87 protein-coding genes, 1 tRNA gene and 2 pseudogenes are annotated in these 115,343 nt (G+C 47.5%); 59 read left to right on the forward strand and 31 right to left on the reverse strand.

Going from position 1 to position 115,343, the window contains the following annotated elements:
- Positions 1 to 441: 441 nt before the first annotated feature.
- From LL912_RS01135 to LL912_RS01145, 3 genes are all read left to right on the forward strand, one after another.
- Positions 442 to 801, forward strand: a complete 360-nt coding sequence (locus tag LL912_RS01135; protein ID WP_235551715.1) for a hypothetical protein — start codon at positions 442 to 444, stop codon at positions 799 to 801.
- Between the two features lie 407 nt (positions 802 to 1,208).
- Positions 1,209 to 2,276, forward strand: a complete 1,068-nt coding sequence (locus tag LL912_RS01140; protein ID WP_235551716.1) for a hypothetical protein — start codon at positions 1,209 to 1,211, stop codon at positions 2,274 to 2,276.
- Between the two features lie 202 nt (positions 2,277 to 2,478).
- Complete coding sequence (locus LL912_RS01145; protein WP_235551717.1) at positions 2,479 to 2,619, forward strand: hypothetical protein; 141 nt, start codon at positions 2,479 to 2,481, stop codon at positions 2,617 to 2,619.
- Positions 2,620 to 2,867: 248 nt separating this feature from the next.
- Here the strand turns inward: LL912_RS01145 and LL912_RS01150 are convergent, their stop codons facing one another.
- The 4 genes from LL912_RS01150 to LL912_RS01165 all read right to left on the reverse strand — a co-directional run bounded on the left by LL912_RS01150 (position 2,868) and on the right by LL912_RS01165 (position 6,302).
- On the reverse strand, positions 2,868 to 3,416 hold the full coding sequence (locus LL912_RS01150) for a hypothetical protein (protein ID WP_235551718.1): 549 nt from the start codon (positions 3,414 to 3,416) through the stop codon (positions 2,868 to 2,870).
- Positions 3,417 to 3,427: 11 nt separating this feature from the next.
- Positions 3,428 to 4,621 (reverse strand): ImmA/IrrE family metallo-endopeptidase, encoded by a 1,194-nt coding sequence (locus LL912_RS01155; RefSeq protein WP_235551719.1) that lies wholly within the window; start codon positions 4,619 to 4,621, stop codon positions 3,428 to 3,430.
- Positions 4,622 to 4,755: 134 nt separating this feature from the next.
- Positions 4,756 to 5,895: an HNH endonuclease signature motif containing protein gene (locus LL912_RS01160; RefSeq protein WP_235551720.1), complete on the reverse strand. Its 1,140-nt coding sequence runs from the start codon at positions 5,893 to 5,895 to the stop codon at positions 4,756 to 4,758.
- 11 nt (positions 5,896 to 5,906) lie between these two features.
- Complete coding sequence (locus LL912_RS01165; protein WP_235551721.1) at positions 5,907 to 6,302, reverse strand: helix-turn-helix domain-containing protein; 396 nt, start codon at positions 6,300 to 6,302, stop codon at positions 5,907 to 5,909.
- Between the two features lie 180 nt (positions 6,303 to 6,482).
- Here LL912_RS01165 and LL912_RS01170 point away from each other — a divergent pair, with 180 nt between their 5' ends.
- Together LL912_RS01170 and LL912_RS01175 are read left to right on the forward strand one after the other, a co-directional pair.
- Positions 6,483 to 7,100 carry a hypothetical protein gene (locus LL912_RS01170; protein WP_235551722.1) on the forward strand — a complete coding sequence of 206 codons (618 nt, stop codon included), beginning with the start codon at positions 6,483 to 6,485 and terminating at the stop codon, positions 7,098 to 7,100.
- Between the two features lie 19 nt (positions 7,101 to 7,119).
- Positions 7,120 to 7,386 (forward strand): SymE family type I addiction module toxin, encoded by a 267-nt coding sequence (locus LL912_RS01175; RefSeq protein WP_235551723.1) that lies wholly within the window; start codon positions 7,120 to 7,122, stop codon positions 7,384 to 7,386.
- A 103-nt stretch (positions 7,387 to 7,489) separates the two neighbouring features.
- Here LL912_RS01175 and LL912_RS01180 read toward each other — a convergent pair whose 3' ends face one another.
- Positions 7,490 to 7,723, reverse strand: coding sequence for a hypothetical protein (locus LL912_RS01180; RefSeq protein WP_235551724.1), 234 nt, complete (start codon positions 7,721 to 7,723; stop codon positions 7,490 to 7,492).
- A gap of 1,878 nt (positions 7,724 to 9,601) precedes the next feature.
- On the opposite strand from LL912_RS01180, the gene LL912_RS01185 reads away from it, so the two are divergent.
- From LL912_RS01185 to LL912_RS01220, 8 genes are all read left to right on the forward strand, one after another.
- On the forward strand, positions 9,602 to 12,745 hold the full coding sequence (locus tag LL912_RS01185; RefSeq protein ID WP_235551725.1) for a SusC/RagA family TonB-linked outer membrane protein: 3,144 nt from the start codon (positions 9,602 to 9,604) through the stop codon (positions 12,743 to 12,745).
- Between the two features lie 19 nt (positions 12,746 to 12,764).
- On the forward strand, positions 12,765 to 14,705 hold the full coding sequence (locus LL912_RS01190; RefSeq protein WP_235551726.1) for a RagB/SusD family nutrient uptake outer membrane protein: 1,941 nt from the start codon (positions 12,765 to 12,767) through the stop codon (positions 14,703 to 14,705).
- A 43-nt stretch (positions 14,706 to 14,748) separates the two neighbouring features.
- A complete protein-coding gene (locus tag LL912_RS01195) occupies positions 14,749 to 15,918 on the forward strand; it encodes a DUF5000 domain-containing lipoprotein (RefSeq protein WP_235551727.1) in 1,170 nt (389 codons plus the stop codon).
- Between the two features lie 28 nt (positions 15,919 to 15,946).
- The gene (locus LL912_RS01200; protein WP_235551728.1) at positions 15,947 to 17,152 is read left to right on the forward strand and encodes a DUF4998 domain-containing protein; all 1,206 of its coding nucleotides are present in this window, start codon (positions 15,947 to 15,949) and stop codon (positions 17,150 to 17,152) included.
- A gap of 490 nt (positions 17,153 to 17,642) precedes the next feature.
- Positions 17,643 to 18,353, forward strand: a complete 711-nt coding sequence (locus LL912_RS01205; protein ID WP_235551729.1) for a basic secretory family protein — start codon at positions 17,643 to 17,645, stop codon at positions 18,351 to 18,353.
- A 33-nt stretch (positions 18,354 to 18,386) separates the two neighbouring features.
- Positions 18,387 to 20,717 (forward strand): GH92 family glycosyl hydrolase, encoded by a 2,331-nt coding sequence (locus tag LL912_RS01210; RefSeq protein WP_235551730.1) that lies wholly within the window; start codon positions 18,387 to 18,389, stop codon positions 20,715 to 20,717.
- A gap of 46 nt (positions 20,718 to 20,763) precedes the next feature.
- The gene (locus LL912_RS01215) at positions 20,764 to 22,101 is read left to right on the forward strand and encodes a GH36-type glycosyl hydrolase domain-containing protein (protein WP_235551731.1); all 1,338 of its coding nucleotides are present in this window, start codon (positions 20,764 to 20,766) and stop codon (positions 22,099 to 22,101) included.
- 380 nt (positions 22,102 to 22,481) lie between these two features.
- On the forward strand, positions 22,482 to 25,613 hold the full coding sequence (locus LL912_RS01220; protein ID WP_235551732.1) for a GH92 family glycosyl hydrolase: 3,132 nt from the start codon (positions 22,482 to 22,484) through the stop codon (positions 25,611 to 25,613).
- 432 nt (positions 25,614 to 26,045) lie between these two features.
- Here the strand turns inward: LL912_RS01220 and LL912_RS01225 are convergent, their stop codons facing one another.
- Positions 26,046 to 28,613, reverse strand: coding sequence for a M1 family metallopeptidase (locus LL912_RS01225; protein WP_235551733.1), 2,568 nt, complete (start codon positions 28,611 to 28,613; stop codon positions 26,046 to 26,048).
- A gap of 259 nt (positions 28,614 to 28,872) precedes the next feature.
- On the opposite strand from LL912_RS01225, the gene LL912_RS01230 reads away from it, so the two are divergent.
- The 8 genes from LL912_RS01230 to LL912_RS01265 all read left to right on the forward strand — a co-directional run bounded on the left by LL912_RS01230 (position 28,873) and on the right by LL912_RS01265 (position 37,857).
- On the forward strand, positions 28,873 to 30,573 hold the full coding sequence (locus tag LL912_RS01230) for an FAD-dependent oxidoreductase (protein ID WP_235551734.1): 1,701 nt from the start codon (positions 28,873 to 28,875) through the stop codon (positions 30,571 to 30,573).
- A gap of 381 nt (positions 30,574 to 30,954) precedes the next feature.
- Entirely contained in the window at positions 30,955 to 32,265 is a 1,311-nt protein-coding gene (gene rimO / locus LL912_RS01235) for a 30S ribosomal protein S12 methylthiotransferase RimO (protein ID WP_235551735.1), read from the forward strand.
- Between the two features lie 852 nt (positions 32,266 to 33,117).
- On the forward strand, positions 33,118 to 34,470 hold the full coding sequence (locus LL912_RS01240; protein ID WP_235551736.1) for a PhoPQ-activated pathogenicity-related family protein: 1,353 nt from the start codon (positions 33,118 to 33,120) through the stop codon (positions 34,468 to 34,470).
- 138 nt (positions 34,471 to 34,608) lie between these two features.
- Entirely contained in the window at positions 34,609 to 35,154 is a 546-nt protein-coding gene (locus tag LL912_RS01245) for a dihydrofolate reductase family protein (RefSeq protein WP_235551737.1), read from the forward strand.
- A gap of 98 nt (positions 35,155 to 35,252) precedes the next feature.
- Positions 35,253 to 35,768, forward strand: coding sequence for a DnaJ-like cysteine-rich domain-containing protein (locus tag LL912_RS01250; RefSeq protein WP_235551738.1), 516 nt, complete (start codon positions 35,253 to 35,255; stop codon positions 35,766 to 35,768).
- A 36-nt stretch (positions 35,769 to 35,804) separates the two neighbouring features.
- Positions 35,805 to 36,008, forward strand: coding sequence for a hypothetical protein (locus tag LL912_RS01255; protein ID WP_235551739.1), 204 nt, complete (start codon positions 35,805 to 35,807; stop codon positions 36,006 to 36,008).
- A gap of 54 nt (positions 36,009 to 36,062) precedes the next feature.
- Positions 36,063 to 37,001, forward strand: a complete 939-nt coding sequence (locus tag LL912_RS01260) for a helix-turn-helix domain-containing protein (protein WP_235551740.1) — start codon at positions 36,063 to 36,065, stop codon at positions 36,999 to 37,001.
- 91 nt (positions 37,002 to 37,092) lie between these two features.
- Positions 37,093 to 37,857 (forward strand): SDR family NAD(P)-dependent oxidoreductase, encoded by a 765-nt coding sequence (locus LL912_RS01265; RefSeq protein ID WP_235551741.1) that lies wholly within the window; start codon positions 37,093 to 37,095, stop codon positions 37,855 to 37,857.
- A 114-nt stretch (positions 37,858 to 37,971) separates the two neighbouring features.
- Here LL912_RS01265 and LL912_RS01270 read toward each other — a convergent pair whose 3' ends face one another.
- Positions 37,972 to 38,868, reverse strand: coding sequence for a LysR family transcriptional regulator (locus LL912_RS01270; protein WP_235551742.1), 897 nt, complete (start codon positions 38,866 to 38,868; stop codon positions 37,972 to 37,974).
- A 98-nt stretch (positions 38,869 to 38,966) separates the two neighbouring features.
- On the opposite strand from LL912_RS01270, the gene LL912_RS01275 reads away from it, so the two are divergent.
- Positions 38,967 to 39,584: an NAD(P)H-dependent oxidoreductase gene (locus tag LL912_RS01275; protein WP_235551743.1), complete on the forward strand. Its 618-nt coding sequence runs from the start codon at positions 38,967 to 38,969 to the stop codon at positions 39,582 to 39,584.
- Between the two features lie 422 nt (positions 39,585 to 40,006).
- On the forward strand, positions 40,007 to 40,186 hold the full coding sequence (locus tag LL912_RS01280; RefSeq protein ID WP_235551744.1) for a hypothetical protein: 180 nt from the start codon (positions 40,007 to 40,009) through the stop codon (positions 40,184 to 40,186).
- Positions 40,187 to 40,360: 174 nt separating this feature from the next.
- Here LL912_RS01280 and LL912_RS01285 read toward each other — a convergent pair whose 3' ends face one another.
- Positions 40,361 to 40,738: a GxxExxY protein gene (locus LL912_RS01285; protein ID WP_235551745.1), complete on the reverse strand. Its 378-nt coding sequence runs from the start codon at positions 40,736 to 40,738 to the stop codon at positions 40,361 to 40,363.
- Positions 40,739 to 41,003: 265 nt separating this feature from the next.
- Here LL912_RS01285 and LL912_RS01290 point away from each other — a divergent pair, with 265 nt between their 5' ends.
- Entirely contained in the window at positions 41,004 to 42,011 is a 1,008-nt protein-coding gene (locus LL912_RS01290) for an aldo/keto reductase (RefSeq protein ID WP_235551746.1), read from the forward strand.
- A gap of 97 nt (positions 42,012 to 42,108) precedes the next feature.
- On the opposite strand, the gene LL912_RS01295 is transcribed toward LL912_RS01290, so the two are convergent.
- The 3 genes from LL912_RS01295 to dcd form a co-directional block, all read right to left on the reverse strand.
- Positions 42,109 to 42,948 carry a glycoside hydrolase family 16 protein gene (locus LL912_RS01295; protein WP_235551747.1) on the reverse strand — a complete coding sequence of 280 codons (840 nt, stop codon included), beginning with the start codon at positions 42,946 to 42,948 and terminating at the stop codon, positions 42,109 to 42,111.
- A gap of 366 nt (positions 42,949 to 43,314) precedes the next feature.
- The gene (locus LL912_RS01300) at positions 43,315 to 44,640 is read right to left on the reverse strand and encodes a dihydrolipoamide acetyltransferase family protein (protein ID WP_235551748.1); all 1,326 of its coding nucleotides are present in this window, start codon (positions 44,638 to 44,640) and stop codon (positions 43,315 to 43,317) included.
- A 116-nt stretch (positions 44,641 to 44,756) separates the two neighbouring features.
- Positions 44,757 to 45,293, reverse strand: coding sequence for a dCTP deaminase (dcd, locus tag LL912_RS01305; RefSeq protein ID WP_235551749.1), 537 nt, complete (start codon positions 45,291 to 45,293; stop codon positions 44,757 to 44,759).
- Positions 45,294 to 45,348: 55 nt separating this feature from the next.
- Here dcd and LL912_RS01310 point away from each other — a divergent pair, with 55 nt between their 5' ends.
- Positions 45,349 to 45,957 (forward strand): 4'-phosphopantetheinyl transferase family protein, encoded by a 609-nt coding sequence (locus tag LL912_RS01310; protein ID WP_235551750.1) that lies wholly within the window; start codon positions 45,349 to 45,351, stop codon positions 45,955 to 45,957.
- 277 nt (positions 45,958 to 46,234) lie between these two features.
- Here the strand turns inward: LL912_RS01310 and recN are convergent, their stop codons facing one another.
- The 5 genes from recN to LL912_RS01335 all read right to left on the reverse strand — a co-directional run bounded on the left by recN (position 46,235) and on the right by LL912_RS01335 (position 55,055).
- Positions 46,235 to 47,890 carry a DNA repair protein RecN gene (recN, locus tag LL912_RS01315; protein ID WP_235551751.1) on the reverse strand — a complete coding sequence of 552 codons (1,656 nt, stop codon included), beginning with the start codon at positions 47,888 to 47,890 and terminating at the stop codon, positions 46,235 to 46,237.
- 237 nt (positions 47,891 to 48,127) lie between these two features.
- Positions 48,128 to 48,883 carry a zinc ribbon domain-containing protein gene (locus LL912_RS01320; protein WP_235551752.1) on the reverse strand — a complete coding sequence of 252 codons (756 nt, stop codon included), beginning with the start codon at positions 48,881 to 48,883 and terminating at the stop codon, positions 48,128 to 48,130.
- A 54-nt stretch (positions 48,884 to 48,937) separates the two neighbouring features.
- Positions 48,938 to 50,032: a Nif3-like dinuclear metal center hexameric protein gene (locus LL912_RS01325; RefSeq protein ID WP_235551753.1), complete on the reverse strand. Its 1,095-nt coding sequence runs from the start codon at positions 50,030 to 50,032 to the stop codon at positions 48,938 to 48,940.
- 123 nt (positions 50,033 to 50,155) lie between these two features.
- Positions 50,156 to 52,549 carry a hypothetical protein gene (locus LL912_RS01330; RefSeq protein WP_235551754.1) on the reverse strand — a complete coding sequence of 798 codons (2,394 nt, stop codon included), beginning with the start codon at positions 52,547 to 52,549 and terminating at the stop codon, positions 50,156 to 50,158.
- 109 nt (positions 52,550 to 52,658) lie between these two features.
- The gene (locus LL912_RS01335) at positions 52,659 to 55,055 is read right to left on the reverse strand and encodes a hypothetical protein (protein WP_235551755.1); all 2,397 of its coding nucleotides are present in this window, start codon (positions 55,053 to 55,055) and stop codon (positions 52,659 to 52,661) included.
- A 201-nt stretch (positions 55,056 to 55,256) separates the two neighbouring features.
- Here LL912_RS01335 and LL912_RS01340 point away from each other — a divergent pair, with 201 nt between their 5' ends.
- The 6 genes from LL912_RS01340 to LL912_RS01365 all read left to right on the forward strand — a co-directional run bounded on the left by LL912_RS01340 (position 55,257) and on the right by LL912_RS01365 (position 61,522).
- Positions 55,257 to 55,811, forward strand: a complete 555-nt coding sequence (locus LL912_RS01340) for a nucleotide exchange factor GrpE (protein WP_235551756.1) — start codon at positions 55,257 to 55,259, stop codon at positions 55,809 to 55,811.
- A gap of 1 nt (position 55,812) precedes the next feature.
- A complete protein-coding gene (gene dnaJ, locus LL912_RS01345) occupies positions 55,813 to 56,970 on the forward strand; it encodes a molecular chaperone DnaJ (protein ID WP_235551757.1) in 1,158 nt (385 codons plus the stop codon).
- Positions 56,971 to 57,069: 99 nt separating this feature from the next.
- Positions 57,070 to 57,921, forward strand: a complete 852-nt coding sequence (locus tag LL912_RS01350; RefSeq protein WP_235551758.1) for a DUF1835 domain-containing protein — start codon at positions 57,070 to 57,072, stop codon at positions 57,919 to 57,921.
- Positions 57,922 to 57,931: 10 nt separating this feature from the next.
- Positions 57,932 to 58,303: a DUF4260 domain-containing protein gene (locus LL912_RS01355; RefSeq protein WP_235551759.1), complete on the forward strand. Its 372-nt coding sequence runs from the start codon at positions 57,932 to 57,934 to the stop codon at positions 58,301 to 58,303.
- Positions 58,290 to 60,812: a DNA gyrase/topoisomerase IV subunit A gene (locus LL912_RS01360; RefSeq protein WP_235551760.1), complete on the forward strand. Its 2,523-nt coding sequence runs from the start codon at positions 58,290 to 58,292 to the stop codon at positions 60,810 to 60,812. Before LL912_RS01355 ends, LL912_RS01360 begins: the two co-directional genes overlap by 14 nt.
- Before the next feature lie 56 nt (positions 60,813 to 60,868).
- Positions 60,869 to 61,522, forward strand: coding sequence for an MgtC/SapB family protein (locus tag LL912_RS01365; protein WP_235551761.1), 654 nt, complete (start codon positions 60,869 to 60,871; stop codon positions 61,520 to 61,522).
- 317 nt (positions 61,523 to 61,839) lie between these two features.
- Here LL912_RS01365 and LL912_RS01370 read toward each other — a convergent pair whose 3' ends face one another.
- Both LL912_RS01370 and LL912_RS01375 read right to left on the reverse strand, forming a co-directional pair.
- Positions 61,840 to 63,198 (reverse strand): Gfo/Idh/MocA family protein, encoded by a 1,359-nt coding sequence (locus LL912_RS01370; protein WP_235551762.1) that lies wholly within the window; start codon positions 63,196 to 63,198, stop codon positions 61,840 to 61,842.
- A gap of 325 nt (positions 63,199 to 63,523) precedes the next feature.
- Positions 63,524 to 64,008: pseudogene (locus tag LL912_RS01375) on the reverse strand (IS256 family transposase); the annotation flags it as partial.
- A gap of 69 nt (positions 64,009 to 64,077) precedes the next feature.
- Here LL912_RS01375 and LL912_RS01380 point away from each other — a divergent pair.
- The 7 genes from LL912_RS01380 to LL912_RS01410 all read left to right on the forward strand — a co-directional run bounded on the left by LL912_RS01380 (position 64,078) and on the right by LL912_RS01410 (position 76,791).
- Positions 64,078 to 64,677 (forward strand): RNA polymerase sigma factor, encoded by a 600-nt coding sequence (locus LL912_RS01380; protein ID WP_235551764.1) that lies wholly within the window; start codon positions 64,078 to 64,080, stop codon positions 64,675 to 64,677.
- A gap of 98 nt (positions 64,678 to 64,775) precedes the next feature.
- Positions 64,776 to 65,969: a FecR family protein gene (locus LL912_RS01385; RefSeq protein WP_235551765.1), complete on the forward strand. Its 1,194-nt coding sequence runs from the start codon at positions 64,776 to 64,778 to the stop codon at positions 65,967 to 65,969.
- A 305-nt stretch (positions 65,970 to 66,274) separates the two neighbouring features.
- On the forward strand, positions 66,275 to 69,667 hold the full coding sequence (locus LL912_RS01390) for a TonB-dependent receptor (protein ID WP_235551766.1): 3,393 nt from the start codon (positions 66,275 to 66,277) through the stop codon (positions 69,665 to 69,667).
- Positions 69,668 to 69,690: 23 nt separating this feature from the next.
- Positions 69,691 to 71,133, forward strand: a complete 1,443-nt coding sequence (locus LL912_RS01395) for a RagB/SusD family nutrient uptake outer membrane protein (protein WP_235551767.1) — start codon at positions 69,691 to 69,693, stop codon at positions 71,131 to 71,133.
- A gap of 230 nt (positions 71,134 to 71,363) precedes the next feature.
- Positions 71,364 to 73,013, forward strand: a complete 1,650-nt coding sequence (locus LL912_RS01400; RefSeq protein WP_235551768.1) for an FAD-dependent oxidoreductase — start codon at positions 71,364 to 71,366, stop codon at positions 73,011 to 73,013.
- 49 nt (positions 73,014 to 73,062) lie between these two features.
- The gene (locus LL912_RS01405) at positions 73,063 to 74,889 is read left to right on the forward strand and encodes a hypothetical protein (protein ID WP_235551769.1); all 1,827 of its coding nucleotides are present in this window, start codon (positions 73,063 to 73,065) and stop codon (positions 74,887 to 74,889) included.
- A gap of 18 nt (positions 74,890 to 74,907) precedes the next feature.
- Positions 74,908 to 76,791 (forward strand): glycoside hydrolase family 127 protein, encoded by a 1,884-nt coding sequence (locus tag LL912_RS01410; RefSeq protein ID WP_235551770.1) that lies wholly within the window; start codon positions 74,908 to 74,910, stop codon positions 76,789 to 76,791.
- 727 nt (positions 76,792 to 77,518) lie between these two features.
- Here LL912_RS01410 and LL912_RS01415 read toward each other — a convergent pair.
- From LL912_RS01415 to pheT, 3 genes are read right to left on the reverse strand one after another with little or no spacing between them, the layout of a single operon-like run.
- Positions 77,519 to 77,818, reverse strand: coding sequence for a cell division protein ZapA (locus tag LL912_RS01415; protein WP_235551771.1), 300 nt, complete (start codon positions 77,816 to 77,818; stop codon positions 77,519 to 77,521).
- Positions 77,819 to 77,833: 15 nt separating this feature from the next.
- On the reverse strand, positions 77,834 to 78,124 hold the full coding sequence (locus LL912_RS01420; RefSeq protein ID WP_235551772.1) for a hypothetical protein: 291 nt from the start codon (positions 78,122 to 78,124) through the stop codon (positions 77,834 to 77,836).
- A gap of 53 nt (positions 78,125 to 78,177) precedes the next feature.
- Positions 78,178 to 80,619, reverse strand: a complete 2,442-nt coding sequence (gene pheT, locus LL912_RS01425; RefSeq protein WP_235551773.1) for a phenylalanine--tRNA ligase subunit beta — start codon at positions 80,617 to 80,619, stop codon at positions 78,178 to 78,180.
- 129 nt (positions 80,620 to 80,748) lie between these two features.
- Here pheT and LL912_RS01430 point away from each other — a divergent pair, with 129 nt between their 5' ends.
- On the forward strand, positions 80,749 to 81,273 hold the full coding sequence (locus tag LL912_RS01430) for a TlpA family protein disulfide reductase (protein ID WP_235551774.1): 525 nt from the start codon (positions 80,749 to 80,751) through the stop codon (positions 81,271 to 81,273).
- A 58-nt stretch (positions 81,274 to 81,331) separates the two neighbouring features.
- Here the strand turns inward: LL912_RS01430 and LL912_RS01435 are convergent, their stop codons facing one another.
- Both LL912_RS01435 and LL912_RS01440 read right to left on the reverse strand, forming a co-directional pair.
- Entirely contained in the window at positions 81,332 to 82,564 is a 1,233-nt protein-coding gene (locus LL912_RS01435) for a serpin family protein (protein ID WP_235551775.1), read from the reverse strand.
- A gap of 70 nt (positions 82,565 to 82,634) precedes the next feature.
- Positions 82,635 to 83,630: a glycosyltransferase gene (locus LL912_RS01440; protein WP_235551776.1), complete on the reverse strand. Its 996-nt coding sequence runs from the start codon at positions 83,628 to 83,630 to the stop codon at positions 82,635 to 82,637.
- A 361-nt stretch (positions 83,631 to 83,991) separates the two neighbouring features.
- On the opposite strand from LL912_RS01440, the gene LL912_RS01445 reads away from it, so the two are divergent.
- From LL912_RS01445 to LL912_RS01475, 7 genes are all read left to right on the forward strand, one after another.
- Positions 83,992 to 85,575, forward strand: a complete 1,584-nt coding sequence (locus tag LL912_RS01445; protein WP_235551777.1) for a hypothetical protein — start codon at positions 83,992 to 83,994, stop codon at positions 85,573 to 85,575.
- Between the two features lie 62 nt (positions 85,576 to 85,637).
- Complete coding sequence (gene tgt / locus LL912_RS01450) at positions 85,638 to 86,777, forward strand: tRNA guanosine(34) transglycosylase Tgt (protein WP_235551778.1); 1,140 nt, start codon at positions 85,638 to 85,640, stop codon at positions 86,775 to 86,777.
- A 41-nt stretch (positions 86,778 to 86,818) separates the two neighbouring features.
- Positions 86,819 to 87,922 (forward strand): LptF/LptG family permease, encoded by a 1,104-nt coding sequence (locus LL912_RS01455; protein ID WP_235551779.1) that lies wholly within the window; start codon positions 86,819 to 86,821, stop codon positions 87,920 to 87,922.
- A gap of 441 nt (positions 87,923 to 88,363) precedes the next feature.
- Positions 88,364 to 89,689 (forward strand): citrate (Si)-synthase, eukaryotic, encoded by a 1,326-nt coding sequence (locus LL912_RS01460; protein ID WP_235551780.1) that lies wholly within the window; start codon positions 88,364 to 88,366, stop codon positions 89,687 to 89,689.
- A gap of 119 nt (positions 89,690 to 89,808) precedes the next feature.
- Positions 89,809 to 90,126: a YtxH domain-containing protein gene (locus LL912_RS01465; protein ID WP_235551781.1), complete on the forward strand. Its 318-nt coding sequence runs from the start codon at positions 89,809 to 89,811 to the stop codon at positions 90,124 to 90,126.
- Positions 90,127 to 90,247: 121 nt separating this feature from the next.
- Entirely contained in the window at positions 90,248 to 90,589 is a 342-nt protein-coding gene (locus LL912_RS01470) for a phage holin family protein (RefSeq protein WP_235551782.1), read from the forward strand.
- Positions 90,582 to 91,013 (forward strand): hypothetical protein, encoded by a 432-nt coding sequence (locus tag LL912_RS01475; protein ID WP_235551783.1) that lies wholly within the window; start codon positions 90,582 to 90,584, stop codon positions 91,011 to 91,013. Before LL912_RS01470 ends, LL912_RS01475 begins: the two co-directional genes overlap by 8 nt.
- A 245-nt stretch (positions 91,014 to 91,258) precedes the next feature.
- On the opposite strand, the gene LL912_RS01480 is transcribed toward LL912_RS01475, so the two are convergent.
- A tRNA-Ala gene (locus LL912_RS01480) sits at positions 91,259 to 91,332 on the reverse strand.
- A gap of 373 nt (positions 91,333 to 91,705) precedes the next feature.
- Between LL912_RS01480 and LL912_RS01485 the strand changes: the two genes are divergently transcribed.
- A complete protein-coding gene (locus LL912_RS01485) occupies positions 91,706 to 93,961 on the forward strand; it encodes an ATP-binding cassette domain-containing protein (RefSeq protein WP_235551784.1) in 2,256 nt (751 codons plus the stop codon).
- A gap of 72 nt (positions 93,962 to 94,033) precedes the next feature.
- Here LL912_RS01485 and LL912_RS01490 read toward each other — a convergent pair whose 3' ends face one another.
- From LL912_RS01490 to LL912_RS01505, 4 genes are all read right to left on the reverse strand, one after another.
- Positions 94,034 to 94,366, reverse strand: a complete 333-nt coding sequence (locus LL912_RS01490; protein ID WP_235551785.1) for an immunity 41 family protein — start codon at positions 94,364 to 94,366, stop codon at positions 94,034 to 94,036.
- Positions 94,367 to 94,464: 98 nt separating this feature from the next.
- Positions 94,465 to 95,241 carry a hypothetical protein gene (locus tag LL912_RS01495; RefSeq protein WP_235551786.1) on the reverse strand — a complete coding sequence of 259 codons (777 nt, stop codon included), beginning with the start codon at positions 95,239 to 95,241 and terminating at the stop codon, positions 94,465 to 94,467.
- A 20-nt stretch (positions 95,242 to 95,261) separates the two neighbouring features.
- Positions 95,262 to 96,185: a leucine-rich repeat domain-containing protein gene (locus LL912_RS01500; RefSeq protein ID WP_235551787.1), complete on the reverse strand. Its 924-nt coding sequence runs from the start codon at positions 96,183 to 96,185 to the stop codon at positions 95,262 to 95,264.
- 167 nt (positions 96,186 to 96,352) lie between these two features.
- Positions 96,353 to 98,422 carry a TIM barrel protein gene (locus tag LL912_RS01505; protein ID WP_235551788.1) on the reverse strand — a complete coding sequence of 690 codons (2,070 nt, stop codon included), beginning with the start codon at positions 98,420 to 98,422 and terminating at the stop codon, positions 96,353 to 96,355.
- Positions 98,423 to 98,686: 264 nt separating this feature from the next.
- Here LL912_RS01505 and LL912_RS01510 point away from each other — a divergent pair, with 264 nt between their 5' ends.
- The 10 genes from LL912_RS01510 to LL912_RS01555 all read left to right on the forward strand — a co-directional run bounded on the left by LL912_RS01510 (position 98,687) and on the right by LL912_RS01555 (position 109,561).
- Positions 98,687 to 99,382 (forward strand): LytR/AlgR family response regulator transcription factor, encoded by a 696-nt coding sequence (locus LL912_RS01510; RefSeq protein WP_235551789.1) that lies wholly within the window; start codon positions 98,687 to 98,689, stop codon positions 99,380 to 99,382.
- 304 nt (positions 99,383 to 99,686) lie between these two features.
- A complete protein-coding gene (locus LL912_RS01515) occupies positions 99,687 to 99,884 on the forward strand; it encodes a hypothetical protein (protein WP_235551790.1) in 198 nt (65 codons plus the stop codon).
- Between the two features lie 33 nt (positions 99,885 to 99,917).
- Positions 99,918 to 102,146, forward strand: coding sequence for a response regulator (locus tag LL912_RS01520; protein ID WP_235551791.1), 2,229 nt, complete (start codon positions 99,918 to 99,920; stop codon positions 102,144 to 102,146).
- 346 nt (positions 102,147 to 102,492) lie between these two features.
- Complete coding sequence (locus tag LL912_RS01525) at positions 102,493 to 103,314, forward strand: alpha/beta fold hydrolase (protein WP_235551792.1); 822 nt, start codon at positions 102,493 to 102,495, stop codon at positions 103,312 to 103,314.
- Positions 103,315 to 103,789: 475 nt separating this feature from the next.
- Positions 103,790 to 104,077: a hypothetical protein gene (locus LL912_RS01530; RefSeq protein ID WP_235551793.1), complete on the forward strand. Its 288-nt coding sequence runs from the start codon at positions 103,790 to 103,792 to the stop codon at positions 104,075 to 104,077.
- A 341-nt stretch (positions 104,078 to 104,418) separates the two neighbouring features.
- The gene (locus LL912_RS01535) at positions 104,419 to 104,610 is read left to right on the forward strand and encodes a hypothetical protein (RefSeq protein ID WP_235551794.1); all 192 of its coding nucleotides are present in this window, start codon (positions 104,419 to 104,421) and stop codon (positions 104,608 to 104,610) included.
- 97 nt (positions 104,611 to 104,707) lie between these two features.
- Positions 104,708 to 105,295, forward strand: a complete 588-nt coding sequence (locus LL912_RS01540) for a hypothetical protein (protein ID WP_235551795.1) — start codon at positions 104,708 to 104,710, stop codon at positions 105,293 to 105,295.
- 16 nt (positions 105,296 to 105,311) lie between these two features.
- Positions 105,312 to 107,918 (forward strand): phosphatidylglycerol lysyltransferase domain-containing protein, encoded by a 2,607-nt coding sequence (locus tag LL912_RS01545; protein ID WP_235551796.1) that lies wholly within the window; start codon positions 105,312 to 105,314, stop codon positions 107,916 to 107,918.
- A gap of 3 nt (positions 107,919 to 107,921) precedes the next feature.
- Positions 107,922 to 108,587, forward strand: a complete 666-nt coding sequence (locus LL912_RS01550) for a virulence factor (protein WP_235551797.1) — start codon at positions 107,922 to 107,924, stop codon at positions 108,585 to 108,587.
- A complete protein-coding gene (locus LL912_RS01555) occupies positions 108,587 to 109,561 on the forward strand; it encodes a DUF4421 family protein (protein ID WP_235551798.1) in 975 nt (324 codons plus the stop codon). The genes LL912_RS01550 and LL912_RS01555 overlap by 1 nt, the downstream gene beginning before the upstream one ends.
- Positions 109,562 to 109,654: 93 nt before the next feature.
- Here LL912_RS01555 and LL912_RS01560 read toward each other — a convergent pair whose 3' ends face one another.
- The gene (locus LL912_RS01560; RefSeq protein ID WP_235551799.1) at positions 109,655 to 110,995 is read right to left on the reverse strand and encodes a sensor histidine kinase; all 1,341 of its coding nucleotides are present in this window, start codon (positions 110,993 to 110,995) and stop codon (positions 109,655 to 109,657) included.
- Complete coding sequence (locus tag LL912_RS01565) at positions 110,982 to 112,361, reverse strand: sigma-54-dependent transcriptional regulator (protein ID WP_235551800.1); 1,380 nt, start codon at positions 112,359 to 112,361, stop codon at positions 110,982 to 110,984. Before LL912_RS01565 ends, LL912_RS01560 begins: the two co-directional genes overlap by 14 nt.
- A gap of 198 nt (positions 112,362 to 112,559) precedes the next feature.
- Here LL912_RS01565 and LL912_RS01570 point away from each other — a divergent pair, with 198 nt between their 5' ends.
- Both LL912_RS01570 and LL912_RS01575 read left to right on the forward strand, forming a co-directional pair.
- Positions 112,560 to 113,006 carry a hypothetical protein gene (locus LL912_RS01570; protein WP_235551801.1) on the forward strand — a complete coding sequence of 149 codons (447 nt, stop codon included), beginning with the start codon at positions 112,560 to 112,562 and terminating at the stop codon, positions 113,004 to 113,006.
- Positions 113,007 to 113,455: 449 nt separating this feature from the next.
- A complete protein-coding gene (locus tag LL912_RS01575; RefSeq protein ID WP_235551802.1) occupies positions 113,456 to 114,709 on the forward strand; it encodes an efflux RND transporter periplasmic adaptor subunit in 1,254 nt (417 codons plus the stop codon).
- Positions 114,710 to 114,911: 202 nt separating this feature from the next.
- Here LL912_RS01575 and LL912_RS01580 read toward each other — a convergent pair.
- Positions 114,912 to 115,206 (reverse strand): annotated as a pseudogene (locus LL912_RS01580) (four helix bundle protein).
- Between the last annotated feature and the right edge of the window lie 137 nt (positions 115,207 to 115,343).

The raw sequence follows: 115,343 nt of genomic DNA on the forward strand, positions 1-115,343 counted from the left end.
CCGAAGGGTCTTCGGACGGTCCGGTATCATAGGGATGCTTCGGCTGCGCTGCACTCCGCTCAGCATGACGGTAGTATGATTGATCTTCTCTACCTGGTGTAATCGATGATCAGCAAGCCAATGATATGATACGCTTTCGTCACCTTGAGCGCAACAAAGTGGAGCCGAAGGGTCTCACGGTCTTCGGGCGGTCCGGTATCGCAGGGATGCTTCGGCTGCGCTCAGCATGACGGAAGTATAATTGATGGGTTTCTTTTTCGCTATGCGCTCCATTACTCGCACAGGCATAAAAAAAGAAAGATCATTTTTGCATAAAATACCCGGCAACCGCAGTTCCTGTTATTTCCGGATCAGGTAAAAGTGATCAAAGGCGCAGCGCGCCGGTGCTCCCTGTAGCTGAAAGCAACAAACGACATTCCCAGCCGCAGCGCGGCGGTAATCATGAGTATTCGATTTAGGTTGCCTGCCCTCCGGGAACCGGGTAAAATCAATGTGCGTATAGCATTATATGCTTTCGTCACCCTGAGCGAAACAACGTGGAGCCGAAGAGCGGTCTTCGGGCAGTTCGTTAATTTCCTCTTCCACTTTTTCTTGGCAAAAAGTGGAGCAAAAGCCAAGGTCATCCGCCGCGGCGGACCGCCGTTTGACCGGCCACGCACTGCAGACCCGGATCGAAAAGCAACCGCCTCTTTTCCCCGGAGGAATCAGTTGAAGCGCTTGCTGCCTGCTTGTTGTACAACCCTTACTGCGCTGCTTTTTTACGGGCTGGATTTTTCTTTGGAACGTACATCCGCCACGTAAAAAAGAGGCGCTGTATCACTTGCTGATGGCCGTAGTTGCTATTCCGTTCCAGGGCAATCATAGAAAGAACATATCTTGTGCAGGCCTCCCGGAGTTGTTTATATATACCGGCCGATGTGTCTTTTATAAGTAATCATAAGAATTCTTCTAAAAAAAGCGAGCAGAGGGGGAGACGCATCGCGTCGCGCTCATGTACCAACAACGAACCCGGTTCGTTGTAAAAACCTGTAATGGAGACAGAAGAACCATAGGTTCGGGTCATATGAAGGCTATGGCGGGGAAGGGAGTCAGGGTGTCTGCTATCCATACGACTACAGTGTATTACGGTTTTCCATAAAAATGGTCTTTGGCAACGCAATACATTTGGAGGGAAGAATAAAAGAATATAAACTACCAACGTTTTAGTTATGAATTGGAAATACCGACCAGACTTTCAGGCCTTCCCCGGTGTAAAGCTTTCCTACGGAAAACAAGGCATTAAAACGGACATTATTCCGGCTGTAAGTACCACTGATGAGGATGCCGCCATAAGTAAGGAAAAACTGATGAACCGGCTTTATAAGCCCTACGATCCGCAACATGAAATAAAAAGTGGCGCTACCCATTCGCTCACCTCCGGTAATTTAAAGGAATTTAAAAACTTACTGATAAACGCTTCGGGTGTACGGGAGGAAACGGCTGCTTTATTGAAAGAAAAAGAGCGTGCTTACAGTACTGTATCTGGCAAGCTGAGTAAACTCCAAAAAAGCCTTTTTAAATCTTTTTATAAAAAACGGATTGCCCGTTTTGAAGAAGAGTCGGGTATATTGAATGAACAAAAAGAGGAGTTAGCCGAGCAGCTCCGTTTGTCCGCTATTAACCTGGAGATTGATTCGGAAGATATTTATTTTGACTTGTATCAGAATATAAAGGATGCGTTTCAGCTCCTGAAGCGGTCTAAAAAGAAATGGGATTTTACCAGCTCACGTGCTACTAACAGGGTTGCGGAGCGCACTTCTGCTGCCAATACCATTACAAGATCAGCAATAGAATTAACAGAACGGACATTACCTATATTGAATGCGGATGAGGCGGCTTTTTGTATTCATAACGTAAATGGCGGGGATATTTATTTTTTCCCGGCATTTATGATTGTGTATGAATCCAAAGAAAATTTTGCACTCATTGATTACACGGATATGGCGATTGAATTTTTGATTACCCGGTTTATTGAGGACGAACAGGTGCCGGATGATTCTGAAATTGTGGGTCGCACCTGGTTTAAGGTAAATAAGGATGGCTCTCCTGACAGGCGGTTTGCCAATAACTACCAGATACCGATCGTGGAATATGGCCAGTTGCGTATTCAGTCAACCACGGGCGTTAATGAGCTGTATTGCTTTAGCAACAAGGAATATACTTCCTTGTTTTATAAAGCGGTCTTTGATTATATAGATAGTTTAAAGACGGCAAAGAAGTTATTAGAGAACTTTTAGATAAAGTTTTCTGATAAAGGGATATCTTGATTTATATTTTTGTGTATCGGGTGCATGCCAATACCTTATAGAAGTCTATGTTGACATAAACCTTGGTGCCGATTTTTAGAAATATTTATCTGAGGCATTTGCAAACTATTTGCGGAAATAGTATACTGATCCGTAGGTTATTATTAATACAAATTTTAAAAAACAATCAATTATGAGCAAAGTTGAGGCTATTAAACCAGGGCCAAAACCTAAAAAGGACAACGGTGAATTAGATAAAAGAAGAAGGGTGACGCCTGAAAAAAAACCGAGTTATCCACCGTTGAAACCTCACAAGCATAAGCCTAAGGACTAACACGTGGTTGGGCCTAACAGATAAATTGTAAATACCCCAATAAGGCCGATTAATTTTAATAGAGGCTTTGTTGTTAATATGCAAGAGTGCTGGGTGTACTCCTACTTGCATTAATTAATACAAGGCTACGTATTTTTCTTTCGATTTGAGGTTGCAATTTGTGATCTCAAATCGTTTTCTCTGTGATGCGTTGGGAAATAAAAGGGACATAACATTAGCTGCGATCTAATAGACCTATAGATTTGGTATTATTCCTTTTTGCCTAATTTCTTCATGGCTTTGGCAACGCTCAGTGTAGTCTTATCATATTCTTCGTGCCCGTAACCATGTCGCTCATTCAACTCATAAAATTCCCGATAAATATCAAAGGGATTTTGCGACTCTGCTACCCATTTTATTATAATATCCAGGATCTCATTCATAACAGGCTGATAGGTCATCCTGCCATCTGACTTCCTGATGCCGTTGTTGTCAGACTTTCGCTTACCCAGGTTTAAAAAGATGTTCTTCTCATCATAAATGATGTCGCGTACCTCTTTAAACTCTGCACCTTTGGGTAGATAGTCCATCAACAACTTTCTTATGCCACGATAGTAGATGTTGTATTTTTCTTCTGGGTTTTCGAACTCTTTACCAATAACCTGTTTCAGCTCGTCGATTTCATGAAGTGTTCCCTCTTCAGTATTAATACTCAGTTGTCGGCCTACTTTTTCATTGGCCTTCTGCAGCAGTTCTAATCGTTCAATATCTGCTTCCGAAAGCTCTTCCTGCTTTTTGGTGTTTTTGTTGCTTGCCATAATAATAGGGGTTATTTAATTTCTAAAATTTCTTTAATTCTTTCGCTGGTTACTTTTATGCTTTCCTCGTCCCACGATACAGGGTTTAGCTTTTTCAAAGAATTGCTATAAGCCGGTAAAAATTCTTTAAACGCAGCATGATATTTTTTGCCATATAGCTCATCCTGGTACCAGATGTAAAAGGAATACACGATGGATTCGTGCACTTCATTTTCCCTTGCAAATTTTGAGACCAGGTAAGGGTTGTGAATATACTTTTTGATATACTGAAACTTCTCTTCCGGAAGGAAAAAATCTCTTGCAAATGAGTTGGCTTTCTCTTCAATCAGGAATAAATCATCATCTCCAGTTAAATGAAAACGATTTGTTTCTATAAACTCAAAATCAAACAATACATGGTGCAGTTCATGCAGCAGGGTAAACCAGATTGTGGGATATTTTTTGTTGAAATCTGTTAATACAATACACGGTTTGCCATTAATAATAAATGTACCCCCCCTTACTTGTGTAGTTGACAAATAATCCTGGAAAATCACCGTTACACCCACATTGTATAAGGCCCTGCATACGATAAAGAGCCCATTATCTACGTCCTGCGAATAAGGCTTGATTTTTACGATCAAATCTTTTAGCCGATTTCTATCGTAATCATTAGGATTATTGATCACTTTAAAAGTTTGGTAAGCCGACTTGATCCAAAAGTCTTTCATCTTATCCGAAAAATTTCTTTTGGTACGGCTATACAAAGGCTCTTCCAGTTGCTCTTCAAAATCCTGTATTGAGGAGAAGCCAAAAAAGGTAAGTACTTTTTTAACTAAAGCATCTAAATTATCATTACTTTGAAAAAAGCCAAGCTTGGTCAGTGTTTTTACATCAAAGTTTTTTAGTAAAAAGGTGGTTTTTCGTGCACTATCAATCGATGCTATATTATCTACACTTTGATTGTTGAGTACAACCTTAATAAAACTATTAATATCAATCTCAAGAAATTCGGCCAACTTAACTACATGAATTAAATTCGGCTGTTTTGCGGTGCCGGTAACAATCTCCTCAAAAACATCCTTGTCTATGCTTAATAGCTTTAGCGCCTTAGTTTTGGCAATGCCATATTCCTCCAGCTTGCTATCAAACAACGCCTTTATATTGGGTACAGGTCGGTCTTCAAAAACCGATTTAAGTAAAGAATTTATATTTAGGCTATCCACAAAAAGGGTATTTACCCTCAAAAATATGTATAAATATATTATAAAACAAAAAAAAGAGGGAGATTGCCCTCTTTTTGTATTCTATTTGACTGTCCCTGCTTATTTCCAATAGTGAGCTATTTCATCTATGTAAATTACTCATCTTCTTCATCAAAAAAATCGTCAAACTGATCTCTATGCGCAATCGAAGGAGTTCTATCCTTTCGTTCTTTAGGAAGCCCAAAACAATATGGTCGTATATCAACTACAATTTGATCTTTCCCTTCAATAGATTCAATATTTACATTTCGAATCTTTCCAAAAATGATATAAACTCCTCTATGTAACGTCCGCCACTTTGCAGAGCTTGAACAAAAATACTTTGGATCAACTAGCCATTCGACTACAAATGGTTTTCGTTTGAAATAGAATTTCATAAATTCTGAAGAATCGGTAATTGGATCAGGTAATTTTTTACTATACAACCCTCCAATGTAAAAACAATATTCCCCTACAATACCAGTTTTCAAAGATTTTTTGTTTAGCAAGTGGTCTAAATCAATAAAGTTTAAGTGGTTTAATACGGCCTTAAATATTTCATAGTAGTGATGCTTTAACATTGAAGAACCATAAGATGCGAAAAATATTAATGGAGTTTCGGGGTTTTTATTCACCTCTCTAATTTTATGATCATTTAAAGCTCCACTTTTCAGAATTAGATCATTAGAGTACAATTCATCGCTATATTGTGTGTGGGGGATATTTCCGAATAGTCCTGTACAAAGTTCAAGTATCCGGGGTATGTTCAAAAAGTCGACCTCCGTAATATTACCATTTCTGCAAGCCTTCTCTAAATTTCGCTCATTTACTAGCTTCTCCCATTTCTGTTTAGCTTTGTGAATATTCGATTCTGTAAGCTGTAGGCTTAGCGTTTTGCCTTTTTGGTGAGCCAGATCATGGTCATTAGGGCAAAGAACCGCCAAATTAAAATAACTATTATCTTGACTTATTGAATACTCCTTTATATGGTGGATGATGTAAGAACTACCCTTTGTTCCTTTACAAATACAGCAAGTATAATTTGAATTATATAACAACACTTCAACAGTATCCTTGTTTATAGGTTTCCTTTGGATTAGCTCATTTACTGTGTTGACTTCATTCTCGGATAAGCCATACCTTTCCTTAAGATTCTTTTTAGATGTTTTTTCAAAGGTTGTTTTTGGTAGACCAAGCCTAGCTAATTTTTGCGCCAAATCGCTTGAAATACCATATTGGAGATATGTATCAATCATAGGGTTGAGGATTATTTCATCTTCTCCAAAATCTCCTTCATCAGTTCCACCTTTTCACGCTCGCTGGCAAGCAGGCGTTCAAATAATTCCATCACTTTATCAAGAGGATTGAAGGTACATTGAATATTTTCAGCAGTAGCGTTTGCTATTGATCCTTCATTAAAAGTATTCGCAATAATATTCACCGCCTGTTCCTCATCAAAATTCTGTATCGCCTCCACCGGTATTTTCAGTGCCGCAGAAATCTGTTGGAGCAAGGGCGCATCAATCGTCTCCTTGGCCTCTAACAGGGATATTTTCTTTTGGTTCCAGTCATCGCCCAGTTCATAAGCCAGGGTTTCCTGTTTCATGCCCAGCATTTCGCGGAAACGCTTTACATTCCGGCCTTCGTGTATCTTTTTCTCCATAATTGCTGTATTTATCAATGGTTCAAATTTAGGGCTTTATAAGCAGTCAGCCGCTGGTATAAAGATAGCTAAAATATCCCGCAAAAAAGTATAAAATATCCGGCGGATAACTTTCATATGCCTGCCCGGCGCCGGTACTTTGTGGTGTTCTTATGATTCCAAAACACTAAAACCAGAACCATGAAAAACAACGATCCTTTTTGCATAACGGGCTGGGGCAGGGAAGGCATTACAGACCCCATGGAAGCAGTTGCCGAAATTTTTTCTTATATGGATATGGGCGGCTGGCGAAGGCTCATTACAAAAATGGCAGCGCATGCATTGTCCGGTAAAATATACCACCGGCGGGCACCCGGCGATGTATTGGTGGCTATGAAAGTGGTACGGTCTGCACTGATGGCGGCCTATGCACTGCAGGACGCTGCCGGCAAAGATATCGCCGTTACCAGGCAGGAGCCCTGGCAGTATGGTATGGGCCTGGGCACATGCAACCACTGGGACGATTTCCCGCGTGTGGTATCGTTTAAAGAATACTGCCGGCCCTGCAGTGTATTTAAAAAGCGGTTCAAAAAACGCCCACTAAGCCAGTGGATCAACGATTGGGAGCAACTGGTAGAAGCCGCCCTGAGCCCCTGCAACCTGGACGGGGAACGATGGGTACTGCGCACCCGCACCGGTTTATTAAAACTGCTGGAAGCCGCGCATCTGGTGTGGATGCGGGATGGCGGTGGCGGATCTGCAAAACAAGGTACCACCCATGAACCCGGCGGACAACATAAAACAGCACCCACTTCTTAAGCCTTCTAAAACGACGATTATGGCCATTATTGCAACCATGAAGGGCAGTCCGGCCCTGCCTAAACTGCGCCGGTTAAAAGTGTATGAAAAGATCATCATCTACAATGCCGGGTACATGCGCAACACCATATCCCGCCACCCGGAAATACGATTGATGGGCAAATGGCTGGCGGATAGCGGCTTTACGCCGGGCGATGCAATACGGGTTTCCGTAGCAGCCGGAAAGCTGGTGATTACGCGGGATGCGGGCGGGGAGGAGGGGATAACGGAAGCGCCTGCGGGCTGATCAAAGGTCTCCTGTATTATGCAAGGGGCATTTGCGTAGTAAACAATGATGCGTTGGCATGATATGCTTTCGTCATTCTGGCCATCAGCAAGCGAATGATAGATTATTCTTTCGTCACCCTGAGCGCAACAAAGTGGAGCCGAAGGATCTCCTGATCTTCGGGCGGTCCGTTAATTTCTTTTTCCACTTTTGCTTGACCAAAAGTGGAGCAAAAGTCAAGGTCAAACGAATGCTCCGCCGTTTGACCGGCCACGCACTGCACACCCGGATCGAAAAGCAATAGCCTCTTTTCCCCGAAGAAATCAGTTGAAGCGCTTGCTGCCTGCTTGTTGTACAACCCTTACTGCGCTGCTTTTTTACGGGCTGGATTTTTCTTTTGAACGTACATCCGCCACGTAAAAAAGAGGCGCTGCGTCACTTGCTGATGGCCGTAGTTACGATTCCGTTCCGGAGTAATTATCGAAAGAACCGGCCCGATGAAAGTGAAACAAAAAAGGTGGACGTGTTCTTTCTTAGAAGGCAGTCCGCCGGGCAGTGAAAAGGGAAAACAAGCGGAACGGCGGCGATGGATGGCCCAGGCAGGTGCATAGCCCATCGCCAAAGCCTGCAGCGCCGGTTTCTCTGGTCCCGCCCCCTGGCGAAGAACAGACAGGCGGGATTCACCTCCTGGCGGACGAGATTTTTATTCGCCTGTTCATTATTTTTTTTATGGATCTCATGAGCTCCCTTCGGTCGGTTGCTCCACTTTTCATTCCCGATTTATCGGGAGAAAAGTGGAAAGAAAAGAAACACGACCTTGAAATGTTCTGATTTTTCGAGGGCGCATCTCCGCATTAAGCCTGCTATCAAAAACTCAGCATTACGGCAGCATGATTGATCTCCTATACCTGATGTAATCTGTAAATTTCCTCATCCACTTTTGGTCAAGCAAAAGTGGAAGAGAAAAGAATACAATTGATCAATCACGTTTTTTTGTTTTCCAGTTTTTATCCCGTAAGGATAATCTTCACCTGTTGGAAAGCTGCAGCGCACCGGTAATAGCGTAACGTTTACGCCGCCCAGGCATATCGATTACCGCCGCGCTGCGGCTGGAAATGCCGTTTGTTGCTTCAAGCTATAAGGAGCACCGGCGCGCTGCGCCTTTAGCCATTTTTTAATTGGAGCCGATACCGGGGTGTTTTATGCGGGAATCGTCTTTCTTTTCTTTATGCCTGTGCGATTGGCGGGGAGAAAAAAGCAAAGGAAGAAACCACACTTTAAAATATTCCGTACTTGGCATACCCTCATTGATTTTGTGTTTACAAATGGAAACCTCAGCCGATTATTCTTCGCTACCTGACGTGATCCGTCACGGGCAATTTCGGCATCCGACAAAAAGCTTGTCGGTCAATAGCTGCTGATCCGCCCCGGCGGACCGATCACCCGTTTTAACAAGGCTGATCCCGGTCCGGCAGCATACCCTAACCGATACAGAAAGGATATACGAGCGATACAGCCAGGATACAGCCAGGATATAGAAAGGATACAGAAACGATATACAAAGAGGTCAGAAGGGATCAGAAGGGATCAGAAGCGGTCACAAGTGATCAGAAGGGATCACAAGAGATCAAAAAGATAAACCGGCGCATAAAATGGCCAACTTTATGGCTGCAATATTAGAGGCTGACTTCCCGCTGACCGGGCAGATCCGGTACACCGCAGCTTGATGGTCGGCGAACATCCGAGCAAAAGATCAGCGGAAACCTGGTGGCAGGCAGGTCTGCAGGAAATAGGGATCCTGTTTAAAAATAAGATGATCAGCAGACTGCGTATTTGCCGGTTATCCCAGGCCATCTGCGGCCGGCAAGGATGCGCGTATATGTAGGAACATATAATAATGGCCCGGTTTGAACCAGCCCAGTGCCGGCAGGACGGGCCTTTTTATTCGGTTTTTTATAATTGTCTGTTTTATAACTATTTATAGGTTTTCATCAATGATGTGTCTTCCGTATGCGGCAACAACTGCTGCCGGCTTAGCGGCATGAGCATATATAAAGCATACATATGGCATACATATATCGAACCGGGTATAGTTGTCGTTCTAGTGTTTATATGTTTGTAAATTATTGATAATCAAATATGAAAATTTATTTATAAAAAAAATTTTGTTCCAGAATAAAATAATATGTATCTATGTATGTACAATTGATTTTTTATTTAACCTTGCCGGTCATTTATGAACAAAAACTTACTGAGCTTGCTGAAGAAAAAGTATGTGTATGCCTGTATGCTCCTGCTGCTGGGAAACGCATCCGCGGGGCAGGAGGCCCTCAAAGTCACGGGAAAAGTATCCGATACAAAAGGTCAGGTCATTCCCGGGGCCAACATTACCATTAAGCACACGCAAACGGGAACCGTTACCGCTGCCAATGGTACCTATGCCATTGATATCCGGAACGGGATGGATACCCTGGTGTTTTCCTACGTGGGCTACCTGCCCAGGGAGGAACCCGTAAACGGGCGACCGGTGCTGGACGTGGTATTAACGGAAGATAAGGGCGACCTGGATGATGTGGTGGTGGTGGCCTATGGGCAGCAAAAAAAAGAGAGTATGGTGAGCTCCATTACCGCCATCAATCCGAAAGAACTGAAGGGGCCTACCAGTAACCTTACCACCATGCTGGCCGGCCGCATTTCCGGGCTGATCTCTTACCAGCGCAGCGGTGAACCGGGTGCGGATAACGCCGCCTTTTTTATCCGGGGTATTTCTTCGTTCGGCTCCGGTAAACTGGATCCGCTGATCCTGATCGATGGTATGGAATCCAGCGGCACGGAACTGGCCCGCGTGCAGCCGGATGATATTGCGGGTTTCTCCGTTTTAAAAGATGCGGCCGCGGCATCCCTTTATGGTGCACGGGGGGCCAACGGGGTGATACTGGTTACCACCAAATCGGGTAAAACCGGCGCCACCCGGATGAACATCCGGTTTGAAAACTCCACTTCCTCCAATACCCGCAACTTCCGGATGGCAGATAATATCACCTATATGCAGCTGGCCAATGAAGCGGCGTTGACGCGTAACCCCCTCAACCCCTTGCCGTATGATCAGAACAAGATCGACCATACCATTGCGGGCGATAATCCGTATCTCTACCCCAGCAATAACTGGATCGACGCACTGATAAAAAAATATACCAACAATCAGCGCCTGAACCTGAACCTGACCGGCGGCAGCCAGCGGGCACAGTATTATGTGGGCGCTACCGCCAACCAGGACAACGGTGTATTGAAACGGCAGGCGGGCACAAACGTAAACAATAACATCCAGCTGCGCAGTTACGAGGTACGGTCCAACATCAACCTGAAGTTAACGTCTACTACAGAAGCCATTATCCGTACCTCCGGTAATTTTGATGACTACAACGGTCCCATCGGCGGCGGTGCGGCTATTTTTTCAAGTGCTTTAAATGCCAACCCCGTTCTTTTCCCGGCCATCTTCCCGGCTTCGGACCTGCCCCTGGTAAAGCATCCGCTGTTTGGTAATGCCGCAAGGGGATTAAATGGTGAGGTATATGCCAACCCCTACGCATCCATGGTTTCGGGCTTTCAGCAATACAATACCTCTACCCTGAACGTTCAGGCAGAGGTAAAGCAGGACCTGAAGTTTGTAACACCGGGTTTATCCGCACGGGTAATGATCTATACCAAACGGTATTCTTATTTTAGCCTGAGCCGCCAATACAATCCCTTCTTTTATGCGGCCAGTCCTACGGTGATCGATCCCAATGCTTACCGGCTGACCTTGCTGAATGAAAATACGGCCACCGAATACCTGAACTACAATGCAGGGCCGAAGATCGTAAATACCACAACCTATGCGGAAGCGGCCGTTAACTATAACCGCACGTTTAATAACGTACACAATATTGGCGGATTGCTGATCGGCATCCGCCGCAATTACCTCAATGGCAACGCCGGCGATCTGCAAGCTTCCCTTCCGTTCCGCAACCAGGGTGTATCCGGAAGGTTTACCTACGGGTATGATAACCGCTACCTGTTTGAGGCCAACTTCGGGTATAACGGTTCGGAACGTTTTGCAAAGAACAACCGCTATGGCTTCTTTCCCTCGGTAGGGGTGGCCTGGAATATCAGCAATGAAAAATTCTTTGAAGACCTGGTGTCCGTGGTTTCCAAACTGAAATTACGCGCCACCTACGGGTTGGTGGGGAATGACCAGATCGGCAATGCCAACGACCGCTTCTTTTACCTGTCTAACGTAAACCTGAATGATAACAACCTGCGGTATTATTTTGGTGAAAACTATGCGCAGTCGCGCCCGGGTGTATCCATTTCCCGGTATCCCAATGAAGGCATCACCTGGGAAAAATCAAAGAAAGTAAATATCGGTATGGACCTGGGGTTATGGAATGCGCTCAATGTAACGGTAGATGCCTATAAGGAGCGCCGGAGCAATATCCTGATGGTGCGGTCCTATATTCCCACCACCATGGGCCTGGGGCCGAATGTAAGTGCAAACGTAGGTGTGGCGGAAGGCCTGGGTGTGGATGTGGCCATGGATTATAACAAAACATTCGGCAGATCCTGGTTACAGGCACGGGGTACGTTTACCTATGCGGCCAGCAAGCTGCTGGTAAATGAAGAACCGGAGTACCCGGCAAACATGCAGTACCTATCCCGTGTGGGCCAGTCGCTGGGCCAGGTATACGGGCTGGTTGCCGAGCGGCTGTTTGTAGACGACGAAGATGTAAAAAATTCACCCAAACAGAACTTTGGAGAGGTAAGAGGGGGCGATATCAAATACCGCGATCTGAACGGTGACGGCCAGATCACGAACCTGGACATGATCAACGGCCTGGGATACCCGGTTACGCCTGAAATCATTTATGGGTTTGGTTTCTCCTTTGGCTTCCACAATTTTGATATCAGCACCTTCTTCCAGGGCTCGGCGCGCTCTTCGCTTTTTATTGATCCCGAAGCCATTTCTCCCTTTGTAGCTGATGGCGCTAACCAGCACGGCTTGCTGAAAGTGATCGCCGATGACCATTGGTCTGAGGACAACCGCAACCTGTATGCCTTTTGGCCAAGGCTGGGGCTTACACAAAACAGCAACAACAACCAACCCTCCAACTGGTGGATGCGCAACGGTGCCTTCCTGAGAATGAAAAGCGCGGAGATCGGCTACAACATCGGCAACAAAGGGCTGAAGAAATACCGGATAGCCGGACTGCGGCTCTACGCCAATGGCAGCAACCTGTTCCTGATCAGTGCCTTTAAGCTCTGGGATCCCGAGCAGGGTGGCAACGGATTGGGCTACCCCATTCAGCGCGTATTCAATTTCGGTATCAACGTTCAGCTATAACAGAAAAAACTAAAAATATATGTACGCAATCGATCGTCATTTATCATTTATAAAAAATACCCGCCGGGGGCTATGCCTCCTTAGCCTGTGCGGGGTACTGGCCGTACTGGCCTCCTGCAAAAAAGGCTTCCTGGATCTTGTTCCGGATAATGTGCCCACGCTGGATCACGCATTTTCCAATCGCCTGGAGGCTGAAAAATATTTATATACCTGCTATGCCTATCTGCCGCAGGAAGGGCATCCGGATAAAAACCCGGCCTTCAGTGGCGGAGATGAGGCCTGGACCTATTGGCCCATGATCGAAGATTTTTTTTACCGCGATCCCTATCAGATTGCCCGCGGCGAGCAACGGCAAACCGACCCCTTTATGAATTACTGGGATGGGTATGACGGTAAGTCGCTCTGGCAGGGAATCCGCAACTGCAATATCTTTCTTGAAAGCATCGACCGGGTAGCGGATCTGCAGCCCTATGAAAAAGTACGGTGGATTGCCGAGGCAAAATTCCTGAAGGCCTATTTTCACTGGTACCTGTTCCGCATGTATGGTCCCATTCCGCTGATGGATAAAAACCTGCCCATCACCGCATCGCCCGCCGAAGTAAAAGTGTACCGGCAGCCGGTAGACTCCGTGGTAAATTATATTGCCGCACTAATCGATGATGCTGCCGCGGGGGATAATAATACCGGGTTGCCGTTAACGATTACCAGTACCGCAACCGAACTCGGACGCATTACCAAGGTAGCGGCGCTGGCCATAAAAGCACGGCTGCTGGTAACGGCAGCAAGTCCGCTGTTTAACGGCAATAATGATTTTACTGGCTTTAAAAATAACAACGGCCAGGTGTTGTTCAATCCGCAATATGATGCCGGTAAGTGGACGCGCGCCCGGGAAGCCTGTAAGGCGGCGATTGACGCGGCACAGACCGCCGGCTTAAAACTATACTATTTTAATCCATCCATTATTAATGTTGATCATGCCACCCGTGTTGAAATGAATATCCGCAATGCCGTGTGTGAAAAATGGAACAGTGAGCTGATCTGGGGACTCACCACGGGCGGTGATCCTACCTTTTGGCTGCAAACCTATGCCTGCCCGCAGCTGGACCCCAACCAGTTTAACATTAACCTGAAAGGCAAACTGGCGCCTCCCATGAAAATGGCAGAGCTGTTCTATACCAAAAACGGTGTACCCATAGAAGAAGATAAAACCTGGGACTATGCCAACCGGTTTCATTTGCGGACGGCTACCGGGAAGGATACCGGTATCCAGGAAGGCTATAAGACCGTTGGACTGCATTTTGACCGCGAGCCCCGGTTTTATGCGGATATGGGCTTTGACGGTTCAAAATGGTTTATGCGGAACGGCAACTACAATATACAAAGTAAACTGGGCGAGTACTCCGGTAAAAAACAAAGCCGGATCTATTCGGTAACGGGGTATTTTACCAAGAAGATCGTAAACTGGAACCTGGTTTACAACAACACCTCCTTACAGGTAGAATCCTATCCCTGGCCGGTCATGCGGCTGAGTGATCTGTACCTGCTGTATGCCGAGGCGCTGAATGAATCGGGCAGCCCCGCAGAAGCCTTGTCGTATCTCAACCAGATCCGTGCAAGAGCCGGGTTGCAGTCGGTAGAGCAATCCTGGTCTATGTACTCCAACCGCGCATCCAAATACCAGTCGGCAGAAGGCCTGCGGGACATCATCCGGCAGGAGCGGGGTATCGAGATGGCCTTTGAAGGCAGCCGCTTCTGGGACCTGCGCCGTTGGAAAACCGCTCCGCAAACCTTAAGCAGCGCCATTTATGGATGGGATATCCTGCAAACAACGTATGAAGATTACAATCGCCGGGTGCTGCTGTACAGCCCGCAGTTTATTGCGCCCCGCGATTATTTCTGGCCGGTACGGGAATACAACCTGCAGATCAATCCCAACCTGGTACAAAACCCCGGCTGGTAGCCACAGGAGTATTTAATTACCAACGATGCTTAAATGTATTGAAATGAAAAAATGTATTTGTTATTATAGTCTTTTTTGTTTTTTGCTGGTAACGATGGCCTGCAAACGGGAAGTGGCCGGTCCGGCGGTAAAGGATGATCGCGTACCGGAGCCCCTGCGTGATGTAACAATCGAGAACCTGAACGGTGCTGCCCGCATCAGTTACGAGCTGCCGGAGGATCCGGACCTGCTGTATGTAAAGGCACGGTACACCACCCGGCGGGGTACAGTGCGGGAAACAAAAGTGAGCCGTTATAACCGCAGTATCCTGGTAGACGGGTTTGGAGATACCAGCGACTACAAGGTATCACTCTATGCCGTAGATAAAAGTGAGAACAGCTCCGCGGCTGTGGATGTAACCGTGCGCCCGCTGGAGCCGCCGATCTGGATCGTGCGCCGGCAACTGAAGCTGGCTCCTGATTTCGGAGGCGTGAATGTAAAGTACACCAATCCCGGGGAACAGGACCTGGCCATTGTAGTACTGGCCGATGATTCGCTGGGACGGTTTGCACCGCAGACCACGAAATACACGAACCTGAAAACCGGCGATTTCTCTACCCGCAATATGCCCGATGTGCCTACAAAGTTTGGGGTGTATATAAGGGATCGCTGGGGCAATATTTCAGACACGCTCATTACACAACTGACGCCGCTGTTTGAAGCATTGCTGGATCGTACAAAGATGAAGGGACTTGCGCTGCCCACGGATGCACCGCTGGGGCATGGTGGCAATATTGCCGGGCTTTTTGACGGAAGCACCACCGCCGGGTTTTACCATTCTTCGGATGCTGCACGGATGCCGCAATGGTTTACCTACGACATGGGCGTAACAGCCAAATTAAGCCGCCTGGTATGGTTTATGCGCCCGGGCTTTTACTACACGCTGCACAATCCTAAAGAAGTAGAAATATGGGGATCGAACAACCCCAATCCCGATGGAAGTTTTGATGATAGCTGGACCCTGCTGACCACCGCTACACAAACAAAGCCCTCCGGGCTTCCCGAGGGGCAGCTTTCGCAGGCGGATATTGATGCGGCACTGGCCGGGTATACCGTAGTGTTTCCGCTGAATACGCCCAAGGTGCGGTACATCCGTTTTAAAACCCTGAAGAACTGGTCGAACGGAACCTATGTGAATTTTTATGAGATCATGATGTGGGGCGATACTAAATAATTCATCTGTTAACAAGAAATACGAATACATGAAACGGATCAATAGTGTAATAGTTTTAGGGATGCTGCTGGTGGCCGCTATGCAGTCCTGTACCAAAACCAGCGGCGATGCCTATCGCCGGTACCTGGAAAGCGGCGAGATCACCTACCCGGGACGGCTGGATACGGTGATTGTGCGGCCCGGGCATAACCGCATACAGCTTGCTGTCGTGCTGGGCAATGATCCGCTGGTAACCCGGTTGAGCATCCACTGGAACAACGGCCGCGATTCGATGGAGGTGCCCGTAAAACGCACAAAGGGAAGAGACACCCTTAACATATTGGTACCCGACCTCAGGGAAGGGAACTATAATTTCACCCTTTATACCTACGACAAAGAAAATCATCAATCGGTAGTGGTCAATGCCTTTGGTGTGGCCTACGGTCAGAATTATACGGGGTCACTGGTGAACCGTACCCTGAGATCGGTGGAGCAATCGGAAGACGGAAATAACCTGGTGCTGAACTGGGGCGAACCGGCCGGCGGTGAGCTGGGTGTTGATGTGGATTATACCGGGGCAAACGGAAGCGCCCAAAAGGTGGTGGTAGCGCCAACGGAAACGCGTACTGTACTGCCGGACTACCAGGGCAAATCGGTGCTCAGCTACCGGTCTAAATACAAACCGGATTCCACTGCTTTTGAATTTTTTTACCCCGAAGCTTCCACCGTTACACTGCCGGCATTTGAGCGCCGTTTGCCTAAGTCGGGTTTTAAGGTGCTGGAGCTGCCAACCGATGTAAAAGACGGCGGGTACGGCTGGCTGTTGCCTTATTTATGGGATGAAAAATATGATCCGCCGGGCTTTGCTACACAATCCATCATTCCCTGTTGGTTTACGATCGACTGCGGATCTGCAGCAGCGCTCAGCCGCTTTAAAGTATGGCAGGCCAACGACCGGTTATACCAGCTGGAGAGCGTAAAAACATTCGAATTGTATGGAAGCAATAACCCGGCAGCGGATGGCAGCTGGGCCAGCTGGACGAAGATCGGTTCCTATCAATCCATTAAACCTTCCGGACTCCCGGTAGGGAATAATACGCAGGCGGATATCGATTATGCAAAAGCCGGTGAGGAGTTTTCCGTACCGGAGGGAACCGGGAAGTTCCGGTACTACCGGCTTAAATTGCTGTCGAACTGGGGCGGCAGCCATTTTATGACCCTGGAAGAAATAACCTTTTATACGCATGACCGGTAATCGTTTTTCCCGCAGACTTACGCCGATTTTTTGCGCTGATCTTCGCAGAAAATCAATCCGCGGAAATCAGCGGTGTATGCAATCTGCGCCCATTAGCGGGAAAGCCGAAGGCCTCAATTTTTTTGGAAAAGCTTGAACGACTTAAAATGAAGCGATTTGAATGTTTGGATGTGGTGGTATTTCCCGCAGATCTTCGCAGATTTTTTGCGCTAATCTTCGCAGAAAACCAATCAGCGGAAATCAGCGGTGTATTCAATCTGGCCCATCAGCGGGAAAGCCGAATGCCTCAATTTTTTTGGAAAAGCTTGAACGACTTAAAATGAAGCGATTTGAATGTTTGGATGTGGTGGTATTTCCCGCAAATCTTCGCCGATTTTTTGCGCAAATCTTCGCAGAAAATCAATCCGCAGAAATCAGCGGTGTATGCAATCTGCGCCCATCAGCGGGAAAGCCGAATGCCTCAAAGAATACTTCAATCTTAAAATAAAAAATGCAATTGAAATTTTATAAGAAAACCCCGTTGCTCCTGGTCCCGGTTTTGCTTTGTATGGGATTTCGCAGCAACAGTATAGGTAAGAAAGCTGGTGCAGATCCATTGGCCGATACCATCCGGCAAAAGGGCATTACATTGATTGTCGAGGACCGGTCGGAAGGTATGGACAACCTGCAGAAGCAGGGCCTCATCCGCACTTTTTTTACCAATTATCCCCGCTTCATAAAAACCTTTAACCCAAAGGCTACCCGCACCATCCTTTTTAGAATAGACTCCGGTTATACAGGTGTGGCCTATGCCGATGCAAAACTGGGGATGGTGTGCTATGGCGCCGATTATATGAAAAAACATCCGAAGGATATGGATGTGGTTACGCACGAGGTGATGCATGTGATACAGAACTATCCGTCTGGTCCGGGATGGGTAACCGAAGGTATTGCAGATTATGTACGGCATGTATATGGGGTAAATAATGCGGCTACCGGCTGGGCCCTGCGCAGTCCGCGGCCAGGCGAATCGTATACCAACGGCTATGGTACCGCCGCAAGGCTTTTTGCCTGGATAGAGCGGCGCGTGCAGAAAGGGACCGTTAAGAAACTGAATGCCGCTATGCGCTCCGGAACGTATACCGATAACTTCTGGATAAAAGAAACCGGTAAAAGCATTGAGCAGTTGTGGCAGGATTACATCAATAAGCCGGAACTTTAGCAAACAAAGAACCGGCACATCAAAAATACGTTCATGGTACAAACCGTTACCAGTCCGGATTTTTTGAAACGAAGTAGAATCATGAAGGAAATGAAAGCGTATCTGAGGACCTGCTGCATCAGTTGCATGGCTGCACTGGCAGGCATGGCAGCCGGTGCGCAGCAGCGGCAACCCATCGATTATGTGGATCCGATGATCGGAACCTCCAATTCCCGGTGGATGTTGTTTCCCGGTGCCACCATGCCCAACGGGATGGTAAAGCTGAGCCCCGACAATCAGCGCAATGTATGGCAGGGTGGATATGAATACAGCATCGGAAGCATTCATGGCTTTAGTCATATACATGGATGGACCATGGCCGGCTTGCTTACGATGCCCACCAACGGGGATCTGGCACTGACGCCCGGGCTTCCGGATGATCCCTTCAAGGGTGCGGGTGCCGGTTATCATTCGCGGTTCCGGCATGAGGATGAAAAAGCCACCCCGGGTTATTACGCCGTATACCTGATGGATTCACGTATAAAAGCAGAGCTTACGGCCACGGAGCGTACCGGCGTGCAGCGGTACTCATTTCCCGCCGATCCTTCCAACCGCGTGATGATCCAGCTGAACCTGCCATCGGAATATGGGATGGAATTAAAAGACGCCGTCATTACCCGGGTAAATAACCAGGAAGTGGAGGGCTTTGCACATACGGTTACCGCCGGTTTTAACGACTACCACCTGTATTTTGTCATGCAGTTCAGTAAACCCTTTGCGGCCTTTCACGGATTTACGGGACAAGGCACAACAGACGGCGATACGGCACGGCTGAAGGATGGCATCGGTGCTTATGTAAGCTTTCCGACAACCATGCCGCAGCAGGTAGTCGTTCGCACGGGCATCTCCTTTGTATCGGCTACGCAGGCGAGGCTGAATTTACAGACGGAATTAAAAGATTTCGGGTGGAACTTTGATGCGGTGGTAGCGCACAGTCGTAACACCTGGAGCGCTTTGCTGAATACCATTTCCGTAAATGGCGGATCAGAAGAAAATAAAACAAAATTCTATACCAACCTGTACCGTTGTTTTACAGCTAAAATGATCATGAGCGATGTAAACGGTAAATACCGGGATGCCTGCGAAAAGGAGCAACAGCTGCCCGCAGGGCGGAAAGTGATGATTGGCGGAGATGCCTACTGGAACAGTTTCTGGAACCTGAACCTGTTGTGGACCCTGGCTACACCGGAGCTGGTGGAGCAACTGGTAGATACACAGCTGGAGTTGTTTGAAAAGATGGGCTGGCTTTCTAAAGGACCCGCCGGCATCGAATACTCCGGCATCATGGAAGGATCGCACCAGATGGCATTAATGGCCAGTGCTTACCGGAAAGGCATCGTAAAGAAAGATGTGGAAACGGCCTATGCTGCTATGAAGAAGCATGTTACGGTGGAGCCGCAGCCGCTTTGCGGCGGAAACCCGGGAAACCCGCAAATAAGCGTGTATGCAGAAAAGGGTTTTGTTCCGGTTGAAAAAGGCGTTACTTCCAAAACGCTGGATTATGCCTATGACGACTGGTGCGTGGCGCAGATGGCACAGCTTTTAAATAAAAAAGAAGACTACCGTTTTTTTCTGAAGCGGTCGGCCAGCTGGAAAAATGTATTTGATACGGCCCGGGGCTATGTGGTGCCACGGAAGGCAGACGGTGCCTTTATGGATGGGTTCGACCGGTTCTCGGTCAACCATTTTATTGAAGGCAACTCCTGGCAGTATTCCTTTTATGTGCCGCATGACGTGGAAGGGCTGGTGCGCCTGATGAAGCCGGAGCGCTTTTTGAGCCGGCTTAAGGAGGGGTTTGAAAAGTCGGAATTTTACCGGTTTGCGGCACATGCCCTGGACCGCACCATGGGACAATCGGCGGAGTACTACATCAATCATGGCAATGAAGTGAACATGCAGGCGGCCTATCTTTTCAACTATGCCGGCCGGCCAGATCTTACACAATACTATACCCGCCGGATCCTTGATGTGTTTTATGATGCTTCGCCCTATGTAGGCTGGAACGGAGATGAGGATGAAGGGCAGATGGGCGCCTGGTTTGTGATGAGCGCGCTGGGATTGTTTGAAATGAATGGCGGTACCGATGAAAACCAGCGGGTAGATATCACCAGTCCCTTGTTCAGTGAAGCACGCATCCGGCTGAACAATGCCTATTATAAAGGAAAGGAATTTGTGATTAGGGCATATGACCATACCCCGGGCAATATTTACATCCGGTCTATGAAATTGAATGGCAAAACACTGAAAGAACACTACATTCGTTTTAATGATATTGTAAACGGGGGCTTGCTGGAACTGTATATGACGGCAACACCTCCCCGATAACGCTGACGCATTTTTAAAGATTTAAACAGAAGAATAAATAACATTTATGAAGCGACTATTTTTATTGAACCTTGTTTTTTTACTGGCCGGGGCGCAGGCGCAAACCGGAAAACTGAACCTGTCGTCCTATGCGGGCCGGGTAGCTGCGGGTGGCATCAGCAAAAAGGAGCTGGCCGCTCAAATATTGGCCGATGAGCGGCTGGATACCGTACGGGCCCGTGCCTTGCGCATCCTTACCGGCTTTAATGCCGGCACCGGTTATGGGGAGATCTGGATCCGGGATTTTAATACCTTTATTAAGGGCTCGCTTAAGGCGCGGGATCAAAAAGATGTAAAGGATGCCCTGTTGTTGTTCTTTAAAATACAGGGTGCAGATGGCAATATTCCCGACGGGGCCATTAATAAAAAACAGGCGAATATCGGTTATAAATACAGTTACTCCAACCTGGCGCCGGACTGGGCCGCTCATAAAAATACGGTGGAAACGGACCAGGAATCCTCCCTGGTGCAGGCGGTGAAAAAATACATTGATGTTACCGGGGATAAAAGCATCCTGCAGGAAACCATTGGCGGGCAAACAGTATTGCAGCGGCTGGAAGCGGCATTGAACTATGTAATGACCGAACGCTGGTCAAAAGAATACGGACTGGTAAAAGGGGCTACCACCATCGACTGGGGTGATGTACAACCCGAAAAAGGCTGGGGTGTGGCGCTGAACGAAAAAACAAAATGGGCCATTGATATTTATGACAATGCCATGTTTGTAATGGCCCTTAATGATTTTATCGGGATGACGCCGGAGTCCGGAGCCTTGCATAAAAAATGGCAGATAACGGCCAATACCATCAAGAAGAATATCCGCAAACATCTTTGGGATGCTGCACGAGCAAAATACATCCCGCATATTTATTTAAACGGAAGCCCGTTCTCAAAAAGCTTTGATGAACGCAGTATCCTGTATACCGGGGGTACCACTTGTGCCATCCTGGCCGGCATGCATAGCAGTAAGGAGATCAAAAAGATCAACGATCAGTTTTTGCAGGCGGCAGAGAAAGAAAAATTCGCCACCATCGGTATGACGGTTTACCCGCCCTACCCGGTGGAAGAATTCCCCAATATGGCCGCTTATCATTATCAGAATGCCGGCGACTGGACCTGGTTTGGCGGACGGATGATCCATGCCCTGGCGGCTAACGGAATGGCACAGGAAGCATACGCGGAAATGAGCCCGATGATCGACCGGGTATTAAAGAATAAAGGATTTTACGAATGGTACGATGTGCGCAATAGCAAGGCCTCCGGGTCGGGCGATTTCAGGGGAGAAGCCGGGGTGTTGTATGATGCGATTGAACTATTGAGAGACTGGGCGAGGGGAGTGAAGTAGGGAATGGTGAATGGTTAATAGTGATTGGGGAATAGGCAATGATGAATTAACGTCGTTATGGAAGCTATCGTTGCGCACCTTGCGTGGCCCTGGCGCTCTTTGCGGTAAAATTGAACCGCTATGGACGCAAAGTATTCGCGAAGGTCGCGATGAAAGTTGTGATGGTCCCTGTCCTTGCGCACCTTGCGTAATCCCTTGCGCTCTTTGCGGTAAAATTGAACCGCTATGGACGCAATGCATCCGCGAAGGTCGCGATGAAAGTTGTTAAGGCATATGTCCTTGCGCGCCTTGCGTGATCCTTGCGCTCTTTGCGGTTTAAATCAAATGGTAGCACAAAAGACGGGAATCAACTAATACGTAGTTTAAATATCCATGATCGTATGCATAAACATATTTTGCTGAAAACATGCTTGTCCGTTTATTTAACGGCGGTAACCATCCTTTGCAACAGCCAGGAGCGGGTGATCTGGAGCATTGGAAAAAAAGACAACAGCGCCGCAGAGTTTGCGCTGGCCCCGGGTAGGTACCAGGATTTTCTAAAAGAAGATTTTGGATGGGAAAACCGGCAATACATCATCGGGCGGTCGGATCCAAAGAAAGATTGGCCCTATGTACTGCCCGGCCCTGCCGATGCCTGGGGCGGTACCAGTCCTACAGCAGGTATCCGCACCCAGGTGCTGAACCTGTTGTTTGATCTGAAAACCGTGGATCCGGAGGCCGCCGGTGCCCTCATCGTAGACATCCTGCATACCCATGTTAACTTACCCCCGTATTTAAAAATTACCGTTAATGGACGGTCGTGGAATTTCCGTTTACCCAAGGGGACAAACGAAGCAGCGCTCACCGGTGATAACCGGAACCTGCTGAACCATACCATCACTATCCCGCTGGGTGCCGCCATCCTCAGAACAGGAACAAACGAAGTACAGCTCACCAGTCTCGAAGGCTCCTGGATGGTATTTGATGATTTGCGCATGACGGGCAGTGCAGCAACCGTATTGAACCCGGATTCCGCACCCGTGCTTATCCGCGGTGTAAAAGCGGCTCCCTGGAAACGGGATGCAGCCACACAACCCCTGCTGGTGGATATCGTACATACAGATGGCCGGCCCATGTTAAACGTAAAGCTGGATGGGCGCACCCTTTTTAATAAAAAACTGGAAGCAGGTGCGGCCACACTGGAAGTGCCCATGCCGGCAGTAACAAAAAAAATCCATAGTAAGTATACCATTCTTGCCAATGGAAAGCAGGTGGCTTCCGGCACGGTTACCCGCAGCCCACAGCCGCAGGTACAGCCTTCGGATTATGTGAACACGTTTTTAGGTACCGCGCATTCCCGGTGGATGATTGCACCGGGACCCTGGATGCCTTTTAGCATGGTAAAGCTGAGTCCGGATAACCAGAATGCCGGTTGGCAGGCAGGGTACAATCCAACCTTTGAAAGCATCGGCACCTTTAGTCATGTGCATGAGTGGACCATGGCCGGGCTGGGCATGCTACCGGTGAACGGACCGCTGAAGATAAAAATGGGCGATGAGTCTGCCTTGAAAAAGGATAGCACCGGATACCGGTCGCGGATCAACAAGGCCACGGAAGAAGCCCCCCTTGGTTATTATAAAGCCGACCTGGTGGACTATAACATTAAGGCGGAGCTGACATCCACTACCCGTTGCAGTTTTCAGCGTTATACCTATCCGCAGCAGCAGGACGGACGCGTTATGATCGATTTAAAAATTCCGGCGGAGTACGATTATAAGATCCTCAAAGCCCGGCTCACCCAGGTGGATGCACATACGATTGAGGGGTACAGCGTACAACAATCCAAAAATGTATGGTCGGCCGATGCCGACCAGGATTATACCATCTATTTCCGGATCGAGTTTGACCGGCCCATAAAGAAGATGGGCGGCTGGATCAATGATGTGATCACCGGCGGAGACCAGTTGAATGCGGAGCAACCGGAGCAGATGGGTTGCTATGTGGAATTTGACACGCACCAAACGCCCGTGGTGCAGGTGCGTACAGGCATTTCGTATGTGGATGCTGCGGGTGCCCGGCGCAACCTGCAGGAAGAGGTCAGTACTCCTTTTGGCTGGGATTTTAATGCCGTGCGGCAACACCAGGTAAACGCATGGAATGAGCTCCTGGGCAGGGTTCGTATTACCAGTGACGACAGCCGGGAAAAGATGCGGTTCTATACCAATCTTTACCGCAGCTTTTGCCGGAACACCTTCAGCGATGTGGACGGACGCTGGGTGGATGCGACGGAAAAGATACAGCAATTGAAAACACCGGGAGACCAGGCACTGGGTTGCGATGCCTTCTGGAATACGTTCTGGAACCTGAACCAGGTGTGGAACCTGGTGGCACCGGAATGGTCCGGCAAATGGGTACGCTCACAACTGGCCATGTTTGATGCCAATGGCTGGCTGGCGAAGGGCCCAGCAGGGATGGAATACATACCGGTAATGGTGGGTGAGCACGAAATTCCGTTGCTGGTAAGCGCCTACCAGATGGGCATCCGGGATTATGATACGGGTAGGTTGTTTAAGGCCGTGGTGAAGACCGCTACCTCCAAACCGGAACGCGTGGGCAACGGGTTTGCAGGCAACCGGGATATTGAAGCCTTTCTGAAATACCAATATGTACCGGCAGACAAAGGCCGGTTTTCCAACACGCTGGAATACGCCTATGATAACTGGACGGTGGGCCAGCTGGCAACGGCCATGCGCAGGCCCGAGGCGGCTGTTTTTAATGAACGGGGATCCTGGTGGAAACATGCGATCGATACGGTTTCCGGGTACGCCCGCATGCGATACAGCAACGGGCAATGGGAGCAAAATTTTGATCCGTATAAATCCGGCGCCAATCATCAGTATGTAGAGGGCAATGCCTGGCAGCTTACATATTTTGTACCACAGGATGTACCAGCGCTGATCCACGCGGTTGGCAAAGAGCGCTTCACAGACCGGCTTACAAAAGGATTTAAGGCCAGTGAACCCTGGCGCTATAATGCACCCGGCGACCAGTATTGGGATTTTCCCGTGGTGCAGGGCAATCAGCAATCGATGCATTTTGCCTTCCTGTTCAACTGGGCCGGCCAGCCCTGGCAAACGCAGCAATGGAGCCGTTCCATCCTGGACCGTTATTATGGTTTTGGTACGGCCGATGCCTACCTGGGGGATGAAGACCAGGGACAAATGAGCAGCTGGTTTGTGATGGCCGCACTGGGATTGTTTCAAACGGATGGCGGCTGCAATGTGATACCGGAGTATGAGATCACCAGTCCGCTGTATAAAAAAGCCGTCATTAACCTGGGCAGCCGGTACGGCCGGGGAACGCAATTTATCATCAGTGCGCCTGCAGCATCAAGGGAAAATAAATACATACAGCGTGCCCGGCTCAACGGGCGTGTGCTGAATAGCTTCCGTTTCCCTGCCAGCGAACTGCTCAAAGGTGGCCGGCTGGAGTTGGATATGGGGCCAACGCCCAATAAGGCCTGGGGCAAATGATTTTCTTTGGCGTGACAAGAATCAATGCAGCACCTGTTGATCCGGTTAATTGGATGCCGAAGATTTAATATCAAAAATATTATTGATTGTTAACCAGCGTTTGAATTTTTCAGGATGCTCCGGTGTAAAATGCACAATGCTTTTGTTCTGGAGCATAATTGAAAATATACCCGATGATTCAGCATATTTATACAGCTGTTCCGGGGTGTAATTAAAACCAGGGTATAGAACCGGGTTTAGGGTATGGAATTCCGATGTCATAGGCATTCGTTACAAATTGTGATAATCAGGCATTAAAATCCGGCGCAATTTATACCGGTTTATGCGAACCGCAAATTAACACAGGTTAATTTATTGCCGTTGGTATTTACTAATAGACGACAAACTTCCGGTGACGCCGCTGCGTTGCTCCAGCTATTCTGACGGGCGGTTTTACGGTGTAATCATCCGGGCCCTCCGCAGGTTGTCCGTACCCTGTAGGATCTTGGCTTTTAAATGAGGGTCCACTTGCGGATGGGTCTGCAAAAAACGGCTTACGATCTCATAGGCCGATGCTGACTGGTAGCTGCCAAAGCTGGACTGGATCCAGTTTCCGGGGAAGAAGATATCGCCCGTACGCTGAATCTCGGGTAGTAGTTCCAGGGTCTGCTCAAGGTACTTTTCTGCAGCCGGCTGCCGGAGCGGATGATGCAGGTAGCCCAGCGCGGCGCCTACCGCGGATTCGTTGGACCGGTTTTCGCGTTTTTTTAAGCCGGCGAAAAAAGCATCGCGGACGGCGGCACCCCGCGAAAGCGCTGGCATGATGATGCGGAACCGTTGAATGCGGTCGGGGTCCTTAACACGGCGAAGCTGCTGCTGCAGGATGCTATCACTTTTTTGATCTCTCAACGCAAGGGCAAAAGCAAGATTCGTATAATCTTCTTCTTTTAAAACCACATCGGCCGGTGGGTCCTGGCTGTACCAGATGGCATAGAGCCGCGCCAGGGCCGGTTCTGTTTCAAAAACCGACTGGTAACAACCAAACAGGATCTTTTTATTGTTGGGATTTTTTTGTTGCTGCAGGGCACTCCAGATGCTGTTTTCCAGCCGGCCGGTCCATTGCCGGCGTTGTTGCGGTGGCATAAAATTCCAGTAGATGGAACTGATATATCCGGTAAGCAACCGCATGTTTAGTTCAACCGTTTCTTTATGCAAACCGTCAGCGAAAAGTTGCAGCAGTTGTGCAGGGGTATTGTAGCGGCCGTTGAGCATATTCTCATACAGGGTAATATAGGCCGAGGCGCGGCTTACATAATTTTCAATGGTAAATAAATGAGGCAACATGGCTGTATCAACGGGCCATACACCATAGCCCATACCCGAGGCATTGAACTGGATGAACAGCGGGCGCTTTCGTTCGGTGGCGCGCGGTACTTCCTGCCCGGCCATACTATCGCTAACGGTAATGGTGCGTACCATCCCCTCATAATAAAAGCTGATATCCAGGCGTTGCGGCCAAACCCGGTTCCGGCCAAATTCCGGCTGTTGCGAAAGAGTAAAACCCGTGATCTGGTTTCCCGCGGTATCATAGGAGGCGCGATAATCAAATACCGGCCGGCCGGGTTCATTTACCCAAACGGTATTCCAGGCGTTGAGGTCGGCCGGGGTGCCGGTATCCAGGATCCGGATCAGATCGGGCCAGGAGGCATTCTTAAAGGCATAGGTTTTCAGGTATTGCTGCACCCCTTGCTGGAAGGCCGTGGCACCCATCAGCTCTTCCAGTTGCCGCATCATTACCGGTGATTTATGATAAATGATCCCGCCGTAAAGTGTTCCCGCTTTTTCCAGGTTTTCCAGCGGTTGCCGGATCGGGTTGGCGCCCGTAGTGCGGTCAACGGCATAAGCCGGCGGCAAATGATCGGTAAGGAATTTTAATGAAAAGCCCTGTTCATGCCCGGGAGTAGCCGTGGCCTTGTCTGCCATAAAATTAGCAAAGACCTCCTTCATCCAAACATCGGAGAACCAGCTCATCGTAACCAGGTCGCCGAACCACATATGTGCCGCCTCATGGGCCAGCAACTGCGCACGGCTGTTTAGTTGGCCTTCGGTGGCATCTTTTGTTAAAAACAGGGTGGAGGCCTGCAGCAGGATGGCGCCGGGGTGTTCCATGCCCCCGAACTGGAAATCGGGGATGGCTACCAGGCCATGTTTCTGGAAGGGATAGGGAATGCCCGTCCATTGCTCATAAAATGTGATTACTTTTTTATACTGGTCAAAAACAGCTGTCAGGCTATTGCTGATTTTTTCGGGATCCGTCTCCCTGTACAGGAATTCGATCGTGCCGTTGCGCCATTGTTCGCGGGCTACATGAAACTTCCCGGCAGCAAACGAAAAAAGATAAGTGCTGATCTTATCAGAAGGCGCAAAATGCAAGGTCTTCCGTCCGTTGCGGATAATTGAATCGCGCAACTGGCCGTTGGCAATGGCTGTCCAGTGTTGCGGAATCACCAGGCTAAGATTAAAGACGGCTTTGAGATCCGGTTGATCAAAACAAGGAAAGGCTGTCCGGGCCCGGTCGGGTACGAATAAGGTGTATAAAAAATCATCCCGCCGGTTCAACGCCTGGTCGCCGGCTATAAAATCGATGGCAATCGTATTGTGCCCTTTTTTTAGTAGTCTCCCTTTAATAACGATGTGCTCGTTCCTGTGCTGGAGCAGGGTTTCCGTTCCGTTCACAAGGATCTTTTTTATCTTTTTCGGATCCTCCTTGAAGTCTAGAAACAAAGGAGTAGCGGATGTGCCGGAATACTGAAAGGCCAGCTGTTCCCGCGCAGTAATGGCTGTTTCTTTGCTTTCGGGGATATCGAACGACAAATCATACCGGAGATCGGTAATGGCATGCCTACGGATATTGGCCAACGTATCCGAAACGCCGTTGCTGACGACCACTTCTTTTGACCGTTCCCTGCAGGAGATGATGCCTAACAGGAATAAGATAAAGCAAACCGGTATCCATTTCATAGCTGTAAAGATATTGCGGTTTTATTTGCCGTGTTTAAAGTGTTTGCAAGGGACAATTCACATTTCGCTACCGTCATGCCGACCGAAGTGGAGGCATCTCCTAAAAACAGGACGACTTCTCGATTGCATTCGAAGTGAGATTGAAAGAATAATCATTTTAGGCGGACATCTGAAATGAACCCGCTGTAAAATATATCTGAAAAGAACAAATGAAAGAGTTTGGTTATATTAGCAGCATTTATACGATCGTTTGGCGTTTATGAAGCGAAGAGATTTTATGCAACTGCTGGGCGCAAGCAGTGCCGGCACCGTTTTGAGCACGGCTGCTCCTTTTACTGCTGCCGCAAAGGTTATCGCCAATGAAACGGCGGTGTTGCAGGCCGATGTAGTGATTGCCGGCGGCGGACTGGGCGGTGTAGCAGCTGCCCTTGCCTGTTTGAGAAATGGGTTCACCGTGGTACTGACAGAAGTTACGGATTGGCTGGGCGGACAGCTCACCTCCCAGGGCGTACCACCGGATGAGCATCCATGGATTGAAACGCACGGTGCTCCGCAATCTTACCGGGAGCTCCGCAACCGCATCCGCGATCATTACCGCCAGTATTACCCGCTTACAGAAAAAGCAAGGAATAACCCGCAACTGAACCCAGGCAACGGGGCGGTTTCCCGGCTTTGTCATGAACCGGCTGTTGCGGAAACGGTAATCCGCCAGCTATTGATGCCTTTTTGTTCTAACGGACAGCTGGTAATACTGACGGAGCATAGCGCGGTAAAGGCAACGGTAACCGGTGCGCGTGTAACCTCCGTTACCGTAAAGGATGAAAAGAACAGGAAACAGTGTCTGTTGAAAAGCGACTACTTTATTGACGCAACAGAACTGGGTGATCTGCTGCTATTGACCGGAACCGCTTATATTACAGGTACAGAGTCGCAAAGCCAGACCAATGAACTGCATGCCCCAGTGGTGCCGGACGCCCGCAACAACCAGGCATTTACCATGTGCTTTGCCATGGACTATATTGAGGGCGCGGATCACACCATAGCACGGCCGGCAGATTATGCCTTCTGGCGCAATTACACACCGGCATTGCAACCGGCCTGGCCGGGAAAATTGCTCAGCCTTCAATATGCACAGCCACAAACCCTGCAACCCAAAGACCTGGGCTTTGCACCGGACGGCAGTGCTACCGGGTCTTTATTGAACTTATGGAACTACCGCCGGATCATCGACCGCAAAAATTTTAAAGACGGATTTTATAAAGGCGATATCTCCATTGTTAACTGGCCTCAGAATGACTATATACCCGGAAACATTGTAGATGTAACCCCGCAGGTATTTCGCAAACAGGTAGAACAAGCCAAACAGCTCAGTTTATCCCTTTTTTACTGGCTGCAAACGGAGGCACCGCGGCCCGGCGGCGGCAAAGGATGGCCAGGGTTGCGTTTGCGCAACGATGTAATGGGCACTGCTGATGGGTTGGCGAAGTATCCCTATATCCGCGAATCCCGGAGGATTAAAGCGCAGTTTACAGTTCTCGAAGAACATGTAGGGCGCGAACAGCGGGCATCGGTAACGGGTACAAACAAACAGAAAGCCGCGGATTTTTTTGATTCTGTAGGTGTCGGGTATTATCATATTGATCTGCATCCCAGCAGCCGGGGGAATAATTATATCGATTTTCCGTCCCTGCCGTTCCAGATTCCGCTGGGCGCCTTACTGCCTGTGAAGATGGAAAATATTTTTCCGGCCAATAAGAACATCGGCACTACCCATATTACCAATGGCTGCTACCGCCTGCATCCTGTAGAGTGGAGCATCGGCGAAGCCGTTGGATTATTACTTGTATTTGCAAAGGCGCAGGGCGTATTGCCGGCAACGGTGCGGAAGGACCGGGAACTGCTGAAAAAATTCCAGGAATTTATCCGGAGTCAGGGAGTGGAAACCCATTGGCCGGAGTGACCTAGGTTTGTTTGAGGTTTCAGGTTCAACGTTTCACGCGTGCCCGCCGTGACGGGTTAGATCCGTTTGATATTTGATGCGGAATCGCCGATTGCAAGATAACAGTGATTACTGATGGTTGAAGACTGAACGCTGATTGAAGGCGTTTGTTCACTTTTTGCGCGGGATGCTCTGAAAATCAGCAACATCAGCTAGGCAATGGCCCGCGGATAGCACAGGTCAGGCGCAGAAAAAGTCATCAGCGTAAATCAGCGAAAAAATTTGCGCAGATCAGCGGGAAAGACGATCGTTGTTGCGCGCATTTGCCAGCAAGGGGCAATTGTAACAGCGCATATCCGGCTGATACCGTACCTTTGCAGCTTCTAAAATTGAAAATCCGGTTTGAAAGCAAAAACATTAAAGAAGGACAAGGTAAACATCATTACCCTGGGGTGCAGCAAAAATATGGTAGACAGCGAAGTGCTGAGCGGACAGCTGCGGGCCAATGATATTGAGGTAACCCACGAGAACAAGAAATTTGATCACAATATTGTGGTGGTAAACACCTGCGGTTTTATCGACAAGGCCAAGGAAGAAAGCATCAATACGATTTTAGAACAGGTAGAATATAAGAAGCGCGGCAAGCTGGATAAAGTATATGTGACGGGCTGCCTCAGCGAACGCTATAAAAATAATCTTGAAACCGAGATTCCCGAAGTGGACGCTTTCTTCGGCACTATGGAGCTGCCGCTGATCCTGAAACAATTTGAAGCCGATTACAAAACCGAACTGTTGGGTGAACGACTCCTGGCAACGCCCAAACATTATGCCTACCTGAAGATCTCCGAAGGCTGTAACCGCACCTGTTCGTTTTGTGCCATTCCCCTGATGCGCGGGAAGCATGTGAGTAAAACCATCGAGCAGGTAGTGGCGGAAGCGGAAGGCCTGGTGAAGAAAGGTGTAAAGGAGATCATGCTGATCGCCCAGGAATTAACGTACTACGGGCTGGATATTTATAAGAAACGGATGCTGCCGGACCTGATGAACCGCCTGGCAGACATTCCCGGCCTGGAATGGATCCGCCTGCATTATGCGTATCCTACAAAATTTCCGTTGGAGATCCTGGATGTGATGCGCCAGCGGGATAATATCTGTAACTATCTTGATATGCCCCTGCAACATGCTGCGGATAATATGCTCAACGCGATGAAACGGCAAATCACCCGGGCCGAGATGGAAGACCTGGTAAGCGCCATCCGGGAGAAAGTTCCGGGTATTTGTTTACGCACCACCCTGATCGCAGGTTTTCCGGGTGAAACCCTGGATGATATTGAGGAATTAAAGCAGTTCCTTGCAAAGGAACGCTTCGACCGCGTAGGCATCTTTACCTATTCGCACGAAGAAGACACTACCGCCTACCTGTTGTCTGATACCATTCCCCAGGAAGAAAAGGAGCGCCGCGCCCAGGAAATTATGGAATTCCAGCAGGAGATCTCCTATGAACTGAACCAGGAAAAAGTAGGGAAGACCTTCAAAACCCTGATCGATAAAAAAGAGGCAGGCCGTTATATCGGCCGTACCGAATTCGACAGCGTGGAAGTGGATAATGAAGTAATCATTACCGGCACCGATAAATTGAAGATCGGCGAATTTTACAATGTACAGATCGAAAAGGCCTATGATTACGATCTGGAAGGTATTGTGGTGAAATAACCACCGGTAGTCCCAAGTACAAATCTTCCGTCGTTTCGGCTGCATGAAGGAATCCGTAGCGACTAAAAAAACTCCGTCATTTCGACCGCAGCGGAGCAATCTTTACGTCAACATATAACCAGACAGGATTAAAGACCGCCTGCATGAAAGAAAACATAGAGGCCCCTCCGCAAGGATCGGGGTGACGATGATATTTCTTTCGTGCAAAAAAACTCCGTCATTTCGACCGTAGCGGAGAAATCTTTACGTCAACATATAACCAGACAGGATTAAAGACCGCCTGCATGAAAGAAAACATAGAGGCCCCTCCGCAAGGATCAGGGTGACGATGATATTTCTTTCGTGCAAAAAAACTCCGTCGTTTCGACCGTAGCGGAGCAATCTTTACGTCAACATATAACCAGACCGGATTAAAGACCGCCTGCATGAAAAAAACATAGAGACCCCTCCGCAAGGGTCGGGGTGACGATAGCTTTTTCATTGGCGTTACAAATCATCCGTCGTTTCGACCGTAGCGGAGAAACCTTTACGTTATCATACAAGCAGACAGGATTAAAAGACCACCTGCATGAAGGAACCCATAGAGACCCCTCCACAAGGATCGGGGTGACGATGATATTTCTCTCGTGCAAAAAAACTCCGTCGTTTCGACCGCAGCGGAGAAACCTTTATGTCATCATACAAGCAGGCAGATTAAAAGATCCGCAAAGAGCCGGTAAATGAAATATAATTGGAACTGCCGGCGTATCTTAGTGCGATCAACTATTTCTCCTGCAATGGACCTGTTGAAAGCAATACAGAGCAGGTGAAAGTCCCTGCCGGTGCATAAATGATATAAATAAGCCCAAAACGATGAAAAAAGCCTTTGTTTATTCCATTCTGCTGCAACTGTTGTTTACCGTACACACAATGGCACAGCAGACCGTTACAGCGGCTACGGCGCTGGAGCAGTATCTTTATAACAGGGATACCACCTGTAAATGGGAATTAATAGATTCCGCTGAACTGGAAAGCAGTACGGCGTACCAATTGTTACTGACCTCGCAACAATGGCATGGTTATACCTGGACGCACCAGCTCACCGTGCTCATTCCACGGGAAACCCGGTATGATGGCGCCTTATTGTTTATAACGGGAGGAAGCAATAACAAAGAAACCGGTTTGCCCAACTGGAGCGGTAAGAATGATCGCCTGGTGCAACAAATGGGTACCATTGCTGCCCGGAATGCGGCCATCGTAGCCGTATTGCGGCAGGTACCGCATCAGCCCATTTTTAGCAATCTTACAGAAGACGCTGCTATTTCCTATACGCTGCACCAGTTTAAACAGGATAATGATTATAGCTGGCCGCTGCTATTCCCGATGGTAAAAAGTGCCGTACGGGCGATGGATGCGGTACAGGAGTTTTCAAAACAACGGCAGGCACATAAGGTCAATCGTTTTGTAGTGGCAGGGGCTTCCAAGCGGGGCTGGACCACCTGGCTTACAGGGGCCAATGATCCCCGAGTAACAGCCATCGGCCCAATGGTCATCGATGTACTGAATATGCCGGCAAACCTGCAACACCAGATCGATGCCTATGGCGGGTACAGCGTGGAAATCGAAGACTACGTAAAGCTGGGCATTGTGCAGGGTATGACCAGCCCGCTGGGCCGGGAACTGGTGACCATGATCGATCCGTTCGCTTACCGGAAAAAACTAACCATGCCCAAGATGATCTTTATCGGAACCAATGATCCCTATTGGGTAGTGGATAATGTAAAAAATTACCTGGATTCCATTCCCGGGAACAACCTCTTACATTATACACCCAATGCGGGGCATGATCTCAACCGTGGTGTAACCGCCATGCCTGCACTCAGCGCCTTTTTTGGAATAGCCCTTGCCCGGGAGTCTTACCCTGTGTGTAACTGGAGCACAAAGGTTAAAAAGAAACGAGTTGAACTGAATATAACCGCAACAACCGCGGGGCTGAAAGGCATAACACTGTGGCAGGCCGGTTCTGAAGACCAGGATTTCCGGAATGAAACATGGAAGGGCCGGGAACTGCCGGCAGCCAGCAGATCCTCCATCAGGATCAGGGAGCCATTACCCGCTAAAGGCTATCAGGCATTTTATGCAGAGCTGAAATATGAACGTTCAAATGGGGACCCGTATACGGTTTGTACGCGGGTGTTTGTAACGGATCCGAAGCGGATCTTATAGCCGGTGGAGATGCCTTGTCAATCTACCTGCAACACTGTTTTCAGACAGCGCGGGGTGTCGCCCATGTCTCCCGGTCTCCCTGATTACAGCACTACAGCCTCAATATAATTACCTATTTTTATCCGCAAATCAACCAATATGAAAAAAGTAATCCTGGATCTGGCGGTTACCCTTGATGGATTTATTGAAGGCTCCAATGGTGAAATTGACTGGTGTATTATGGATGATGATATGAACTTTGACGGGTTTCTTTCTGGCATTGATACCATCTTTTACGGGAGGGTTAGCTACGATCAATGGGGTAATTTTCAACCGGATGCAACGGCCGGCGAAGCAGAACAACAATTGTGGAAGGCTGTGCATTCAAAAAAGAAAATTGTTTTCTCTACCCGTCCGCCGGAGGATGGAAGGGCAACATTTATTGCAGAAGATATCGCCGAAAGGGTAGATGCAATTAAAAAGCAGGGCGGCAAAAATATCTGGCTCTATGGAGGCGCCAGCCTGATCAAAACCTTTATCCACGCAGGGCTGATCGATGTATACCGGATCTCCGTACATCCGGTAGTGCTGGGAAGCGGCAAGCCGTTATTCGAAGATCTGAAGGAGCGGATGGAATTGAAACTGGTGGAAACGCATGCCTTCCGGTCGGGCGTGGTGCAGCTGGTTTATGAGTGGAAATCATAAAAGAGGTTATTGCCAGCGGGTCTTGTAGCCTTTATGATTATATTTATAACGGGTAACAAATGAACCACACTTGAAGCAATCCAAAACAGTATGCGGCTATGAATTTCTTTAGAAAACTATTTGGTACCGATAAACCATCAGTGTTGATCAAATGCCCCCGGTGTTTGGGAAAAGGCCGGGTAGATCAGGAGGACATCAGGCGACTGAAACAGGAATTAATATGGTCGCCGGGTTCCTGCGCTTATTGCAACGGAACCGGAACCGTAGATCCCGAAGTGGTGAAAAATGTGCCGCCCAATGCCTGTTTTTTAATAACGAATCTGCCGGAAAAGGAACGTAAAAAAATATTGAATGGCCATCCGGATGCGTTGGAGCGGGGCCGGCGATACGAGGAGGAAATCCGTCAATTTATCGAGCAAATCAGTTACCTGCATTTTAAAAAGGGGCTGAATGCATTGGACATCGCTGGTTTTTTTTTAACAGGGAAGGAGCTGATGGAAACTTACGAGACAGAGAAACAGGAGCTGCTTTTGTTTATTGAGGAAGTGGTTCAAAATGAGAAAAGGGCGGACAAAAACGGCTTTGGCGCCATGGGAGAAAACAGCGATTGGTAAAAAGATTGCTCCGAAATCATATAACAACAATAAAGGATGACCGAATCTGTAAAAAAATATCAGCTGGAAAAAAGTTACTGGGCGGATGAAGATTTTGACCAAATGGGTTGGCATGATAATCATAAACATGCGATCTCTTTTGGTGGACATTTTAGCCTACTTTTTCATATTGATTATATTTTTAAGTGGGTAGTAACAGGGAAGACCTGTCACTTTTTGGTAGCAGCAAAATTCTTTTGAAGCCTAAGTATCTTTTTATAACTTGCTGTTTGAATTTTGCAAACAAGCAGATTTATGAATACGGCTAAACCCACCTCCCTGGAGGCATTTTATGAAGAGGCGGCAACATGGACCGGTAAGGAGGTGACAACGCTGTTACCTCCCGGCATCGGTAAGGAGATCGGTCATTTTAATATTTTTGATATAGCAGCCACCATCGAGGCTGTAAAACGGAAAAAGGAAATGCCCTACAACCGCAGGGCCTATTATAAAATCAGCCTGATACGCGGGAAGAACCGGGCCGAATATGCCGATAAAGTGATTGATATCACGGGTAATGCCCTCTTGTTTGCCACACCCAAAGTGCCGTACCATTGGATACCACAGGATCCGCATCAGTCTGGTCATTTTTGTGTATTTACGGATGCCTTTCTTGTAAAAAATAAAAGTGGCGTGGTGCTTGAAGAGCTTCCGATCTTTCAACCCGGCGGCTATCCTGTTTTTGAAATTACCGGTGAGCAGGCGAAGGAGATCGAATCCGTTTTTTTGAAAATGAAAAAGGAGATCGCTTCCGATTATGCCTTTAAATACGATCTGTTGCGTAATTATGTGCTGGAGCTGATCCATTACGGGCAAAAACTGCAACCGGCTCCTGCAACTGCCGTCACTCAAAATGCAGCGGCCCGTGTTACTGCACTTTTTATCGAGTTGCTGGAACGGCAGTTTCCCATTGAATCGCCACAACAGCAATTGCAGTTGCGCACAGCTAAGGACTATGCCGGCCGGCTGGCGGTGCACGTAAACCACCTCAATAAAGTATTAAAAGAGCATACAGGAAAAACCACTACCGCGATGATCAGCGGCCGCATTTTGCAGGAGGCAAAGATCCTTTTAAAACAAACCGATTGGACCGTTTCTGAAATTGCCTATAGCCTCGGTTTTGAGGAAGTAGCACATTTTTCCAACTTCTTTAAGAAACAGGCAGCCGTTACGCCGGCTGTGTTCCGTTCCTGATGATGATTTGATTTTTGCAAATAATGGATTGATGTTTGCAACGGCAGTCACCGCAGATTGTGGCAACTTTGTGTATCAAAATAATAATGATATGAATGCTAAAAACAAAATAGCGGTGGTAACCGGAGGCAGTCGTGGCCTTGGCAGGAATATGGCCATTGCCCTTGCAAAAAAGGGGATCGATGTAGTGTTAACCTATAACACGAATAAGGAGGCGGCAGATGCAGTGGCTGCGGAGATCCGGGCACTGGGACAAAAGGCGGCAGCCTTTCAGCTGGATACCAGCAATAGCGGGTCTTTTGATGAATTTGCCCCGCAGCTGACGGATTATTTAAAAGCGGAAACCGGCAGCCCCAATATTGATTTCCTGATCAACAATGCCGGTACCGCTTTGTATGCGCCGGCTGTTGATACCACCGAAAAGCAACTGGACGATATTGTAAACATTCACTATAAGGGGGTGTTTTTTCTTACACAAAAGCTACTGCCCTTTATGAATGACGGCGGGGGTATTATAAACATTTCATCCGGGCTGGCCCGTATCACATTTCCGGGATCCTCCGTGTATGGATCGATAAAGGCTGCAGTAGAGGTGTTGACCCGCTACCTGGCCCAGGAATTAGGCCCACGGAAGATACGGGTGAACGTGGTGGCACCGGGTGCCATTGAAACGGATTTTGGCGGCGGCCGTACCAGGGATAATAAAGAGATCAATGCCCGGATTGCAGGCATTACCGCTTTAGGCAGGGTAGGCCTGCCGGACGATATCGGCGGTGTGGTGGCCTTCCTGTGTACAGAAGATGCCCGCTGGATCAACGGACAGCGGATCGAGGTATCGGGCGGACAGGCCTTGTAGAGAAGGATCATTCAGTGCATTGTCTCAAAAGTAAATGATCACCCTACCGGTAAGGCCCGGTTTCTTATCTGTACTTCGTGATCAGCTGCTTTTGAGACAATTGTCCTTGTAAGCCTATTTCATCACCTTCCGGAACAGACTTTTGATGAGCTCGATTTCCTTGGCATGTGTGGTATTTTTCCGGCAGGCGAAATAAAGCGTATTCTTCAACTGCTTATGGCCCTTCCATACCAGCTTTACCTGCCCGCTTTCAATTTCCTTTTGACATAAAAAATCCGGGATCACCGCCAGGCCTTTACCACTGCTCAAACAACGTACAATGGAGTTGAGGTTGGGTACAATATAATTGGGACGAAAATCAGGGGTGTTGCCAAAGTTCAGCTGCCAGAACCGGAAGAGGTGTTCCATGTCGCCGGTGGTTCCATACCACTTCTGTTGCTTCAGCCATGCTTCCGCGGCGGCATATTTTTTCTGTTTTACCAGTTTTTGAAAAGGCAGATCATCCAATTCTTTACCGGCTACCAGCACGATCGTTTCTGATGAGAAAGGTTGGTGTTCTATTTTGAGAGAGCTCCCTTTATGTGGTGTGATAATAAGGTCGAGGATACCCTTGTCCAGGTTGTCCAGCATTTCATGATAGTCGCCAAAGCGAATGATCACGTTAAAGTCCAAACTCGAAATATATTGTTCCAGAGTGATCTGGAAGGTTTCGAAGCACATGCCGATACTGATGGTGGGCGTATGCTTTTCCGTACTGCGCTGAAAACTTTTTTCCGCTTCTTCCAGCGTGGTAAGACTCTCAGCTATTGCATTGTACAGGATCTTGCCGCGTTCTGTAGGCACCATTTTGCGGCCGGCACGCTCAAACAGTTTATAACCCACATAGCTTTCCAGCGAGCTTAAATGCAGGCTTACCCCCGGCTGCGAAATAAACAGGCTTTCGGCGGCACCGGTAAGGGTGCCGCTTTGATAAATGGCCTTGAACGTGCGGTACCATTCTAGGTTGACCATATTTAACTATTATTTTTATAATACAAATCTATAATTTATATTATTTATCTGATAATTATTTGTATAATAATTTTGCCTTGTCAATTAAAAAAAGAGATATGAAAAAGATATTGATCATCAACGCAGGGCAACAATTCGGACATTCCGGCGGCCGGTTTAACCATACCGTAGCGGCAGAAACGGCCGCATTTTTCAGTAACCAGCCGGATGTGGAAGTAAGGCAAACCGTTATTGCCGATGGTTATGATCCTGCAGAAGAGGTAGAAAAATTTGTATGGGCGGATACGATCATCTACCATACACCCATCTGGTGGTTCCAGCTGCCCCATGGCTTTAAGCAATATATTGACAAGGTATTTACAGCCGGGCACGGCAAGGGGATTTATCACAGCGACGGCCGTTCATCGGCAAATCCCCATATCAATTATGGAACAGGGGGCATGCTCCACGGGAAAACCTATATGCTGACGACCAGCTGGAATGCACCTGAGACAGCGTTTACGTTGCCGGGTGAATTTTTTAAACAGCGCAGTGTGGATGATGGCCCCTTATTTGGGTTTCACCGGATGAATGCTTTTGCCGGTATGCAGCCGATAAAAAGTTTTCACTTTCACGATATTGAAAAGAATGCGGATGTGGCGCGGGATATGGAACGGTACAGGGCGCATCTGGAAGACATTTTTAAAACAGTAGCAAAACCACAGATAGCGGCGTAGGAAATATCCCGCAGATAGCGCAGATTAGGCACGGAAAAGAAAAGTCAGCGAAGATTTGCGAAAAGAATCCGCGTATATCAGCGGGAAAATGGCCCGCAGATTATGAGCAGAAAAGAAAAATCAGTGGTAATCTACGAAAAGAATCCGTGTACATCAGCGGGAAAGCAGCCCGCAGATGACGCAAATGAAACGCAGATAAGCGTCATCCGCAAAATCAGCGGAAAAAATCTGCGAGCATCAGCGGGAAAATGGCCCGCAGATTATGAGCAGAAAAGAAAAATCAGTGGTAATCTACGAAAAGAATCCGTGTACATCAGCGGGAAAGCAGCCCGCAAATGACGCAAATGAAACGCAGATAAGCGTCATCTGCAAAATCAGCGGAAAAAATCTGCGAGCGTCAGCGGGAAAACAGCCCGCAGACTATGAGCAGAAAAGAAAAATCAGCGGTAAAGAATCCGTGTACATCAGCGGGAAAGCAGCCCGCAAATGACGCAAATGAAACGCAGATAAGCGTCATCTGCAAAATCAGCGGAAAAAATCTGCGAGCGTCAGCGGGAAAACAGCCCGCAGATTATGAGCAGAAAAAGAAAAATCAGTGGTAATCTACGAAAAGAATCCGTGTACATCAGCGGGAAAGCAGCCCGCAAATGACGCAAATGAAACGCAGATAAGCGTCACCCACAAAATCAGCGGAAAAAATCTGCGAGCATCAGCGGGAAAATATCCCGCAGATGACGCTGAAAGAATAGAAATCAGCGAAGATCCGCGGGATAGTTTTACAATCCGTTAACTTTCCTGAAGATCGATTTTGAAATATCATCAACATTGAAATTAACAAGTAGCCCCAATTTTAATCCGGACAATTTTAAATAGGTGATCACTTGTTTATGATGAACGTTCAGTAGTGTTTCAACAGATTTTACTTCAATGATTACTTTATGCTCCACTAAAAGATCAAGCCGGTATCCGATGTCAAGTTTTAGAGAACCATATACCATCGGTAAGCCCACCTGTTTGGCAAAGCATAATCCGTTTTGATGTAATTCAAATCCCAACGCGGCTTCATATGCCGACTCCAGCAGCCCGGGACCTAAGTTGTTATATACATTGAAGATGCATCCACGGATGCCATAAGACAATTCATTTTCGGTCATGATTCAATAGGTTTCAAATGTTATGAATAAAGTTAATGAAAAAATAAAAATCTCCGCTGATGACGCAGAAAGCGGGCAGAAAGATTTGCATAGATCCAGGGGAAAGCTCAGCGAAAATCAGCGGGAAATAGTCCCGCAGATGACGCAAATGAAACGCAGATAAGAATCATCTGCAAAAATCATCGAAAAAGATCTTCGTAGATCAGCGGGGGAATAATCTGTGCGTATCCGCGGGGGGAAAATAAAAATTTATAAAAATCAAATTATGGAATATAGAAAATTGGGAGACACAAACCTTGAACTATCCGTTATAACCCATGGTGCCTTTGCCATTGGCGGCCATATGTGGGGCGGTAATGAAAAACAGGATTCGATTAACTCCATCCACGCTTCATTGGACCATGGCGTTACTTCAATCGATACGGCACCGTTCTATGGCTTTGGCCTCAGTGAAGCATTGGTAGGCGATGCCATTAAAGGGAAAGATCGTTCCAGGATACAATTGCTGACCAAGTTCGGGCTGGTATGGGACGGCAGCAATAAGGGTAAGGGTGTGTTTTTCTTTGAAGCTACAGACAATGGTAACGCCCTCCCGGTTTATAAATATGCCTCCAGGGAAAATGTGATCAAAGAAACAGAAGCAAGCTTAACGCGCCTGGGGACGGATTATATCGACCTATTGCAGCTGCATTGGCCGGATGCCAGCACGCCCATCAGCGAAACCATGGAAGCCCTGGAGCTCCTGATACAGCAGGGTAAGATACGTGCCGCCGGTGTCAGCAATTACGATATAGCACAATTACAGGAAGCGGCGCAAACCCTGAAACCCGCCAGCAACCAGGTTTCCTACAGCATGCTCAACCGCAGTATCGAAAAAGACCTGGTGCCCTATGCCCTTGAAACACATACCGGCATTATTGCGTATAGCCCGATGGAGCGTGGCTTACTCACCGGGAAATATTTTAAGGAGCATCGTTTAACGAGCGATGATCATCGCAATGGTTATTTTACGCAGTTCGATCTGGAAAAAGTAAAGACCCTGTTGCAATCGATGGAACCCATAGCGAGGAATAAGGGTGCCACACTGGCACAACTGGTGTTGCGCTGGACGACTTTGCAACCGGGCATCAGCGTAGTGCTGGCAGGAGCAAGGAATGCTGCGCAGGCCATTGCAAATGCAGAAGCCATAAACCTGGAACTTAACCCGGAAGAGCTGCAATTGATTCACCAACAGCTTGCCGGTTTGCAACAACATAACACTGATCATTTATAAATACACATACAATAGAAGAGGACACCGCAATAAAGGGCTTTGGTCTTGCTAATCATGCAGGCATCACGGTAAAGGATCCTGGAAGATCAATTCATCATCACTGGTATACTTTTACCCAGTCAACGATCATCTGTACCGGCAGCTGTTGTGGGTTTACCTTACCCACCCAGTTACCACCCAGCTGTTGATCGACGAGGAGATAAAACGGCTGATCATAGGGCCACTGGCTGGCGTCCACCCCGGTAATGCGTGGGTAGGTAAAGGTTTCTTTTCCGTTTACGGTAAATATGATCTTATCGGGGAACCATTTAATGCCAAAGGTGTTAAAGCCATCCCTGTTAAAAGCCGCTGTTCCCGAATGCGGGGGGGTATGGGTTTGTTTAAGATCGAGCGTATAGTAGGAGTGGGTAGTCTGGTAAACCTTATGCTCGAAGTTCGGGTGCTCCATAATATCGATCTCACCATTTTTGGGATAAGCACCGTATTTATTTTGCTCTGCCAGCATCCACATGGCGGGCCAGGCGCCGGTGGCGCACTCCAGCTTTGCTCTTATTTCAATTTTGCCGTATTGAAAGGCAAACTTTCCCTTTGTATAAATACCACCGGTAATGAAGGGGCGGGGATCGGAAGCCGTATCCGGGTTGCGGATACCGCGCAGATAAATATACCCGCTGTCGATCCGAAAGCAATCGTTATGCGTGCTCATATGCTTGTTCCAGTCCGATTTGCCGGGCGGAATCCTTGTCCATTTACCGGTGTCCAGGTAGGGCTTGTTAAAATCATCCTTCCAGACCAGGGTCCATTTTTTTTCGGGCCGGTGTTGGTTTTGAAGATATACATACCCGGCGGAGCGTGTAAAGGGGCGGCTGCATGCCGTAGCCAGCAGGAGGAGTACCAGGGATAAAAGGAAAAACTGTTTTATGGTTGTCAATGACATCGGCAGGTAATTGAATAAAACGCAAGATAGCCACTCAGGCGGAGAAATAGCCCGGATGTGCAAACGGATGCACAGACCTGCTGGAAGCGTGGGGTAACGTTTTATTGATGTTTTTTTTATAAGCCGATGGCCGGCGGTTAAGCATGTGTTCCAGGTTCAATGTTCAACGTTTCAGGCGTGCCCGCCGTGGCGGGTTGGATACGTTTTATACTTGGTGTGGAATCCGTTTTTAGCTGTTTGCTTTCCACACTCAGCGATCAGTTTTCAGTTGATACCGCTGTGGATTCAGTCCCAGCATCAGACAAAATCCCCGTCGCCCAAGTCTTCCTATCTCCTGAAGCACAACTTGGAACATGGAACTTGAAACTAAATCTCTACCGGAACAAAGCTTTCCAACTCCTTGGCTACAGCACTGAGGAAGGTAGCGCCCAGTGCACCATCCACCACGCGGTGATCGTAGCTCATGCTCAGCACCATCATATGGCGGATGGCGATGCTGTCGCCCTGTGGGGTTTCTACCACAACGGGCCGTTTTTTTATGGCGCCTACGGCAAGGATCGCTACCTGCGGCTGGTTAATGATAGGGGTACCGGCAAGGCTGCCGAAGGTACCCACATTGGTGATGGTAAAAGTACCGCCCTGGGTATCTTCTGCCTTTAGCTTGTTGTTACGCGCGGCATCGGCCAGACCGTTCACACGTTTGGCCAGGCCCGTCAGGTTCAGCTGGTCGGCATTTTTGATCACGGGTACAATCAGGTTCCCGCTCGGAAGTGCCGTAGCCATCCCGATATTGATATCTTTTTTAATGATGATCCTGTCGCCGTCGATCGAACTGTTGATCAGTGGAAAACGCTTGATGCAACGGGTAATGGCCTCAATAAACAACGGCATAAAAGTGATCTTGGTGCCTTCCCGTTTTTCGAAATCTTTTTTTACTTTTTCCCGCCACATCACCATATTGGTAACATCGGCTTCGGAGAAGCTGGTTACATGCGGACTGGTCTGTTTGCTGCGCACCATATGTTCTGCGATCAGCTTGCGCATCCGGTCCATTTCAATGATCTCTACATTGCTGCCATGCCGGCTGATATCCAGCGTGCCGGCTTGTTGTGTTTCCCGGGCGCTGGCAGGTGCAACCGTTACAGCCTGGGTTGTAACCGGGGCTGCCGGTTGCTGACGGGAGCGGTTGGCCACATACTCCAGGATATCATTTTTGGTTACGCGGCCTTCCTTGCCGGTACCGGGTATCTGTTCCAGCTCACTCATGGAAATACCTTCGCTGGCGGCTATATTCAATACAAGGGGAGAATAAAATTTTGCGGAAGCCGATCCTGTGGCTGCCGGTTTGATGGTAGAAGAAACGACTTCGGCTTCCTGTGCCGGTTCGGTTACAACCGGCTCCGGCTGCCGGGCAGAAGTGGGTTCGGGTGCAATAGTTTCGCTGGCTGCACCTTCTGTGCGGATACGGGCGATGACCGTACCAATAGGTACCACATCATTTTCATTAAAAAGGATGGCTTCAATAATACCACTGGCTGTGCTGGGTACCTCACTATCTACTTTATCCGTAGCGATCTCCAGAACGGTTTCGTCCATTTCCACGGCATCACCCACCTGCTTCAACCATTTTAAGATGGTTGCTTCCATTATGCTTTCTCCTAATTTGGGCATCACCAGATCCTCTAAAGCCATAGAACAATTGTATTTATTGAATAAATTTAGTTTAAAATGCTCAGCCGCTGCAAAAATAGTGATTTGGTTCCTAACTTTCGTTTGTTAGCGGTTGTAAAAGGCCTGAAGTGAACGGGTTAAAACTTATTTTTCCACATCATGCTTTCGATGGGGCGGTCCGGCTGACTGCTGTATTTGGCGTTTTGCTTCTGGTTGTATTTGACTTCAATTTCACCTTCAACGGGAAAATAGATCAGCTGGCCGATGGGCATGCCTTTATAGATTTTTACCGGTTGTTTTACAGAGATTTCCAGCGTCCAGTGACCGCAAAAGCCCACATCTCCTTTACCGGCAGTGGCATGAATGTCGATGCCCAGGCGGCCGGTAGAAGATTTACCCTCCAGGAAGGGTACATGCGCATGCGCTTCGGTATATTCGAGGGTAACGCCCAGGTAGAAAATATGGGGATAGAGCACAAAACCTTCATCGGGGATTTCAAAATAAGCGATCTCATTGTGTTGCTTTGCATCCAGCTGGTGGTTTTTGTAAGTAGCCAGCCAGGCGCCCAGGTGCACATCATACGAGTTACTGCCCAGGCAACCCCGGTCGTAGGGTTTAATGAGAATAGTGCCCTTCTCCATTTCTTCCAGTATGCGCAGGTCCGATAAGATCATGAGTTGTACTTTGTGAAATCCTTAACTTGCACAAATTAAGTGAATCCGATTATTTATGCCCGTTATTTTTCAAGAAGAAATTAACAATAACACAAGGTTGGGGATCTGGAAGATTGAGGAAGCACCGGACTTCTTCCGGGAAAAGGTGCCGCTGCACCGGGCGGTGACGCATCCGCATAAAATGCTGCAGCACCTGGCCGGCCGTTTTTTATTACAATATTTGTTTCCCGGGTTCCCGTACCACCTGATCCAGATCGCGGAAACGCGGAAGCCCTTCCTGCCGGACGAAGTCTTTCATTTTTCCATTTCGCATTGCGGCGATTATGCAGCAGCGATTGTAAGCCGGGAGCGGCGGGTGGGGATTGATATTGAAATTCCGGTGGAGAAGGTGGTGAGCATCCGGCATAAATTCATTAGCCCCGCAGAAATGGAATTACTGAACCCGCTTTCCATGGAAGAATATACGCAGGTATGGTCGGCCAAAGAAGCGGTGTATAAATGGTATGGATTGGGTAAGGTAGATTTCAGGGAACATATCCGGATTACGGGATATAATGATCTGCGGTCTGCCTTTGATTGCCGTTTTATGCTTACGGATAGTCACTTAAACGTGCACCTGCAGCAGCTTTCAGGCCTTTGTTTGAGTTATGTGGTGTCGGAGTAGCAATACCCGTTTAAAGTTCCCGGTCAGGTATCAGCTATCAGTTATCAGTCTTCAGCTTTCGTTTTTCAGATGATTACGATACGGAATAAAAATCTATACCACGATGGGCAGACCAGGAACATTAAACCTGAAATAACTCCATAGTCCCCCAGTCTACATGTCCCCCCAAAAAGCAAGAACAATAATGAATAGCCGAATACATCATCGAATATGAAACGGATCTAACCCGCCACGGCGGGCACACCTGAGACTTTAAACCTCAAACCTGAAGCAAAATTTACGCCTGTACCATTTCCCTTGCATTTTCTAACGCCGCGGCAGTGGGTTTTTCGCCGCTGAGCATTTTTGCAATGGCCGTGATCCGTTCTTCGGTATCCAGTTGCCGCATGCCGGTACGCACCTGTTGGCCGGATACTTCCTTGTAAACAAAATAATGGGCATCCGCACGCCCGGCAATCTGTGGCTGATGGGTAATGCAGATCACCTGGCGGCTGGTGGCCAGGTCCTTCATGATAATGCCTACCTGTTTGGCGGCTTCACCGGAGATACCGGTATCAATTTCGTCGAAGATGAGGGTAGGGAGGTTCATACGCTGGGCCACCAGGCTTTTGATGCAAAGCATCAGGCGGCTTAATTCACCACCGCTGGCCACTTTATTCACCGGTTTAAACTGTCCGCTTTTGTTGGCATCAAATAAGAAATCCACTGCATCTGCTCCCTGGGCGCCCAGGGATTTTTTCTCAAAAGCAACCCGGAGCGCCGCATTAGGCATGCCTACCTGGGTAAGCAATGCATCCACTTTTTTCTCAAACGGGGCGATCTGTTTTTTACGGGCTTCAGAGATCTTTTGCGCAAGAGCTTCCGCCGACTGGCGACGCTGTTCCGTAGCGGCTTCCAGGGCGGTTATATCTTCCTGGATATGGGCTACTCCCTGCAATTTTTCTTCCAGTTGTTTTTGAAGCGCCAGCAATTCATTGGTAGCATGTACCCCGTGTTTTTTTTGCAATTTATATCCAAGTGAAAGCCGGTCGCTCAACGCCTCTATCTTTTCCGGATCGTAGTGGATGCCGTTGCTGATGTGCTCCAGTTCTGAAGCGATATCCTGCAATTCTACCTGTGCACTGTTTAGCCGGCTTACCAGGTCCGGCAGGTCTTTATGAAAGTTGCTGTAGTTACCCAGCAGGTGTGCGATGCTTTTTAACTGCTGTATCAATGGTTGTTCGCCCTCTTCCAGTTCACTGTATGCCCGGCCCAATGCGCCTTTAATCCCTTCGGAGTTGGAAAGGAGTTTGAGGGAAGCGTCGATCTCTTCCAGTTCGTTTTCCCGGAAGTTGGCCTCTGCCAGTTCATCGTATTGAAACTGGTTATAGTCGCTTTCTTTGTCCAGCTGTGCCTGCTGCTCTTTCAGATGCTCCAGCTTTTTTTTGTGTTGCTGCCATTCAGCAAATGCTAACCGGTAATCGCCGATCAGTTTTGCATTGTTTGCCAGCGCATCCAGCACATGCACCTGGAAGCCGGTATCGCCCAGTTGAAGGGTGTCAAATTGCTGGTGCAGGTCTACCAGCAGGGAGCTTAGTTGCTGCAGCTGCGCCAGGTTTACCGGGGTGTCGTTAATAAAGGCGCGGCTTTTGCCATTGACGCCGATCTCCCGCCGGATCGTAATTTCAGGGGAGGGGTCGAGATCGTTGGCTTCCAGGAATTGCGTGATCTCGCTTACCGTTCCGGGAGTAAATAATCCCTCGATAATGCATTTTTTTTCTTTGTCTACCAGGGCTGCTGTATCAGCTCGTTCCCCGAGTATGAGCGATAATGCACCCAATATAATCGATTTTCCTGCACCGGTTTCGCCGGTCACAATATTCATCCCGTTAGAGAACCGGATCTCCAGGCTATCGATGATTACGTAGTTCCTGATATGTAGTTGTTTCAACATCGGAAGGCAAATTAAGAAAAACAACGCTCAAATCTCCATTCTCCATTCCCAATTTTCTGCGGGCAACCTGTGTTTAAATGCTGTGCAGGATATCGTTACGGGTTTGGCAGAAACAAGCGACTGCAAATATTCCAACGCGGTCAGCAGCCGCCGGCAATGCGGAAAAATAAAAACCCCCATTCTTGCAAATGGGGGAAAATAAAAAAGCCTGTCTGCAGGCAGACAGGAAAAAAGAATTTATTTTACTTCAACGTTGTTGTGCAGTTCTTCATCCACTAGGATGCGGCCGCAATTTTCACAAGCGATGATTTTCTTATGTTGTTTGATTTCGCTTTGCTTTTGAGGAGGGATGGCGTAAAAACATCCGCCGCAGGCATCGCGCACTACCGGTACCACCGCCAGTCCGTTGCGGAAATTACCGCGGATCTTTTCGTAGCTGGCCAACAGTCGGGGTTCTACATTTTCCTTGGCTGCTTCGGAAAGTTTCTGGTATTCTTTCTCTTCTTTTTCGTTGGCAGAGATGATCTTTTCGAGTTCGGTCTTTTTCAGATCCAGCACACCTTCTTTAGCACCCAGGTTCTTTTTGGCTTTTTCCAGTAGTACTACTTTTTCAGAAATTTCTTCATTCGCGTCTTTAATATGCTTTTCAGCCAGTTTGATCTCCAGCTGTTGCATTTCGATCTCTTTGTTGATGGCCTCAAATTCGCGGTTGTTTTTTACATTCTCGCTGTCCTTCTCGTATTTTTTAATCAGCTCCTCCGATTCCTTGATTGCCGCTTTCCGTTCTTCAATGAATTCTGTAACGCCGTTGATCTCTTCTTCAATGCGTGTTTGCCGGGAGTGCAATCCCTGGATCTCATCCTCCAGATCAGCTACTTCCATGGGCAGCTCACCTTTTAAAATTTTGATCTCATCCAACTTGCTGTCAATTTTTTGCAGGTTGATCAGGGAGCCCAGTTTTTCTTCAATTGAAAACTCTTTAATTTGTGGCATATGTTTCTTACTGTTTGAATGTGTTTTAAAAATCAGGCAATTAAAAAATCCGCGTTACAAATAGTGCACGGGATTGGTATTGATTGCTGTTTTAAGGACGGCAAAGTTAGGGATTTTTTCCTGTAAAACGTGTTGGAGCAAATCTATGGTAAACTGCTCGCTTTCGTAATGCCCGATGTCGGCCAGCAGGATTTTCCCATCGGCATCAAAGAATTCATGGTATTTGATATCTGCACTAACGTATGCATCTGATCCTGAATTGATTGCAGCTTTCGTTAAAAAGCTGCCGGCGCCCCCGCAGATGCTTACTTTTTTCACCTTTTTACCCAGCGGCGCCGTATGCCGCACTATTGCAAGATTGAAGACTGTTTTCAGTTTTCGCAGGAAATCGGCTTCATCCAGTGCCTCCTGAAATTGCCCGGTAATACCGGCACCTACTCCCTGATGGAGGTTGTTCAACGAAATGGTTTCATACGCAACTTCTTCATAGGGGTGATTTTCCTTCAGTGCCGCCAGGATCTTATTTTTCAGGTAAAAGGGGTACAGGATCTCTATTTTTAGCTCTTCGGCCTCGTGCCGTACCCCGATTTCCCCGGTAAAAGGTTGGGCATTGTTTCCCGGAAGGAACGTGCCTTTCCCGGTGGCGCTAAAGCTGCATTCGCGGTAGTTACCGATTTCGCCGCCGCCGGCGGCAAAAATGGCGGATCGTACCTTTTCCGCATATTCCGGGGGAACAAAGAAATAAAGCTTTTCGAGTTGCCGTTCCTTTGGCGCCAGCAGCTGCAGGCGGGTCAATCCCAGCTTTTTTGCAATCATCCCGTTTACACCGTGCAACACATTATCCAGGTTTGTATGAATGGCATAGATGGCAATATCCTGTTTGATGGCTTTGATGAGGGTGCGCTCCACATAATTATTGCCATTGATCTTCTTTATTCCGGAAAAGACGATGGGGTGGTGGGCCACTACCAGGTTGCAGTTTTTTTCGACAGCTTCGTCTATTACTGCTTCTACCGCATCCAAACAGCAGAGTACACCGGTGCATTGCCAATCGGGCCGGCCTGTCAGTAAACCGGCATTATCATAACTTTCCTGCAGGGCAGGAGGAGCAAGGGCTTCAAGCGTTTTTATAATGGAACCGATGGTCATATAAAAAGTTTGGCAATAAAGATAAGCCCCGCAGAATTTAAAATGACCAATAAGGAATTTTAAATTTAAAAATAAAACCCCGCTTATTACTGCACCAGTTCTACATTTTATATTCCTTATTTTTTATTTTACAATGTATTTCTGTCCTGGTTCCACATAACGCTCCAGCATCATCAATTTCCCTGTAGTGGTGATGCCTTCAGCTACAATTTTAAACCGTTTGGTGCGGTCGTTATTGTAAAAGGTAACGGGAATGCGCTGATCTTTTCCGGAGATGAATATTTCCGGTTCCCAGTCGAGTGTAAGCCGGTAATCATTATAAGAGTTTTCTGCCGGTTTTGCATAGTCGGGCGCGTAAAACTCCTTCATGATGCTGTAGCCTTCATAATCCACGATCGTGGCGGAAGATTCCATCGCATGGTTGAGTTCGTCGCCGCGCTTGGTATATACCGCCAACACGCCACCGGAACCGCCGCCGGGAGCTCCTACAAAATTGGGGAATACTTTTACCAGCGCAATATCGGAGGGCGGAATGGCTTCGATCATGCCGGCGTCTGTGGGTACTTCATCCATGTACAGCTGCATGGGCTGCCGGGTTCCTGCCTGCCGGTAATAGAGCCGGTAATTCCCGAATTGCCCGCCGCGTTCAATCGTCAAACTAGGAACGCGTCCCTGCAGGTAATCGAAAATGTTCTGGTTGGGAATAAATTCCCGTGTGAGGTCGATGGTACGGGCATTGATACCGCCTGCAAATAAACCACTCATATACCGTTCTTCCAGTTTTTGCAGCCGCGTTTTGGTGCCCAGCACTACCACGCTGTCCAGCATCACACCCTCGCCGCGGGTATAATCAAAATAAGCGGTACTCATTTTGGAGGCAAGGGCATTGCCGGTAGCCTGTAAGGGATCATAAGGAATCGCTAGGGGAGGTAGTGCATACGAACGAGTCAGCGAGTCGGCATTCAGTTTTATCGTAAGAAATTTATTTTTCTTCCCCATCACGTCGCTGAACAATACCCGGGCTTTGTTAAAAAAGATCATCGAGTCCATTTTAAAGCGGCCTTCGGCGTCGGTTTTAACCATTTGAAGACTGCGGCCCGAATCGGTGGCTACCCAAACCAGCAGATCCCGGTCTGAAAAGGATTTACCGGATCCGGCGATGGTAGCTTTGCCGGAAAGACTGATAAAGCCCGGGTCCTTATGTTGTGGCTCCGGCTGGGTGTTGGCAGCCACATCGGTCCACTTAAACCGTCGCCATCCATTGGTCAGCATCAGAAGTTCTGCTGCTTCGGCTGCGCCGGGATCATTACTGAAATAATAGCGCGGTTCATGCACATATCCCGGAATATCACTGGTAAGCAGGAAGCTGCTGTAAATGTTTTGCGGGCGGTAGGCTCCGGACTCGTAACCGGCATCGGTGACCGAAACGGAAAAGTTACCGGTGACGCTATCCGGCAGTATAATGCTGAAATGGTTTTTTTTACGGGGAGCATTATTCAACGTATCGGCCCTGAAGCTTGCCGGCAGTATATATTCTTTGTTATTAATAAAAGTCAGTCGCTCTGCCAGAGGCATACCGTCTTTGTTGAAAAAGGTTACCTGTAACACGCCGGATGGAAGGTTGCCGGTTTGGATAATGCCGCTGATCTTGTTGCCTGTGGCGGCCAGTGCCTGTTTAAACACCACCTGGTGCTGGATCTGGCCAACCATATAAGCGGGGGTTTGCCGGCTGCCGCTGTAATTTAGACTGAAGGTTTTGGCGTTGTTGCCGTTCTTTAGCTGAAGTGCCAGGCCTTCCGGATTACTTTGGGGAAGATTCACCGGAGGCTGCCCGGCAATGAATGCGTGATACTGTATACCTGTCACGGGGGTTAAAATGAATTGTCCCATACCGTCATGCCGGCTGATAAATGTAGTAGTGCGCCGGTTCTGTTCATCCCGGATCTCTCCGGAAACCGGTACCGGCAGCCCGTTGGCATCAACGGCCTTAAAGGCCATGTTATTGGGGAAACCCGAAACCAGGTTGCCGCCTTCCGGGAAAAAACGCAGTGCTACTGCGGAAGCGGCAGCGGAGGGCGCCGTCCGTGGTTTATTGCGTCCGTAAATCTGGATTCGTTGCGAAAACAGGTAGCGCTTGTCAAAATTCAGCATCAGGGGCGTATAGGCCCTTAGCTGGTAGGAGCCGGTCGGCAGGGAATCTGGCAAATCGAACTGGCCGTAAGAAAGTGCCCCGAAAACCGGAACGATCTTTTTAATGACCAGGTCAGACCGGTTGTTTAAGAGTTCTACAAATAACGTGGAATTTGCCGCTGAGGGCAGAAAACCGGACATAAAATAGGCCTTGAACCAAAGGGTTTGTCCCGAAAAATAGGCCTCCCGATCGAGTTGCAGGTAGGTTTTTTCTATGGGATTTTTTTCATTCCATGTGTTCAGCCGGTCTGCGAAATCCTGTCCGGATGCCGGGGCAGTGCTGATAACAAGCAGCAGCACCGCAATGAGTTTAAAAAAGCGCATCATTACCTGATGTTTTATAAGAAAATTACAAAATAATCTGCAAATGGTTTTCAAACTGCAGCTATTTTGAGATGCGCTTTTTACCGCTGTTACACAACGGTTGCCCGGGAAATCAGTTGCCTCCGACCGTTTTTTCGATCATCAGCATCCGGCCATCGTTGGTAACGCCTTCGATCACTACTCTAAAGCGTTTGCTGCGGTCGTTATTGTAAAAAACAACGGGAACCTTCGGATTGATATTGGCCAGGTAAATATCCGGAAGCCATGCCAGGGTTAAACGATCGTCCGGTTTCGATGGATCTACATTTTTAAGATCGTAGTCCGGCGCATAAAATTGTTTGATGATGGAATAGCCCCTGTAGATCACGATATCCGTAGCTGCATCGGTGCTGGCCGCCAGATCGGCTCCTTTTTTCATATAGATGGCCAGGGCGCTACCACCTCCGGCTGTACCCACAAAATTACCCATTACTTTTACGAAGGCGATCTGGTTTACGGGGATGGATTCAATAAAAACCGGGTCCGTTTGCATTTCGTCCAGGTAAAGGGCCATTTTTCCGTTACCCAAACCCCCATCCCGGTAGCGTACAACGTATTGCCCTTCAGCATCCCGGCTTACTGTTACTCCGGGTATCCGCCCCTGGATGTATTCAAAGATATTCATGCTGCCGCCGGGCTCGTTCCGCAGGTCCAGGATCCTGGAATTGATCCCGCCGGAGAACAGCCCGCTGGTGTATTCATCTTCCAGCTTTTCCTTGTCTGATTTCTGACGTCCCTTCACCGTTACGTTTTTCAGGGTCAGGCCTTCTGCTTTCATATAGTCGTTATAAGCCTCCATCATTTTTTCCTCCACCTGTGTATTGAGTGTGTCCCTGAAGGGGATGCGGATCAGCGGTATCTGGAAATTGCGGCGCAGGGAATCGCCTTCCATCTGAACTTTTATGTATTTGCTTTTAGCTCCCTTTGTATCCGCAAAAAGAATCCGCATTTTTTCGTAGAAAATCGTGGAGTCTATGCTGAATCTGCCTGTTGAGTCCGTTGTAATAGGTTTAAAAGGTCCGTTTTTACCCTGCAGTGTATCAACCGGGCGCATCATCATTATCAGGTCTTTATTGGCAAAGGCTTTGCGCGTGCCTTCTATGTTTACTTTTCCGGCCAGGCGGATATAACCCGCATCCCGGTATTGAGGGGCCGGCAGGGTGTTGCTGGCTACCTCGCTCCATTTAAACCGGGTCCAGCCATTGGTCATCATCACCAGGTCCAGCGCATTTTTTACAGAATCTGCATCCGACCGGAAATAATAGGCCGGGTTATGAATATATCCCCTAAGATTACTATTGAGCAGGAAGCCGGAATAAATATTCAGCGGACGATACGCGTCGGTTTCATAATCCGCATCGGTAACGGAAACACTAAAATTGCCGATGATGGTATCTTTTAACTGAAAGCTAAAATGGTTCTTTTGATGAGCGGTGGTGTTGAGGGTGTCTGTTACCAGTTCGCCGGGCAGTATGTATTCTTTATTATTGACAAACGTGAGCCGCTCGGCCAGGGGCATATGATCCTTGTTAAACACGGTAACATGCAGGATACCGGACAGCAGGTTGTTGGTTTGAATAACGCCGCCGAGGAGGTCCTTGCCGGACTGAAGCGGCTGTTTAAAAATTACCTGGTTTTCCATCTGCCCGATCATATAAGCCGCGCGGAATTCCGGTGGCAATCCCTGGGGATGCTCAATTTTGAATTGTTTTCCTTTGGAGGAATTGATAATGCTGAACGTGATCCCTTTGGTAGTTGCTGCCGGTAATGCGTATTGTTTGGATGGCGCCTGGTCCAGTACCACGTAATAGGTTTCATCTGTTTGGGGTACAATGGTGAGCAGGCCCATGCCGTCGTGCCGGGTGGTAACAGCAGCGATGACCTCTCCCTTATTGTTTTTCAGCTGCCCGGATACATTTACCGGAAATCCGTTTTGATCTACCGCTTTAAATGCCACATTGTTCAAAAGAGTATTGACGAGGTTGCCGCCTTCGGGAAAGAACTGGAGGCTGATGGCAGCGGCTGTTTCTGCGTTTTTTGTTTCCTTGTTTGTTGTTCCAAATATTTCAATGCGTTTGTTATACACAAAACCTGGTTGGTTCAGCATCAGGGGGGCGTAGGCACGTAACTGATAAGAACCTGAAGGGAAATTTTCGGGGATCTCCACCTGTCCGAACGAAATGCCCAGATAAGCCGGGAATACCTGCCGCGACACAACGGTTGATTTCTTATCGAGCAGTTCTATATACACAGAAGAATTTTTGGTGCTGGGCATATAATCCGACAAAAAATAGGCCTTAAACCAGATCGATTGTCCTGCTATATACGATTCCCGGTCGAGATGGAGATACAGCTTCTCGATGGTGTTTTTTGTTGCCCAGTTGTCGAGTGTTTCTTCCAGTGTTTGCGCGTTTGCGGCAAAAAAGCAGCAGATGGTGATAACGAAAACGAACAGCTTTTTCAGACTCATTGAGATTAGTGTTATTTTTGGGAATTGAAACTACTGATTTTTTGACTTACAAAAATCATAAAGGCTTAAAACAGAGGCAGTTTTTTTTGAAACCCTTCTTTTTGGGAAAATGTTCCTAAAAATAACCGCCATTTTGTCTCTACATATGTATTGGCAGTATTATTGTCTACATTGGTTTGCCAACTAAAATAAATAAGAAATATGAATGAAAATACGCAACTTCCTGAGGAAGAGAATAATGGTTTGAATATCAATGCTGATGAAAATGTTAGCGGAACGGAACATTTGACAGATCCGTTGGCGGAATCTGACCAGGAGGCACTGGAGGCTGAGCTGCGCGAAAGCAAGGACAAATACATCCGCCTGGCGGCTGAATTTGACAATTTCAGAAAAAGAACGGCAAAAGAGCGGATCGAATTATTTCAGACCGCTGGCCGGGAGGTGATTACGGATCTTTTAGATGTACTGGACGATGCAGACCGCGCCCTGGCGGAACTGGAAAAATCGAATGACAATACAGCCGTTAAAGAAGGGGTAAAGCTGGTTTTTAATAAGCTCCGGAATGTGTTACAGGCAAAGGGATTGAAACCGATGGAAGCGGTTGGAAAGGATTTTAATCCGGATCTTTTTGAAGCCATTACCGAAATTCCTGCTCCCAGCGCAGAGCTGAAGGGTAAGGTAGTGGACGAAGTAACGAAAGGCTACTATCTGAATGATAAAATTATCCGTCACGCAAAAGTTGTAGTAGGTAAATAAAATGTCAAAAAGAGATTATTACGAGGTCCTGGGTGTTTCCAAATCTGCGTCTGCAGACGAAATAAAAAAAGCCTATCGTAAAGTAGCGATGCAGTTTCACCCCGACCGGAATCCGGGTGATAAGGCTGCGGAAGACAAGTTTAAGGAAGCGGCCGAGGCTTATGAAATTCTGAGCGATGCGGATAAGCGGGCTCAGTACGACCGGTTTGGTCATGCCGGTGTAAGTGGCAACGGTCGTGGTTTTGGCGGTGGCATGAATATGGACGATATCTTCAGCCAGTTTGGGGATGTTTTCGGAGAGGATCTGTTCGGCAGCTTTTTTGGTGGCGGGCGCGCCGGCCGGCAGGGACAGCGGGCAAGAGGCGTAAGAGGCAGTAACCTGCGTGTAAAACTGAAACTGAGTTATGAAGAGGTCGCCAAAGGCGTTACTAAAAATATCAAGGTAAAAAAATATGTAAGCTGTACCACCTGCGGCGGCAGCGGTGCCAAGGATAAGGGCAGCGTACAAACCTGCAGTACCTGTCAGGGTTCGGGCCAGGTGCGCCGCGTACAAAATACCTTCCTGGGACAAATGCAGACGGTAACTACCTGTCCGACCTGTAATGGGGAAGGAACCACCATCACCGCAAAATGCGGCAGCTGTAAAGGTGAGGGAAGGGTATACGCGGAAGAAACGATTACCATCGACGTTCCTGCCGGGGTACAGGCCGGGATGCAGTTAAGCGTAAGCGGCAAGGGAAATGCCGGGGAGCGCGGAGGTGCCGCCGGTGATCTGATTGTGCTGATTGAAGAAGAAGCACATAAAGAATTGCACCGTGAAGGGCTGAACGTAGCCTACGACCTGCATATTTCCTTTACCGATGCGGTTTTTGGTACCAGCCTGGAAGTGCCTACTATCGACGGCCGGGCAAAAATCAAAATTCCGCCCGGCACGCAGAGCGGTAAAATATTCCGGTTAAAGGGCAAGGGTTTCCCCAATGTACACGCACATTACGAAAAGGGAGACCAGCTGATTCAGGTAAATGTGTGGACACCGCAGCAACTGACTGATGAAGAAAAGGAGCTGTTGGAAAGACTTTCGGAATCGTCCAACCTGAAACCGCAGCCTGAAAAGGCCGAAAAAGGCTTCTTTGATAAAATAAGGGACCTGTTCAGCTAGGTTCGGAAATCCCGGAAGGCAACTTTATTCCAGCCTTAAACCCGTCTTGGGTTTGAGGCTGTTTTGTTTTAGATTTGCGGCCACTATAAAACACAAAAGATGATCCATATCGTATTTAACCAGGTGGAGGTGGAACTGATGCAGCAGGTGATTGCGCTCGATGAAACCCTGCAGGGACCCGTGGTGCAGATCCGGGATGATTTTGCCGTAGGCCCGCTTGCCGGCCTGGATACAGAGGAGGGGTGGCAGGCCCGGGTGGAATGGTGGCGCGAACTGCTAAAAGGATCGCCTTATCCGGACGAGCTGGCAGGCAGTTTCGACGACCGGAAAACGGTAGCTGCTTTGAAAGCGCAACTGACTGCCGATCCGGAAGAGGTAATCTGGATATGGATGGGACAAAACCAGCACGATGTAAGCGGCTATTACTGGCTCATTCCTCAACTGAAGGAATTCCAGGGGCGCATCCTGGTATTGTATATGAATAACCTACCGTTTATTAATGATAAAGGCCAGATCTTTTACCCCTCCTGGCTGTCGGAGATCCGCCCATCGGAATTTTTAAAGGCCAGAAAGCTGGCGCGGCCGGTAACTTTAAGTGAGTTTGAAATAGACCCCGACGAATGGAATAAACTGGTTCAGGAAAATGCGCTGGTACGGATCCTGGAAGGCGGCAAAAAGATCGCAGGCCGTGATACTTCGTTTTATGACGAAGAAATTTTAAAGAATCTTACCGGGGAATGGCAAAAGGCCACGCGGGTGCTATCCAACACCCTGAACCGGATGAAGATCAAAACCGGCGATGTGTTTATCATGTGGCGGATGAAGGAATTGATCGCCGCCGGGAAAATAACCACAGAAGGAGAAACCGATAAAGACTGGAAAAGCTTTGATGTACGGCTGGCTGGAAAAAAGGAAATAGCAGAAGGGCCCATTACGGATGCCGGATCCTGAACCGGGAAAAATGATGAAAACGCTCCTCACCCTTGAAGAGATTGGAATGGCCGTGCTGGCCATCGCAGGGCTTTACAGCTACCATGCCCCCTGGTGGATATATTTGCTGCTGCTTTTCGGGCCCGATATCAGCATGGTGGGATACCTGATCAGCAACAGGGCAGGGGCCGTTTTGTATAATCTTTTTCATCACAAAACAGTGGCCATTTTGCTTTATCTTGCCGGCATTGCACTGGCCAGCCAGGTATTGATTTTTTTGGGGATCATTCTTTTTGGCCACGCGTCATTAGACCGGATCCTTGGGTACGGACTGAAGTTAAAACAAGGATTTAATTATACGCATTTAGGACTTATTGGAAAGAAAGAACATGAAAGACGATAGCACAACAGCAGAAGGAACATTTGAAGACAATGAGATCACCGGGTTACAGGGCCAGTTTAAAACCTGGTTCCTGGATTACGCTTCCTATGTGATCCTGGAGCGGGCGGTGCCTGCTATAGAAGACGGACTAAAACCGGTACAGCGCCGGATCCTCCATACCATGAAGCAGATGGATGACGGCCGCTTGCATAAAGTGGCAAATATTGTGGGCCGAACCATGTCGTACCACCCGCACGGGGATATGAGCATCCGGGATGCGCTCGTAAATATGGGGCAGAAGGACCTGCTGATCGATACCCAGGGTAACTGGGGAAACGTGGAAACCGGTGATGATGCGGCGGCCTCCAGGTATATTGAGGCGCGCCTGAGCAAGTTTGCCCTGGAAGTGGCCTTTAATGCCAAAACAACTAATTGGCAACTGAGCTACGACGGCAGAGATAATGAGCCCATCACGCTGCCGATGAAGTTCCCGCTGCTGCTGGCACAGGGAGCCGAAGGGATTGCCGTGGGCTTATCAACCAAGATCCTTCCGCACAACTTTATTGAACTGATCGAAGCATCGATCAAATACCTGAAGGGTAAGAAATTTGAATTGTACCCCGATTTTCAGACCGGAGGCATGATTGATGTGGCCGATTATAATAATGGGAAAAGAGGGGGCAAGGTAAAAGTACGGGCGCATATTGAGGAGCTGGATAAAAAAACGCTGCTGATCAAAAGCGTGCCCTACGCAGTAACCACCGATCAGCTGATCGAATCGATCGTAAAGGCGAATGACCAGGGGAAAATAAAGATCAAAAAGGTGACGGATAATACCGCTGCCAATGTGGAGGTACAGGTAGACCTGGCCCCGGGTATTTCGCCCGACATCACCATTGATGCCCTGTATAAATTTACTTCCTGCGAAATTTCCATTTCCCCCAATGCCTGCGTGATCGTGGATAAAAAACCACGGTTTCTCTCGGTTCCGGACCTGCTGAAGATCTCAGCCGATAATACTAAGGATCTGCTGCAAAAGGAGCTGGAAATAAAACTGGCGGAACTAAACGAGAAATGGCATTATACTTCGCTTGAAAAAATCTTCTTTGAAGAAAAGATCTACAAGGAACTGGAGAAAAAATATGAGACCTGGGATAAAGTGATCAATGCGATCGATAAAGCCTTTGTGCCCTTTAAAAAGCAGCTGAAGCGGGATATAACCCGGGAAGACATCCTGAAGCTGACGGAGAAACCCGTTCGCCGGATTTACCGCCTGGATATTGACGAACTGAATGCGCAGATCAAAGGGCTGGAAGCAGAGATCAAACAGGTAAAATACGACCTGGAGCACCTGGTGGATTATGCGGTGGCTTATTTTGAAAACCTGCTGAAAAAATTCAGTAAAGGCAAGGAGCGGAAAACGGAGATCAAGCAGTTTGAGGTGATTGAAGCCCGGAATGTGGTGATCGCTAATACCAAGCTTTATATAGACCGTTCCGGCGGTTTTATTGGTACCGGTTTGAAAAAAGAGGAATTCTTGTTTGACTGTTCCGACCTGGATGATATCATTGTATTTACAAAGCGGGGCATCATGAAGGTGATCAAGGTATCGGACAAAACCTTTGTGGGTAAGGACATTCTGCATGCCGCTGTCTTTTTAAAGAATGATGAGCGCACCACGTATAACATGATCTATGTGGATGGGAAAACCGGGGTTAGTTATGCCAAGCGGTTTAACGTAACCGGTATTACCCGTGATAAGGTATACGATCTTACCAAGGGCGATGAGAAGAGCAAAGTGCATTACTTTACCGTAAATCCCAACGGGGAAGCAGAGGTCGTAAAAATTACGCTGAGTCCGAATTCTTCGGCAAGGGTTAAAGAACTCGAGTTTTATTTTGAAGAACTGGCTATTAAAGGGCGGAGTAGCATGGGAAACCAGGTAACCAAGTACCCGATCAAGTCGGTTAAATTTAAGGAAGCGGGCCGTGCCACTCTTAGCGGAAGGAAACTTTGGTTTGACGATAAGTTTGGGCGGTTGAGCGCCGAAGATAAAGGACAGTACCTGGGTATGTTTGAACCGGACGACCGGATCCTGGTCATCTATTCAGATGGCTATTACGAAATCACCGACCAGGAAATGACGCAGAAATTTGATGCAGAAAAAGTGTTGCTGATTGAGCGTTTTGATCCTGAAAAGATCATTACGGCCGTTTATGTAGATCAGAAATTGTTACAATTTAATGTGAAGCGGTTTAAGATTGAAACTTCTACGCTGAAAAATAAATTTCTGTTTATAAAGGAAGGAGACGGTAATTACCTGGAATGTGCTACCACGATGGAAGAACCGGTACTGATGGTGCAAAGCGGGAAGGGTAGCCAGATCCGGAGCGCCAAGTTCAAACTAGCCAAGATTACCGACGTGATGGGTTGGAAAGCCGTGGGAGCCAAGCTGACGGATTACAACAAATCGGTGGTGATGGAGTGGGTCGAAAATGAAAAACCAACCAACCAGCAGGAGTTGTTTTAATCGTTCTTCGAAACCTTAGGTTCCAAGCACAAAGTTTCGAAGAGCAAACACATGCGATGACAGATATTTTTGAAATAACGGACCTTTACAAGGCATTGCTGGCGTTGCTGGCAGGTTGTATCCTGGGCATGGAACGGGAGCTGAAGGACAAGGCTGCCGGTCTGAAAACGATTTCTGTTATTTGCCTGGGTTCTGCCTTGTTCTCTATTTTGTCGTTAAAGATCACCGGACCCTATGCCGACGGTGCGCGGATCGCGTCCTATGTGGTCAGTGGCATCGGCTTTTTGGGCGCCGGCGTGATCTTTAAAGACGGGATAAATGTATCGGGCCTCACCACGGCCAGCGTAATCTGGATGGCGGCTGCGTTGGGTATGTCTATTGGTTTTGGAAAGATCTATCTTGCTGCTATTTTTTTGGGCAGCAGTCTGCTGATCGTTTATACGGGTCGCTACCTGAACCGGGCTTTTTTTTCCGGAAAGACCAGCCGGACGCTCAAAATGGTGCTGCTGCACAATAATACCATGATCAAAAATGAAATCATCCAACAGCTAAGACCCTATATTTCCCGGAAAGAGCAGGTGAGGCTGGAGTCATTTCCCGAAAAAATGATCGTGTCGTTAAACCTCATGATCCCCACTAAAAAGCTGGCGCAACTGGAGGAGTACCTGGTGAATGAGCGCCGGATCGAAAGTTTTGAATTGTGGGGCTGAACCGGCATTCAGCGTGTTTCGGTTTCCGGTCAGTAAGACACTGATCGGAACTGCGCAGACCCGGGCCACGGAAATGATTTGTGCCGCAGCAATGGTTTGTGTCTTCACAAACCACCACCAGGGAGATTGTACATTTTTGATAGAATTGACCGCGGTTGATCCACAAGTATACCAGTCGCAGATAATAAACTGACATCAAATGACACGGTTTCCGGTAAGGGCAAACCGGGGCTAATGAAAACACTGGCCGGAGCCCTGCAGACCCGGGCATGGCCGTGGCTGCTGCTTTTTGCTTTAGAAATAAATATTCCGGAAACCTAATATTTAAACACTTTTCCACCCGCCATCACCTCCTGCGTTTGTTCATCAAACGTGGCTTTCATGCCGGTGCGGGCGGCGGCGGTGGCCATAATATTTGCAACGGAATGCATATAGCCCGCTTCTACGGGGGCATTGGTTTGCTTACGGCTCCGCACACATTCCATCCAGTTAAGCATATGGCTGCTCGTCAGCGGGTCAGCACCGGTGTTGGCCGAAGTTTCTACTTTTTCCGCTTTTTCGGTAAGGGAAAATTCCGGCAACAGGTTGGGCTGCATACCCATGGGCTTGGCAAATTTTTCTTCCAGTCCGCCTTTGGGTGAAACTTTATTGGTGATCAGGTTCAGCTCACCACCGTTGGAGTAATAGACTTCGGCAGGCCGCTCATCTCCGTTGGTCATGCGGCTCATAAACACCACCTGAAATCCCTTTGCAGGATCATTTTCCGGTCCGTAGTCAAATACCGCCGTGGTCGTATCCCAGTTACGGCGGCCATCCTTCCATTGGTAAATATCCCCGTTTGCAGTAACGCTGCGCGGATGTTTGAGTCCGCTGAACCAATGCACGGTGTCGATCTGATGGCTCATCCACTGACCAAAGGCACCGGAGGAATAGGGCCAAAACAGGCGATACTCCAGGTATTTACGCGGATCCCAGTCTTCAAAAGGCCGGTTCATTAGGAACCGCTTCCAGTCTGTATCTTCTTTTTTCAGTTTGGCTACCAGTTCCGGCCGGCGCCAGCGTCCGGGTTGGTTTACATTCCAGGTAAGTTCCACCATGTTGATATCACCGAATTTACCGGATTTAATAAATTCGTCGGCCGCCTTATAATTGGTGCCGCTGCGTCGTTGGGATCCGATCTGGATGATCTGCCTGGAAGCCTTAATCGCTTTTAAGGCGGCACGGTTATCATCCATCGTTTCGGCAAAGGGTTTTTCCACGTATGCGTCGCAATTGGCGCTTACAGCTTCAATGGCACAAAGCGCATGTTGGAAATCGGCGGTGCTGATGATAACAGCATCTACATCTTTCGCCGCATATAATTCTTCATTATTACGATATCCTTTCACCGGGTGTCCCAGTTTTTCTGAGAGGAAGGCCGTGCCTTGGTCGCGCCGGTAATTCCACAGGTCAGACACTCCGGTAATGTCAAAGTTCAGTTTTTTATAGTGGTTCATAAAAGAGGGAAACAGGGAACTCCGGAACCGGTCGGAGAATCCAACAATACCCACCCGCACCCGGTCATTGGCGCCCAGGATATTTCCATAACTTTTGGCTGAAAAACCCATGGAGGCGAGGTAAGTACCTGTTGTAGCCAGGGAGGCCTGTTTGATAAATGTTCTTCTTGATTGAGACATATGGCTTCGTTTTAAAAGGCAGATCAATAATGCAGGAACACTGCCCGTTAAATTTAGCCAACAATGGGGAATTATGGCACTTAAAAAACGAATATTTTGCTATAACGTTTTCGGGGAGGCAATTTTGTTTCAGGTTCCAGGTTTAATGTCGGTGCGCATGCCGGTTCGGTATTCTCGGTGTTTGGTGGGGGCGTTAGTGAGGAGTAGTTAGGGACACTGCTTCCCTCGGTGAAAGGGCGCCTTCGGGTATCCGTTTCAATGCCGTTATCAATTACAGATAACGAGTTGCTGGAAGCGTTGAAGGTCAAAAATTTCACTCAAAAGGTTCAGAGAATATTACCTTGATGGCATCTGTAAAACCTTTGAGAACTATCGGTGCAAGCGCCCAGGATATCTTCCACGCTCCGGGCTTTTAAATCGGTCAGTACGCTCATACAGAAAGAAGCTGATCCTGTTTCAGCCATCCACATGCCCAACACCTGTTTTAATCTATCGTTTTTCAAACCAATAACCAGGTAAATGCATTTGTTAATATACTTGCCATTCTGCTTTACTTTCAGCACAATACTGTCCATCCAGACTGTATAATACACCACTTCCGGTGGCTGCTGCTGCCATTCTTTGATGTGCTCTATAATGCGGTTGATGACATTAGAAATGGTGCCCCTCACTAACATCCACACCATATACTTGCTTTACTTGTTCAACGATATCGGTGTCATTCCCCGGCTATACATACTGATAGCGGACTCTTCGGTTTATCGCTCATGCGATGACCTTGGGTATCAACTGCGGCTCAAACTCGCTGTTACTTGTTTATAGAAATATGCGTATTATTGCTGGTAATATTATTCTGGTCTATCAATTAACGAAGTTGCAATGAGCCTGAAGCCACTGTCTGGTGAAAAAGAATTGCTGGTACAAATCGCTGCCGGAGACAGGCAGGCTTTTACAGTGTTGTTTAATCATTACCAGAAATTCGTGTTTGGCTTTGGAAAAAAACTGACACATTCTGATGAATTGGCGCTGGACATGGTGCAGGACGTATTTTTAAAGCTGTGGCAGTCCAGGGAGGCCCTGGCTAAGGTAGAAGTTTTCGGGGCTTATCTGAACCGGCTGGTACGAAATCACGCTCTTAATGTATTACGCAACTTGTCGAGGCAAATTCGTCCCGAAGGGGATATAGCCCTGGCCGTTGATAAATCAGATAATACAACCCTCAGGCAAATCGATTATCAAGAGATCGTAAAAGTTGTTGCCGAAGTAGTAAACACGCTGACGCCCCAGCAAAAGCTGGCTTATGAACTTTGTCATCAACAGGGATTAAAATACGAAGAAGCTGCCGAAAAGATGCAGATATCCCCGAAAACCGTTCATGTACACATGAAGCAAGCCCTTGCCCGGATCCGCGAAAATCTGAAAAACCATTCGATCGGCTACCCGGCACTTATTTTTTTGCTGTTAAAAGACATTAACTGACGCCCTAAAAAAATATAAAAATAGACTACCCCGGTTCTCTGAAAATGGTGTCAATATATACAGGCCCCTCGTGGGATTAATGATTGCAACTAATTAAAATGAATAAAAATATTTCCAGGCTCCGGGAATTATTGAGTCGCTACCTGTCTGGTGACGATTTGTCTGAAACAGAAGGGGCTGAACTGTGGGATTATATTGATGATCCGTTGTTTGGCGGGGAGCTGGAAAGTATACTTGAAGAGGCTTTTTACCTGCAAACAGATGAAGCGTCACTTACCCCCAGCCAGCAACAGCAGGTGTTACATCGTGTTTTTGAAATCAGGACAGCAAGTCAAAAAAGGAAAAAACTGGTAAAGCTATGGCCACGCCTGGCCGCTGGAGTGGCAGCTTCCGTTATGATTGTGCTACTGAGTACTTACTGGTTCAGGTCAGTAAATCCCCCGGCTTCCCCCGAAGCAGAACAGGTAGCTGTGGCTGGTAATATCGCACCGGGTAAGGTTGGCGCTACACTAACCCTGGATAATGGTCAAAAAATCAGCCTGACAGATATTAATAAAGGGGAGGTAATTAAAGAAGGAGGTATACGGATTGTAAAGACAGCAGATGGACAACTGGTCTATGAAATCAAACCCGGCAATAACATCGCTGCTGGAATAAATATTTTAAGTACGGCCCCCGGAGAAACCTATTGTGTTACCCTGCCTGATCAATCAAAGGTATGGCTGAATGCAGACTCACGATTAACTTATAATGCTGCACTTTACAACAATGGCAGGCGCCAGCTAAGTCTTGAGGGAGAAGCATATTTTGAAATATTCAAGGACAAAGCGCATCCTTTTATTGTGACCACAGGCGCTCAGCAGGTAGAAGTGTTGGGTACTCATTTTAATATTAGCGCCTACCCCACAGATGTAAGCATTAAAACAACCCTGTTGGAAGGCAGCGTGAAGGTAAAGGGCAACGGTAGCGAGAGGCTGATAAAACCGGGTCAGCAGGCAGCACTTAGCTCAGGCAAGATAGAGGTAAAAACGGTGCAGGCGGAAGATGCGGTTGCCTGGAAAAACGGGTTCTTCGTTTTCGATAATGAAGACCTGCAAGCCGTAATGACAAAGATTGCCAGGTGGTATAATATAACGGTTCAGTTTGAAGACCCTGCGTTAAAAAAGGAAACTTTTTATGGAAGCGTGAGTCGCTTTGAAAACATATCTACCGTGTTGAAATCGCTGGAACGTACAGGTGTAGTAACTTTTAGAATAAAAGATAAGAATGTTATTGTAGCAAAAAAACGTTGAGCCGGCTGCCATACCCGTACTTAGCAAATTTGCCATATTGATTATTAAAACCAACTAAAAAATGAAAAAGACGATTGAGTGCAATTCTCTGAAACGGGTGCTGTAACACTACATAAATAAAGGACTTCGACGGCCATCGAAGCCCTTTACCATCTGTTGTAGAAACCTATTTTTCAAACAGGCTCCTGTGCTGTATCCGTTAAAAATATCAACACCGGAGTCATTAACAGACTTTTCAAATGTATAAAAAAATTGTACAACAATTTTGCGTGCCATGGCATGGCATTAAAAAACTGCTACGGATTATGAAGCTGACAACTGTTTTATTGATCATCACATTTATGGAAGTTAGCGCCGCCTCCCACGGGCAATCACTAACACTGTCAGGCCGTAACGTCAGTTTAAGCAGGCTAATCAGTGAAATAAGGAAGCAGACGGGGTATGGTGTGCTTGTTTCAACTACAAGGGTTAATACCGGTCGCCAGCTTAGCCTGAATTTTAAGAATACTCCTTTGCGTGATGTGTTGAATAAGATTGCCGCAGATTTAGCGCTTTCTTATTCAATGGAAGACCGGACCATAGTTATCTGGCCAAGGACATCTGCCCAGGCTATACCAATAGCAGCTGCCGCATCAGTGATTATTTCCGGTAAGGTTACAGGCGAAGACGGGCAGCCGCTGCAGGGTGTAACTGTAACGGCGCATAGCACCGGGAATGTGATGATAACAGATACAGACGGCAGTTTTAAAATACAGGTTGAGGAGCAAAATGAACTGCTCGTTTTTTCGTATGTAGGGTATCAGACAGTTGAACTGCGTGCAAAAGACGGGGCTCATATGAATGTGGTACTGAAACAGCAAAAGAGCCAGATGGAAGAAGTGCGGATTATTGGTTATGGAGAACAGGCCCGGAAAAAGATATCCACTGCTGTGTCCAGGGCTGACGGAAAATATATTGGTATACAGCCGGTTTCAACCCCGGGCGAAGCGCTGGCAGGTTTAGTGTCCGGTGTACAGGTTCAATCGGGAAGAGGTGGCTATCCGGGGGAAGCCCCAATAATCAGGATACGGGGAATCGGATCTTTGGGCACCAGCAGCGATCCGCTTTTTGTAGTAGATGGCTACCCATTGCAGGAAGCAACACAGTTTAACCTGATCAATCCTGCCGATATTGAATCCATAGATCTTTTAAAAGATGCGGCTTCGGCAGCAATTTACGGTTCGAGAGCCGCAAATGGAGTTGTTATTGTTACCACCAAAAGAGGCAGGGCCGGGAAAACCAGCTTTAATGTATCTGCTTATACCGGCGTACAGTATATAGCAAAAAAAGTAGACCTGCTCAACCGCGATCAGTTTATTGAGTATTCAAAATATGCGGCCCGGATGCGTAACGTCACTTATCCGGCTGTATTTGATACCGATCCCCAAAGCCTCCCGGATGTTGATTGGCAGGATGTGATATTTCGACCAGCACCTATTTCAGATTTTCAGATGTCCGCCAGAGGTGGTACTGATAAGGTGCAGTATTCCGTTTCGGGAGGTTATTTTAACCAGCAGGGGACTATGATTGGTACCAGCTACAAGCGGTATAATATTCGCTTTAACCTGGATGCCCAGTTAAGCCCTAAATTGAAGCTGGGTATATCCATGGCGCCCTCTTACTCACAGCAATACCGGCAACCTGCCGGAGGACAGTTTAGCGAGGCTTCTGCCAGCGAAACATCGGGAGCCAGGGCATTGCCCAGTCCCATCCACTCGGCAGTGCTGATGCCTCCAGTTGTGCCGGTGTACGATGAAAATGGCGATTATGCGCAGGGGTACCGGGGGTTGAAGAATTCGGCAAATGGGGTGTTTTTTCAGGCTGCACTTTTTAATCCTCTCGGAGTGTTAGAGCTTTCTAAAAACAGGCTTCGCGAATACCGGATCCTGGGAAATAATTTTTTGGAATATCAACCTGTTAAGGACCTGAAAATTAAGACATCGATAGGCGCTACACTCAATATGAACGACCAGTACGCCTATATACCGGCTACCCTTGCCAATGGAAGTGCACCGGCTGCCAGCTTGTCGAACCCGGTTATAAACCAGATCTATGCTGCTGAAGCGCAGTCCAGTGTATTAGACTGGGTATGGGAGAATACAGCTTCTTATAAAAAGAGAATTGGCGGGCATAACTTTAATGCCTTGTTATTGTATTCCCTTCAAAAATTCCAGGCAAAATCAACCACGGTAAACGGACGACCGGGTACTTATGTTACCACGCTTTTAGAAAACCCGTTGGCTTCATCAGAAATTCTGGGTTCACTGGCCTACAGTCAAAATGCATTCATGTCGCTGGGTGGGCGGCTTAGCTACGATTATAGGAGCAAGTATATGCTAACAGCGGCATTGCGGCAGGATGGATCATCCCGGTTTGGTCCTAATAACCGGTTTGCGCTATTCCCTTCTGTTTCGGGTGCATGGCGTATTACCGAAGAGCCTTTTATGGCCGCATTACAACCCGTGCTGAGCGAGTTGAAACTGAGAGCCAGTTACGGAGAAACGGGGAATGCTAATATCGGAGATTTTACCTGGGCCAATAATATCATCGATCGTAATTATGTGTTCAATGAGCAAAAGGCTTTTGGCGCTGCACAATCCGGGTTCGCGAATGATAACTTAACCTGGGAAAAGAACCGGCAAACGGATTTCGGTTTGGAAATAGGATTTTTGAATGACAAGTACAGCATTTCCTTTGACTATTATAAGCGACAAACGGATGGAATGCTGTTTCAAAAGGACCTGCCCAGCATCATTGGTTATGCCACTACATACCGTACCAATATGGGAAGCTTAAGTAATCATGGTTTTGAAATAAGCGCCAAAGGGAATTTCAATATAAATGCATTTCGCTTGTTGCTGGATGCTAACATTTCAGCCAATCGTACAAGAGTCAACGACCTGGGTGGCCCAACATCGTTACCTGCACAGTCGGCAATTTTTGGCTGGGATAATGTATTCCAGGTTAGAGTGGGGGAACCGCTGGGGCTGATGCGCGGCTACGAAGTGATGGGTATTTTTAAATATGCCGAAGACCTGGCTAAACACCCGCAGTGGGTTACAGGAAATAAAGTAGGTGACTGGATTATTAAAGACCAGAATAATGATGGAAAGATCAATGAGGAAGATATGACCGTGATTGGCCACGGCTTCCCCGACTTTGTTTACGGTTTAACTGCCAACTTACAGTACAAACAGCTCGACTTATCGCTTATTATGCAAGGTGTACAGGGCGTTAATCTTATTAACGGAAACATACGTCACCAGTTTGGCGTTCACAATGTAAACAGCAGTCCCATCTATTACAATAATATGTTTGACAGCCAGGCTCCAGATCGGGATGTAGAATATCCTGCTCCGCTGGCCTCGGGTGTAACTCCTTTAAATAATCTTACTAATAAGGCGGTGTCTGATGCTTCTTTCTTACGTGTTCGAAATGTAACACTGGGTTATACCCTGCCTACATCGATATTGAAGAAGTTTAAGCTGCAGGCGGTTCGTTTTTATGCGACCGGGCAAAACTTACTCACGTTCACAAAGTATCAATGGTATAATCCTGAAACGAGTGTAACCGGCGATTCGCCGTATCGGCCCGGTGTTGACCAGGGCACTTACCCCGCAAGCAGGGTTTTAATCATCGGGTTTAATGTAGGGTTTTAATACAAATTGTAAAACTGAAAATCATGAGGTATTTCCTTTCAAAAATATACACTTTACTTATTGCACTATACGTGCTGTTGAACGTAGGCTGCGGAAAAAAGTTTGTAAACCTTGTTCCTCAACATGTTATTGATGTGGGGAGTTATTATAAAACTGAGTCAGACATACGTGCCGTGCTTACCGGTACTTATGGTAGCTTGAGGGATATCTATAATAGTTACTGGGTTTATACAGAGCTGCCCTCGGATAACGCCCAGGTCTTTACCGAAAACGAAGGCGGATACGGAGAGTTTGATTGGCTTACCTACCGGGCAACAGGTGGTGTATCCGGGCCCTGGAACCAGGCTTACCGTACCATTGCATCTGCCAACATCATTCTCGATCATATTGGTGGCATTAGCATGTCAGATTCCTTAAGGCAGCAATACATTGGCGAGGCAAAGTTTATCAGGGCGCTTATGTATTTTAACCTGGTAAAGTTTTATGGAGCGGTGCCGCTTGTACTGAAGGAAATAAAAACAGAAGCGGAAGCCTATTCTTATAAGCGCAGCACAGCTGGTGATGTGTATCAACAGATAGAAATAGATTTGAAAGAGGCACAGGGTTTGTTGCCGGCCAAATTTACAGGTGCCAATACAGGACGTGTCACCAGCGGAGCCGCTATGGCGCTCCTGGGAAAAGCTTACCTGCAACAAAGCAGGTGGACAGATGCAGCGCTTATATTAAAACAGGTTATTCCGCTTTATGTATTTGAGCCTGCATTGTCTAAGCTCTTCGGACCAGGCAATGATAAAAATTCAGAAGTTATCTTTTCAGTTCAGTATTTATCCGGAGGCCAGGGACTTGGAAACTCTTTTGCCCATTCTTTTGCTCCGTCCAAATCCGGAACCTCCATTGTAAGCCTGGGCGCGGGGAGTAATAATACCGGGACGCAGGATCTATATGATGCTTTTGAAGCTGGTGACTTACGCAAAACAAGTTATGTGGGTGTATTTAAAGATGGTACTAACCCCAAGATCTATTATTGGGCAAAGAAATTTGTATATAATGTACCGGTTCTTAATGATGGCGATAATGACTGGCCCGTGTTGCGTTATTCCGACGTATTATTGATGTATGCCGAAGCGTTGAACCAAAATGATAAGACAGAAGAAGCGCTTTCTTATATTAATAAAACAAGGGTAAGAGCGGGGTTGTCGCCGCTTACCGGATTGTCTAAAGAAACTACACAATCGGCTGTTGAAAAAGAACGAAGACTTGAGCTTTGTTTTGAAGGGCATCGCTGGCACGATCTGATCCGGTGGGGCAAGGAAGTATCAACCATGCAGGCATTTAAAACCAAATATCAATCGATTGATACAAGGCTCTCCAATATGAGCATTACTCCAGACAGGAAGTTATATCCTGTTCCTTACAGGGAAATTAATCTGAACCCTCTTTTATTACCTCAAAACCCAGGTTATTAACGCAGTCTCAGATTTTAAAAACGTAGTACAAAGACAGCAAGGCAACTTAACCGTATATTAATTCAATAGATCCTGAAACAGCCGTTAATAGCCGTGACAGGCAACCGTATCTGACTTTTATTTAATCTTTCTATATCGTAATCCTGGCCACATTCCTGTTTCCGGCAACCGGAAGAGTGGCGATGGGCATTGCTTTGCTTCTTCAATTAAAAAGATTTTAAAATAAACACATGAACTATTCTGATAAAAAAAACAGACGTCGTTTTATTCGAGCGGCAGCCATCATTATTCCGGGCATATGGGCTTTGCCCGGTAATGGCGCAGCAAATCTTTTTCAAACAACGGGGGGAAGCAATCAAAGCTTTGATATTGTTATTTACGGTGCTACACCGGGAGGCATTACAGCAGCCGTAGCCGCTGCCCGTGAGGGAAGGTCGGTTGCCCTTGTAGAACCGCTGGGTATTGCAGGAGGTATGATGAGTGGCGGCCTGGCTTTCAGCGATTCGAACCAGATGTTCAGGTCAACACTGGGCGGGCTTTTCGAGGAATTTCATAAGCGTGTAGAAAAAGTGTATACGGATCGGGGCATTACACTTAATTACCGGGTAGCAGACAAGGGCACCCAACACTGGACTTATGAGCCGCATGTAGCAGAAAAGGTATTTCACGAACTTTTAAGCGAAGCGGGCGTAAAGCTTTTTTTGAATGAAATGCTGGTGGGAGTGACGAAGCGGCAAAAGGCTATAATGCTGATTAAAACCAATACCGACCGATCATATAAAGGCAAAGTTTTTATTGATGCCAGTTACGAAGGGGACCTGATGGCTGCTGCAAAAGTAGGCTACAAAGTAGGCCGCGAGAGCCGGGATGAACTGGGTGAATCACTGGCGGGTGCAGCTTATCCCAAAAAGCCGGTGCCGGTATCGGCTTTCAATGCTGCGCAGCAACCTTTGCCATTTATTAACGGCGCTGCTATGCTGGCTGAAGGTGCCGGCGATCATCGTATCATGACCTATAGCTTCCGGCTCTGCCTGTCAGAAGATCCTTCCAACCGCATTCCGTTCTCACCACCCGAGGGGTATAATGCTGACCGGTATGAAGTATTTCGACGGTATTACAAAGTAGCGCCCAATAGCGGTATTCCGTTTGACCTTTACCCGCTGCCGGGAAATAAGCTGGACGGTAACAATGGTATCGGTCACCAGCTCTCTACCGGCCTGGTGGGTGAAAATTGGGACTACCCCGAAGCATCGCCGGAACGCAGGCGGGAAATCTGGCAGCAGCACGTTGTTTATACACAGGGGCTATTGTATTTCCTGATGACGGACCCGGCTGTACCTGAAAAAGTAAGAGTGCGTATGAAGAATATGGGCTACGCTAAAGATGAGTTTGTACAATATGGTCATTTCCCTCCTGTACTTTATGTACGGGAAGCCCGGCGAATGGTGGGCTCCTACTTTTTAACGCAAAAGGATATTCTGGAAGATAAAGAAAAGCCGGATGCCATTGGAATGGGATCTTTTCCCATCGATTCACACGACTGCCAGCGGATTGCAAAGCCTGACGGAGGATTTATTAACGAAGGCACTATTTTCCCTGCGAAAACCAGGATCGATGGAAGGGGCATTGCATACCAGATTCCTTACAGATGTATTATACCAAAGGCCAATGAATGTACTAACCTGCTGGTGCCGGTGTGCGCTTCGGCTTCGCATGTAGCTTTTTGCTCGCTGCGGGTAGAACCTGCGTGGATGGTAATGGGGGAGAGTGCCGGCATTGCAGCAGCACTGGCGATAGAAAGTAAAGCTACAGTGCAGCAAGTAGATATCGCGCAACTCGCTACACGGCTGAAGGCAAAGGGACAGGTACTGACTTTTTAACCAAATTATTTACAGGGTTCTTAACTCAAAACATATAAAACGGGAAGCCATGAAACATAGAAATATAATTGCAGTTGTAGTACTGCTGACGGGTTTGACGGCCTGCTTAAAAAAAAGCGCAGAGCTGCCATTAGAAACCGATAACGAAACAGACATAGGAGCGATCAACCAGGTTCCTTCTGCTACCATGGCGCAAATAAGAGCAGGGTTGGTAGATGGTTATCGTGTTGTTTACCTGGATGAAGGAATGCAATCAGGTATTTTCAAATATGATTACAGCGATACTACTACCGTAGATGACAGCGCCATGACCATCGTAAGTGGTCTGAGGAGATATAGACGGGAAACTACCTATGTAACGCTGGAAATGTTTGGTGCCAGGGGTGATTATGACTATGTAACTAAGGCCGGAACCGACGATACAGGACCCATTCAGAAAGCATTGAATTATTGCTCAAAAAAAGGCACCGAGATTAAATTGCTTGCGGGTAAAAAATACCTGACCCATACACTTTATCTATATAAGGACAGCCTTAAGAGTCCAGGGTACCAGGCAAAGCCCGGCCGAATAAAAATAACCGGCCAGGCGGGCGGTATTGCTACCGGAGACCTGGAACCACAGGGTGCAGGCTTTGTTCATGTAAATAATGAGACTGCTAATCTTATTGAATGTATCGGCTCTTTTTCGATCAGTAGTCCTGCAACAATGGGAGGGCAAATTGATTTTGAAAATGTAAATTTTATCGGCGGTAATAAAACCCTCAATGTTATTTATTTTGAATCCTGCCAGGGACAGATCTTACTAAGCAACTATACCGTGCAGATTAATAACCCAGCGGGTAATGGCATTACCGAAGTAACAACATGGGAGACCGAACATCACAATGGTTTAATAAGAGGGCAGGCATCGGGCAGCGGCAGCTGGACGGGCATTGGATTGGATATTAAATCCAATGAATCCACCGGACAAACAAATATGAAGATTTACAGCAACGTTAATGTCTATAAATGCGGTTATGGTATTAGGATTGGAAGGAGGACGGCCAGTGTCGGAACTATCGGGCCGCTTAATTTTATTGGCGGGCAGGTAAGTCTTTCTGATCAGCACAATATGTGGTTGGACGGAGGCGTGTACAATCTTGTTTCAACAGGGCAGCAATTTGAAGGATCCAGGTTAAATGCCATTCTTATTGATTCAGACGGTGCTAACGATTTGCCCCGGAATATCAAGTTTACAAACACCTATTTAACTGGTGGGGGAAGGATAGAAGATGGCAGTAACAATAGTTACGCAATACATATAAAAGACGGTGTTGGGGTAGAATTCGACAGTCCTTTATTTAATAACCTGGGTAACGGTATCGTTTTCAACAAGGCGGCTACGCAGGGGCTTGTGATCCGGCGGCCGGTGGTAAGAACCGTTCGTACATACGGTACTACCAATGGTACTTTTATTCATGCGTATGGAAACACGGTGGCCAGTAACAGGCTTACGTTGGAGGACCCTTTGTTTAACCAGGCTCCTGCTACTTATATTTCCGAACCTGCACTATCAGCCTTTCTTACTACGGCAGCGGGCGGACGCCTGTCAGTAGGAAACAATGCCGCGGTTGTTTCCTGTGGTATGGGGGCAGGAACATTGCAGGCTGCGCAGATACTCAATTTTAATAATTCAGCTCCCACTACTGTTACCAATATCACGGGCGGACAGCTTTTTCGCGAGTTATTACTTACATTTAGTAACGCCCTCACCACCATTGCAAGTAACGAGAATATAAAGCTTTCGGGCAATATAGCATTTAGTGGTAGTACGAGTTCTACCTTAAAACTCATATGGATGGGTACTTACTGGCAGGAAATTTCAAGAAGTGAATAATACATAAATAAATCAGCGATGCTTTCAAAATACAATTTCTTTAGATCATGCCTGACCGCTTGGGCGATATTTTTATCGGTGCTTTGCCAGGGGCAGGAGGCAAAGGTTAAAGATGAGCTCAGGCCTGCGTTGTCCGTAAAACTCACGGGTTTTATAGAGCAACGGCTCCATGCTGCTTATAATAATCGCATACTTACTCAGGATGTGAACCGGTTGGTAGTTCCGTTTCGCAACCGTACGGAAACCCGTTGCTGGCAGTCTGAGTTTTGGGGTAAGTGGTTTACATCTGCAGTGCTGGCTTACCGGTATCGTCCTGATATAGTTCTTAAAAAGAAACTGGATGCTGCTGTAGAGCAACTTATTGCTACTCAAACCAGCGATGGTTATATTGGCAATTACGCTCCGGCGGCCAGGCTTGAACAGTGGGATATATGGGGACGGAAATATTGCCTGCTGGGGCTTCTTGCTTATTACGATCTTCAAAAAGATACCAAAACGCTGGAGGCAGCTAAAAAGCTGGCCGATCATCTTATTCAGGAACTAAAAGATAAGAATACTTTGATAGTCAAAAAAGGCAATCACCGGGGCATGGCTTCATCGTCGGTATTGGAGCCCATTTGTCTTTTGTATAGCCGTACCGGCGAAAAGCGCTACCTCGAATTTGCGAAAGAGATTGTAAAAGAGTGGGAATCTGAAAGTGGCCCCCAACTAATCAGCAGGTCGGCAGTACCGGTTGCGCATCGTTTTCCCAGACCTGCTAACTGGTTTGGCTGGGAACAAGGACAGAAGGCCTATGAAATGATGTCTTGTTATGAGGGATTATTAGAACTATATCGTTTAACGGGTAAGCAGGAATATAAAGAGGTCGTGGAGCATACCTGGAGCAGTATTGAACAAACAGAAATGAATATTACCGGCTCAGGATCTGCTGCTGAATGCTGGTTTGGAGGTAAAGCTTTACAAACACTGCCGGTAAGCCATTACCAGGAAACCTGTGTAACCGCCACATGGATCAAGCTAAATCAGCAATTATTAAAACTAACAGCTGCAGCAAAATATGCCGATGCCATTGAACAGTCGTTTTATAACAGCCTGTTGGGTGCCATGACACCCCTTGGTACTGATTGGGCTAAATACAGTCCGCTTTCAGGGTACAGGCCACGGGGAGAGGAGCAGTGTGGCATGGGATTAAACTGTTGTGTAGCCAGTGGTCCCCGTGGATTATTTACGCTGCCGCTTAGTTCGGTAATGCACCAGGCAAAAGGGATCAGGGTAAATTTTTTTGTGCCGGGTGTTTATGAACTAACCACGCCTGCCCGGCAAAAGGTACTGGTATCGCAGGAGACGAATTATCCGGTAAAGGGTGCTGTTGCACTTAAGCTTCAACTGGAAAAACCTGAAACCTTTTCCATTTCCATCCGTATTCCCTCCTGGAGCGCTCAAACAGTACTAATGATTAACGGGGAGCCCGCCTCTTCTCCAACTGGCGGGCAGTATTTTACTATTACCAGGGGCTGGAAAAACGGTGATCATATTTCTCTTAATCTTGATATGCGCGGACGGTTGGTGTATTCCGGAAACGGCGATCAACATTTTGCGATACAGTATGGCCCCCTGGTATTGGCAAGAGATAGCCGTTTGGGCGGGCCTGATACCGATGATGCCTTAGTTCCGGTTGCTGGTAACAATGGTTACATAAATTTAGAGCCCTGCGAAGTAAAAAATAATACGTTTTGGGTTACTTTCAAAGCTTGGGTTAAAACAGAATCGCATAAAGAAGGCCCTACAGATCCAGTACCCGTATTGTTATGCGATTATGCCTCGGCCGGCAACACGTATTCAGATGCTTCCCGCTTCAGAGTTTGGACGCCGCTTCTTTTTGAGCCGAGATATGCAAAATAATAAGGAAAATAAAATGTTGCAGCAACTTCGAAGGCGATTGGGGTGGTTATTGCGGCCAATACAGGCATTCTCCCGTCAGTGAAGCCAGGGTAGCGGGGGCGGTTGGCAACGGTAACAGAATAATAAGTTCCGGTTATTTTAACAAGGGAAGTACCAATACCATGAAAGAAACCGGTTTTATTCAGGATCTTGCCGGCAGCGGATCTGTAAAGGACTTTACGTATAAAATGTTTTCAATTCAAGAATATTGAAAATGAATAATAATAGTGGATTGGAAAAGAACTTCTAACGCCACTCAGTATAATGCACAAAAAATGATTTCGGAGGGTTTTAAGTTGCTATATGCCGGCGAACTTTCCGGCCCAATTATCGAAATGAGGATTCGTATGGTGTGGGATATTTTGGAAGCTACAGAGGACCTGCAACTGAGCACATAAAGCGCCCAAAAGTTTAGAAATATTGGTATTATACACGTTATCAGCTTTCGGTTTTAGTGCTGTAATCCGTAAAAGCGAAACATTGTATACGCCCAATGCTGATCAATCCCTGCTCCGGAGAATTTGAAATTGGGAATGAGAAATGTTAAATGTGGCAGTTGAAATGCCGTTGCTGATTCGGGCGTTCTCTTCACATCTGTATCTATGTGGCAGGAACCGGGAGCAAAACTGCAACATCGGGTATGAAATGGATTCGACGTGAAACGTTGAACGTTAACCCTGAAACCTTCCTAACTCCCTAATTCACTGTCGAGGATGGCTTCCAGTTGGTCCAGTTTTTCCATGATGCTGCCGGAGTCCATAGATGATGCGGCTTCTGCCTTAAATTCGGTGGCAAACCAGATCAGCACCATCGATACATAGTCCTGCATATCCTTTCCGGGAAATGTTTTCTTAAACTCCATTACCTTGTCATTAATGATCTTGATGGAGTGACGAACGGTTTCTTCATCGGCCGGCTCCACCTTGATACGGAAATGCCGGTCGGCAATCATAATATTGGCAGGGATCAGATTTTCTTCCTGTGACATGATTTTACATTTAGGTTAAACGCTCAGCAACGCAATACACCGGTCGATTTCGCGGAGATAGCCATTGATCCTTTTTTCGAACGCTTTTCGTTCTTCGGGGCTCATAGGGGTATTTCCGTAACGCGCAATATCCAGCTGCTGCTGTGCCGTTTCCATATTGGCAACTGCCATGGCGGCTGCAGCCCGGGTTTCTTCCAGTTCCTGCTTCAGCGCGCTGTTCTCTTTTTCGATAGCGGCGTTTTTCCTGCTCAGCTGGATCAGCTTCTCCTGTATCTGTTTTATTTTTTCTTCGATTGCCTGACTCATCTGTAAACAATTTCATATTTAATGCCCGCCTGACCTCAACGGGCAGACTATGATTATTTCCGGATCTCTACCTGCAAATCTCTTTCCAAACTTTGCATAATCTTTTTCATCCAGCCATCAATTTCTGTATCCGTTAATGTTTTTTCCTCATCGAGGAAGGTAAAACTAACTGCAAGCGACTTTTTACCGGCGCCCAGTTTATCACTAACAAAAACGTCGAAAAGCTGCACAGATTGCAATTTCTTGAGATTTAATTTTCGGATGGTGGTTTCAACTAACCCGTAGGGTAATTCCTGCGGAGCAATCATGGCGATATCCCGCTGTACCGCCGGAAAGCGGGGAATGGATGTAAACTGGGTTTTATGTTTCAGCGCCGCTTTTAAAATAGCCGTCCAGCTCAGGTCGGCATAAAATACAGGTTGCTTGATATCGAACCGCGCCAGCAGGTTTTTATGAACCGCACCCAGCTTACCTAAGCTTACGGTACCCGATTTTACTTCCAGTCCGTATTGAAAATTGCTCTCCTGTACTTCCTCATACTGAAAACCGGTAAGCCCGCATAATGCCAGCGCTTTTTCAACAGTACCCTTTAACGCAAAGAAATCGTACTTGATAGCGGGTTGTTTCCAGCCGGCATTCTGCTGGTTGCCGGTTAGATAAATGCATAAGTGATCGGGTTCTTCAAATTTTCCTTTCTTATTGATACTGTACGTTTTGCCGAATTCAAATAATCTCAAATTTTCGTTCTTCCGGTTCAGGTTCCGTACCAAAATTTCGAGCCCGGTTTCCAGCATATCCGGACGCATGATATTTAACTCGGTGCTGAGACTGTTTTTCATCCTTACAACCGTGCTCAATTCCTGTTCCGAATAATACGCCTTATTAGTGATGGAATTGGTCAGGATCTCATGATGTCCTGAACCTACTAAAAAAGATACGATCTTTTCTTTTACTGATTCACTCTCAACCGTTTCGTCTATTGAAGGGGTTATTTTTATGGAGGTAGGAATTTCTACATTATCTAATCCGTCAATCCGCAGGATCTCTTCCACCACATCGGCTGGCAGTTCGATATCCGGTTTATGATAAGGAACAGAAATCAGCAGGGAGTCAATCGTGTCTTTCTCTACTTCAAAACCCAACGACTGAAGGATCGACTTTACGGCATCCGGATGATAGTTTTTGCCACTGAGCTTTTTAAGATAATGGTATTTGAGTGCGATCTCTTTCCGGGACTGTGGTTCCGGGTAGATATCATAAATATCCGAGCTAAGGGTTCCTCCGCAGATTTCCAGGATCAGCGCAGCGGCACGTTTCAGCACATTTACTGTGGCTGAAATATCCGTTCCTTTTTCAAAACGGGTGGCCGCGTCGGTTCTTAATCCATGCCGGAAAGAAGTTTTGCGGATGGTAACCGGGTCGAAGCAGGCGCTTTCCAGGAAGATACGGGTGGTTTGGTCGGTTACCCCGCTTTCCAGCCCGCCAAATACACCGCCGATACACATACCGCCTTCGGCGTCGCAGATCATCAGGTCTTCGGCGCTCAGTTTACGCTCTTTTTCATCCAGTGTGGTAAAAAGCGTGCCTTCCGGAAGGTTTTTGACAATCACCTGGTTGCCGCGGATCTTATCTGCATCAAAAGCATGCAAAGGCTGACCCGTTTCATGTTGAATGAAATTGGTGATATCTACGATATTGTTTATGGGCCTCAGTCCAATAGCCTTCAGAAAGTGCTGCAGCCATTTAGGTGATTCGCCCACTTTAATACGGTCGATACAGATACCGCTGTACCGGGGACAGGCAGTTTTGTTTTCTACGGTTACCTTCAGGGGAGCCTTACCCTTGGGCGCTTTAAAACTATTGGTTTCCGGGAGCTTTGGCCGCACCGCTTTTTTATCGTGATGGGAAAGATAGGCGCAAACATCTCTTGCTACCCCCCAATGGCTCATGGCATCCATGCGGTTTGGGGTAAGCCCGATTTCAAAAATGGTATCGGAATAGCTTTGAAAATACTCGGAAGCGGGTGTGCCGGGTGTTACATCCGCCGGCAACACCATAATGCCGTCATGGGAGGTTTCCAGGCCGATTTCGTCCTCAGCGCAGATCATTCCCTGGCTTTCTTCGCCACGGATCTTGGCCAGTTTCATGGTAACAGGAGCTCCGTTCAGCGGGTAAATGGTTGTGCCCACTGGCGCTACAACTACTTTTTGACCGGCGGCCACATTGGGAGCGCCGCATACGATGTGCAGCGGAGCATTTTCGCCAATGGATACTTTTGTCAGTTTTAATTTGTCGGCATTCGGGTGTGGCTGGGTTTCCAGCACTTCGCCTACTACCAGGCCTTTTAAACCGCCCTTCAGCTCTTCGTACTCATGAATGGCTTCCACTTCCAGTCCGATGGAAGTTAAAATCTGGCTGAGCCGTTCCACACTTACCGGTTGTCCTGCCTGGTTTACAGGAAGGTATTCATTCAGCCATTTGTAGGATATGATCATCTGCGTTTAAATATTAATAAAATGGACTGCGAATATACAATTTAGCCTTCAGCTATAGACATAAGCAGGGATAAATAAGCGCCGGAAAGTTGAAGCAGAATGGTAATTTCGCCGGTACAGAGCTGTTATATGATGATGAAAAATATCGTTATCCTGGTATGGCTGGCATTGAAAATAGCACCCACCGCCGCCCAGGACGGAGGCGGCTGGAAGCTGTCCCTGGATGCTCTGGTGCCCGATTTTGGTTTCGCTCTTAAAAAGGGGGGCGACTCTGTAAAAATCAGCGATTACAAAGGGAAATTGGTGCTGATTAACTTTTTTGCAACTTGGTGCGGGCCCTGCCGGGCCGAGCTGCCCAGGGTGCAGCAGGAGATCTGGGGCCAGTACAAAAACAATCCCCGGTTTGCGCTATTTGTTTTCGGACGCGAGGAAGACTGGGATAAGCTGAATGCTTTTGTAAAGCAAACGAAGTTTGGGTTTCCGGTGCTGGCGGACCCCGACCGGCGGATTTTTTCGCTTTTTGCGGATAGCTTTATTCCCCGCAATCTTGTTTTAGATGAAACCGGCAAAATTATTTACCAGTCGATTGGGTACGACAAAAAAGAGTTTAAAACGTTGTTGGATCTTTTAGAGAAGCGCCTTTCCAAATTATAGTATAAAGAAAAAAGCCCTGCAATCCAGAGGGATGCAGGGCGCAAATCTGGTGTATTCTCTATGGTAATGCTACGGGTTGAGAAATAGCTCCCATAAACAGTATACTTTTTGAAGTATGTTCACTGATGATGATTCCAAAAGGTCGGTTGCAGATAAACCGGGAGGGAGGGCCCGCCGAAGTAACGTTAATGCCAACGGTGGTTACAGCAGCGGCCTCTGTACCCTCTTCGTCCAGGGCTGCAAAAGTGTTTTGCTTTACAAGGTTGATCTGAACAGCAGCCTTACTTAGTGCATCAAAGCTGGCCCCGGAGCCAAAGGCCTTTTTGATGCCCATGGCTTCCAGGGTTTGGTTGAGTGTAAACTCCTGTTTCAGCTTAAAGCTGGGTATCCCAATCTCCAGCTTTGTAGTGTAAAAAGAATGCTGTAAGGCATCCCATTTTTGTGCGTCCATCTGGTTAAAAAGGTCAGCAACGGCATTTGTTTTGGGCAGAAGAACGGTAAGGGTAAACTGTCCGTTGCCGTATGGTTTTTGAATGGCATCAAAATCGGTGGCAGCAGCATATCTAATGGTGTCTGTACGGTGCATCATATTCACCTGCATCGTAGATCCGTCTGCTTTTGTAAATGTTTCGGGCCGGGTTTGGCTTTTGTCAAATTTAACCCGCCAGTCTCCTTTAAAGTACAGGGCGTTCATCAATAACAGCACCAGGTCCGGATCCAGTTGATCCAGTACTTTGGTGATCTTGCCGTTGGTATGGTCGCTGGCCCATTTGTTGATAACTGGCAGATCCGACGGTTGAAACGATAAACCGGCGGCTCCCGCTTTATAATAATCGTTCAGGGTTTTTAAAAAAGATGCTTCAACCGGAAAGCTGTTCTTGTAAAATACCACATTGGCAAGGCCGAGGGTTACCGCCGGATCGGCTTTAGGCAGCTCTTCCAGAAGGGTAAAACAGGCGGCGTTCAGGGAGTCGGCCGACAGGTCTTTTGCCTGCAGCGCGTCAAGGATCTCGTCACGGGTTTCGCCCGTTGCCCCATTGGCTACCATACTCATGGCCATATGTAAGCTCAGGGGTGAAATGAAAATATTGCTGCCAGACGGTTGCTTTTTTTGAAGCTCCTTAAAAAAAGAGAATGAAAATGCCGACATTGATGCGCTTACCGGGGCTGAAATGGCAATAGGCGTTTGTTTTGAAGACTTGGGATCCGGTTTGCCGGAAATGGCTTTTGAGCAGCTGCCAAGTATGAGTGCTGTCCAACCGCCCAGGAAAAACAATCGCCATTGCTTCATGGTTTGTCTGGTTTAATTAGTTACACCAGGCAAAGACGCGGGAAAAACCGATTTCGCAACAGCAGAACAGTTAATTCCAGGTTTTTTTTTCTTTTCTTACAAGGGCGGGGGCAAAAAGCAGGTAGTAACATACCGTCCACAGGTCCATCAGCAGTACCCATTTCTGCAGATCGGCCTCATTTAGCTTTTTTAGCGAGCGGCCAAAAATCAGCTGCTGAATCACTGATTTTCCAGCCAGGATGCCCAATCCAACCCTCCAGTCGTACCAGATGCTGCAGGCAATAACCAAAAAGTAGAATAAAAAATGAGACAAGCTGTATAATCCTAGCAGGATCTGATGCTTAGGTTTGTAATATTTAGAAGTGCTGAAATGCCTGTTTTTCTGGAACCGCCATTCTTTCCAGGTTTTTTTAGGACTGCTGAGGGTATGTGCTTCGGCGTCAATAACGATGGTGGTGTTTTTTCCGGTAGCCACTTTATTAATAAAAAGATCATCATCACCCCCCGGGAGATGATTGAGGTCGGAAAATCCTTTGTTTTTCAGGAAAAGATTTTTTTTATAACTCAGGTTCCGGCCCACCCCCATATACGGATGCCCGGCCAGGGCATAGGATAAATATTGCAGGGCACTGTGAAAGGTTTCATAGCGGATCACTTTGTTTAAAAAGCCGGGGTGTTTGTGATATGCGCCATAACCCAGCACGATTTCAACGCCGTCTTCATAGGGTTCCTGCATTTTTTGCAGCCAGAACTCCGTGGCCGGTACACAATCGGCATCCGTTAATAGAAGAATTTCGTGTGCAGCTTCCCGGATGCCCATAGAAAGCGGGTATTTTTTACCGGGTATATGCTGGGCTTTTTGCCGGAGGTTTAAAACCGTTAACCCGCCATATCGGGCATTCAGTTCCTGTAAAACATACTGGCTGTCGTCTACCGAATTGTCATTAACAATCAATATCTGGTGGCTGGTCGGATATTCCTGGAACAGCAGCCCTGGAATATTCCGGGCAAAATTGCGGGCCTCGTCTTTGCCGCATACAATCACGCTTACGGGGTGCTGCTGCATGCTGGTCCTGATTTTAGGCTTAAAAAACGCCAGTCGTGCAAAAAAATAAAAATAATAAAACAGGAGAACAGCTGTACAAAGCAGGAGCGCAATAAATATAATATATCCAGGGGTTAGATCCGGCATGCCGCAAATATAGGGTGCTAAATTTTAATTAGCGCATTGAGGAGGAGAATAAGAATACAGATTTCAGACTTCAGGACACGACACTGGATTCCGGAATCTCAAATCTCAAATCTGATTTCTAAATTCTTCCTGTTCCGTTTAAATTTGCCGCCAATTCGGGTAATTTGATGCTGCATCAAAAATAAAAAGGACCTGAAGTCAATTTTTAGGTAGTCTGTATTTTTAAAATAAGCTTATGAGAAAAATCTCTTTTTTACTAACAGGTATCTTAATCGCATTGGTGGGGTTGGGACAAGCGGACACGATATCCAGTCCACTGATCAGGGATGGACTGGTGGGGATCTTTCGCAATGAGGGAGAGAAAAAATCGTTAACCAAACTTCATTTCAGTGATGAAGACTACCTCGATCTGTATTTGCAGACCGGAGATGCGGCGGATGTGAATGCCGCCAAACAAAAAATTAATCATTATTTGAGCGGAGCTGGCCGTTACGGCCAGCCACTTAAAAGCAAAGACCTGAAAAAGCTGTATAAGAGCGTACATGAAGCTTTTTTTCGGCGTTATGTAGATAATCCTTCTTTTGGACAGATTTTTTCAACCGGCGATTATAATTGTGCTACGGCTTCGGCGCTCTATGCATTGCTGCTGCAGCAGCTTTCCGTTTTGTATGATATACGCGAAACGCCCAGCCATATCTATATCGTAGCAGACCCGGCCGCAGCAAATATCGTATTTGAAACCACGGCGCCCGGTATAAAAATTTATCAGGTAACCGATAAATTTAAGACCCAGTATCTAAATTATTTGATCAGCAATAAAATTGTTACAGCATCTGATGTGTCGGGAGGTAACAGGGACGCGGTATTTGAAAAACATTTTTACGGAGATGAAAAGATCGACCGGAAAAAACTGGCAGGCCTGTTATATTACAACATGGGTGTGGATGCGTTAACAAAAGAAGATTACACAAAAGCCTATCAAAATTTCGAAAAAGCCTACCTGCTTTACCCATCCAAGAGAATCGCTTATCTGGCCTCGTTATCGCTGGGCAGCCTGATGGCGGAAAAAGAAAAAGAGGTCAGCGACGATGCATGGCCCTATGGTTTGCGCTATTTGGAGCTCAACAAAACAGACGACGCTAAGGAGTTGTTCCAGGGATATTGTGCCCGTCTGCTCAAACGGTATCTGTTTGAACAACCTGAGCCCGCGAAGGTGCATAGGTTCTATGGTAAAATGCTGCCCTATGTAACGGACACATCCCTTAAACGGCTGCTGCAATACGATTATTATTATGAAACGGCGCACCATTTATATATAAAGAGTAATTATGATTCCAGTTTGGTATACCTCGATGCAGCCTACCAACTGACGCCGCAGAACTTGCTTTTGCAGGAACTAATTGCGCAATCGCTGATCCAGAAAAGCATGCCCATGTCTGGCAAAGTTGCTGATACGGTAATTGTAAGCCGCATGGAACACTATTTTGAGCGCTATCCTTTTTTGAAATCGAGCCCTAAGGTTAGGGGGCTTTATATTATTGGGCTGGCCAGCGCTACTGCAGATCTGTTTCAAAAGAATCAAAAAGCCGCAGGAGACCAGATGCTGAAACGCTTTTTCGGGTTAATGGAAACGGATCTTCCGGCGGTTAAAGACCTGCAACCCTATTGGGCGGTATTGATCAGTGAAGCATATATCTATCATATCCGGCAGAAGCAATATAAGGAGGCCCGCCAGTTTTTGTTAAAGGTAAAGAAATATATTCCTGATAATGAGGAAGTTAATAAACGAATCGGCTATCTGGACGGAGGTATTTATTAACGGAGTGAAGCCATTATTTTTCAAGTAGTTACCGGGTATTTTTTTAAATTTGCCGCCAATTTATGGCACAACTCAGTTTTCAGCTACAACATACCGATACCGGGTCCGCAGCGAGGGCCGGTCTGATCCAAACCGATCACGGTCAGATCGAAACCCCCATCTTTATGCCGGTAGGTACGGCCGGTTCCGTAAAAGCCGTTACCCAGGCGCAGCTGGAAAATGAAGTGCAGGCCCAGATCATTCTCGGGAATACCTATCACCTGTACCTGCGGCCGGGACTGGAGGTGCTGGAAAAAGCGGGCGGATTGCACCGGTTTAACCAATGGCACCGTCCCATTTTGACAGACAGCGGCGGTTTTCAGGTCTTTTCGCTGGCCGGAACCCGGAAGATCAAAGAGGAGGGGGTAACCTTTGCTTCACATATCGACGGAAGCAAGCACCTGTTTACTCCCGAGCGGGTGATGGACATCCAGCGGGTGATTGGTGGCGACATTATTATGGCCTTTGACGAATGCCCGCCGGGTGGCAGTGAATATGGTTATGCCCGTAAAAGCCTCGATCTTACACACCGCTGGCTGAATCGCTGCTGGGAGCGGTTTACCTCCACACCGGATAAATACGGGTATACCCAAAACCTGTTTCCCATTGTGCAGGGGGCCACGTTCAAGGATCTGAGAAAGGAATCCTGCGATTTTGTGGCTCAAAAGGAAGCCACCGGTAATGCCATCGGCGGACTAAGCGTAGGAGAGCCGGAAGATAAAATGTATGAAATCTGCGACTGGTGCTGCCAGCACCTGCCGGTACAAAAACCCCGTTACCTTATGGGAGTGGGCACACCCTGGAACATCCTGGAGTGTATCGGCATGGGCATCGATATGTTTGATTGTGTAATGCCCACCCGCAACGGGCGTAATGCCATGCTGTTTACAACAGAGGGGGTGATCAATATCGACAATAAAAAATGGGAATTTGATTATTCACCCATCGACGCGCAGCTTTCCAACCCCATGAGTAACCTGTATAACAAAGCCTACCTGCGGCACCTGTTTAAAAGCGGCGAGATCCTGGCCCTTACCATTGCCAGTGTGCACAATTTGGCTTTTTACCTTTGGCTGGTAAAGGAAGCCCGCCGCCAGATTATTGCAGGTACCTATCATTTCTGGAAAAACCAAATGATTGTTAAGTTAAAAACGCGCTTGTAGGGCCATATCTTTTTTTCGGTTACTTTTACAGATTATATTTCATGAAGAAGCTGGACTGGTACATATTAAACCGACTGTTGATTTCGTTTGTATTTTGCATGCTGCTTTTTACGGTAATTGCCGTGGCGATTGATACCAGTGAAAAATCAGACGATTTTGTAAAATCGGGTCTTTCTTCCTGGCAGATCTTTACAAAATATTACATGGGCTTCATACCCTATATATGGAGTTTATTGTTTCCCCTTTTTGTGTTTATTGCTGTTATTTTCTTTACCAGTAAAATGGCGCTTCGTTCGGAAGTGATCGCCATTCTCGCCAGCGGTACCCGTTTTACGCGGTTTCTGCGCCCTTATATGATCGGAGGGCTGTTGCTCGCCACCATACTCTTTTTCGGACGGGCCTATTTCATTCCGATGGCCAACAATATCATGAGCAACTTCCGGAAAACCTATATCGATAAAAATGATCCGCTGAAGAACCGGTCGGAGAGTGCCTGTAGTACCTGTTTTTATAAGCGGGTAGACAGTATCACGTATATGGGGGTAAAAAACTTTGATGCCGTTACGCAGAAAAGCGGTGCTTTTTTTATGGACCGGGTCAAAAGAGGGAAACTGGTATACAACCTGCGCGCAGAGTCGGTACGGTGGGACACTACAAAACGGCAACGGAGATGGGTTGCCGAGAATGTGGTGGAGCGCCTTGTGGATAGCCTGGGCGAGCGGGTTACACATTCCAAAGAAAAGGTAGTGCGGCTGAACATGGCACCTGATGAGCTGATAAAAGACGAATACCTTAAGGATAAACTGACCACACCGGGATTGAAGCGGCTGATCAAAAATGAGGAACTAAGGGGTACGGAAGGATTAAATGCTTTAAAAGTAGAATTGTATAAACGCACATCAACACCGTTCACCGTATTGCTGCTCACATTTATCGGCGCCGTCATTGCCAGCCGTAAAACCCGCGGGGGAAGCGGTATGCACCTGGCCCTGGGCATCGTGATCGCTGCAGTATTCATCCTTGCCGACCAGTTTTCTACGGTATTTTCCACCAAGGGCAATTTTCCGCCGCTATTGGCGGCCTGGATCCCCAATCTCTTTTTTACATTCGTCGCATTCCAGCTGTATAAAACCGCGCCTAAATAAACGATCCGTCGTTCTTTCAGAACTGAGAATCCAGGTGCCAGATCCGGGAATACAGAATATGGTATGGGTTATTAACTATAAAATCAGCGCCTGCTGTCACTGTATTTGCTTTTGCCCTGAATTGGACGCACCCCGGTCCGGTAACACCCGTTGTCTTTTAAAATGAGCAGCAGGTCCCTCCGGCAGATCGCGGATACTCCCCCGGGTTTACCGGCCCGTGGTCTCAGATCCCAGATGTCAGATCTGAAATCTCAAACCTCAAATCTGGATCCCGGATGCTCAAATCTGATTAAAACCACCTCATTTTAAACCCTTTTGCTGCTAATTTGTTAAGGAATTATTGCCGTTGAAAAAATACTAAAATATAATTTGTTGTGGCAATTGGCTTTAACTATCTTTAGCGCAAACCATTTTTTTAATAGTTAAGACGAAGAAGCATATATGGAAGAATTTAAAGTGAAGTTTAAAGAGCAGGCGGATAAGCTGGGCGCTGAAATTAAAACGATGCTCCAGGAACACGGGAACACGGTGATTGGAGAAACCACCCTGGCGCAGATTTACCAGGGAATGCGGGGAATGACAGCCCTGGTTACCGAAACTTCTCTTCTTGACGCACAGGACGGCATCCGTTTTAAACGGCGTTCCATTCCTGAGCTGAGAGAACAGCTTCCCAAAGCCAAAGGTGGCTCTGAACCGTTGCCGGAAGCATTGTTTTACCTGATGATGATCGGTGAAATTCCCACGGAAGAAGATGTGGAGAACCTGAGCGCCATCCTGCAACGCCGCAGCCACGTGCCTACCTATGTATTTGATACTATGAAGGCCCTGCCCAAGGATACGCATCCCATGACGCAGTTTGTAGTAGGGGTAATGGCCCTGCAGGCAGAAAGCGTTTTTGCCAAGCGTTATGCCGAAGGATTCTCAAAAAAGGATTACTGGGAGGCTACGCTTGAAGATACACTTAATCTGATTGCACGGCTGCCGCATATCGCGGCCTTTGTTTACCGCAGGAAATACAAGGGCGGCAAAGCGGTACAGCCGGATGGTATGCTGGACTGGGCGGCCAATTTTGCCCATATGCTGGGATACGATAACGAAGAGTTCAAGGAGCTGATGCGGCTGTATATGGTGATCCATGCAGATCATGAAGGCGGCAATGTATCGGCTCATGCCACCCACCTGGTAGGCTCAGCGCTCAGCGATCCGTACCTGAGTTACGCCGCAGGGATGAATGGTTTGGCAGGTCCGTTGCACGGTTTGGCCAACCAGGAAGTGATCAAATGGATCTTTGAAATGCAGAAGGAGCTGAACACCGAAGCACCCACTGCAGAACAAATAGGAGACTATGTGAAAAAGACGCTGAGCGAAGGCAAGGTGGTGCCCGGTTACGGACATGCCGTGCTGCGCCAGACCGATCCCCGCTTTACAGCCCAGATGGAATTTGGCAAAAAACATATGCCCGATGACCCGCTGGTAAATACCGTGTGGCGGATCTATGAAACCGTTCCGGGCATTTTACAATCATTAGGTAAAGTTAAAAATCCCTGGCCTAATGTAGATGCGCACAGTGGTGCCTTGCTGGTACATTATGGGATGAAGGAGTACGAATATTACACGGTTCTTTTTGCGGTAAGCCGTTCACTGGGTGTACTGTCCAGCCTTTGCTGGGACCGCGCCCTCGGAATGCCGCTGGAACGCCCCAAATCAGTTACCACAGCCGCAGTAAAACGGTGGTTGAATAAGGAAGTAGAAAACCTGGGTGACTAAAACATTCGGATTCGGTTTTTTTTTAGTAAATTGGGAATTGCAGAGAACGGAACTTTTGGTACGGTTTTTTAGGGATATTGGTAGCATCTTATTAATAAACTAAAATAAATAAGAAGTTTATGAAAAATAGAGACAAATACATTCTTGGCATTGCCGGGGCTGCACTGGCAGGTATCGCTATCGGGTTGCTGTTTTATACAGAAGAAGGAAAAAAGACCCGTAAGAAAATGAAAAATACGGCCAATGACTGGGCCGATTCGCTCGGCAGTTTGATTGCTTCCGGCAAGGAAAGCCTTTCGGATCTTTCTCATAAAGCCATGAAGAAGGCAAAAAAAAGCTACCAGCGGGTTAAAGGTCAGGCCGAAGAAGGTTATGATGATCTCAAAAGCGCATACAATGATGTAGCGGATGAGTATAGCGCCGGAAAGGTAAGATAGACGTGAACATCCCCATAAACGGGTTGTCTGCAAGGTTTGTTGTTTAGGCCAGAACACTGGTTCATTAAAAACAATATACTTTTGAGGCAACCTTTTTTATTGTAACTATAAAATGCAAACTATGTTCGAACTGAAAGAAAAGCTGGAGAATGTTGCTGATGATGTGGAAGAAATTGCAAAGACCTATTACCGGTTGTCCGTAGTAAATATTGTTGATAAAGGAAGTAAACTGGGATCTTCTTTCCTGATCCTTGCACTGGTTACAGGGCTGGCATTTTTTATCTTTCTCTTTATCGGGTTTGGAGCCAGTTACTGGATCGGGCAGGCATTGGGCAATCCCATGCTGGGCTTTTTTATAGTAGCAGGATTCCTGTTGCTGGTGCTCATCCTGATCCTTGCCTTAAACAAAAAAGTGATTCAACCTGTCATCCGTAACATTATTATCAAGAATCTGTATGACTAAGCCCGTTATTACCACGCATGAGCACCTCATGCAGGAAAAAGCCCGTTTGAAGGCCCGGCTGCGGCAACGCAAAACCGCGATGCGGCAGTCGATCAGTGAGATCAAACAAGAATTAAATCCGATCAGCCAGATTGCGAAAACAACCAAGGATATCTGGAATGCAGATGCTTCCAATCCACTGATCGCCATGGGGGTGACCAAACTCACCGACCTGGTAATCCGCAAGGGGATCCTGCGCAAGGCGGGATGGCTGTCGCGGCTGGTAGCGCCGGTACTGGTGCAAAAAGTAGCTACCTATCTGATTAGCGAAAAAGCCGGGGACCAGATTGCAAGACTATTGCACCGTACCGCCTTTAAGCTCCGTGAAGAAAAAACACCACCGGCAACGTTCGGGGGTGGCAAGGGAATGAAACCCACATCTTAGGTGACCGGCCAGCCCGGTATCTTTAATATTAGCAATCACCTCAGCACCGGAATTGTCTGCCGGCTTAATGATGCAGGTACGAATGAGATCTGCAGAGGGGGTATGAAGGAAGACGATTTTTGGTAATCTCTTTAATAAAAAAGAGCATGCTGTTTACATGCTCCGATTTTATCCGGCAAATAATTTTAAAATATAGTTCAAAAAAAATAGGTCACAAAACAAATTGCAACCTATTGTAAGTATTGTGGAGGATATCGGAGTCGAACCGACGACCTCTTGCATGCCATGCAAGCGCTCTAGCCAGCTGAGCTAATCCCCCTTTAAATATTTCAAGCCAGTTAACCGGCAATCTTCCCGATATGGACGATCGCGCTAAAAGCCGGGCGAATTCCCAAACGGAGCGCAAACATAATGGATTGTTTGATATTGTCCAAGATTTTTTTCAACCTAATTCCTACATCAGTAGGACGCTGTTGGTTCCTGGAGCATTTTTAAAGTATTGTTGCTTCAACGGTCCGGTTTTATGCCGGTACGGCTAACGGTTTCATAAAGCTGTCAACGGTATCGCGAATTCCTATTTAAAAGAACGTATGCTCAGACTTTTGAAAAAATAAACACTTTTATTGGCTTTTAAGCAGCAGGAACTAACTATTTTCTATAACTTGCGTCTCCCCCAAAAACAGCTTCCATCTATGATGCAGGAATACATCGAAATCCGCGGTGCGCGGGAAAATAATCTGAAAAACGTTGACCTCCGCCTGCCCAAGCGGAAGATCAATATTTTTACGGGCGTGTCGGGATCCGGCAAGTCGTCGATCGTTTTTGATACCATTGCCACCGAAGCCCAGCGTCAGTTGTATGAAAATTTCAGCATGTTCATCCGGAGCCTGCTGCCCAAGTTTCCGCAACCCGATGCCGATGCCATTGAAAAACTGGGGATGGCCATAGTGGTTGACCAGAAGCGGCTGGGTGGCGGATCTCATTCTACCATGGGAACGATCACCGACATTTCTCCGGTGTTGCGGGTATTATTCTCCCGGGTGGGAAAGCCCTGGGTGGGGTATGCCAATGCCTTTTCCTTTAACGACCCGCAGGGTATGTGCCCGGAGTGTGGTGGTCGCGGCCGTAAGCTGGGTTTTGATGCTTCAACATTTATCGATCGTTCAAAATCGCTGAAGGAAGGCGCGATACAGGCTCCGGGGCTGGCTTCCTGGGAAAAAGATATGTATGCACACAGCGGCTTTTTTGATGTGGATAAAAAACTGGCCGATTATACGAAGGAAGAGATGGACCTGCTGCTATACAGCGGGCCCCGGAAGTTCAAAATGAAGTTTGGGAACAGCGATATGAATGTGACCTACCTGGGTTTGGTCGAGAAGTTTGAACGGGCCTATATCCGGCGCGATATAAAAACGCTTTCCGAACGGAAACAGAAAACGATCATGCCTTATCTTCAGGAGCAGCGCTGCCCTGCTTGCAAGGGCGCGCGGCTGAATGAAGCGGCGCTTTCCTCGGAGATCAACGGCAAGAACATTGCAGCGTTGTCTGCCATGGAAGTGGAAGAGTTGATCCCTTTTTTAAAAAAGATTGATGATCCTGTGGCAGCACCAATGATCCGTACATTGACCGAACGGCTGCAACACCTGGTGGATATGGGACTGGGGTACCTGAGTCTGAACCGCGAAACGGATACGCTCTCCGGCGGGGAATCGCAACGGGTAAAAATGGTAAAACACCTGGGCAGTAGTTTGATTGATGTGCTCTATATTTTTGATGAACCCAGTGTTGGATTGCACCCGAGGGATGTATACCGGCTAAACGGCTTGTTGCAAAAGCTTCGCGACAAGGGCAATACCGTTATTGTTGTGGAACACGACCCGGACGTGATCCGCATTGCCGATCATATTGTAGATGTGGGGCCGAATGCAGGAACAAAAGGCGGACAGATCATGTACGAGGGCACACTGGAAGGCCTGCTGCACACCAATACACTTACCGGGAAATACCTGAAGCACAGCCTGCCGCTGAAGACGGATAGCAGAACGCCGCGCGGACAATTACCGGTAGTAGGGGCCCGTGTTAATAACCTGCAGGGGGTAAATGTTCACATTCCCGAAGGCGTATTAACCGTTGTAACCGGTGTGGCCGGATCCGGGAAGAGCTCATTGATCCATCATGCATTTCTGAAAGCCTACCCACAGGCGGTGGTGATTGACCAGTCGGCTGTAGGTACGTCAACCCGCTCCAACCCGGCCACGTACACGGGTATGATGGACCTGGTACGGAAAGCCTTTGCAACGGCCAACAAGGTAGATGCCTCCCTGTTTTCCTTCAATTCAAAAGGCGCCTGTGAAAATTGCCAGGGAACAGGTGTGATCTACACGGACCTGGCTTTTCTGGAAGGCGTAAAGACCCGTTGTGAGGTATGCGAGGGCCGGCGTTACAAAGAAGAGGTATTGGCGTACCGGCTAAATGGAAAATCCATTTCCGATGTGCTGGAAATGACCGTGCGTGAGGCCAGCAGCTTTTTTACGGCGAAGGATATCCGTAAAAAACTGGATACAATGATCGAGGTAGGGTTGGAGTACCTGACGCTGGGCCAGCCATTGAGCACCTTATCCGGTGGCGAGTGTCAGCGCATTAAGCTGGCCAGCGAACTGCACAAGAAGGGAAGCATCTATATCATGGACGAGCCTACCACAGGACTGCACCTTTCGGATGTAGCACGTTTGATTGAGCTGATGGAAGGATTGGTCGATAAAGGCAATACGGTTGTTGTGATTGAGCATAACCTGGAGGTGATCAAAAATGCAGACTGGATTATCGATATGGGACCAGAAGGCGGCCATAAGGGCGGGCGGGTAATTTTTGAAGGCAGGCCGGAAGCACTCATCGCTTTTCCGGGATCGCATACCGGCGTTTTCCTGAAGGCCGCAATGGAAGCCTGATTCCTGAAGAACTGTTCTGCTGCAGATAACGAGAAGAAGGAAGCGCAATGCCCCGGGTTGGAGTTGCTCCATTTAAGCATTGAATAATGCTCCCGAATAGAATTGCTCTTGTAGCGTTAACAGCTCCTTTTTTCTTTTTTCAACCAGCTCCTGGTAAGCCGGGTCCCTGTTGGCAAAGAAAGCGGGGTTACTGATCTGGCCGATTAAATGTGACATACCCGTAAAAAACAATACCACCGATTTTGGTATTAACGGGCTATGCCGGTAGCTTTCGATCACTTCTAATAAAAGACGGATACATTTTTCATATTCCTGGTCGTCCCATGCTCTTTCCATCCGGAGCTTATATGAAAATTCATGTTCCGATTCCAGGTATTCGAGGTATTGTTCGAGGATAGGGTTCATATGATTGCTGTTAAAGTAATAAAAAACTGCCACGGGGTGAACGGTCATACCGGGTCATCCGCCGGGTACCGGTTTGTGGCTGGAATCATCCGGTATCGTCAGGGAAGATCAAAAACGCTTGTCGATACCAGGGCATTGTTCTTCCATATCCATAGGGCATGGTAGGCTCCAGAGCCGTCCCCGCCAGCCATAACGATGTAAATATAGTTGCCCTGACCCAGATATACGGCAGAACGATTCAGATCGGGCTGGTACAGACTGCGAAAGGCAGAGGCCGGCAATTTCCATTCCCGGCCGTTCTTATATATGACAATGCAGCGGATTTCTTCAGCCGGTATTCCGCCATCTGTTCCCCAAATATGCCTGTCGTCTATAGCGGATCGTACTTGATTCTTTCTGGTCACGCGGTGCGCCGCCGGTAGGAAGGGCTGCTTACAAATGACCACCTGCAATTGATGGCTCTGGAAAGAGCGGCAACTATCTGTTACTGGTCCGGGTTCTAACGCCGGTAGTGCGTCCAGCATTTTATATTGTGATGCGTGCAGGTATCCTTCGCGCGGTTCCGTCTGGTGCTTCCATAAGGTATCAGAAGCGGGATAAACGTAACCCTGGGTAAGCCAGTTCCAATTGCCTGTAGTGTGGCCGGGTGGAACGCTCGCTTCCTTTATCATATAAACACTGCCTTCGGCAACGCGATCGGTGGTATGCCCGTATTTTTCGGGTTTGCTGCGCAGGTTCGCAAAGCCTTTGCTGCCTTTTATGATAACCAGCTGGGCCCGTGAACACAGGGAGGTCAATATAAGGATAATAGCAATGATAAATGTCCGATGCATCGTATAAGGTGAAATCAGGTTCCTGCAATGTAGTGCGATCATAAGAGGTTTTTATACAAAAGTTAAAGTTCACGCCAGGCCTCCAGCAACCGGTGTTTACCGTAAGATTCAAAACGAACCTTTTCAAACCCCGCCCGGGTAAATCTTTTTTTCAATTCCGTTTCGTTCGCTGCCCATGCCGCACCACAGTCAATGACGCGCAGCCATTTAAGACGGCTCATTGCTGCAACGGTCCCCAGGTCTTCCAGCTTCGGGCATCCGGAAACTTCGAGCTGCTCCAGTTGGGTCAGTTGCTCTAATCCGCGCAGGGATATCAGCGACTTATTCCATTTGATCTCAGCCTCTTTTAGATGGTGGTAACCGGTAAGTCCATCGAAATCTGCGTTTCTAGCTTCCATCCAGGCGGCAAATTCAAGACCGGGAGCGCCGGCCATGTTCAGGTCGGCAACGGAGCCTGCTTTATAAAGAAAAAGATGTTTTAGCTGTGCACACCGGCAAATCTCCGTCAATAAAAGGCGTTTATTACCGGCTGTGATCGTTAGCGTGTTGCGAAGACCGGGAAAGCAGCCGGCATAGAAATCGGAGGCCACCCTGCCCAGATCGAGGGACCGGATCTGGGGCAGGGTAAGGTCTTTATTCCAGGATACCTTAGGTTTTTTCTCGGTTGATACACCAACCTGCAAAACTTCCAGACTGTCCGGGAGATCTGTGGATCGGAGTGTGGCAACGAACCATGAAGGAATGATCAGGGCTTTGAGGTTCGGGAGCCTGGCAACAACCGGCGGTATTTGTGTTGTAGTTTGATCGTCGGGCCACAGCTCCAGCATTTCAATGGCGTCAAGCTGTTCCTGGCCAATGAACCCCCAGGCGAGTCCTTTGTCTTTATATCCTGCAAATTTTTCTCTTCCCGGGGTATGAAGGGTTTGCCCCATCAGCCAGCGGGGTGTACCGGAGGGAATTATCTTATTCAGGTAACTGATCGGCATTTTTTCAGGAAAATTAGGAAATGTATAATTACCAGGCAAACGCTGCCACATTCTCCTAGTAAAGTGTCTTTCGAAACCGGTTGTAAAACGGCCGGCCCCGCTATTTGTAAAGGGAACATCCATACCTCCCCAATGAGCGTGCGGGATGAAAAAGGCAATGGACCCGGCTATGGATCCAGCGGGTCTGAAGCATCCGTTTGCAGGCAGTCTTTATTGGGATAATAAGAGGTTTGTTCTGCGGCAATGGGCTGCATGTTATCGTAAGGAAGATATCCTAAATCGCGGAGCGCGGTCTTGCTCATATTACTCCGGATATACCGCGTCTGGTTGGCATCTGTAGCAATCAATACCGGTTTGTTGACCGGTATCTTAAACCGGTAGATCATCCGGTTGGTATTACGGATATTAGTGGTGGTATGCCGGGCATGGGGCTCAATAAAAACGGCCATTTCCGGTATGCCCATAACCTGAGTAAGATACCGTTTCATTTCCACCGCTTCGTTATAGGGCGTTAAAAAAGGATGCACATTGCCGCCGGAAACAACAATAAACGGCGCCAGCCCTTTTTTATACAGTTCAGCTGCATCATGGCAACGACGGGCACCGCCCGAATCCAGGGTTACCGCCGGGTCTTCAGGGCCAAGTCCCGGCACCAGGATCAGGCTGTAGGCATAGCGGCTCCAATTGGTTTTTTTCAATTGCCGGAACGGCGCCTGGTTCAAACCTTCCTGCAGGGGTTCAAAGCGGGCCGCTTCATAGCGCCCGTTAAGCTCCAGCACCCGGAGGGCAGCATGGAAGGGGGTGGCCGGTAATGCCGCATTACCGGCCACCTGTACCAGGTAATCTTTCAGAGTTTTTGGATATACCTTATCCTTTATGCCAAACCGGATGGAATCAATTTTCGGATACCGGGGTGCATCCCCCTTTATATAAATATTAAAGATCCGGTTGATATTGCCGGCTTCGTTTTCCCAAACCTGGCGCAGGTAAGCCGTATCCTTTAATGCATGCAGCCGGTAGTAAGTTTCGTTTTTCCGGAGCCCGGCAACAATGGCCTTCAAACGTGCATTGCGGGCGTATTCTTTAACCCAGGCATCGCCCGCTTGCCGGATGAGTTCAGGTGACAGGCTGCATGCAGCTGCAAGGCATGCCCGATCTGTACAGTTCCGGGCGGCCTGTTGCAGTTGTGCCGCATAGCCCTGGGTGAGCGGCTGTATACTGGTCTGAAAGGCCCGGGTTGTCTGCAGGGTTCCCAGCTGTCCGGTAAGCGGAAAAATTTTCTGCGCCAGCATCGTGCTGAGCGCCGGGCCGGTACTAAATGCTGCTGCGTAAAGCGATTGATAGCAGGATTTATAATCGGCTACATTGGATGCATGGCTTTCATACAAAAAAGGGCCGTCGTAATGTACCCGGTCCAGTGCCTGCAGGATGGCCACCCAGTTGTTTTCGCCTTTACCGTTACAGGGAAAATAATGGTTTTCCTCACGACCGGTGCCATCCGCCACGTGCAGGGTTTTTAAACGGCTGCCCATCGCCAGGATCAGCTTTTCGGGGTATTTGATATGGTTCAGATCAATGGCCGAATACACATCGCGGGGAAGCAGGTTCATTACTTCAACCGCTTCTTCCACCGTGCGTAGCAACGGACGCTCCCGTACCGGCCCGTGCTGCAGTTCCGGTCCCAGCATGTTTTCAATAACCATTATCGAGCCCTGTTGCTTTACCAGGGGATTTAGCGCCTTTACGGATTGCACGAGTTGCTTTTTGCGCAGCGGACGTTCACCCCGGTTTAAATACCAGCTGGGATGAAAAAGAATGATATGCGGTTTTAAAACGGCTACATATCTTAACACACGTGTATGCATCTCCACAACGGCTTTCCGTTCAGCTTCATCGCCCAACGACAGGTCGATGTTTTTCCCGTAAGGCATATGAACCGACCAGATCTGTATACCGGCTTCATTTGCCGCTTTCCGGGCGCGCTGTGCTATTTCAAAAACGGCTGCATCTGGTTTTAAAAAGTTGCGGGCCGTATCCACAATGCCACCCATGCCAATTTCGATGCAATCGATACCCGCAGCTTTCGCGGCCTTCATGCCCTCCACCGTTACCTTATCCATCCCGATATTGAAACCCAGCCGCAGTGGTTTGGGGAAACCCGTTTGAGCCAAGGCGGCCTGGCAGAAAAACACCAGAAGAATAACGATTCCTTTTTGAAATGTGATTGTCAGTTTCATATAAATTACATGATAGTAGCGATGGAGGGCTAAAAATAGAACATCCTGTGCAGAAATCCATTTTAAAGAACCGGTAAACCGGACCGGCGGTAAAAATCGTTGCGTCTGCATCAAAAACTTATGCAAAGTTGTTCAGTAAAGATGAAAATTATCAGAACCAGGAGTATGCCTTTTTGTATTTTTTGTAAGATGCAATTACCGGAAACGATGAGCGGCAAACCAAAAATAAGCTCTACATTTGAGCAGCTTCAAAGGATGGTATTTATGAACTGTTTGATTGTTGATGATAACAAAATTGCACGCACCACATTGAAACAACTGGCAGCCCAGGTGAGCGATCTCAATGTGGTGGGTGAGGCGTCCGGTGCACTGGAGGCCAGTAACCGGTTACGGCAGCAGCCCGTGGATTTGTTATTGCTGGATATTGAAATGGAAGAAATGACCGGGCTGGAGCTGGCACGGCTCCTGGGAGATAACCGGCCGGTGATCATTTTTATATCCGCAAAAAAAGAATACGCGATCGAAGCGTTTGAGCTGAATGTAGCAGACTATATTACCAAGCCCGTGCAGCCGGTACGTTTTCTGCAGGCCATTGACCGCGCAAGAGAAATTATTGCCAGCAACCGGCAGCAACTGGATGTGCAAACAGATGCCTTTCTTTTTATACGCGATTCTAATGTGGTAAAACGGCTGGGCTTCGATGAGATCCTGTATGCAGAAGCCATGGGCGATTATGTAAAATTACATACTGGTAAGAAATTTTATGCCGTACACTGTCCGCTGAAAACGGTGGAAGAGCGGTTGCCGGCCCGGCAGTTCATCCGGGTGCACCGTTCCTATATTGTTGCAGTGGATAAGATCGACAGTGTGGAACAGGGAACGCTCATCATCGGCGGCAAACCCGTGCCCGTTGCTGATGCTTACCGAAGCGCGCTCAATAAACGGCTAAATGTGCTTTAAAGGATTTGTACCAGGTTTAACGTTCAGAGTTCCAGGTTGGATCGCGTTTAATGCATGGTGATTTCTCATCACTTCTCCATTCTGAATGCTCACCACTGAATGCTGCATGCTCCATTCTGCAATCTCGATTCCCGCTTCCGGATTCTGAATTCACGACGGCGTTAGCTGAAAACGGATAGCTGACGGCTTGATGGCTAAAAGCTGAGGTGCTTACCCCCAACGACCCTTTTTGCCCATTCGGCGATTGCATCCGTAATGCCGGCCGCCGGGGCTGTAATTTTATGCTAAGATAAAAACCAGCATCGTGAATACCTGGAAAATCATATACATGACGCTTTCGGCACTGTTGCTGATCGGTTTTGTATATGGCCTGCTGTATGAATTATATGTACTCCGGAACCGGCTGGTCATGTTTCTGTTCCTGGCCCTTATTGTGGCCGATCTTATTGTTTTTATAAAACTATTCTGGAACATTACCGCCAGCCGTCGCGACGATGCCTGATAATTAAACTATATTTGACGGGAATTGCCGGTTATGAAATCTTCTTTTCGGTACATACTTGTTGTTACGTTTTTAGTGGCCGTTATCGTCATTGTGTTCCTGCAGTTCAACTCCAGTCAAAGCATCAACCAGCTCATCAACGGCAACGAAGACCTGATGAATGTATTAAAGCTGAAAATGGAATTACAGCAAGTCCAGGAAAATGTAACACAGCTGGAAACCGAAACCAAAAGTATTGTAATACGGGGCCATGATTTGCGGGATGGACGGTTTGAGCAACAGGCCCGGAAGGTTAGCCAATCCTTTCAAACACTGGACTCTTTTGAAATCAACCCGGTTGTGGGCGCGGGCATCCTGCAACTGAAACGCCAGGTAAATAAAAAGATTGAACTGAACCGGGAAGTGCTGCGCACTTTTGCCGGCGACGGAAAAGATGCGGCCGAAGCATTGATCAACGACCAGGAAGAAACCCGGCTTACGGATTCCATTAACAGCCTCGCACACCGGATCGACCGGCAATACCAGGTAAGTGTTACGCAATTGATCCGGAGTGCAGACCGGAACGGAAGAAATGCCAAAACCTTTGGAACCATCCTGGCCGTAATTGCAGCCGTGGCCTCCCTGCTGGCTTTTGGATATATCTCGTATAAAATGGGAGAGCAGCAACGGTTGATCCATCAGCTGAACGTTTCCGAACAACGGGCGCGGCGGTCGGCAGAGGCTAAGGAAAACTTCCTGGCCAATATGAGCCATGAGATCCGCACGCCCCTGAATGCGATCCTGGGTTTTACCGGGTTGTTACAAAAAAAGCCGGCCGATCCGGAAACCGGCCGTTATACTGAACTCATCCATAAAGCGGGTGAAAACCTGTTGCAGATTGTAAATAATATTCTCGATATCTCAAAGATCGAAGCGGGAATGATGCCGGTAGAAGCAACTGCCTTTAACCTCCGGGAAACGGTGGCTACGATTGAGCATCTTTACCGGCAGCGCTGCCAGGAAAAAAGATTGGATTTTTTTGTTCAGGTTGCAGATGATGTTCCGGAAATGATTGAAGGGGATAAAGTACGGCTGACCCAGATTATTGTAAACCTCGTCAGCAATGCCATTAAGTTTACCGACAAAGGGACGGTAACAGTAGCCGTTGACCGGAAACAGGCTACCGGCGATAAAGTGATAGTAGGCTTTGTGGTATCGGATACGGGTATTGGCATGGATGCTGCAGAACGCACTGCCGTGTTTACCCGTTTCCGCCAGGGCGATGAAAGCATTACGCGCAGGTATGGCGGCACCGGCTTGGGATTAACCATTGTAAAAGACCTGGTGCAGCTGCTCAATGGAAACATAGCCGTTACCGGCGAAAAAGGTGTTGGCACGGTATTTACAGTGCTGCTGCCGTTCCGGCCGGTAAACGGTGTTCCTGAAGATGACTGGACAGACCCGCCGGCAAAAGTATCGCAAACAGAATGGGCACACAAGAAAATACTGGTTGTTGAAGATAATGAAATGAACCGGTTGTTGCTGGCGCAACTGCTAAAGAGCTGGCAGGTTGGTTTTGAGATGGCATTTAATGGCAGCGAGGCGATCCGGCTGTTGAAGGAGCAGCAATACAGCCTGGTATTGATGGATATCCAGATGCCGGAAATGGATGGCTTTACCACCACCGCGGTGATCCGGAATGAGCTGCATCTTACCCTGCCGGTCATTGCCATGACGGCTAACGCCCTCACCAGTCAGAAAGAGCAATGCCTGAACGCGGGCATGGATGCGTATATCTCAAAGCCGCTCGATGAAGCCCAGCTGCATCACCTCCTGGTGCGGTGGCTGGATGAGCCCCGTACGCAAACCACTGTTGCGGCAGCACCGGTTGAACCGCGGGTAAACAACGGATTGCAGTATCTGCAGCTCGGCTACCTGTTTATGGTAAGCAGGGGCAACAGGAACTATGAAAAAGAAATCATCACACAGTTTTGCGAAATGGTGCCGGAAGAGTTGAGCCGGATACAAACCGCCTGGGAGCAGGGTAACACTGATCGTGTACGGAGAACGGCACATAGTATGAAAACTACCGTGGCGGCATTAGGACTTACTGATCGTACGGAACCCTATCTGTCGGTACTGGAGCATATTGAACCGGCCGATCCATCCTTTTCACAGGTGTTTCGGGGCCTGGAAGAAATTTGCCGGCATGCCCTGGATGAAGCAGCGGCCTACGAAGCTGCCCACTATGGGGTTGATACGGATCCTGAGGCCCGGCGATAACTCGGTATAGGCTTCCTTCTTACAAACGTTCCCATACTGCCGCTGATCAGCGGGAAAACGGACGCGTTGTACGTGTTTTAGCGTTGCCGATCTGCAAAATGATGCCTGATAAACCAGGGTGCATGATAAATAAACCGGTTTTTGTGCATGATGCTGAAATGAAAGATTGGATTATTATCCAGGGCGCGTTTGATTTGCTGATAAAATGATTTTTAAGTTTAATTACACATAATTTTTGTGATCTTAATCTAGGTTAAGATTGAATGCATTTGGCTGCACTACTTTAGCTGAAGAATTACGACAAGGACTACTTAGCATTAACAATCATACTTTAAAATTAAAAAAAATGAGCACGCTAAAATTAAAAGATGGAACAGAGGTTTTTTACAAGGACCAGGGAGACGGCCCGGTATTGATGTTTCATCATGGATGGCCATTATCTTCAGACGACTGGGATGCACAGGTGATTTTCTTTTTACAAAAAGGCTATCGCGTCATTGCGCATGACAGAAGAGGTCACGGTCGTTCCAGCCAGAATATTTATAATCACACTATCGAGCAATACGCTTCTGATGTAGCTGAACTGGTTGCGTTTTTAGATTTAAAAGACGTGGTACACATCGGTCACTCCACAGGGGGCGGTGAAGTAATCCGTTATGTGAACAAGTACGCTAACGGCAGAGCGAAGAAAGCTGTTTTAATCAGTGCAGTTCCACCTGTTATGGTAAAAAGCGAATCTAATCCGGATGGGGTTCCCATGGAGGTGTTTGACAATATCAGGGAACAGACGTTAAATAATAGAAGCCAGTTTTACATTGACTTAACTTTTCCTTTCTATGGCTATAACAGGGGAGGTGCAGATATAAAGGAAGGCGTACAGAGAAATTGGTGGAGGCAAGGAATGATGGGGGGTATCGTTGCCCATTATGATGGGATTAAAGCTTTTTCAGAAACTGATTTTACGGAAGATTTAAAGGCGGTTGATATTCCGGTCTTGGTGTTGCACGGAGAAGACGACCAAATCGTACCAATAGAGAATTCAGCTATAAAATCTGCAAAGTTGCTGAAAAACGGGAAGCTGATTACTTACCCGGGTTTCTCGCACGGAATGCCTACCATAGAGCATCAGACGATCAATAAAGACCTTTTGGAGTTTATCCAGTCTTAATTAAACATAATCATCTGGCGACGATTGGATCCAATTGAAAACGATTGTAAAGTTCATCGTTTCGAAATGCTGGATGCTATTTAATTTTCATGCCCAGGCCAGAAGCGGCGCTCTTTTGCGACTGCTTCTGGCATATTGGGAAAAACGTTTCGCTTTTGAATGCTGCAAGTATCCAATACGATTGCAAATGTTGCCGATATAATGAACCCTGTTTAATTAAAAGCCCCTGCCGTTAGGGAACAGCTGCAAACAATCAGCTTTAGACGGTATATAGCCGAGGTTGCAGAGAAGCTGATTGTTTTTTATTACGCAATTGATATTAAATTGTTAAGATAAAGTAAATAAACGCTGTGGCCGGACTCCCGGTCTTGTTCTGTTTTTGTTTCAACGACTGTTTTTGCCTTTTCGTCTATTGAACGGGAAAGGCCGCTGATATCGGATGTATCTTTAAGGCATAAATATAAAAACGAAAAAAATGAAAAAGCTTTTTATCGCCCTGCTTGCGCTGATTACATTTAATCTGTCGCAGGCACAAACGGCCCCGGCCCAGGCAAAACCGGCCAAACCGCAAGCAGCAAAAACACAGGCAGCAAAACCGGCTCCTAAAGCCGCAGAGAAAAAAGCCACTGCCGAAACGAAGGCGGCACCACCGGCTGCAGCGCATGTAAAAAAGGATGGTACACCGGATAAACGGTATAAGGAAAATCAGCATTTAAAAAAAGATGGTACGCCAGATAAACGCTATAAAGAAAATAAGAAGTAAATACGTTTTGAGTTCTTGATTGTTAAGGTGCCCTCCGTGTGAACGGGGGGCTTTTTTGGTTACTGGACGCTGTGTGCTAAATGCGACACTGAACGCTAAAAGCTGACAGCTATCAGCTTACAGCAGGTGGATATATTCCAGTTAGAGTCGTACATATGCTGGATGTAGAACCACAAATCCCAAACTCCAAATCTCAATCTCAAATCTGAAAACAGAGCGTACGCTTCCCCGTTTTCGCCGATCCGTTTTGCCGATCCGTCTATTGTAGGTTTAAAAGACAGTAACCGGGCGGTAATTTTAACTCGGAAAAACAATATTTGATCATCATTAAAAGTGTAACAATGAAAAAGATCTTGGTAGCCGCGATGATTCTATTAACCACAGGAGTGGCCGTAAACGCAACAGGCATGCATGTGCCGAACAAAACGGCAAAAACAGAAATGAGCAAACCGCACAAAAAAGGGAAAGCTGGTAAAAAACACCATGCACACATGAAGAAAGAGGCAGCAAAAAAGGAGATGAAGACGAAGTGACGCCATTTTGCTTCTTAAATGTGGATACAGGTAAATGCCTGGATATTTGAGACAACCTCACCTGGTGAGGTTGTTTTTTTAAGTCTTAATTTTACATATGCATTTTTTAAACCAATACGCTTTCTATCGGAGAAGCCCCTTCTTTGTTACCCTTGCCACTGTATTCCTGTTTGTAAAAACGGAAGCGCAAACCGGGTCAGCCCTCCGGCTGAGTGCAGAAGACCTGTATAGTACACATGGCACGCATTTCCCCGGAGTTAGTATTTCCTATAACCGCTTTTTGGGAAGCAAATGGGAGTTGGGGGCAGGTTTAGCGTATTCAGGTACTTCCTTTCATGACGACAACGGCTGGAACCTGTATGCACTTCGTTTTGCTCCGGTTTACCTGAGCGAATATTATTACATCGGTTACTTTAACGCATGGGCGCCTTATATACATCTTCAGGAAGGGATCAGCTTCGCCCGGTACGATAAAGAATTTCAGGATCATCCCGGTACCCGTTATCCAATTAAAGAAAGCGGGTTCTATGGTTACGGGGGAGCCGGCACCCGTTATACCGTGTCGCGTAGATCCGGTTTTTTCATCGAAGCAGGCATGAAAGCCTTTCATCTTTCTTTTAACAATTTAGATGTAAATCCGCATGGTTTTGCATTAAAATTAGGTTATGTTTACCGGCTCAAATAACTGAACCAAACGGATTATGAAAGAGCGGATATTAAAGCAATTCCGGAAATTTTCGCCCAAGACTTATTGGAAAGAAATCCTGGCGGTGCTCGTCATCCTGCTGGCCTTCGTGTTTTTCAGAAGTGAACGAAAGGAACTGCAATCTATTTTGCCACAGCTGCGGGCTGCCGATGGAAGCTGGATCCTTGCCGGACTGGCAGTAGCAGTGCTTTATGTATTGCTGCAGGCGCTGATGTATATTTACAGTTTCCGGGCGATGGGCATGCAGCTGAAGTTGCCGGATGCCGTGGAACTGTTTCTGAAGCGGAATTTTTTAAGTGTATTTCTCCCGGCCGGTGGCATCAGTTCGCTGGCGTATACCACATCGCAGCTGCGCAGGCGGAACCTGAATGCCACAAAGATCCACCAGGCCAGCGCTATTTATGGATATGTAGGGTTACTGACGGTATTCCTGATCGGGGTACCGGTGATTCTTTATACTATCGGCAAACAACGGCATGCGGGGGCTGCCGGGCTTTCGTTGCTGTTACTGGGGCTGCTGCTGGGAGCTGTATTCCTGCTCGTATACGCGTTCCGAACGAAGGGTGTATTATACCAGTGGGTCAGCCGGAAATTTCCTTCGGTGATCAATAACATTGATGCGGTCTTTTCCGGAACCATCAACAAGCGGCAGTTGTGGCTGACCATTGCCGCATCGCTGGCAATTGAGTGCTGCGGCATTGCGCATGTTTACATCAGCATTTATGCGCTGGGCGCTGCGCCCTCCTTCCAGGTAGCGGCGGTGGGGTATACCCTTTCTGTAGTATTGATGATCCTGTCGCCTTTTTTACGGGGCCTGGGTGCGGTAGAGTTTACCATGTTATACATTTTTATGGGGTATGGCTACCGCCATGATGAAGGCCTGGGCATTACCCTGCTGTACCGGGTGTTTGAATTCTGGATTCCCCTGGTACTGGGGCTGTTTGCGTTTATATGGAGGGGGCGGCAACTGGTAGCGCGTATTATGCCGGCGATCGCCATCTTTTTCCTGGGGATCGTTAATATTATTTCCGTAGCCACACCGCCGCTGGCCGAACGGATGCGGCTGGACCGGTATTATCTTCCTGTTGAAGCCATTCATGCCTCCAAGCTAATGGTGCTGGTGCTGGGGATTTCGTTGCTGGTAACTTCGGCATACCTGATCAAGGGACTGCGGGCCGCCTGGATTGCAGCGTTGATATTTACCGCGCTTTCCATTTTGGGTAATATTGCGAAAGCACTCGATTACGAAGAAAGCATGCTGGCCGGATTTATCCTGGTACTGTTGATCACTAACAGTAAACAATACCGGATCCGGGAAAATCCCCGGTGGATCCGCATTGGCTTTGCCACTTTTTTTATCACGTTGTTTTCGGTTTGTCTTTTTGATTTTCTGAGCTTTTATTTTATCGACAAGCGGCATTTTGGTATCGATTTTAACTGGCGCCAATCTCTGTATTACACACTCCGGAGTTTCCTGTTGTTTTCAGATGACGAGCTTACGCCTAAAACGCATTTCGGACGCGACTTTGTGAATATAACCCGGTTCCTGGGCGTCTGTTCCTGGTTGCTGCTGATCTATTCCCTGTTGCGCCCCAGGATTTTTGAAGAACCTGTTCCGGATGCCAAAACAGCATCGCAAATGGCAGTGGAGATCCTGGAAGAACATGGCCGGTCGGCCGTTGATTATTTTAAAATAATGCCCGATAAGCAGTTGTTTTTTTCCGGTATCGCCAGCGGGTTTACCGCCTACCGGGTAGCCAACGATTTTGCCGTGGTGCTGGAAGAACCGGTTTGTGCAGCAGAAGACAAGGTAGAAGTGCTGATGGAATTCGAAGCTTTTTGTAAACAGGAAGGGCTGAAGACCGTGTATTACCGGGTGGATGAAAGCAGCTTGCTGTATTTTGAAGACCTGAAGAAGATGAAGATCTTTGTAGGGCAGGAGGCTATTATGGAAGTGGAACAATTTACACTGGAGGGAAAAGACCGCAAATCGCTGCGTAACGGACTGAATAGTTTGCAGAAGAAAGGATATGAAACAGTACTGGTGTCTGCACCCCACAGCGATGAACTGTTGCGGGAACTGGAGTCCGTATCGGAAGAGTGGCTGGACAAATTTGAAAAGAAGGAAATGGTGTTTTCGCAAGGGATGTTTAACCTGGAAGAAATGCGGCAAACGGATCTGATCCTTGTAAAAGATGCAGCGGGCGCTGTGCAAGCCTTCCTGAACATTATCAGGGATTATACTCCGGAGGAATGTACTTATGACCTGATTCGCAAGCGGCTGGAAGCGCCCGGGGGGTGTATGGACGCGATGATTGTGAAGTTAACGGAATACGCAAAGTCTAAACAATATAAATACCTCAACCTGGGAATGATTCCGCTGAATGGCATGAATGCGCCGGATAATCCCGCTGAACGTATCATTAAATATGCTTCGCAACGCATGGGCAGTTTACGGCATTATAAAACCCTGCGCGATTTTAAAGAAAAGTATGCCACCATCTGGGAAAACAAATACATGATCTTTGGCAATGACTTCGATCTGCTGCAGATCCCGGGTGCGCTCAGAAAAGTAATGAAACCCTTATCAGATACAAATTAAGAAATGAAAACGATCTGTTTTTTTTGCGGAATCTTATGGTCTTTACATACCATTGCCACCGGCGCTGCCACGCTGCCGCTGAAGAACTGGCAGGGCAACGATAAAATGCCCCTGGTGCTTTACATCAGCGGAGACGGGGGGCTGAACAGCTTTACCAATGATTTTTGCAAAGGAATCAACCAGTCGGGCTATACCGTTACGGCTATTAATTCCAAATCGTATTTCTGGAATAAAAAAACACCGGAGCAGGTGGCGGCGGAATTGACCAGCTATCTTAATGGAGTGCTTAAGGGAAGGGCCAATCAGCAGTTGTTGATCGTTGGGTATTCCTTTGGTGCAGATGTAACACCATTTATCCTGAACCGTTTGGGTAATGCGGTAAAGAGCCATTTACTGCGTACCGTGCTGATGGCACCATCGCCAACCACAGACTTTGTGATCCGCGTGGCCGATATGTGGGGTACACCCAAAAAAAGGAGTATGGACGTGGTGGCCGAAATCAACCGGGCGGCCGGTCAGCGGATCGTGGCGATCCTGCCTGGAGATGATAATGATTTTCCGGCGCAGGCGGTTAAACTTCCCGGTTTTAAGGCTACGGTTTTAAAAGGCGGCCATCATTTCGGCGGGGATACGGCCGATCTTGTAAAAATAGTCATGGGGCATTTCTAATGAAAACGGTTTACAGGTACCTGGCAATATGCGGTTTGCTGGCGATACAGCATGCCGCGCAGGCGCAGACAAAAAGAGATACGGCCTATATTGGTGAATTCGACCGGCAAAATACCATTGAAGTATACCCGGGGTATTATACAACCCGCTTCAATTTTGCAGGCTTTGGAAAAAAGCCGTCGCAGTTCCGGCTTACAGCAAATACCAATGCCTATGCCGGCTTTTATCTCAATTATAAATGGTTGGCGTTCCAATATGCCTGGGGTATACCGGGTACAGAACTGGCAAAAGGGATCCGGCTGAAACATATTTCATTCTCATTCCGGTATAACCGGCCCCGGTTCAGCATCTATCCTTTTTTTGACGGATACGACGGCTTGCTGCTGCAAACAGCCCGGCCCCATCCGCGGTTTGACTCATTCCGGGGAATGCAATTGTTTCGTGCCGGCACCCGGATGTATTATTTTACCAATACAAACCGGTATGCTTACCGGGCAGGGCTTTCTTTTTCCGAACGGCAACTGCAGTCTGCCGGCGGCGTTGTTTTTGGTGCTACTCCGCTATGGCAAAAGATTAACTGGAAAACGCCTTCACGGGCATTGATCCGGGATTCTGTTACGTACCAGCTGCTGGCTTCTGATCCCCAGTGGCTGAGTATGGTAGTTGGTGCCGGCTATAACTATAACTGGGTGTTCCGGAACGGCAAATGGATCATCTCTCCGGCCTTGATCGGGGGTGTTGGCGGTATCAAGGAACTCAATAACGCGCGCTCCGTACAGCCTGTATTGAACCTGCAGGCCTGGATAAATGCGGGTTACAGCGGGCCGGTCTTTTATGCATATATCAATGGGAGCCTGCAGGCAACACAAACGCATCTCATTGTCAGAAAACTGAATACCCGGGATGATGAGGTGTATCTTACCCTGGGATACCGGTTTAAAAGTCATCCGAAAAAGTTAATGGGAGTATTGTAAGGAGGAAGATTCCAGATTCCAGAATTCAGCTTTTAGCCCTCAGCCTTTAGCGTTCAGCAGTCAGCTGACAACTGATATCTGAAGCCTGGCCCTTCAAAAATAAAGCAGGAATGCTGTTCCTTCTCCTTCTTTACTTTTCATCTGGATGCTGCCTTTATGCAGGATCATAATTTGTTTGCAGAGACTCAAGCCAATGCCGTTCCCGTTTTTCCGGGTGCTGAAGAAAGGGATGAAGACCTGTTCGGCAATTTCATTGGGAATGCCCACGCCGTTGTCTGCAATTTTGATATAGGGCCGGTCCTCGTTGCTGAAAGCCGAAAGGACGATTTGGGGTGCCGGCTGCATCTTCACCGCTTCAATGGCATTGGTCATCAGGTTGATCAATACCTGGTCGATTAAATTTACATCTGCCTGTATGCTTAAAAAAGGATCTTTTAAGATGACATCCAATTGAATCTTCTTTTGATCCAGTGTAGGTTGCATCAGGTTTTGCAGGTTTTCAAATACATCGCTGACCAGCACTTTTTTAAAAACCGGTTTTGTGATCTTATTAAGATTCCGGTACGTTATGGCAAAGCGCTGCAGTCCTTCGCTTCTTTTTTTAATGGTTTCCAGACCCAGTCTCAGGTCTTCGGGGTCAATCAATGCGGTGCCTGCATCCGGTTCCTTTGGCTCCAGCTGGTTTTTCAGCGTATCGGCCAGCGAGGAGATCGGCGCTACAGAATTCATGATCTCGTGGGTCATTACATTCAGCAGTTTTTGCCAGGCAACGGACTCGGTTTCATCGAGGGTGCCTTTAATGCTTTGCAGGGAAATCAGTTTATCGGTTTGGCCGTTGGTTGAAAAAAGCGTGGCGCCCACCAGGAGCTTTTCATCCAGCATTCCTTTCTTAAAGGTGAAGATCGTGGTTTGCCCGGTTTCGATTTCAAATAGAAGCTTCAGGAATTCCGGGTTCCGTTTTTCAAGCGCGTGTATGTTCCTGAAATAGGGGATATCGGTCATTTTTTTAAATGCTTCGTTCATCCAGCTGATTTCGCCGGTTGCATTGTTAAATGAAAGGATCCCGATCCCCGTCAGCTCCAGTATGGTTTGCAGATAAATGTTCTCCGCTTTCCGTTCTTTATTCACCGCTTTAAACCGGTCATTGATGGAATTAAGGCCTGTGAGCAGTTTTTTCATATCCCCGGTGGCAGCAGCCGAATTGTAGTTTTTACCAAAATCGTTGTATTTAACGGCTTCTACAAACTCCAGGATGATCTTGTCCGTCTTCTCCGCTGTTTGAATGATCCGGCTCAGTGTATAGACCCAGAAAGGCAGGCAGGCAACGGCCCACCACCAATCCCCCCGCAGACCGCACCAAGCGATTACGGCCGTTAACAGCAGCAGCAACAGGATCGCTGCAATCAGTCCGATTCTTTTTTTATTCAATGTCATATTTATTCAGCCTGCGGTAAAGTGCGGTACGCGTCAGCCCCAGCTCTTTTGCAGCTTTTGTAATGTTGCCATTGTTTTTTTCAATTGCAAGCAGGATGGCGTTGCGTTCCAGCACATTCAGGTTGATGGATTCGGGGGCCTTTGCCAGTTCCACGTCGCGGCTTTCGATGGGTGAAAATACAATATCTCCGGGCAACAGTTCTTCGCCGTCGCTCATGATCACTGCACGTTCAATGGCATATTGCAGTTCGCGCACATTGCCCGGGAAATGATAGTGATTGAGTTTGTCGATTGTTTTTTTATCCAGCTCCAGGTTGGGCTTAAAATATTTTTCCTTGTATTGTTTTACAAAATGCCGCGCCAGCAGTTCAATGTCGCCCGTCCTTTTTCTTAACGGGGGCAATATGATTTCCACGGTATTGATCCGGTAGATAAGATCTTTGCGAAACCGTTTTTCATTGGCCAGTTCCTCCAGCGGTACATTGGTGGCGCAAACGAGCCGGATATCGATCGGAATGGGTTGATGAGATCCCAGTTTGGTAACCTGCCGGTTTTGCAGTACGGTCAATAGCCGGGCCTGCTGGTGCAGGGTGATATTGCCGATCTCATCCAGGAACAGCGTTCCGCTATTGGCGGCTTCAAAGCGCCCGGTACGTTCCTCCCGTGCATCGGTAAACGCGCCCTTGGTATGACCGAACAATTCACTTTCAAAAAGACTTTCGGTGAGTGAGCCTACATCTGTTTTTATGAACGGGCGTTGTGCTCGGAGGGATTGCTGGTGGATGGCATGCGCTACCAGGTCTTTACCGGTGCCGTTTTCGCCCAGCACCAGGATATTGGCGTCGGTAGGCGCGATCTTTTCGATTTTCTTAAGCACATCCTGCATGGCTTCCGAGTGCCCCAGTAACCCGCTGCCGCCCCGGGTTGCATCCGTTGCCACAGCGGCCGGTTTACCGGTTCTTTTTTTGAGCAGTTCTTTTATGTTCTGAATGAGCTGGTCGTTTTGCCAGGGCTTCAGCATAAAATCGGAAGCTCCTTCTTTCAGCGAACGTACGGCCAGGTCTATGTCGCCATAGGCTGTAATCATAATGATGGATGCCCTGGAGCCCAGCTCCCGGATCTTCCGCAGCCAGTATAACCCTTCATTACCGGTATTGATACTGCTGTTGAAGTTCATATCCATCAGGATCAGGTCGAAGTCTTTCTTTGAAAAAACCGACCGGAGTTGCTCGGGGTTTTTTTCTGTGGTTACTTCCTTTACCTGTGATTTTAATAGGAGACGTGCGGCGGTGAGCACATCCGGATCATCATCAACAATTAATATAGAAGCATCTTTTAATAACATACGGATCACAAAAATCAGCATAGAAAGCCGGATAACAAATATTCTGCGCTTAAATTTTAACCACTGTATCAAAAACAGACGGTAGGTGTTCGCTTTTGCGGGCTTTTAAAAAAGATAAGAAATGCAATGTGTTGATAATTAATTAATTGCTATTGTGGCACGTTGTTTCAAGGGATGATACAGGAAAAGCAGATTATTAAAACTTTTAAAACATAAAAAATGAAAAGGATCGTATGTATGGTAGCCGCCTTCTTTGTATTAAGCGCAGGCGCCGTTAATGAAAACCCGGTTGTAAATGAAAAGGTATTAAAAACATTTGACATGCTGTTTGGAAAAGCAGAAAATGTTACCTGGAGCACCACCGCAGCGAACAATGAAGCAAGCTTTGATCTGAATGATATAAAAGTGCGGGCCGTAATTGATCATAACGGACAGCTGATCCGTACCATCCGTTATTACCGGGAAAATCATTTGCCGGCAGCCATCCGCTACAGTCTGAAAAAGAAATTTGAAAATAAAGAAATCCGCAGTGTTTCTGAATTGAGTGCTAATGATGAAGTAACATATCATGTAACGCTGATGGACGAAAAATACCTAGTGAATGCAGTGGTAAACAGCACCGGCCAGGTAATCGAGTCGAAAAGATACATCCGGGCAGACCGGTAAGTACGTCACATTTCTCATGTATATATACGGAGTGGGTAGTCTTATCTGCTCCTTTTTTTAAGAAGTTCGTATTGAGATACGGGATTTCGGATTTGTATCAGAATGATTTGAAGACTGTCCGATCCTGGGAGACAGGTTCAGTCTAAATAAGCAATGGTCATAAGAAATAAATGCCGGGTTGTGAGCAGGTGTCCGCATCCCGATCCTTAGGCTTTTAGCTCCCAAAACTCAAATCTCAAAACTCAATTGTATCAAAACCGGACAGTATTTGTGCGATAGCGAACAAAAAAATAAAATTTAAACGGGTAATCGATTTGCTATCAATAGTTTGTTAAATTGGCATATTGTTGAAGGCCGGATAAAAGACTGAACCGTTCCTTTGTACAGGATTGCAATAGTTGGTATATAACAAGGGCGCCGGTAAAATCATCTCACAAAAAAAAGCAACAGTGGATAGAGTTATAGAAAAAAAATTTTGGAACAGGAAGCGGATATGGACCATTGCGGGTATTACGGCCCTGGCGTTGCTCATCATTTTCAGTATCGTGATGGCGGGTGGTAAAAGTAAGCTGAATGTAGACCTGGAACGGATCACTGTAAGTGAAGTAAAGAAAGCTGCGTTTAAAGAATACATTCCTGTAAACGGGGTGGTGCTGCCCATTAGTACCATCTACCTGGACGCTATGGAAGGGGGAAGGGTTGAAGAAAAATTTGTAGAAGACGGAGCCATGATGAAAAAAGGGGAGCCGATATTGCGGCTTAGCAATACAGACCTTGAGCTGAACCTGATCGGTCAGCAATCGGCGGTATATACCACGCTGGCACAGGTACAGCTGGCTAAATCAACGGCCCAGCAGAATACCGTAAACAACCTGAACCAGATGACCGATGCCGAAAGCCAGCTAAAGGAAGCAGAACGTTTATATAACCTGAATAAATATCTTTATGAAAACAAAGCAATCGGCGAGCAGGAATTCCGCAAATCGGAGATCGACTATAATTATAAACTCAAAAAAAGAGACCTTGCAGAACGCATCACCAAACAGGATGCTGAATCCAACCAGCTGCAAACCCGACAGGCCGGTCAGTCCTTTAGTAATTCTCAAAAAGCACTAGGACTGTACAGCAGGAAAGTAGGGGATCTCGTGTTGCGTGCGCCGGTAGACGGGCAACTGACCTCGCTGGATGCGGAGATCGGACAATCTAAAAACAAGGGCGAACGGCTGGGACAGATCGATGTGCTGACCGGTTATAAAGTGCGGGTAGATATTGACGAGCATTATATTGCCCGGGTTTTTAACGGCCTTACGGGAGATGTAACCGTGGCCGGAAAGAATTATCAGCTGCGGGTCAAAAAAGTATATACCCAGGTAACCAATGGACGTTTCCAGGTTGACATGGAATTTGTGGGCGATGTGCCCAAAGATATCCGCCGTGGCCAAACCCTGCAGATCAGCCTGGCGCTGAGCGATGAAACAACCGCTGTATTGCTGGCCAAGGGCGGCTTTTATCAGCAAACCGGCGGCAACTGGGTATTTAAGCTGAGCGATGACGGTAAAACCGCCTACAAAGCAGAAGTACAGCTGGGCCGCCAGAACCCGGATTACTATGAAGTGCTGAAAGGACTGAAACCGGGCGATAAGGTAGTGACCAGCAGTTACGAGAATTATGGAGATATGCAGGAATTGGTGTTGAAGCAGTAGTGTGAGCATTGAGATACGAGATTCCAGATTTGAGATACGAGATTAGAGAACCGGGATTCCGTAAACCAGGCCGGGAACCATCGCTCTGATATAGTTTCCAACCTGAAATTTTAAATCCGGGTTATGTCTCAAATCTGGATCTGTCTCCTGAATCATAGTTTCTTTGAATAGGCATGGATCATTTTCCTGACTTCAATAACTCTTAAGGAAAAGAGGCAAAGTCGTCGATGGAAATAAATCCGATGTCTTTTGATAATAAAAGCTGGTATTCCAATTCGAAAACGGACCCGGTGGCGATGGTTAGAAACCGTTTGAAATCTGGTTTTGTTGAGCGCCCGGAACCTTCTGCTATATTAGCGGGAATGGAAGCGGCCGCGGCGCATTTGTGAAATAAGGCCAAACAATTCGTCCTTAGGAAAGGATGAAGTTAGTTTATAAACGTCCAATGTGAGCATATGCGCTTTTTGCCACAAAATCGGGTGCTGGTAGTTTAACATAGTAATTGTTTTAATAGGTGAAATATAAATATACGGTAAATATTTGTTCAGCAATCATCCAGGTAACTGACCCGGTCTCAACCCCGGATCTCAAACTGAAATCTGAAGTCTCAAATCTCAAATCCCGAATCTGAAAT

The sequence above is a fragment of the Niabella agricola genome (assembly GCF_021538615.1).
GTDB classification, from domain to species: Bacteria; Bacteroidota; Bacteroidia; order Chitinophagales; family Chitinophagaceae; genus Niabella; species Niabella agricola.

Bases quoted from the DNA above. Each gene is read 5' to 3' on its own strand.
- LL912_RS01135 (WP_235551715.1), top strand. From the start codon at position 442: ATGAGTATTCGATTTAGGTTGCCTGCCCTCCGGGAACCGGGTAAAATC.
- LL912_RS01140 (WP_235551716.1), top strand. From the start codon at position 1,209: ATGAATTGGAAATACCGACCAGACTTTCAGGCCTTCCCCGGTGTAAAG.
- LL912_RS01145 (WP_235551717.1), top strand. From the start codon at position 2,479: ATGAGCAAAGTTGAGGCTATTAAACCAGGGCCAAAACCTAAAAAGGAC.
- LL912_RS01150 (WP_235551718.1), bottom strand. From the start codon at position 3,416: ATGGCAAGCAACAAAAACACCAAAAAGCAGGAAGAGCTTTCGGAAGCA.
- LL912_RS01160 (WP_235551720.1), bottom strand. From the start codon at position 5,895: ATGATTGATACATATCTCCAATATGGTATTTCAAGCGATTTGGCGCAA.
- LL912_RS01165 (WP_235551721.1), bottom strand. From the start codon at position 6,302: ATGGAGAAAAAGATACACGAAGGCCGGAATGTAAAGCGTTTCCGCGAA.
- LL912_RS01170 (WP_235551722.1), top strand. From the start codon at position 6,483: ATGAAAAACAACGATCCTTTTTGCATAACGGGCTGGGGCAGGGAAGGC.
- LL912_RS01175 (WP_235551723.1), top strand. From the start codon at position 7,120: ATGGCCATTATTGCAACCATGAAGGGCAGTCCGGCCCTGCCTAAACTG.
- LL912_RS01185 (WP_235551725.1), top strand. From the start codon at position 9,602: ATGAACAAAAACTTACTGAGCTTGCTGAAGAAAAAGTATGTGTATGCC.
- LL912_RS01190 (WP_235551726.1), top strand. From the start codon at position 12,765: ATGTACGCAATCGATCGTCATTTATCATTTATAAAAAATACCCGCCGG.
- LL912_RS01195 (WP_235551727.1), top strand. From the start codon at position 14,749: ATGAAAAAATGTATTTGTTATTATAGTCTTTTTTGTTTTTTGCTGGTA.
- LL912_RS01200 (WP_235551728.1), top strand. From the start codon at position 15,947: ATGAAACGGATCAATAGTGTAATAGTTTTAGGGATGCTGCTGGTGGCC.
- LL912_RS01205 (WP_235551729.1), top strand. From the start codon at position 17,643: ATGCAATTGAAATTTTATAAGAAAACCCCGTTGCTCCTGGTCCCGGTT.
- LL912_RS01210 (WP_235551730.1), top strand. From the start codon at position 18,387: ATGGTACAAACCGTTACCAGTCCGGATTTTTTGAAACGAAGTAGAATC.
- LL912_RS01215 (WP_235551731.1), top strand. From the start codon at position 20,764: ATGAAGCGACTATTTTTATTGAACCTTGTTTTTTTACTGGCCGGGGCG.
- LL912_RS01220 (WP_235551732.1), top strand. From the start codon at position 22,482: ATGCATAAACATATTTTGCTGAAAACATGCTTGTCCGTTTATTTAACG.
- LL912_RS01225 (WP_235551733.1), bottom strand. From the start codon at position 28,613: ATGAAATGGATACCGGTTTGCTTTATCTTATTCCTGTTAGGCATCATC.
- LL912_RS01230 (WP_235551734.1), top strand. From the start codon at position 28,873: ATGAAGCGAAGAGATTTTATGCAACTGCTGGGCGCAAGCAGTGCCGGC.
- LL912_RS01240 (WP_235551736.1), top strand. From the start codon at position 33,118: ATGAAAAAAGCCTTTGTTTATTCCATTCTGCTGCAACTGTTGTTTACC.
- LL912_RS01245 (WP_235551737.1), top strand. From the start codon at position 34,609: ATGAAAAAAGTAATCCTGGATCTGGCGGTTACCCTTGATGGATTTATT.
- LL912_RS01250 (WP_235551738.1), top strand. From the start codon at position 35,253: ATGAATTTCTTTAGAAAACTATTTGGTACCGATAAACCATCAGTGTTG.
- LL912_RS01255 (WP_235551739.1), top strand. From the start codon at position 35,805: ATGACCGAATCTGTAAAAAAATATCAGCTGGAAAAAAGTTACTGGGCG.
- LL912_RS01260 (WP_235551740.1), top strand. From the start codon at position 36,063: ATGAATACGGCTAAACCCACCTCCCTGGAGGCATTTTATGAAGAGGCG.
- LL912_RS01265 (WP_235551741.1), top strand. From the start codon at position 37,093: ATGAATGCTAAAAACAAAATAGCGGTGGTAACCGGAGGCAGTCGTGGC.
- LL912_RS01270 (WP_235551742.1), bottom strand. From the start codon at position 38,868: ATGGTCAACCTAGAATGGTACCGCACGTTCAAGGCCATTTATCAAAGC.
- LL912_RS01275 (WP_235551743.1), top strand. From the start codon at position 38,967: ATGAAAAAGATATTGATCATCAACGCAGGGCAACAATTCGGACATTCC.
- LL912_RS01280 (WP_235551744.1), top strand. From the start codon at position 40,007: ATGAGCAGAAAAGAAAAATCAGCGGTAAAGAATCCGTGTACATCAGCG.
- LL912_RS01285 (WP_235551745.1), bottom strand. From the start codon at position 40,738: ATGACCGAAAATGAATTGTCTTATGGCATCCGTGGATGCATCTTCAAT.
- LL912_RS01290 (WP_235551746.1), top strand. From the start codon at position 41,004: ATGGAATATAGAAAATTGGGAGACACAAACCTTGAACTATCCGTTATA.
- LL912_RS01295 (WP_235551747.1), bottom strand. From the start codon at position 42,948: ATGTCATTGACAACCATAAAACAGTTTTTCCTTTTATCCCTGGTACTC.
- LL912_RS01300 (WP_235551748.1), bottom strand. From the start codon at position 44,640: ATGGCTTTAGAGGATCTGGTGATGCCCAAATTAGGAGAAAGCATAATG.
- dcd (WP_235551749.1), bottom strand. From the start codon at position 45,293: ATGATCTTATCGGACCTGCGCATACTGGAAGAAATGGAGAAGGGCACT.
- LL912_RS01310 (WP_235551750.1), top strand. From the start codon at position 45,349: ATGCCCGTTATTTTTCAAGAAGAAATTAACAATAACACAAGGTTGGGG.
- recN (WP_235551751.1), bottom strand. From the start codon at position 47,890: ATGTTGAAACAACTACATATCAGGAACTACGTAATCATCGATAGCCTG.
- LL912_RS01320 (WP_235551752.1), bottom strand. From the start codon at position 48,883: ATGCCACAAATTAAAGAGTTTTCAATTGAAGAAAAACTGGGCTCCCTG.
- LL912_RS01325 (WP_235551753.1), bottom strand. From the start codon at position 50,032: ATGACCATCGGTTCCATTATAAAAACGCTTGAAGCCCTTGCTCCTCCT.
- LL912_RS01330 (WP_235551754.1), bottom strand. From the start codon at position 52,549: ATGATGCGCTTTTTTAAACTCATTGCGGTGCTGCTGCTTGTTATCAGC.
- LL912_RS01335 (WP_235551755.1), bottom strand. From the start codon at position 55,055: ATGAGTCTGAAAAAGCTGTTCGTTTTCGTTATCACCATCTGCTGCTTT.
- LL912_RS01340 (WP_235551756.1), top strand. From the start codon at position 55,257: ATGAATGAAAATACGCAACTTCCTGAGGAAGAGAATAATGGTTTGAAT.
- dnaJ (WP_235551757.1), top strand. From the start codon at position 55,813: ATGTCAAAAAGAGATTATTACGAGGTCCTGGGTGTTTCCAAATCTGCG.
- LL912_RS01350 (WP_235551758.1), top strand. From the start codon at position 57,070: ATGATCCATATCGTATTTAACCAGGTGGAGGTGGAACTGATGCAGCAG.
- LL912_RS01355 (WP_235551759.1), top strand. From the start codon at position 57,932: ATGATGAAAACGCTCCTCACCCTTGAAGAGATTGGAATGGCCGTGCTG.
- LL912_RS01360 (WP_235551760.1), top strand. From the start codon at position 58,290: ATGAAAGACGATAGCACAACAGCAGAAGGAACATTTGAAGACAATGAG.
- LL912_RS01365 (WP_235551761.1), top strand. From the start codon at position 60,869: ATGACAGATATTTTTGAAATAACGGACCTTTACAAGGCATTGCTGGCG.
- LL912_RS01370 (WP_235551762.1), bottom strand. From the start codon at position 63,198: ATGTCTCAATCAAGAAGAACATTTATCAAACAGGCCTCCCTGGCTACA.
- LL912_RS01380 (WP_235551764.1), top strand. From the start codon at position 64,078: ATGAGCCTGAAGCCACTGTCTGGTGAAAAAGAATTGCTGGTACAAATC.
- LL912_RS01385 (WP_235551765.1), top strand. From the start codon at position 64,776: ATGAATAAAAATATTTCCAGGCTCCGGGAATTATTGAGTCGCTACCTG.
- LL912_RS01390 (WP_235551766.1), top strand. From the start codon at position 66,275: ATGAAGCTGACAACTGTTTTATTGATCATCACATTTATGGAAGTTAGC.
- LL912_RS01395 (WP_235551767.1), top strand. From the start codon at position 69,691: ATGAGGTATTTCCTTTCAAAAATATACACTTTACTTATTGCACTATAC.
- LL912_RS01400 (WP_235551768.1), top strand. From the start codon at position 71,364: ATGAACTATTCTGATAAAAAAAACAGACGTCGTTTTATTCGAGCGGCA.
- LL912_RS01405 (WP_235551769.1), top strand. From the start codon at position 73,063: ATGAAACATAGAAATATAATTGCAGTTGTAGTACTGCTGACGGGTTTG.
- LL912_RS01410 (WP_235551770.1), top strand. From the start codon at position 74,908: ATGCTTTCAAAATACAATTTCTTTAGATCATGCCTGACCGCTTGGGCG.
- LL912_RS01415 (WP_235551771.1), bottom strand. From the start codon at position 77,818: ATGTCACAGGAAGAAAATCTGATCCCTGCCAATATTATGATTGCCGAC.
- LL912_RS01420 (WP_235551772.1), bottom strand. From the start codon at position 78,124: ATGAGTCAGGCAATCGAAGAAAAAATAAAACAGATACAGGAGAAGCTG.
- pheT (WP_235551773.1), bottom strand. From the start codon at position 80,619: ATGATCATATCCTACAAATGGCTGAATGAATACCTTCCTGTAAACCAG.
- LL912_RS01430 (WP_235551774.1), top strand. From the start codon at position 80,749: ATGATGATGAAAAATATCGTTATCCTGGTATGGCTGGCATTGAAAATA.
- LL912_RS01435 (WP_235551775.1), bottom strand. From the start codon at position 82,564: ATGAAGCAATGGCGATTGTTTTTCCTGGGCGGTTGGACAGCACTCATA.
- LL912_RS01440 (WP_235551776.1), bottom strand. From the start codon at position 83,630: ATGCAGCAGCACCCCGTAAGCGTGATTGTATGCGGCAAAGACGAGGCC.
- LL912_RS01445 (WP_235551777.1), top strand. From the start codon at position 83,992: ATGAGAAAAATCTCTTTTTTACTAACAGGTATCTTAATCGCATTGGTG.
- tgt (WP_235551778.1), top strand. From the start codon at position 85,638: ATGGCACAACTCAGTTTTCAGCTACAACATACCGATACCGGGTCCGCA.
- LL912_RS01455 (WP_235551779.1), top strand. From the start codon at position 86,819: ATGAAGAAGCTGGACTGGTACATATTAAACCGACTGTTGATTTCGTTT.
- LL912_RS01460 (WP_235551780.1), top strand. From the start codon at position 88,364: ATGGAAGAATTTAAAGTGAAGTTTAAAGAGCAGGCGGATAAGCTGGGC.
- LL912_RS01465 (WP_235551781.1), top strand. From the start codon at position 89,809: ATGAAAAATAGAGACAAATACATTCTTGGCATTGCCGGGGCTGCACTG.
- LL912_RS01470 (WP_235551782.1), top strand. From the start codon at position 90,248: ATGTTCGAACTGAAAGAAAAGCTGGAGAATGTTGCTGATGATGTGGAA.
- LL912_RS01475 (WP_235551783.1), top strand. From the start codon at position 90,582: ATGACTAAGCCCGTTATTACCACGCATGAGCACCTCATGCAGGAAAAA.
- LL912_RS01485 (WP_235551784.1), top strand. From the start codon at position 91,706: ATGATGCAGGAATACATCGAAATCCGCGGTGCGCGGGAAAATAATCTG.
- LL912_RS01490 (WP_235551785.1), bottom strand. From the start codon at position 94,366: ATGAACCCTATCCTCGAACAATACCTCGAATACCTGGAATCGGAACAT.
- LL912_RS01495 (WP_235551786.1), bottom strand. From the start codon at position 95,241: ATGATCGCACTACATTGCAGGAACCTGATTTCACCTTATACGATGCAT.
- LL912_RS01500 (WP_235551787.1), bottom strand. From the start codon at position 96,185: ATGCCGATCAGTTACCTGAATAAGATAATTCCCTCCGGTACACCCCGC.
- LL912_RS01505 (WP_235551788.1), bottom strand. From the start codon at position 98,422: ATGAAACTGACAATCACATTTCAAAAAGGAATCGTTATTCTTCTGGTG.
- LL912_RS01510 (WP_235551789.1), top strand. From the start codon at position 98,687: ATGAACTGTTTGATTGTTGATGATAACAAAATTGCACGCACCACATTG.
- LL912_RS01520 (WP_235551791.1), top strand. From the start codon at position 99,918: ATGAAATCTTCTTTTCGGTACATACTTGTTGTTACGTTTTTAGTGGCC.
- LL912_RS01525 (WP_235551792.1), top strand. From the start codon at position 102,493: ATGAGCACGCTAAAATTAAAAGATGGAACAGAGGTTTTTTACAAGGAC.
- LL912_RS01530 (WP_235551793.1), top strand. From the start codon at position 103,790: ATGAAAAAGCTTTTTATCGCCCTGCTTGCGCTGATTACATTTAATCTG.
- LL912_RS01535 (WP_235551794.1), top strand. From the start codon at position 104,419: ATGAAAAAGATCTTGGTAGCCGCGATGATTCTATTAACCACAGGAGTG.
- LL912_RS01540 (WP_235551795.1), top strand. From the start codon at position 104,708: ATGCATTTTTTAAACCAATACGCTTTCTATCGGAGAAGCCCCTTCTTT.
- LL912_RS01545 (WP_235551796.1), top strand. From the start codon at position 105,312: ATGAAAGAGCGGATATTAAAGCAATTCCGGAAATTTTCGCCCAAGACT.
- LL912_RS01550 (WP_235551797.1), top strand. From the start codon at position 107,922: ATGAAAACGATCTGTTTTTTTTGCGGAATCTTATGGTCTTTACATACC.
- LL912_RS01555 (WP_235551798.1), top strand. From the start codon at position 108,587: ATGAAAACGGTTTACAGGTACCTGGCAATATGCGGTTTGCTGGCGATA.
- LL912_RS01560 (WP_235551799.1), bottom strand. From the start codon at position 110,995: ATGACATTGAATAAAAAAAGAATCGGACTGATTGCAGCGATCCTGTTG.
- LL912_RS01565 (WP_235551800.1), bottom strand. From the start codon at position 112,361: ATGCTGATTTTTGTGATCCGTATGTTATTAAAAGATGCTTCTATATTA.
- LL912_RS01570 (WP_235551801.1), top strand. From the start codon at position 112,560: ATGAAAAGGATCGTATGTATGGTAGCCGCCTTCTTTGTATTAAGCGCA.